The organism is Amnibacterium flavum (assembly GCF_003097495.1).
Lineage (GTDB): Bacteria > Actinomycetota > Actinomycetes > Actinomycetales > Microbacteriaceae > Naasia > Naasia flava.
The window spans coordinates 1,250,275-1,365,617 of record NZ_QEOP01000001.1; the positions used below are offsets into that span (position 1 = coordinate 1,250,275).

The window sequence follows — 115,343 nt, forward strand, 5'->3', positions numbered from 1 at the left end:
GAGGTTCGCGCTGGCCGGATCGATGTTCACGGCAAGCGGTCGTCGCAAGGGCGTCCAGCCTCTGCTCGACCGGGTCGGTCGCGCGCTCGTCGCAGAGGGCCTCCCGCGCATCGACGCGGACGACCCCGCGGGGAGCCTCCATCCCGAAGCCCGGCTCGCCCTGGCGACCGCTCTCGCGGTGGCGTCGGGAGCCTCGGTGCTCACCGTCGACTTCGCCGACGCGTCGGGTGCGGCGCTGGAGCGCGACATCCGGATCGTCTCCGCCATCGTCCCCGCGTCGGCCACCGTCATCGGCGGCATCTCCGCCGCCATCCATCCCCAGGTCATCTCCGGCCGCCCCACCGCGGTGGCCGACATCGAGCGAAAGGCGGTGCTCTCATGACGAGCACGACTTCGCGCCGCCTCAGGCGGTCACTTCTCGTCACCGGGCTCGTCCTGGTGCCCCTCGCCGTCGTCGGCCTCTTCGCCGGCGCGACCGCTGCGGTCGGCAGCGAGGGCTCCCGAGTCCCCGCCGCCATCGTGAACGAGGACGAGTTCGTCACCCAGACCGCCGCCGACGGCACCGAGACCCAGGTCCTCGCCGGGCGGCTGCTCGTCACCCAGCTCACCGCGGGAGACCCCGACGACGGCGCCGCGTCGTCGATCTTCGACTGGCACGTCGAAGGCGCCGACGAGGCCGAGGCCGCCCTGAAGGCGGGCGAGGTCTACGCGGTCATCACGATCCCGAGCGACTTCTCGAAGTCGGTCGTCTCGCTCTCGACCGACGACCCGGTGCAGGCGCAGATCAGCCTCCAGACCGACGACTCGCACGGTTACCTCACCGGGCCGCTCACCTCGGCGCTCGGCGACGGCCTCGCGGCGATCTTCGGGACCGAGCTGTCCAAGCAGTACATCGCGGGTCTCGTCGGCGGGACCGGGTCGATCGCCGGTTCCCTCACCGAGGCGGCCGATGGGGCCACGCAGCTCCAGACCGGCGCCCGCAGCCTCGGCGACGGCCTCACCCAGGCCGCCGGCGGCATCACGCAGGCTCAGTCGGGCGCCGGTGCGGTCGTCGACGGACTCGAGCAGTACACGGGCGGCGTCTCGAGCCTGAGCTCCGGACTGAACACGGCCGCCTCGAGCTCGTCGGGGCTGCAGGCGCTTCCGGCGGGGGTCAGCGCCTACACCGGCGGCGTCTCGCAGACAGCGACAGGCCTGAGCGACGCGATCGCCGCGCACAACGCCGGATTCATCTCCGATGCCGAGTTCGCGGCCGCCGTCGACAGCGTCTCGGCGGGGCTCAACGAGTTGTCCGCGCAGGGCCCGCAGCTCGTCGCGGGGGCCCAGGGGGCGGCCGCGCTGCAGACGGGTGTCGTCCAGTCGGCGGCAGGGGCATCTCAGCTGGCCGCGGGCGGCGCGCCCCTCGTGGCGGGCGTCGAGCAGCTGCAGAGCGGCCTGGGAGACCTCTCGGCGGGGATCGGTCAGTCCGCGGCGGGCGCGAACCAGCTCGCTGATGGCGCCGGTGCATTGGCGACCGGTCTCAACGAGGGGGCCGCCCAGGTGCCCGACTACACCGAGTCGCAGGTCGACCAGATCTCCGACGTGGCGTCGAGTCCCGTCGGGATCACCGCATCGCGCGAGAACGAGGTCAACAACATCCCGCAGATCGGCTCGACTCTGCTGGTTCCCGTCGGTCTGTGGATCGGCGCACTCGCGGTCTTCCTGCTGCTCGGCGCGCCCACCCGGCGCGTGCTCGCCTCGACGGCCGGCAGCGCCCGGATCGCCGTCGACTCGCTCGGCAAGGCTCTCGGCATCGTTGGGGTCCAGGCCGTCGCGCTCGTCGCGCTGCTGCATCTGGCGATCGGCGTCCCGTGGGAGTCGCTGCCGGCGACCCTGCCGTTCGCGCTGCTGATCGGCGTCGCGTTCGCCGCGATTGACGCCATGCTGACGACCCTGTTCGGACGGGTGGGCCTGGTGGTGTCGCTGGTGCTGCTCGCGCTGCAGCTGACGACGACAGGTGGTCTCTACCCGATCGAGCTGCTCTCGGAGCCGTTCCGCATCATCAGTCCGCTGCTGCCGGTGACCGGAGCGGTCGACGGGATGCAGGCGATCATCACGGGTGCCGGAGCCGGGGGAGTCATCGCCGGAGCACTGCCCCTGGTGGTCTGGGGTGCGCTGTCGGTGATCATCACCTTCATCGCGGTGGCCCGCAAACGCTCCGCCCGAGCGCTGGGCCTCGTCCCGCACCTGGCCTGATCCGGCGTCTGCACCGATCGGGACCGGTCGCGCGGGTCAGGACGACACGCGGCTCCGGTCCTGATCCGTGCGGGAACCGTCCTGATCGGCGCCGGTCTGCCGAACCGCGAGGTTCGCACGGGCGAACTCGAGCGTCTCCCGCAGCAGCGCGAGTCGGCTGGTGTCGTTCCTTGCGCTCCGGATGTTGACTTCGGCGATGACGGAGCCGTCCCAGTCGCGACGGGCCAGCCACTGGAGCGTCTCGGCGACCGGCTGACCGCCTCGCCCGGGCAGCAGGTGCTCGTCGAAGATCTTCCCCTCGTCGAGGGATCCGGATCCGTCGCAGAGGTGGATGTGCCGCACGCGGTCGCCGAGCAGCTCGGCCATCCCGAGCGCGTCGCGGCCCGAGAGCGCGGCGTGCGAGAAGTCGAGGGTGACGGCGTCGAAGTCGAAGCCTGTCGGATCCCACCCGGGGGCGTACGCGGCGACGCTGAGTCCGCGGACCTTCCACGGGAACATGTTCTCGACGGCGATCTCCACTCCCGTCGCGGTTCTCGTCTCCGCCACGATCTCGGCGAATCGCCGCGCGTACGAGCGCTGCCAGGTGAAGGGCGGATGCACGACGACCGTCGACGCCCCGAGCTCGGCCGCCAGGCCCGCCGACCGCTCGAGCTTGACCCGCGGGTCGCGCCCCCAGACGAAGTGGGTGAGCAGCAGCACGGGTGCGTGCACCGAGAGGATAGGCAGCTCGTACCGCTCGGACAGGGAGCGGAGGGTGTCGGCATCCTGGGTGGCGCGGTCACGTGTGACCATCACCTCGATGCCGTCGTATCCGGCGGATCTCGCGAGTGCGAATGCTCGCTCCGTGCTGGCGGGGAAGACGCAGCTGGTGCTCATGCCGACCTTGATCATCAGGGATACCGTAACCCGCCTCTTCTCGGCCGCGGCCCGGCGCACCCCGCACCCGGGATGAACGGTGGTCGGCGGTTGCGTGAATAGGGTCCGCGACTGCCGACGGTCGGGGGCGCGGGCGGCAGGCCCGCTAGCGGGCGGATCGGCCTCCTTCGGGACGTCGCCGCAGGGAGGCGTCGGCCACTTCGGGCCCGCGGTAGACCATGTCCATCGCGCCGATGCTCTCGCCAGGCGGGACAATCGCGTCGATCCTGTCGAGGATGTCGTCGGTCAGGGCGACCTCGGAGCCTGCCAATGTGTCCTCCAACTGCTCCATCGTGCGGGCGCCCGCGATGGCCGACGTCACTCCCGGGTGCGCGATCGTGAAGGCCATCGCCAGGTGGGTCAGGGGGATGCCCGCCTCATCGGAGAGAGTGACGAGCTGCTCGATCACGGCGAGCCGGCGCTGGTCGCGGAAGTGGGCCATCCCCGTACTCGCTCGGAAGTTGTCGTTCCGCTGTCCTGCGCGGTACTTGCCCGAGAGCGCACCGCCCGCCAGCGGGCTGTAAACGAGACTGCCCATCCCGTAGCGCTGCACGACCGGCAGGATCTCGCGCTCGATCTCTCTGTCGAGAATGGAGTAGTTCGGCTGTTCGGTGCGGAAGCGCTCGTAACCGCGACGTTCCGCGGTCCACTGAGCCTCGACGATCTCCGACCCCCGCATGGAGGAGCTGCCGATCGCGCGCACTTTGCCCTGCCTGACGAGGTCGGTGAGAGCGGACAGAGTCTCGTCGATGTCGGTGTCGGGGTCGGGGCGATGCAATTGATAGACATCGATGTAGTCGGTTCGGAGATTCCGGAGCGATCGCTCGACGGCCTGCATGATCCACCGACGAGATGCTCCGCGATGATTCACGTCGTCGTCCACTGGACCCCAGAACTTGGTGGCCAGGACCACGTCGTCGCGTCGTCCCGCGAGTGCTTCGCCGACCACCTCCTCCGAGTCGCCGTACCGGTCGGCGGTGTCGATGAAGTTGATGCCGGCGTCCAGCGCTCGATGGATGATGCGGATGCCCTCACCGCGATCGGGATTGCCGAACGAGCCGAGCATCATCGCGCCGAGCGCGTACGGGGTCACTTTGATGCCGGTTCGGCCGAGAGTGCGGTAGTGCATCGGGGGTCCTCCTGTATCGTGGTCTTAGCGGAACGTTGTTCCGCTAAGTACGACTATACGGAACAATGTTCCGATTACAAGATGGAGGCCCGCGATGGCTGAGCTCTCCGGTTCCTCCCGAGCCGTGCGCGCCGATGCTCGCCAGAATCTCGGCGCTCTCCTCCAGGCGGCGCGAACGGTGTTCGCCAGGTCGGGAGTGGATGCCCCGGCCCGCGACATCGCGACCGAAGCGGGGGTGGGGGTCGGCACGCTGTACCGCCACTTCCCCACACGCGCCGCACTCGTTGCAGCGGTTTTCACCCGCGAGATCGACGCGACTGCTTCATCGGCCTACGAACTCCAGGCCGAGCACGACGCCGGGGAGGCGCTCGACCTGTGGGTCACGCGCTTCACCGCCTTCGTGGCGACGAAGCAAGGATTGGCCGCCGCTCTGCGGTCGGGGGATCCGGCGTTCGAGGACCTTCCCGCCTACCTCCAATCCATGCTCGGACCTGCGCTGCGATCGCTTGTCGATGCGGCTGAGGAGGCAGGCGTCGTTCGACCCGGTGTCGATTCATCCGAGCTGCTTCAGGCGATCGCCGATCTCAGTCATCGCGCCCCATCGGGCGACGGGTCGCCCAATCCGATGGTCCGCATCCTCCTCGAAGGACTGCGAGTGCGTCCGTGATCGTGAGGCCCGAGCAGCTCGCCCCTCCCGCTGAGATCGGACGGAGAGATGGATGAGACGAGCGTGCGGAAGACGCGGGCCGACGCGCCCGCGGGATTCTTCGAGGCCGAGGCGGCCGGACTCGCATGGCTGGGCGAGGCAGAGACGCGGGGAGGCGTACGGGTCGCCGGCGTGCTGTCGGTCGGACCGGGGGTGATCGAGCTCGAGCGCATCGCGGATGCCCGGCCTCGGCCCGATGTCGCGGCCGCCTTCGGACGTGCGCTCGCCATGACCCACGACGCCGGCGCCGAGAACTTCGGCGCACCTCCGACCGGCTGGGACGGGCCGTGCTTCATCGGCCGGCAACCGCTGGCGGTCTCGCGCGCCTCCCGGGCCTGGGGCGAGTTCTACGCGGCCGACCGGGTGCTGCCCTATCTCGAGCTCGCTGTTCGACGCGGTCACGTGACCGCCGAGGAGGGCGACGTGGTGAGAAGCGCCTGCGCCCGCATCCGCGCGGGCGACTTCGACGACGGCGACTCGCCCTCCCGACTGCACGGCGACCTCTGGAACGGGAACGTGCTCTGGTCACCCGGGGGAGTCGTGCTCATCGACCCGGCCGCGCACGGTGGGCACCGCGAGACCGACCTGGCGATGCTCGCCCTCTTCGGCTGCCCGTACCTCGACGAGGTCGTCGAGGGCTACGCGACAGCGCATCCTCTCCGCGACGGATGGCGGGACCGGATCCCGCTCCACCAGCTCCATCCCCTCGCGGTGCACGCGGCCTCGCACGGCCGCTCGTATGCCGCACCTCTCGTCGACGCGGCGCGCGCGACCCTCGCGCTCTGACGGCTCCGAACGAGCCGCGCCCTGTACCCACGGGAGGGTGCGGCGCACGGAGCGTTCAGGGGCCTCCCGGTAGACTGGCGGCCGTGGCAATCGATCTTCATCGGTGACCGCACGCGACGACCCCAGGCCGCCTGACGTACGGAGGAAAGCATGCTTTTCCTCCTCGTGCTGTTCGGACTGACAGCGGTCCTGCTCCCGCCTCTCGCCCGCCGCATCGGCACCCGCGTGTTCTACGTCGCCGCGGTGCCCGCCGCCGCCGGATTCGTGCACGCCGCGTTCTCTGGCCCCTCGATCCTCGGCGGCGAGACACTGCTGGAGCGCACGCCCTGGGTGCCGTCGCTCGGACTGACGCTCGACCTGCGGATGGATCCGCTCGCGTGGCTCCTCGCCATGATCGTCACCGGCGTCGGCGCGCTGGTGCTCGTCTACTGCGTGCGCTACTTCCGCGACGACGAGGCGGGCCTCGGCCGCTTCGCCGGCATCCTCACCGCGTTCGCCGGGTCGATGTACGGCCTCGTCCTCGCCGACGACGTCTACCTGCTCTACGTGTTCTGGGAGCTGACCACGGTCTTCTCCTACCTGCTCATCGGCCATTACACGGGGCGCCGCGCCAGCCGCGCGGCCGCCCTCCAGGCGCTGCTGGTCACCACGCTCGGCGGTCTCGCGATGCTCGTCGGCTTCGTGCTCCTCGCCATGGACGCCGGCACGAGCAGTCTCTCGGCCCTCGTCGCCGACCCGCCGCCGGCGGGTCCGCTCGTCACGACGGCGATCCTCCTGATCCTCGTCGGCGCGATCTCGAAGTCCGCCATCTTCCCGTTCCACTTCTGGCTGCCGGGCGCGATGGCCGCCCCGACACCGGTGAGTGCGTACCTGCACGCCGCCGCGATGGTGAAGGCGGGGATCTACCTCGTCGCCCGCCTCGCCCCCGGGTACGTCGACACCCCGGGCTGGCGCGAGACGCTCGTGATCCTCGGCATCGTCACCATGCTTCTCGGCGGGTGGCGGGCGATCCGCGAGACCGACCTCAAGCTGCTGCTCGCCTACGGCACGGTCGGCCAGCTGGGCTTCCTGATGATCATCGTCGGCTACGGCACGCGCGACACCGCACTCGCCGGTCTCGCTCTGCTGCTGGCCCATGCCCTGTTCAAATCGGCGCTGTTCCTCACCGTCGGCATCATCGATCACGCGACCGGCACCCGGGATCTGCGGCGCCTGTCGGGTCTCGGTCGCAGGGCACCGCTCCTCGCGACCATCGGCATCGTCGCGGCCGCGTCGATGGCCGGCCTCCCGCCCCTCTTCGGCTTCGTGGCGAAGGAGGCGGTGCTCACCAGCCTCCTCGAGGCGGGGCAGCACGGTGACCCGCTCGCCGTCGTCGCCCTCGTCGGGGTGAGCGTCGGGTCGGTGCTGACCGTCGCCTACGCCACCCGCTTCGTCTGGGGCGCGTTCTTCCGCAAGCCCGGTGTGGACCAGGTCGAGCCGCACCACGAGGGACCCGAGTTCCTGCTGGCGCCCGGTCTGCTCGCTCTCGCGAGCCTCGCCGCCGGCCCGCTCGCCGGACTCGTCGACGGCGCCCTGGCCCCGGCGGCCGCGGAGCTGCCCGCCGAGTCGGAGGAGACCTATCACCTGGCGCTCTGGCACGGACTCGAGCCCGCCCTCTTCATCTCGGCCGGCACGATCGTGCTGGGGCTCGTCGTGTTCGCCTGGCGTCGTCGCACCGAAGCCGGCCGCGGCAGCGAACCGCATCGCCGCACTCTCGCGGTCAGCGCCTACCGGGCCGGCCTCAAATCGGTCGACCGCGTGGCCGCGCGCGTCACCTCGATCACTCAGCGCGGTTCGCTGCCGTTCTACCTCACGATCATCCTCCTCGTCTTCCTCGTCACCGTCGGGGCTTCGCTGTCCCGCATCCGCGAGTGGCCGACCGAGGCGAGGCTCTGGGACAGCCCCGGCCAGCTCGTCGTCGGAGCGCTGATGATGGTCGCGGCCGTCGCCGCGACCGTGGCCGCGAAGCGGTTCCAGGCCGTCGTGCTGGTCGGCGCGACGGGGCTGGGCATGGCCGTGCTCTTCGCCCTTCACGGCGCTCCCGATCTCGCCCTCACCCAGGTCCTGGTCGAGATCGTCACGCTGGTCGCCTTCGTCCTCGTCCTCCGTCGTCTACCGGCCCGCCTCGGCGAGAAGAACGGCAGCAGATTCCGGATCGGACGCGCCCTGCTCGGTCTCGCCGTCGGCTCCCTCATGGCGGTCGTCGCCGTCGTCGCGCTCGGCGCCCGCACCGAGGTGCCGATCTCCGTCGAGTTCCCGGGGCTCGCGGTCGAGATCGGCCACGGGGTCAACGTCGTCAATGTCGCCCTCGTCGACCTGCGCGGCTGGGACACGATGGGCGAGCTCAGCGTGCTCATCGCGGCAGCGACCGGTGTGGCGAGCCTCGTCTTCGTCTCGAGCCGAAGCGACAGGATGCCTGACTTCGCGCGGCGATCCGGCCGCGGCATCCGTTCGCTGCCGGGCAGCACCCGGCGCCCCTCCACCGACGACGACCGCGGGGCGTGGTTGCTCGCCGGCAGCACGCTCGCACCGCGCAACCGGTCCATCCTGCTCGAAGTCGTCGTCCGGCTCGTCTTCCACGCGCTCATCGTCGTCTCGCTGTACCTGCTCCTCGCGGGCCACAACGCTCCCGGCGGCGGATTCGCGGGTGGTCTGGTCGTCGGGCTCGCGCTCGTCGCCCGGTACCTCGCCGCCGGTCGTATCGAGCTCGCCGCCGCCGCTCCCGTCAATGCCGGGGCCCTGCTGGGGACCGGGCTGCTGTTCGCTGTGGGCACCGCGCTCGTTCCACTCTTCTTCGGGGTCGACGCCCTCACCTCGACCTGGTTCGAACTCGACCTCGGCTGGTTCGGCGAGATCGTCTTCGTCACCTCGACACTCTTCGATGTCGGCGTCTACCTCGTCGTCATCGGCCTCGCGCTCGATGTCCTCCGCAGTCTCGGCGGCGAGGTCGACCGCCAGCAGGAGGAAGAGGAGCAGAACTCCGGAACCCCCGCCGACGCCGGGGACAGCACGGCGCACGTCGGCACCGCGAGTGAGAAGGGCGGATCATGACAGTCTCCCTCGCACTCCTCGTCACCATGGCCGTGCTCTACGCCTGCGGCGTCTACCTGCTGCTCGAGAAGAGCATGACTCGCGTCGTCATCGGGTTCCTCCTGATCGGCAACGCGACGAACATCCTGCTGCTCGTCGTCTCGGGCCGCGCGGGCGACGCCCCGATCATGGACGGTCGGTCGGATCCCGGCGACCTCTCGGATCCGCTCCCGCAGGCGCTCATCCTCACCGCGATCGTCATCACCTTCGCGGTGTCCGCGTTCCTGCTCGCGCTCGTCTACCGGTCGTGGCGGCTCGGCAACGCCGACTCGCTGTCAGCCGACCCCGAGGACGTCGCGATCCGCACGCGCCGCGCAGCCGAGGCGGAGACGCCCGACGCCGACGAGGACGACACGGAGTTCGGGGATCGATCATGAGCTGGCTCGTTCCCCTTCCGGTACTGCTGCCGCTCCTCGGAGCGGCGACAGCACTGCTGTTCTACCGGCGCCCGCGGCTGCAGCGCCTCATCACCCTCACGGTGCTGTCCGCGGTGCTCGTCATCGGCGTCGTCCTGCTGATCGAGGTCGACACCAACGGCACGCTGGTCATGGCGGTGGGCGGCTGGCCGGCCCCGTTCGGTATCACTCTCGTCGTCGACCGGCTTCCGGCGCTCATGGTGTCCGTCTCCGCGGCCGTCCTCCTCGCGGTCCTCGTCTTCGCGGTCGGACAGGGTCTCGCCGACGAGAGCGAGGGCGACAGCACTCCGGTCTCGATCTACTACCCGGCCTACCTGGTGCTGGGTGCGGGCGTCTTCAACGCGTTCATCGCGGGCGACCTGTTCAACCTCTACGTCGGCTTCGAGATCCTGCTGGTCGCCAGCTACGTCCTCATCACCCTGGGCGGCACCGAGCCCCGGATCCGCGCCGGTACGACCTACATCGTGGTCAGCCTGCTGTCGTCGCTGCTCTTTCTCGCGGCGATCTCGATGATCTATGCAGCGACCGGGACCTTGAACATGGCGCAGCTGTCCGAGCGGATCTCCGGACTGCCGCCCGAATTGCAGACGCTGCTGCATGTCATGCTGCTCATCGCGTTCGGCATCAAGGCGGCCGTGTTCCCGCTGTCGTTCTGGCTGCCCGACTCGTACCCGACCGCCCCCGCCCCGGTCACGGCGGTGTTCGCCGGACTCCTCACCAAGGTGGGCGTCTACGCCATCATCCGCACCGAGACGATCCTGTTCCCGAGTCCCGAGCTCAACAACGCCCTGCTGATCGTGGCGTTCCTCACGATGGTCGTCGGAATCCTCGGTGCGATCGCGCAGGCGGACATCAAACGCATGCTCTCGTTCACCCTGGTGAGCCACATCGGCTACATGGTGCTCGGCGTCGGGCTGGGCACGGCGGCCGGGGTCGCCGCCGCGATCTTCTACACGGTGCACCACATCATCGTGCAGACGACCCTGTTCCTCGGTGCGGGACTGATCGAGCGCAAGGGCGGCTCGACCTCCCTCAGCCAGCTCGGCGGCCTGATGAAGGCGTCGCCGGTCATCGCGATCCTGTTCTTCATCCCCGCGCTCAACCTCGGCGGAATCCCGCCGTTCTCGGGCTTCCTCGGCAAGCTGGGGCTGCTCGAGGCGTCGGCCGAGGTGGCGACGCCGCTCGCCTACCTGCTGATCGGTGCGGCCGTCGTGGTCTCGCTCCTGACCCTGTACCCGCTCGCGCGGACCTGGAACCTCGCCTTCTGGCGCCCTCGCGACGAGGTCGAGAACTACGAATCGTTCCTCACGGAATCACTGCGCGACGACCCGTGGGGGGGACGTATCGTCCAGTCGCGCACGGTTCCGCCGCTGATGATCGGCGCCACCGCGGCGATGGTCGGTCTCGGCCTCCTGCTCACCTTCTTCGGAGGACCGATCTACGAGGTCGCCACGCGGGCGGGTGCCGATCTGCAGGGCACGACGGCGTACATCACGAGCGTTCTCGGGGAGCGGCCATGACCGAATCCGCCCAGGACCTCCCTCCCGTGCACGGCAGCACGCCCGTGCGCAAGTGGGGCGGCCAGATGATCCAGCAGGCGCCACTGCTTGTCGTGCTCGTCCTGCTCTGGCTGTTCCTCTGGGGATCGTTCTCGCCCCTCGACATCGTCGTCGGCATCCTGGTCGCTCTGTTGGTGACCCGGGTGTTCGAACTTCCTCCGGTGCAGCTCTCCGGCCGGTTCAATCCGTGGTGGCTCCTCGTGTTCCTCGTCAGGTTCGCCGGCCAGGTCGTCGCCGGATCCGTCGAGGTCGCTTCGAAGGCCTTCCGGTTCGGCACGGTCGTCCGCAGCTCGGTCATCGAGGTGGGGCTCACGACCACCTCCGATTTCGTCATGACTCTCACCGCCATCACCATGTCTCTGGTCCCCGGATCCCTCATCCTCGAGGTCGACCGCAGCGGCTCGACCCTGTTCCTGCACGTGCTCGGCGCGGTCGACGACGACGCCATCGAGAAGGCGCGTCGGAAGGTGCTGCATGCCGAGGTCGACATCCTCCGCGCCGTCGGGTCGCGGGACGAGCTCGTCGAGGCCGAATCCCGGCTCCGCGGGAAGGTGTCTGCGTGACCGTCATCGGAGCGCTCTACCTCGCGAGCGGCATCGTCTTCGCCACGGCCGCCGTGCTCGTGCTGATCAGGCTCGTCCGCGGCCCGTCGATCCTCGACCGCATGATCGCCTCCGATGTGCTGCTCACCACCGTGATCCTCGTCCTCGGTGCCGAGATGATCATCGGCGGCCACACCCGCACCCTGCCGATCGTGCTCGTGCTGACCGGCACGGCCGTCTTCGGGTCGATCGCCGTCGCCCGGTACGTGTCCAAGCACGACAAACCCGGAGCGGGAGCCGGCGACAAGCCGGGCAGCGCCGCCGGGACGGCCGATCGCGCTCGAGGAAGGGAGTCCTGATGGACGACGTCATCGGAGGCGACGGGTTCGAGCTGGTCGCCGCCGTCCTGCTCCTCGCGGGCGCCGTGCTCTCGCTCGCCGCGGGCGTCGGCCTCGTCCGATTCCCCGACGCCCTGAGCCGCATGCACGCGGCGACGAAACCGCAGATCCTCGGACTCATCTGCGTGCTCGTCGGCGTGGTCCTCGCCTCGCACAGCTGGTCCGCGCTGCTCGTCGTCGTCGTCGCGATCCTGCTGCAGCTCCTCACGAGCCCGATGTCGGCGCACATGATCGGTCGCGCCGGGTACCGCACCGGGAACTACCGCCGCGACCTGCTGGAACGCGACGAGCTCGAGGACGACATCAAGCGCGCCTCGGACTAGGCCTGTGCCATCCGCGCCGCCGGGTGATGGCGGCGGGACCGACGTCAGCCGAGCAGCTCCTTGAAGACGGCGAGGGTCTCCGCCGCGGAATCGATGCCGCCGCCCTCGTGGCCGTTGTACGGCCAGACGGTGATCTCCTTCTCGCCCGCGTACGCGTTGAAGGCCGCGAACACGGTGGACGGCGGGCAGATCTCGTCCATCAGCGCCGCCGACATGCGGACCGGGGTCTTCGACCTCGCGGCGAAGTTGACGCCGTCGAAGTAGGAGAGGGTCCGGTAGACGAGGTCCACGTGATCCCGGTGGGTCGCCAGGTAGCTGACGACCTCGTGGTACGGGTTCGCGTTCGTGATCACCGTTGCACGGGGGAAGTCGCAGAGGAAGGGGACGTACGCGACGGCGACGCGCAGATCCGTCTGAAGGGCCGCGGCCGCGAGTGCGAGCCCTCCTCCCTGGCTGCCGCCGAGCACGGCGACACGGCTTCCGTCGACCTGTTCGAGCGCGCGGGCCGCATCGACCGCCAGGACCGCGTCGGTCATGAGACGGCGGTAGTAGAATGAGTCGGGACTCGAGATGCCGCGGGTGAGGAACCCGGGGATCTGCGGTGACGACGCGGAGTCGTCAGGGGTGTCGCCGACACTCCAGGTCGACCCCTGGCCGCGGCTGTCCATCTGGAGATGCGCGTAACCGGCCGCCGCCCAGGTGAGGCTCTCGATCGCCCGGCCTCGTCCGCCCCCGTACCCGATGTACTCGACGACCGCGGGAAGCGGTCCCGTCGAGCCGGCGGGCACCCGCAGCCACGCCTTGATCTCCTGTCCGCCGAACCCGGCGAAGGTGACATCGAAGACCTCGATGGCCGTCAGTCCCGTCTCGACCGGCACCACGCGCGGGGCGAACCAGCGGTCCTGGCTCTCGGTCAGTGTGCGAGCCCAGAACTCGTCGAAGTCATCCGGCGCGGTCTGGGGGCTGCGGTATCGACGGAGCTCGTCCTCGGGCAGGTCGGTGAACATGCGCTCACCCTAATCGCGCTCCGGCATCGTGCGCGGCCACGCGATCCTGCGGTCGCGGAGGGGGCCTCGGTAGACTTGCGGACCGAACCCCCCGGATCGGATCGCATCATTTCTCCTTCTTCCCGCAAATTCGGCTTCGTCGTCGTCTCGAACCGGCTCCCGGTCGACCGGATCGAGCCCGAGAACGGCGAGGGCAGCTGGCAGCGCTCACCCGGCGGACTCGTCACCGCCGTCGAACCGGTCATGCAGGCCAATGACGGCGCGTGGGTGGGGTGGCCCGGCATCGCCGACCGCGAGTACGACGCGTTCGAGAGCGATGGAGTGCACCTGGTGCCCGTCGCCCTGTCCGAGGCCGAGGTCGCCGACTACTACGAGGGCTTCTCGAACGACACCCTGTGGCCGCTGTACCACGACGTGATCATGCCGCCCACCTACCACCGCGAGTGGTGGGAGTCCTACGTCCGCGTCAACCAGCGCTTCGCCGACGCGGCCGCCGCGGTCGCGAAGAAGAACGCGATCGTGTGGGTCCACGACTACCAGCTGCAGCTCGTGCCGGCCATGCTGCGCACGAAGCGCCCCGACCTCACGATCGGCTTCTTCAACCACATCCCGTTCCCGGCATACGGCATCTACTCGCAGCTGCCGTGGCGCAAGCAGATCCTCAACGGTCTGCTCGGTGCCGACCTGATCGGCTTCCAGCGGGGCGCCGACGCCGGCAACTTCGCCCGCGCCGTCCGGCGCTCGCTCGGCTACTCGGCGAAGGGCACCGTCGTCGAGGTCCCCGAGAAGGGACCCGACGGGGCTCCCGCCATCCGCTCCGTGATCGCACGCCACTTCCCGATCTCCATCGATGTCGCCGGCTACGAGGAGCTCGCGGAACGCGAGGACGTCAAAGCGCGGGCCGCGGAGATCCGGCACGAGCTCGGCGATCCCGATGTCGTCATGCTGGGCGTCGACCGGCTCGACTACACCAAGGGCATCGGCCATCGGATGAAGGCGTTCGGCGAGCTGCTCGAGGAGGGCCGCCTCGACGTGCGCAATGCGACGCTCGTGCAGGTCGCGAGCCCGAGCCGCGAACGGGTCGAGACCTACAAGACCCTGCGCGATGAGATCGAGCTCACGGTGGGCCGGGTCAACGGCGACTTCGGGGCGATCGGGCACCAGGCGATCAGCTACTTCCACCACAGCTACCCGCGCGAGGAGATGGTGGCGCTGTTCCTGGCGTCCGACATCATGCTCGTCACCGCACTGCGCGACGGCATGAACCTCGTCGCCAAGGAGTACGTCGCCAGTCGCATCGACGACGACGGCGTGCTCGTCCTCAGCGAGTTCGCCGGGGCGGCAGACGAGCTGAAGAGCGCACTGCTGATCAACCCGCACGACATCGACGGCCTCAAGGACGCCATCATGGCAGCCGTCGAGATGCCACAGCGCGAGCGGCAGACGCGGATGCGCGCGCTCCGAAAGCGCGTGCGGGAGCACGACGTCGAACGATGGTCGGCGAGCTTCCTCGACGTGCTCAGCGGGGTGAACCCCGATCGCGCACCCGATCTCGAGACCGGCGATGACGACAGTGACCATCCGGCGGGTGAGAAGTGACGGACTCGACCATCGACTCGACGGTGGGATCGACCGGGTCCGGGGTCTCGCGCACCCTGCGCGACGCCCTCGGCGCTCTCGCCGGAACCAAACAGCTGCTCGTCGCCCTCGATTTCGACGGGACCCTCGCGCCCGTCGTCGACGAGCCGGCGAAAGCGCGCGCCCTCCCCGAAGCCAGAGCTGCCGTCGAGCGCCTCATCGCCCTCCCGGCGACCCGCGTCGCATTCGTCTCAGGACGGGCACTCGACAGCCTCGAGGAGGTCTCGAAGGCCTCCGACGACACGCTGCTCGTGGGGTCCCACGGCGTCGAGGTGCGACTCGACTCACCCGACGACGTCTTCACACTCGATGAAGAGGAGCAGGCGCGGCTGGGGCTCCTCGGAGACGTGCTCGACCAGGTGGCCGACAACGTCGACGAGGTCTGGCTCGAGAGCAAGCCCGCCGGTTTCGCCCTCCACACCCGTCTCGCGACCGATCACGACAGCCGCGTGGCGCACCTCGTCGCCCTGTCCGAGGCGCGGGCCGAGGTCAACGACGTGACGGTCCGCAAGGGCAAGGACGTGCTCGAGTTCTCGGTCCGTTCCACGACCAAGGGCGAGGCCGTCGAGCATCTGCGCCGCTACACGGGCGCCACCGCCGTCTTCTACGCCGGCGACGACGTGACCGACGAGGACGCGTTCGAGTCGCTCCGCTCCGACGATCTCGCGCTCAAGATCGGCCCCGGGGTCACCGTCGCCGACTACCGTGTCGACGGGCCGGAGGAGGTCGCCCACGTGCTGAGTCTCCTCGCCGACCTGCGCGCGGCGGCGGCGGGGGAGCGGCCGCAGTCCAACTGATCCGGGCGGGCTGAGAGCCTTCGTTTCGACGAGCTCAACGGGCGGCGGGTGGTTGTGCTGCCTTCGTTTCGACGAGCTCAACGGGCGGCGGGTGGGCTGAGAACCCTCGTTTCGACGAGCTCAACGGGCGGCGGGCGGGCTGAGAACGTTCGTTTCGACGAGCTCGACGGGCGGCCTGCTCGCCGTCGCGCCTGCCCCCGTCAGCCCTCGCCGACGGCGGGGGCGATGTTGAAGTTGTCGGTGAAGACGTTGCTCGGGTCGTACTTGCCCTTGAGGGAGCGCAGGCGCGCGAGGGTCGACGGCGGGAAGGCGTCGGCGACGAGGTGGTCGCCCAGTCCGGTCTCGAAGCTCAGGTAGAGCCCGTCGAAGTGCTCGCGCAGCTGGGCCCACGCCGCGTCCATGACGGTGCTGTTCGACCCGACCACCGCGAGCGAGAAGCCGGCCGACCGGTGCGCGTACGCGGTGGCGTCCGCGTCGACGTCGCTCACCGCACCCCCGACGGACCGGATCTGGAAGAAGCTCGTCGCCCCCGACGCGAGGAAACGGGTGGCGGCCGCGGCGAACTCCGGGGTGATGTGCCGCAGCAGAGCCGAATGGAAGATCGGCTCGCCTCGGCCCGCGTGCGGTCCCTCCGTCGCATTGGCCATCACCGCGGCGTAGTCGGTGAGCTGCACGGACTGCTGGAGCAGGGGAGCGGCCTGGGCGAACGGCTGCAGCCGATCGATGATCGTGTCGGGGTCGGAGGAGTCGACCATGCTCATCACGTGGGCGACGGGCCCCCCGCCGCGGGAGGCCCCCGAGACGATCACGAAGCTGGTCAGGTCGCGCGGTGCGGCCTCGACGGCGGCGCCCCACGCGGTGAGGAACTCCGCCGTGTCCGACGCGTCGAACACGAGCTGGGCCCAGCCGACCTCGCCGACCTCGTCGACCTCGAACTCGAACGAGATGGCGATCCCGAAGTTCGCGCCCGCACCGCGCATCGCCCAGAACAGGTCGGCGTTCTCCTCCTCGCTCGCGTGCACGATGCGCCCGTCGGCGAGAACGACCTCCACCGAGCGCAGGTGGTCGATGGTCAGGCCGTGCTCCCGGACGAGCCAGCCGATCCCGCCAGCCGTCGCGAGCCCGCCGACCCCGACCCCGCCGTAGTCGCCCGAGCTGAGGGCCCAGCCGTGCTCGCCGAGCGCTCGGGCGACGTTCATCCAGCGGGCCCCTGCTCCGAGCCGGACGAGGCGCGATTCCGCGTCGACGACCTCGATCGAATTCAGCGCGCCGACGTCGATCACGATCCCGCCGGAGTTCGTGGATCTCCCCGAGATGCCGTGGCCGCCGCTGCGGATCGCCAGGGCGACTCCCTGCTCTCGCGCGAACGCGAGCGCCTCGACGACCTCGCTCGCGTCCCGGGGTCGTAGGACGAGACCCGGGGCGCCGCCGCGCAGGTAGGTGTTGCGGACGTCGCCGTAGTCGAAATCGCCCGGCTCGACCGCACGCGCGCGCAGCGACTCGGGCAGTCCGTCGTAGTCGATGCCGGTCGTGCGTCGGCTCAGGGCGAGCGCGCTGCGAGACGGGCCCGACGTGGTGCCGCGCTTGCCTCGTTCACGATCGACCGCCGTTCTGAGCGCAGGCGCCACCTCCTCGGCGAAGCGCTGCATGGCGGTCGGGTCGTCGCCGGCCAAGATGAAGGTCGAGAAGCCGTGCTCGAGCACGAGCGGCAGCAGATCGTCGACCCACTTCTTGGCCGGGCCCTCGAACGGTCGTCCGGGTCGGTCGGTGAACGCCCCGCCGATGTTGAGCAGGCGGCGGATCTCACGCGGCTCGCGGCCGGCCTCCGCAGCGGCATCGTCGATGCGCGCGTTGGCGGCGGGCATGTCCGCGACAGGCAGCCAGGCGAAGGACGGGAGCCAGCCGTCGGCCTTGGTTCCCACGAGTCGGAGCATCCGCGGCTTCGCTGCGCCCAGCCAGATGGGGATGTCGTGGCGGGGTCGCGGGCCGCGCTTGGCCCCGTCGATCGCGTAGTAGTCGCCGTCGACGACGAACCTGTCGCGCCGGTCGCCGTCCCACGTTCCGCGCAGCACGTCGATCGCCTCGCTGAGCGCATCGACCGCCTGGCCGGGGGTGAGCCGCCTGCCGCCCATCGCGGCGATCGGATCCCAGAAGCCGCCGGCGCCGAGACCCAGGTCGAACCGGCCGTCGGTCAGCAGGTCGAGACTCGCGGCCGCCCGTGCCAATACGGCGGGGGGCCGGAGCGGGAGGTTGATCACGTTGCCCGAGATGTGGATGCGCTCGGTCTGCGCGCCGACCCAGCTGAGCAGTGTCCACGTGTCGAGGAACCCCGGCTGGTACGGGTGGTCCTGGAAGGTGACGAGGTCGAAGCCGAGGCGCTCGCTCAGCTGCGCGAGCAGCACCGGGGATTCGGCGGGACGGTTCGTGGGCGTCACGAACGTCCCGAACTGGAGGACGTGTCCGTAATCAGGCATGCACCGACTCTCGTGGCGCGCCTCCGAGGAGGCAACGTCGACGTGAGTGGCTTACTATGTGTAAGTGATGACGAACTGGGCGAAGATCGACGACGAGCAGTGCCACGGATTCCAGAACGCGGTCGAGCTCGTGGGGCGCAAGTGGAGCTCCGGGATCCTGCTCGCCCTCGAGCGCGGCGCATCCCGGTTCTCGGAGATCACCTCGGCCGTGATCGGCCTCTCCGATCGCATGCTCGCGCAGCGGCTCCGCGAGCTCGAGAGCGCCGATCTGGTGCGGCGCTCGGTCGCTCCCACGACCCCGGTGCAGGTGCGCTACACCCTCACCGAGCGAGGCCGATCGCTGATGGTCGCACTCCAGCCGTTGGCCGCCTGGGAGCGCAAATGGGGCGCTGAGCCCCTGCTCGAGGAGGGTGTCGCCTGATCCGCCCGATCGCCCCTCGCCGCGGCCGGGAGGGCCGTGCGCAGGCGGTACTCTCGTTACATGCCGGAAACCAACGGAGGGGCTGGCGCGAGCGCGCCCGATATCAAGCCCCGCAGTCGCACCGTCACTGACGGGATCGAAGCCATGACATCGCGCGGAATGCTGCGCGCGGTCGGCATGGGTGACGCCGACTGGCACAAGCCGCAGATCGGCATCGCCAGCTCGTGGAACGAGATCACCCCGTGCAACCTCTCGCTCGCGCGCCTCGCGCAGGCGGCGAAGGAGGGCGTGCACTCGGGCGGCGGCTACCCGCTCCAGTTCGGAACGGTCAGCGTCTCCGACGGCATCTCCATGGGCCACGAGGGCATGCACTTCTCGCTCGTCTCGCGCGAGGTCATCGCCGATAGCGTCGAGACCGTCATGCAGGCCGAGCGCCTCGACGGATCCGTGCTCCTCGCGGGATGCGACAAGTCCATCCCGGGAATGATCATGGCCGCCGCGCGACTCGACCTGGCGAGCGTCTTCGTCTACGCCGGCTCGATCGCCCCGGGCTGGGTCAAGCTGAGCGACGGCACCGAGAAGGACATCACGATCATCGACTCGTTCGAGGCCGTCGGCGCGGTCAAGGCGGGCAAGATGAGCGAGGCCGACGCCAAGCGCATCGAATGCGCGTTCGCGCCCGGTGAGGGTGCCTGCGGCGGCATGTACACGGCCAACACGATGGCGAGCGTCGCCGAGGCGCTCGGCATGAGCCTCCCCGGCTCCGCGTCGCCGCCCTCGGCCGACCGTCGCCGCGACTACTACTCGCACCGCGCCGGCGAGGCCGTCGTCAATCTGCTGCGCCTCGGCATCACCTCGCGCGACATCCTGACCAAGAAGGCGTTCGAGAACGCCATCGCGGTCGGCATGGCGCTCGGAGGCTCCACGAACATCGTCCTGCACCTGCTCGCCATCGCGCACGAGGCCGAGGTCGACCTGACGCTCGACGACTTCAACCGCATCGGGTCGAAGGTGCCGCACATCGGCGACCTCAAGCCGTTCGGCAAGTACGTGATGAACGACGTCGACCGCCACGGCGGCCTGCCCGTGCTCATGAAGGCGCTCCTCGAGGCCGGTCTCATGCACGGCGACGCGCTCACCATCACCGGCAAGACCCTGGCCGAGAACCTCGCGGAGATGGACATCGACCCTCTCGACGGCGAGGTCCTCCGCACGCTCGACAACCCGATCCACGCGACCGGCGGTCTCACGATCCTCAAGGGCTCGCTCGCCCCCGAGGGTGCCGTGGTCAAGACGGCCGGCTTCGACGCTTCGGTGTTCGAGGGCCCCGCACGGGTGTTCGAGCGCGAGCGCGCCGCAATGGATGCCCTCACCAACAACGAGGTCAAGCCGGGCGAGGTCGTCGTCATCCGCTACGAGGGGCCCAAGGGCGGCCCCGGCATGCGCGAGATGCTCGCGATCACCGCAGCCATCAAGGGTGCAGGCCTCGGCAAGGATGTACTACTCTTGACGGACGGCAGATTCTCGGGCGGCACAACCGGCCTGTGCATCGGCCACATAGCTCCCGAAGCGGTCGACGCAGGTCCGATCGCCTTCGTGCGCGATGGTGATCTGATTCGGGTCGATATCGCTGCTCGCTCGATCGACCTACTGGTCGACCCGGCAGAGCTGGAAGCCAGATCCTCTGGTTGGGCTCCGCTTCCTCCGCGCTATACCCGTGGCGTTCTCGCGAAATACTCCAAGCTCGTGCATTCGGCGGCCGTCGGCGCCATTACCGGATGACACAGCCGGGGTAGCGCGCCTCCTCTTCTCGTCATTCCGCCAAAGGATCAGCCATGTCTGCCACTCCGGCACCTTCTCCTGCCCCGACGCGTTCGTCGACGCCCGAGCTCCTCACCGGAGCCCAGGCCGTCGTCCGCACGCTCGAGCTCCTGGGGGTGACCGACGTCTTCGGTCTCCCCGGCGGCGCCATCCTCCCCGTCTACGACCCGCTGATGGACACGGACAAGATCCGTCACATCCTCGTCCGGCACGAGCAGGGCGCCGGCCACGCGGCCGAGGGCTACGCGTCGTCGTCGAACAAGGTCGGGGTCGCCATCGCGACCTCCGGCCCCGGCGCCACGAACCTCGTCACCGCCATCGCCGACGCCTACATGGACTCGGTCCCGATCGTCGCGATCACCGGTCAGGTCTTCTCGACCCTGATGGGCACCGACGCCTTCCAGGAGGCCGACATCGTGGGTATCACGATGCCGATCACCAAGCACAGCATCCTCGTGAAGACCGCCGACGAGATCCCGAGCGCACTGGCCGCGGCGTACCACATCGCCTCGACGGGGCGCCCCGGTCCTGTGCTCGTCGACATCACGAAGGACGCGCAGCAGAACACTGCCCCGTTCGTCTGGCCGCCCAAGGTCGACCTCCCCGGCTACCGTCCGGTGACGAAGGCGCACGGCAAGCAGATCCAGACCGCCGCCCAGATGCTGGCCGAGGCCAAGCGCCCGGTGCTCTACGTCGGGGGAGGGATCATCCGGTCCCGCGCCTCCGAGGAGCTGCTGGCCCTCGCCGAGGCGGCCGGTGCGCCCGTCGTGACGACGCTCATGGCGCGGGGTGCGTTCCCCGACTCCAACCCGCTCAACCTCGGCATGCCCGGCATGCACGGCACGGTGCCCGCGGTGCTCGCGCTGCAGGACAGCGATCTGCTCGTCTCGCTCGGAGCTCGCTTCGACGACCGGGTCACCGGCAAGGCGTCGCTCTTCGCTCCCGGCGCCAAGGTCGTCCACGTCGACATCGATCCGGCCGAGATCGGCAAGATCCGCATGGCCGACGTGCCGATCGTCGGCGACCTGAAGGACGTCCTCGTCGACCTGCTCGCCGCCTTCCGCGAAGTCGCACCCGCGGTCCCCGCCGGCTCGCGCCGCTACGCCGCGTGGTGGAAGCGTCTCGACGAGCTGCAGGCCGAGTTCCCCCTCGGCTACACGAAGACGACCGACGGACTCCTCTCCCCGCAGCACGTGATCCAGCGCATCGGCGAGCTGACCGGTCCCGAGGGCGTCTACGCCGCGGGTGTCGGCCAGCACCAGATGTGGGCGGCGCAGTTCATCAAGTACGAGCGCCCCAACTCGTGGCTCAACTCCGGCGGTGCGGGCACCATGGGCTATTCGGTCCCCGCGGCCATGGGCGCGAAGGTCGCCGAACCCGACCGGGTGGTGTGGGCGATCGACGGCGACGGGTGCTTCCAGATGACCAACCAGGAGCTCGCCACCTGCGTCATCAACAACATCCCGATCAAGGTCGCGGTCATCAACAACAGCTCGCTGGGCATGGTGCGCCAGTGGCAGACGCTCTTCTACGGCGGCCGCTACTCGAACACGAGCCTGAACACCGGCCACGGATCCATCCGGGTCCCCGACTTCGTGAAGCTCGCCGACGCGTACGGCGCTCTCGGCATCCGCGTGACCGAGGAGTCCGAGGTCGACGCGGCCATCCAGCTGGCGCTCGAGACCAACGACCGCCCCGTCGTCATCGACTTCGTCGTCTCGGCCGACGCCATGGTGTGGCCGATGGTCCCGCAGGGGGTGTCGAACAGCTACGTGCAGTACGCACGAGATCACTCACCGACCTGGGATGACGACGCCGCCGAGACGGGGCGCAGCGACGACACGCTCGTGAGCGAGCTCGCCGCCGAGATCGAGGACGAGGCGGAGCTCCGGTCGCAGGCCGAACTGACGCTCGATCCTCAGAACGATTCGACGGGCCGCGACTCGAAGGGAGCGCAGCGATGAGCCACGTCCTGTCCCTCCTCGTCGAGGACAAGCCCGGTCTGCTGACCCGTGTCGCCGGCCTCTTCGCCCGCCGCGGCTTCAACATCGAATCCCTGGCGGTCGGCCACTCCGAGATCCCGGGCCTGTCCCGCATCACCGTCGTCGTCGATGTCGAGGACCTCCCTCTCGAGCAGGTCACGAAGCAGCTCAACAAGCTGATCAACGTGATCAAGATCGTCGAACTCGATCCCGAGCAGTCCGTCCAGCGGGAGCATCTGCTCATCAAGGTGAAAGCCGACAACACCAGCCGGTCGCAGATCCTCGAAGCCGTCAACTTGTTCCGGGCCAAGGTCGTCGACGTGTCCACCGACGCGCTCGTCATCGAGGTCACCGGGGACAGCGCCAAGACCCAGGCGCTGCTGCGTGTGCTCGAACCGTTCGGCATCCGCGAGATCGCCCAGTCCGGGCTCCTCGCGATCGGTCGAGGCGCGAAGAGCATCACCGAACGCGTGCCCAAGAGCTGACCCACCGCTCCCACCAACGCTCCACCCAGCTACGAAACCAGAAGAAGGAAAGCTAACGTCATGACCGACATCCGCTACGACAAGGACGCCGACCTCGCGCTCATCCAGGGCAAGAAGGTCGCCGTCATCGGCTACGGCTCGCAGGGTCACGCCCACGCGCTCAACCTCCGCGACTCGGGCGTCGAGGTCGTCGTCGGTCTGAAGGAGGGCTCGAAGAGCCGCCAGAAGGCCGAGGATGCCGGCTTCCGCGTGCACACCCCCGCCGACGCCGCCAAGTGGGCCGACGTCGTCGTGATCCTCGCGCCCGACCAGCACCAGCGCGGCCTCTACGCCGAGAGCATCAAGGACAACCTCGACGAGGGCAACGCCATCCTCTTCGGCCACGGCTTCAACATCCGCTTCGGCTACATCGAGGCGCCCGCCGGCGTCGACGTCATCATGGTCGCCCCCAAGGGCCCCGGCCACACCGTGCGCCGCGAGTTCGAGGCCGGCCGCGGCGTCCCCGTCATCGTCGCCGTCGAGCAGGACGCCACCGGCTCGGCATGGGACCTCGCCTGGTCGTACGCGAAGGGCATCGGCGGACTGCGCGCCGGCGGCATCGTCACCACGTTCACCGAGGAGACCGAGACCGACCTGTTCGGTGAGCAGGCGGTTCTCTGCGGCGGTGTCTCGCAGCTCGTCCAGTACGGCTTCGAGACCCTCACCGAGGCCGGCTACCAGCCTCAGATCGCCTACTTCGAGGTGCTGCACGAGCTCAAGCTCATCGTCGACCTCATGTGGGAGGGCGGCATCGCGAAGCAGCGCTGGAGCGTCTCCGACACGGCCGAGTACGGCGACTACGTCTCGGGCCCCCGCGTCATCGACCCCAGCGTCAAGGAGAACATGAAGGCCGTTCTCTCCGACATCCAGGACGGCACCTTCGCGCGCCGCTTCATCGCCGACCAGGACGCCGGAGCCCCCGAGTTCCAGGCCCTGCGGAAGAAGGGCGAGGAACACCCCATCGAGGCCACCGGACGCGAACTGCGCGCCCTCTTCGCCTGGAAGCAGCAGGACGAGGACTACACCGACGGCAGCGCTGCGCGCTGAAATGCCGGTGCAGTCCTGAGGACGCTCTGCTGACTGCGGGATGCGCGAGCGCATCCCGGGGCGACGGCAGCGCTGCGCGCTGAAAGATCTCGTCGGCCAGAAGCCGGCGGTGAAGGAATGGGCGGTCCCCTCCGGAAATCGGAGGAGGCCGCCCATTCCGCTTCACCCCGTCCGGGCACGCCCTGCCTGACACACCCCGCGCCGCTCCCCGGGACCCCGCCGGATTGCCGATACTTTCTGACTCGGAGTGACCGCCGCGGTCGCGCAGGGGAGAAGGCGGGATGTCCGAGGATCACGGCGACCGGCGGATCGCGCGCCGGGTCGGGATCGTCGCGGGTGTCGCCCTGATCACGGGTCTCGTGCTGACGGCGGCAGGCGCCGCGTCGGCGCTCGCCCCGTGGACGATCGAGAGTCGATCCATCACCGGCCTCACCCCCGCCCCGTGGGTCCGCGCGGTCGGGATCAGCGGGGACGGCTCCGCCATGTACGGCGGCCAGTGGGGTGGGACGCTCTACGCATCGGCCGACGACGGGGACAGCTGGAGGGCCCTGCCCGGCGCGGGGTCCGAGAATTGGAGCGCCGTCGACAGCTCGTTCGACGGGACGGCGGTGCTCGCCCTCACCGATTCGGGCGAGGTGAACGTCTCGTCCGATTCGGGTGCCACCTGGACATCCCAGGCGTTCCCGGGGGCGCCGTCGTTCGGCTTCGCATCGGTGAGCGACGACGGTCGAACCATGCTCGCGGTCCCGTCCCAATCGGGCAGCGTCCCGTACCTCTCCGTGGATGCGGGCGCGACCTGGGCCCCGATCCCGGTGCCGGCCGCCTACTGGTTCGCCGCCGACCTCAGCGCTGACGGATCGACAGTCGTCTTGGGCGCCGCGGGCGGCGCAGGATTGTTCGTCTCGAGCGACGGCGGACGCACGTTCGCGAACAGCCACACCTCGGCCGATGAGATCGAGGCCGTGGCCGCGAGCCGCGACGGCGCGACCCTCGTGGCGTCGGTGAACGGCGCGTCGAGGTTCGTCGAGATCTCGCACGATGCCGGAGTCACCTGGACATCGATGCCGCTGCCGGCTACCGGCGGAGGGTGGACCGCGCTCGACATCTCCGATGACGCGCGAGTGATCGTGACCGCGAACAGCGTGCCCGGCACCTACTGGATCTCGCTGGACGGCGGGACGACCTTCGTCGAGCAGGCCGACGGGCTCGATCTCGCCCTCGACGACATCCGCGCCGACGCGATCGGGCGGAGCTTCATCTCGACGGGGTACGACGCCGACGCGGGCGGATGGGTCCTGCAGACCGGGACCCGCCCGGCATCGACCCCGCCGACGTCAGCAGCCGGGGTACTGAGCGTCGGCGGGGACGCGGGCGCCGCAACCGCCGTCAGCGTGACGACCCCGTTGCAGGGAACGTCCGAGGCCGAGGCGGTGCTGCCGATCGGCATCGTCCTCACCGTGCTCGGCGCCATCCTGCTCGTCAGTCGCCGCGGGGTCGCCGCCCTCTTCCCCGCACGGCCGCGGGGGCGTCGCGCACTCCACCGAGGGTGAGGCGCGCCGTCCGCTCGCGGCCGGGGATCGCTAGAGGAGCCGGGTGGCTCCGGTGGTGCGGGCTCGGAAGCCGCCGCTGATCTGCAGCAGCGCCGGGACCTCGCGACCGAGGAGCGCGTCGAGTGCGATCAGGTGCCGTTCGACGATCCGCACGGCCGCCGTCGGCGAGACGCCGCGCTGGCACACCGTGCTGATCTTCAGAACCGAAGCTCCCCGAACCCGGTAGGTCGAGACGCTCGATGAGATGAACTCGCGGTGGGCGTGCAGCGCCTCGCGCAGTGCCTGCTCGGCGACCGCCGCCTCCACGATCGTCTCGCCGTTGTCGCCGCTGGATTCACGCAGCAGTTCGCGGGTGTGTCCGTTGCCCTGCCGGATGATGAACACCAGGAGCAGCACGACGATCAGCGCGATCGCGGCGATGACGGCGATCGTCAGCCAGCTGAAGCCGGCGTCGCCCACCGGGGAGTCTCTCAGCCATCCGGACACGGAGGAGATCACATCGGGTGCGGTCGAGGTCCAGCGCTCCGCGGCCTCGGGAAGCGAGCCGAGGGCGATCGCCGCGGCACCGCCTGCCAGAAGCAGCAGCCCGACGAGGCCGAGCCAGGCCCTGTTGAGGAACCGGTTGGTGTTGTTCATGCGCCGACCTTTCCGTGTCGTGCGACGGCGACCTTCGAGCGGATGCCGGGTCGCGCCTCGAGCGAGTCGAGACGCTCCTCGACCGCACGGGTGATCTCCGCCTCATCGACGGGCAGTCCCGAGGGCGGCTGCACCTCGACGAGCGCGCGGCGATGGGACACCGTGACCGTGGCGTTGTCAGGCGAGATCCCGCCGGCGGTCGTGGCCGTGCGAGCCAGCGACGAGGCGATGACCTCGTTGTCGACGACGACCGCCAGCCGCTCGGAGGGGAGCCGATGCCGCGCCCGTCGTCCGGGGAGGAGGGCGAGGATGAGCAGCGCCAGACCGATCAATGCGGCGAGGACGCCACCGGCGATGAGTGCGCCGGGGATGACCCTGTCGATACCGCCGAGGCTCAGCAGGGCGTCGGATGGCGAGATCAGCAGGGCCGGGGCCTCGACGAGGGCGAGAACGAGCTCGGTCGCGACGTAGAGGCCGACCAGGATCGCGACTATCGCGACCACGATGGCCGCGACGGAACGCGGCGAGTGGGTCTCCCGACGGAGAAGCCGCGGGTACACGGGATGGGTGATCATCTGACTCTCGATTCCTGTCGGATCTCGACACCGGTGAGGCGGAGCGCAACCCGGGCGACCTGCGAGCCGGTGAGCTCGCCGACCCGGGCGCGGATGCGCTCCTTGGCGGTCTCGGCACGTTCGAGCAGAGTTCCGCCGGTCCGCTGGACCAGTGCGGGGTCGGACGCGATCCGGTGCAGTCCGACGACACGCAGCGGTGCTGTCACGAGGAGGGTGAGCGAACCACCGTCATCGTCGAGCCGCACCGAGACACCGCGCCTCTCGACTCCCAGCGCCTCGGCGGAGACCGCGATGCCGATGCGCTCGAGCGCGCGAGCCGTGATGCGGGTGCGCCCGGGGCTCACCGTGCGATCGGCACCGGTGGCGTCGGCCCGCGCTGCTCCAGCGGAGGCCGTGACGCCGCCGGTCGGCGCGAGCGCGGTCGGGCTCAAGAGGAGGAGCGCTTTCCGCGGAACGCTCCGACCAGCGCCGAGACGTCGAGCTTGCCCTCGACGATGCGGCCGACGAGCGCGCCGATGGCCATGGCCACCGCGACGAACACGAACGCCCAGAAGCCGAACGCGACCCAGGTGAGCGCGGCGACCGCGCCGATCAGGATTCCGGTGCGAGTGGGGGAGGAGGCGATCACAGGACGCGGCTCTCTTCGGTCTCGTCGGCGTCGTCGGAGGCGAAGTGCACGTCGGTGACGGTCACGTTGACCTCGGCGACCTCCATGCCGATGATCGTCTCGATCGCGTCGGTCACGGATGCGCGCACGTCCTCGGCGACCGACTGGAGCGCGATCGGGTACTCGGCGACGATCGTCACGTCGACGGCCACCTGGGTCTCGCCGACCTCGATGTTGATCCCCTGCGAGAGGTCGGTGCTGTTGACGACGCTGCGGAGAGCGCCGAGTGCGCGGGCCGCTCCGCCGCCGAGCGCGAACACGCCGGGCACCTCGCGTGCTGCGATGCCGGCGACCTTGGCGATGACTCCATCGCTGATGACGGTCTTCCCCGTCGCGACGCCGAGGGGCGTGACGGGCGTGGTGGAGGTGCTGGGTGTGCTGGTCGGGGTTGCCATGGTGGTTCCTTCTGTCAGTGCCCCATCGGGGCGGTGTGTGATAGTCGCTGGTAAGACGTAGCTCGCAGCGGGATCGTCACGTTTCGATTCGGGGAAAACGCTGTGAGAAAACTGGGTGCTCGGAAACGATCGGAGGCGGCGTGGACGACCCCGTCGCGCCCTTCCTCCTCGAGGAAGCGGACGAACGGACTCTCGCCGGTCGGGCGGCCGACGGCGACGTTCGCGCATTCGAGGTGATCGTCCGCCGCTACGGCGGTCTGCTCCGGGCTCACGCCCGCCGCGTCCTCGGCGCATCCGACCAGGTGGACGACGCCGTCCAGGACACCTTCATCACGGCGTGGGATCAGCTCCCGTCGCTCCAGGACCCGGCTCAGGTGCGCAGCTGGCTGATGCGGATCGCGAGCCGGAAGTGCATCGATCGCGTGCGGGCACGACGCGAGCACGCGGATATCGACGATTACGAGCCGGCCGAGTCTCCGGAGTCGGGCCCGGCCCGGGTGGTCGAGGCCCGGTCCCGCGCCGATGCCGCCGCTGCAGCGATCTCTCGACTGCCGCCCGAACAGCGTCGATGCTGGGTGCTCAAGGAGCTGGCCGGCTACAGCTACGACGAGATCGCAGCCGACTTGGAACTGCCGGTCTCCACCGTGCGCGGGCTGCTGTCCCGAGCGCGCAAGAACATGATCCGCGAGATGGAGGAGTGGCGATGACATCGGACGAACCCATCCGCGACCCGGACGCTCTGGCGCTCGAGCCCGACGACCTCGACGGGCACACGATCGACGAGCTGTCGGACTACCTCGACCGCGACATGACTCCGCCCGACCCCTCGATCGACGGATCGGCCGGTTGCCAGATCGCGCTCGATGCGCTGGAGCGGCTCCGGGAGGTGTCGAGAGCTGTGCTCCTGGCCGACCAGGCCGCGCCCGTACCGCCCGATGAGAGCTGGGTCACCCGGGTGCTCCTCGGCATCGCCGTCGACGCGCGCGCCGGGCGGGATGTGCCGCTGACCTCGACCGAGCCGGGTGCTGAGCTGGCCATCACCGAGGGAGCTATCCGCGGGCTGATCCGCGCGGCGGGCGACACGGTGGGCGGCCTGCTGATCGGACGGGTCCGCCTGGACGGAGACGTTCTGGTTCCGGGTGCCCCGGTGCGCGTGACCGTCGATGCGAGCGTGGGATGGGGGCAGCGCATCCCCGATGTGGTCTCCCGCATCCGCGACGCGATCCACACCCAGCTTCTCCGGCACACCGAATTGAACGTCGTGGCGATCGACGTGAACGTGCACGACATCCATGTGCCCGAGGGGTTCGTCAGGGGAGTGGAACGATGATGCTCGGACGGGCAGACGAGCTGGGACGCGCGCTGGCGCACGTGGTCAGCGCCGTACCGGGTGTGAGGCACATCTACCCCGTCGAGGGGCGGGTCGCGACCGTGGTCTCGACACTCGTCGCCGCGGTGCCGGGAGTCGAGGTCGCCGAGCGCCCGCCGGTCGGCATCGACGAGGAGGCGGGCATCGTCTCCATCTCGATCGGTGTCACCGACGCGGCATCGGCGGCGGAGGTGGCCCGCGACGTCTCGAGAGCCGTGTCGCTCTATCTCGTCGGACTCGATCCCGTGGAGACGCCGACGATCCGCGTGCGGGTCGCCAGCGTCGGCTGAACGACGCGGCGGCTACGCGACGAGGGTCGCGCCCAGCAGGCCGATGAGAAGGATCTGACCGCCGAGACGCGGCCAGAACGGCGTCGCGACGGGGCCGAACCGTTCGGGGTGCTCCGATGCGTAGGCGTTGGCGGGGAAGACCGCGACGAGGAACACCATCAGGGCGACGGCCGCCGCCGGCCGGGTGCGCGGGACGACGAGCCCCACCCCGCCGGCGATCTCGCAGGCGCCGGTGAGGGCGACCAGCCGTGCCGGGGTCCGCGGGTCGCGGCCGCGGAGCGCGGGCGGGATCATCCTCGCCATCGTCTTCGCCGGCCCGGCACGGAAGTGCGCGATGCCCATCCCGATGAAAGCGAGCGCGAGCACGGAACGGATGACGGCCTTCGCGATGGTCATGCCCCCATCCTGCCCCGGTGTCGGCGGCGCGGTCTGGGCGACCGCCGAACTCAGGACTCCGCGGGCACCCGAACGGTCAGTGCGCCGGGCTCGAGCCAGGCGTTGAAAGCCACGGCCTTGCCGAAGCCGTCTCCGTCGAGCTCGATCTCCTCGGGGCGCGACAGTCGGGCGACCAGTCGCGTGCCCGTCTGGTAGCTGAGGTCCCGGTCGTTCTCACGCTCGCCGACCAGGGCCTTCCCGGCCTTGGTGCGCCGGACGACCCCGTTGGTCCACGCGACCTTCAGCCAGACGCGGATCCAGCCGAGCACGCCGCCGGGGCGCATCATCATGAGGTCGAAAAGCCCGTCGTCGACCGCCGCGTCGGGCATGAGCAGGATGTTGGCCGGCAGCGATCCGCAGTTGCCGAGGATCAGGGTGTGCACCGTGGCGCGCTTGGCCTTCCCGTCGTCGAGTCGGAACCGGAGGTGCAGCTCGTCGGGGTCGCGAAGCGACTTCACGATCGCGTTCACGTACGCGGCCCAGCCCGCCTTCGCCTTCAGGTCGTCGTCGGTGTTCTTGATCATCTTGGCGTCGATGCCCATGCCCGCCATGACGACGAACACGTGCCGGTCGCGGCTGCGGTCGTCGCGCTCGATGTCGACCACTCCGAGATCGATCTTGCGATCCACCCCGGTGAATGCGCTGCGCACCGAGTCGGGCATGGCGTCGAGGGTGAGCTTCAGGTTGCGGGCCAGCAGGTTGCCGGTGCCCGACGGCAGGAGCGCAACGGGTGTCCCGCTGCCGCGGACCGCCTCGGCGACCGCGCGCACGGTCCCGTCGCCGCCGGCCGCGATGACGAGATCGACACCCTGGTCGAGAGCCTGCCGGGTCACCTCCTGTCCGACATCCTCGACTGAGGTCTCGAACCAGAGGGTCTCACCCCAGCCCGCGCCCGCGGCCTCGGCTGTCACGGCGGAGCGGAGGGCGTCGAGGTCGACCTTGATGGGGTTGTAGATGACGGCGGCGATCTTCGGGCTGTTGTCGGTCATGCGGCTTCGATCAGTTGTGTTCGGTGGCGCGCCGATGGGAGCGTCCAGGACATCGAGTCTGCCGCCGACACCGCATTCCGGCTACGGGTTGCTTTCCCAGGCGGTTGCCCCACCCTGGGCCAATGCTCCTCATCTTCGGCAGTCGCATCAGCGAGGCGATCGTCAACATCGTCGCCTTCGTCTGCGGGTACTGCGGCGTGCGCGCCGATCAGCAGGTCGTGAAACGCTCCAACCGGTTCACGCTCTTCTTCATCCCCCTCTTCTCCTTCTCGACGAGCTACCTGAACCGCTGCACGCACTGCGGCGGCGAGACCGCGTTGACCGCGGAGCAGGCGCAGAACTCGCTCCGCTGGTCGCAGTCGCAGTCGCCGGCCTGAGACTGGAAGCCCCCGAACGTTCATCGGAAGTCAGGACGGAAGTCCCTGGGAACGGCGCAGGAGCGGCGCCTAACATGACGCATGGCTCGCAGCGAGAACACCGCATCAGCACCGCCCGCACCCCCGATCGACGATGAGACCGTCGCCGAACTCGACACCTGGTGGCGCGCCGCCAACTACCTGTCCGTCGGGCAGATCTATCTCCTCGGCAACGCGCTGCTGCGCGAGCCGCTGAAGGCGGAGCACGTCAAACCGCGGCTCCTCGGCCACTGGGGCACGACCCCCGGGCTCAACTTCATCTACGCCCATCTGAACCGGGCCATCCGCGATCGCGACCTCGACACGATCTTCGTCGCAGGACCGGGCCACGGCGGTCCCGCGGTGGTCGCGAGCTCGTACCTCGACGGCACCTACTCCGAGATCTACAGCGACATCGACCGGTCGGTCACCGGGGTTCAGAAACTCATGCGGCAGTTCTCGTTCCCGGGCGGCATCCCGAGCCATGCCGCACCGGAGACGCCCGGATCGATCCACGAGGGCGGGGAGCTCGGCTACGCCCTCTCCCACGCCTACGGTGCCGCCTTCGACAATCCGGGGCTGCTCGTCGCCGCGGTCGTCGGCGACGGCGAGGCCGAGACGGGCCCGCTCGCCACGAGCTGGCACTCCAACAAGTTCGTCGACGCGGCCCAGGACGGCGTCGTCCTGCCGATCCTGCACCTGAACGGCTACAAGATCGCCAACCCGACGATCCTCGCCCGCATCCCCGAGTCCGAGCTGCTCGACCTCATGCGCGGCTACGGCCACGAGCCGTTCCTGTTCTCCGCCGACGCCGACGAGCCGCACGACGAGGTGCACCGCCGGTTCGCGACCCTGCTCGACGAGGTCCTCGATCGGATCGCCGCCATCAAGGCCTCGGCCGCCGACGGAACACTCGAGGATCGTCTGCGCTGGCCCATGATCATCTTCCGCACGCCCAAGGGGTGGACGGGACCCAAGGAGGTCGACGGCAAGAAGACGGAGGGCAGCTGGCGCTCGCACCAGGTGCCCCTCGCGAATGCCCGCGATACTCCGGAGCACACGAAACTCCTCGAGGACTGGCTGCGCTCGTACCGTCCCGAGGAGCTGTTCGACGAGGACGGTGTGCTGATCCCGCTGGCCACGGCGCTCGCCCCGGTCGGCGATCGGCGGATGAGCGCGAACCCGCACGCCAACGGCGGGCTGCTGCGCCGCGACCTCCGGCTGCCGGACTTCCGCGACTACGCCGTCGAGGTCGCCGAGCCGGGCGGGTCCACCGCGGAGGCGACCAAGGTGCTCGGCACCTGGATGGCCGACCTGATGAGACTGAACCCCGACAACTTCCGGCTGTTCGGGCCCGACGAGGTGAACTCGAACCGGCTCTCACCCGTTTTCGACGTCACCGACCGGCAGTGGGACGCGATCACCGTGGAGGGCGACGATCACCTCGCCCGGGCGGGGCGCGTGATGGAGGTGCTCAGCGAGCACCAATGCCAGGGCTGGCTCGAGGGGTACCTGCTCACCGGCCGGCACGGCGTGTTCACCAGCTACGAGGCGTTCATCCACATCGTGGATTCGATGCTCAACCAGCATGCCAAATGGCTGAAGGTCGCCCGCACCCTGCCGTGGCGACGGCCGATCTCGTCGCTCAACTACCTGCTCAGCTCCCATGTCTGGCGTCAGGACCACAACGGCTTCTCCCACCAGGATCCCGGCTTCATCGATTTCGTCGTCAACAAGAAGGCGGATGTCGTCCGCGTCTACCTTCCGTTCGACGCGAACACGCTGCTGTCGACCTACGACCACTGCCTGCGCACCACCGACTACGTCAACGTGGTCGTCGCGGGCAAGCAGCCGACCGCCAACTGGCTCACGATGGACGAGGCGATCGCGCACTGCACGCGGGGTCTCGGCATCTTCGAGTGGGCGGGCACCGAGGTCGCGGGCGAGGAACCCGACGTGGTGCTCGCCTGCGCCGGCGATGTACCGACGCTCGAGACCCTCGCCGCGGCGAAGATCCTGCGCCGGCACCTGCCCGACCTCAAGGTGCGGGTGGTCAACGTCGTCGACCTGATGCGACTGCAGACGGAGTCCGAGCATCCGCACGGCATGAGCGACGCCGCGTACAACGCGCTGTTCACGACCGACAAGCCCGTCATCTTCGCCTACCACGGCTACCCGTGGCTCATCCACCGACTCACCTACCGTCGCGCCGGCCACGACAACCTGCACGTGCGCGGCTACAAGGAGGAGGGCACGACCACCACCCCCTTCGACATGGTGATGCTCAACGACCTCGACCGCTTCCACCTCGTCATCGACGTGCTCGACCGCGTGCCGGGTCTGGCCGAGCGCAGCGGCGCGCTGCGCCAGAACATGCAGGACGCCCGCATCCACGCCCGCCAGTACACCCGCGAGTACGGCGAGGACATCCCCGAGGTCGCGAACTGGGGGTGGCCCGACGACGAGTCCGGCCGCACCACCTCGCAGGCGGGCACCGACACCGGAGGCGACAACGCCTGACCGGTATTCCGGGCACCTACGCGCGTTCCGGCGCTCTGGACGCGCCGGAACGTGCGTACGAGTCCGAACCCCTCGGAGCATGCGTGAGCCAGGGGAGCCAACCCTATTTCGACGTGAAGTAGAAATTAGATCGGTAGACTTCCGACCGTGACCATCGAGACGAGAAACGTCTACATCACCTCCGTCGAAGGCGATACCGGGAAGTCCACGGTGGCTCTCGGTGTGCTGGACACCCTGACCCACGAACTCGATCGCGTCGGAGTCTTCCGGCCGGTCGCACGCTCCACCAGCGAGCGCGACTACGTGCTGGAACTGCTGCTCGAGCACGACGGCGTCGACCTCGCCTACGAGGACTGCATCGGGGTCTCCTACGACGACGTGCACGCCAACCCCGAGGCCGCCCTGTCCCGCATCGTCGACCGCTACAAAGCGGTCGAGGCGCAGTGCTCCGCCGTTGTCATCCTCGGCTCCGACTACACCGACGTCGGAACGCCGACCGAGCTCTCCTTCAACGCCCGCGTCGCCGCGAACCTGGGCGCGCCGGTCGTCCTCGTGCTCGGCGGCAGGGCCGCGCAGCACGGCGGCGAGCTGACCGCACCCCGGGCTCGCACCGCCGACGAGCTCGCTCAGATCGCGGAGGTCGCCGTGGGGGAGCTGCACAACGAGCACGCGACCCTCCTCGCCGTCGTCGCCAACCGGGTGGATCCCGCGATCCTCCAGGCGGTCCGCTTCTCGGTGGGGCTCAGCGTGCACGACCAGGGCGTCCCCGTCTGGGCGATCCCCGAAGACGTCATGCTCGTCGCACCCACCATGCAGAACCTCCTCGACGCCACCGGGGGCACCCTCGTGACCGGCGACGCGGCCATGCTGCAGCGCTCCGTCTACGGTGTGGTCGTCGCCGGGATGTCGATGGTCAACGTCCTGCCGCGCCTGACCGAGGGCGCTGTCGTCGTCGTCCCGAGCGACCGGGTCGAAGTGCTCGTCGCCGCCCTGCTCGCCCAGTCGTCCGGAACGTTCCCCTCACTGGCCGGCATCCTCCTGAACGGCGGATTCCCCCTTCCGGAGCAGATCGAGCGCCTCATCGAGGGCGTCGAGGTCAACCTGCCCATCGTGACGACTCCGCTCGGCACCTACGAGACGACGCTGCGGGTGACCCGTGCGCGGGGACGGCTCGCCGCGGAGTCCCCGGCCAAGTTCGAGCAGGCGCTCGCCCTGTTCGAGCGGTCGGTCGACCGCAAGGCCCTCGTCGACCTGCTCGAGGTGAAGCGCACGACCATCACGACCCCTCTCATGTTCGAGCACCGTCTCCTCGAACAGGCCAGGGCCGCCGGATCCCACATCGTCCTGCCGGAGGGCGGCGACGACCGCATCCTCCTCGCCGCCGACCGTCTCCTCCGACGCGACGTCGTGAAGCTCACAATCCTCGGCGACGAGGCCGAGATCCGTGCCCGTGCGTCGTCGCTCGGCGCCGATCTCTCGGCCGCCTCGATCGTCAGCCCGCTCGATCCCGAGCTGCGGCAGCGCTTCGCCGAGGAGTACACCCGGCTGCGGGCGCACAAGGGCATGACGATCGACATCGCTCTCAACGTCGTCACCGACGTCTCCTACTTCGGCACGATGATGGTCCACCTCGGCCTCGCCGACGGCATGGTCTCGGGTGCGGCGCACACGACGGCGCACACGATCCGGCCCTCGTTCGAGATCATCAAGACCAAGCCCGGTGTCTCGGTCGTCTCGAGCGTCTTCCTGATGGCGCTCGCCGACAGGGTGCTCGTCTACGGCGACTGCGCGGTCATCCCCGATCCGACGAGCGATCAGCTCGCCGACATCGCGGTCTCGTCCGCCACGACCGCCTCGGCGTTCGGCATCGACCCGCGGATCGCGATGCTGTCCTACTCGACGGGTGAGTCCGGTGAGGGGGCCGACGTCGAGAAGGTGCGCGCCGCCACGGCGCTCGTGCGCGAGCGGCGCCCCGACCTTCTCGTCGAGGGACCCATCCAGTACGACGCCGCCGCCGATGTGGCCGTCGCCGCAGCCAAACTCCCCGGCTCGGCGGTCGCGGGGCGGGCGACGGTGTTCATCTTCCCCGACCTCAACACCGGCAACAACACCTACAAGGCCGTCCAGCGCAGCGCGGGCGCCGTCGCGATCGGGCCGGTCCTGCAGGGGCTCAACAAACCCGTCAACGACCTGTCCCGTGGGGCGCTCGTGCACGACATCGTCAACACGGTCGCGATCACCGCGATCCAGGCGGGGAACGAGGCCGCATCATGACCGGGGTTCTCGTCATCAACAGTGGCTCGTCCTCGCTCAAGTACCAGCTCATCGAGAGCGAGACCGAGACCGTCCTTGCGAAGGGCCTGATCGAGCGGATCGGCCAGGACACCGGCGCGACCACGCATTGGACGCCGGACGGGGAGTGGCGCTCCGAGCCACCGATGGCCGACCACGCCGCAGCCTTCTCCTCGATGATCGCCTCGTTCGAGGAGCACGGCCCCTCGATCGCCGATGGTGCGATCGGCGCGATCGGCCACCGCGTCGTGCACGGCGGAGCCCGCTTCTTCGCGCCGACACTCGTGACGCCGGCCGTCGAGAAGGACATCGACGAGCTGGCGGAGTACGCCCCTCTGCACAACCCCGCCAACCTGGCGGGCATCGTCGCCGCCCGGGAGGCGTTCCCCGGCATCCCGCAGGTCGCCGTGTTCGACACCGCGTTCCACCAGACCATGCCGCCCGAGGCATACACCTACGCGATCGACGCCGAGACGGCCGCGAAGTACCGGATCCGTCGCTATGGATTCCATGGCACCTCGCACAAGTACGTGTCCGAGAAGGCGGCGGAGTTCCTCGGCATCCCGCTCGAGCGCTCGCGCATCATCGTCCTCCACCTCGGCAACGGCGCCTCCGCCTGCGCCGTCGAGAACGGCAGGTCCGTCGACACCTCGATGGGCTTCACACCGCTCGAGGGCCTCGTGATGGGCTCCCGTTCCGGCGACCTCGACCCCGCCGTCGTCTTCCAGCTCGCCCGCTTCGGCGGCCTGAGCCTCGACGAGCTCGACGATCTCCTCAACAAGCACAGCGGTCTGCTCGGCCTCACCGGCACCGCCGACATGCGCGATGTCACGCGCGCCGCGAACGAGGGCGACGAGACGGCGCGGATCGCGCTCGGTGTCTACGCGCACCGCATCAAGCACTACGTCGGCGCCTACCTCGCCGAACTCGGCGGGGCCGACGCGATCGTCTTCACCGCGGGTGTCGGCGAGAACGCGGCCGACGTGCGCGCTCTGTCGCTCGCAGGTCTCGCCGGGCTCGGCATCGCCGTCGACGACGAGCTGAACACGGCGGGCACGCGCGGGGCCCGTCGCATCTCGCCCGACGACACCCCCGTCGCCGTGCTGGTCATCCCGACGGATGAGGAGCTCGAGATCGCCCGGCAGACCGTCGCCGTCCTGTAACACCGCGACTTCCGCGTCGGTCGCGGGGCACGCGGTCCGAACCGCCTCCCCGCGCGCCGATAGCATTACTACCGTTTGTGCCCATCGCCTGAAGGATGCACCGTGACGAAGCCGATCGTGCTGATCGCCGAAGAACTCTCGCCCGCCACCGTCGAGGCCCTCGGGCCCGACTTCGACGTCCGCAACGTCGACGGCACCGACCGACCCGCGTTCCTCGCGGCGATCGCCGACGCCAGTGCGGTCCTCGTGCGCTCCGCGACGCAGATCGACTCCGAGGCGCTCGCCGCGGCGAAACAGCTGAAGGTGGTCGCGCGCGCCGGTGTCGGCCTCGACAACGTCGACATCCCCGCCGCCACCACCGCGGGCGTGATGGTCGTGAACGCGCCCACCTCGAACATCGTCTCGGCCGCCGAGCTCGCGATCGGGCACCTGCTCTCGCTCGCCCGTCACATCCCCGACGCCAACGCGTCGCTCAAGGCGGGGGACTGGAAGCGCTCGAAGTTCACGGGCGTCGAGCTCTACGAGAAGACGATCGGAATCGTCGGTCTCGGCCGCATCGGCACCCTGGTCGCCCAGCGTCTCGCCGGCTTCGGTGCGACCCTCGTCGGCTACGACCCGTACGTGACCCCGAGCCGCGCGCAGCAGCTCGGCATCGAGCTCGTCTCGCTCGACGACCTCGTCGAGCGCAGCGACTTCATCACCATCCACATCCCCAAGACGCCCGAGACGACCGGCCTCATCGGTGCAGCGGAGTTCGCGAAGGCCAAGCCCAACCTGCGCATCGTGAACGCCAGCCGCGGCGGGATCATCGACGAGACCGCACTCTTCGACGCGCTGTCCGCGCGGCGGATCGCGGGCGCCGGCATCGACGTCTTCGTCAGCGAACCGCCCACCGGTTCGCCGCTGCTCGGCCTGGACAACATCGTCGTCACCCCGCACCTCGGCGCCTCGACCGACGAGGCGCAGGAGAAGGCCGGCATCTCGGTCGCCAAGTCGGTGCGTCTCGCGCTCTCGGGAGAGCTCGTCCCCGACGCGGTCAACGTCGCGGGCGGGGTCATCGACCCCTACGTGCGCCCCGGCATCTCGCTCGTGGAGAAGCTCGGTCAGGTGTTCGCCGGCCTCGCCGACGGACCCATCGCGAGCGTCGACATCGAGGTCCGCGGCGAGCTCGTCAGCTACGACGTCAGCGTGCTGAAGCTCGCCGCTCTCAAGGGCGTCTTCAGCGGTGTCGTCAGCGAGCAGGTCTCCTACGTCAACGCTCCGCTCATCGCGGAGCAGCGCGAGATCACCGTGCGCCTGCTGACCGACCCGGTCTCCGAGGAGTACCGCAACGTCATCACCATCCGCGGTGCCCTCGCCGACGGCACCGCCGTCTCGGTGTCCGGAACGCTCATCGGAACGAAGCAGATCGAGAAGATCGTCGAGATCAACGGCTACGACGTCGAGGTCCCCTTCGCCGAGCACTTCGTCGTGTTCTCCTACGACGACCGTCCCGGAATCGTCGCGATCTACGGCAAGAAGTTCGGCGACGCCGGCATCAACATCGCCGGCATGCAGATCGCCCGCCGCGGTCGTGGCGGCAAGGCGCTGAGCGTGCTCACAATCGACAGTCAGGCGCCCGATGCCCTCCTCGAGGAGGTGCGGGTCGCCATCGACGCCGACACGTTCCGCGAGATCGACCTGGTGGATCTGGTCTAGCGCTCCGCTGGGCTCAGCGTGCGGCTCATCCGGCGTGGTGACTGACGGCGACCTCGTCGATCGGCGGCATCTCGTACCGGATACCCTGGATCGTCCGCTGAAAGTCGTCAGGAGAGTCATGTCCCGCACCGTCTCGATCGCCGCCATCCCGGGAGACGGCATCGGCCCCGAAGTCGTCGCAGAGGCACTCAAGGTGCTCCACGCCGCGGCGCCCGACGACGTGGACTTCGCGATCACCGAGTTCGAGCTCGGTGCCGGACGCTACCTCGAGACCGGCGATGTGCTGCCCGACGACGAGCTCGAGCGGATCAAGCAGCACGACGCGATCGTGCTCGGCGCGGTCGGGGGAGTCCCGGGCGACCCCCGCCTGGTCGGCGCCAACATCGAACGCGGACTCCTCCTCAAGCTCCGCTTCGACCTTGACCACTACGTCAACCTGCGCCCCACCGTTCTCTTCCCCGGAGCGGTGAGCCCGCTCGCCCACCCCGGAGAGGTCGACTTCGTCGTCGTCCGTGAGGGCACCGAGGGAGCGTACGTCGGCAACGGCGGCAGCATGCGAACCGGCACCCCGCACGAAGTCGCGACCGAGGTCAGCCTCAACACCGCCTACGGCGTCGAACGGCTCGTCCGATACGCCTTCCAGCTCGCGACCACGCGCCGCAGCAAACTGACGCTGGTGCACAAGACCAACGTGCTGACCAACGCCGGCGCGCTGTGGAAGCGGCTGACCGACGCCGTCGCCGCCGAATATCCGACGGTCGCCGTCGACTACCTGCACATCGACGCCGCCACGATCTTCTTCGTCACCGACCCTGCTAGATTCGACGTCATCGTCACGGACAACCTCTTCGGCGACATCCTCACCGACTTGGCCGGCGCAATCAGCGGCGGCATCGGTCTCGCAGCCTCGGGCAACATCAACCCCGACGGAAGCGCTCCCTCGATGTTCGAGCCCGTGCACGGTTCCGCGCCCGACATCGCAGGACAGCAGAAGGCTGATCCGACCGCCGCGATCCTCTCGATCGCGCTCCTGCTCGACCACCTCGGCTACGCCGACTCGGCCGCCCGGGTGAGCGACGCGGTCCGGGCGGATCTCGCCTCCCGCGCAGAGACCGGCGCTCCCCGCCGAACCTCCGAAACCGGCGACGCCATCGTCGCCCTCCTCACGTCCAAGGACTGACAATGACCACCACAACGACCTTCCCGCTCGCCTTCTCCACGACGCCGTCGCAGGCCGCCCGCGACGAGGCCGAGCGCGAGGAGATCCTCGCCGACCCCGGCTTCGGCAAGCACTTCACCGACCACATGGTGCAGATCACCTGGACCGTCGACGGCGGATGGCACGACGCCGAGGTCGTCCCCTACGGACCCATCACCCTCGACCCCGCCGCGTCGGTCCTGCACTACGCGCAGGAGATCTTCGAGGGCCTCAAGGCGTACCGTCACGCCGACGGCTCGATCTGGAGCTTCCGCCCCGAAGCCAACGCCCTCCGCCTGCAGCGCTCCGCCGAGCGCCTCGCCCTGCCGCAGCTGTCCACCGAGGACTTCATCGAGTCGCTCCGCCAGCTGATCGCCGTCGACCGGTCCTGGGTGCCGTCGGCCCATGAGACCAGCCTGTACCTGCGGCCCTTCATGTACGCGAGCGAGAGCTTCCTCGGCGTGCGCAGCGCCCACAAGGTCGACTACCGCGTCATCGCCAGCCCCGCGGGCACCTACTTCACCGGTGGCATCCGCCCCCTGTCGATCTGGCTGTCCACCGACTACACGCGCGCCGGCCGAGGCGGACTCGGCGCGGCGAAGACCGGCGGCAACTACGCCGCCTCCCTTCTTCCGCAGGAGGAGGCCTACCGCAACGGCTGCGCCCAGGTCCTCTTCCTCGATTCCGACGAGGGCAAGTACATCGAGGAGCTCGGCGGCATGAACGTCTTCCTCGTGCGCCACGACGGAACCCTCATCACCCCCGAACTCCGCGGCACCATCCTCGAAGGCATCACCCGCGAGAGCGTCATCCGTCTCGCGAAGGACCGCGGCCACGCCGTCGAGGAGCGCCCCATCTCCGTGCAGGAGTGGCGCGACGGCGTCGCATCGGGTGAGATCACCGAGGTCTTCGCCTGCGGCACCGCCGCCGTCATCACTCCCATCGGCGTCCTCAAGTCCCGCGACTTCGAGATCGGAGACGCCTCGGCGGAGCCCGGTGCTCTCACCATGTCGCTTCGCGAGGAGCTCACCGACATCCAGTACGGCCGCAAGCCCGATCGGCACGGCTGGCTCACCCAGCTCGGCTGAGTCGGCTCGTCGCGCGCCCGGTAGTCATCGGCCCGGGTGTGCGGTCGCGTCGTGCTGCCTTCGCTTCGACGGGCTCAGCGGGCGGCGGTGGGCGGGTGCCTTCGCTTCGCAGGCTCAGCGGGCGGCGGTGGCGGGGTGTTGCGTTGCGGGTGCCTTCGCTTCGACGGGCTCAGCGGGCGGCTCGGGTGGGGTGCCGACCACATGGTCGCAGTGGTCGTGGTCGCTCCGGCTCGGGCGGGAGCGCGGGCCTCCTAAGCTTGATGGTGTGAGTGATGCACCCGTCTCCGTCCAGCTGTACAGCGTGCGCGATGCCATCGCGTCCGACCTCGGAGGGGCGCTCGATCGCATCGCCTCGCTCGGCTTCCGCAACGTCGAGCCGTACGGCTTCGTCGACGACGCGGCCGACTACGCCGATGCGCTGAGCAGCCGCGGGTTGACCGCCCTCTCCGCCCACGCGCCCTTCCTCGACGGCGGCGATGTCGCGAGGGCGCTCGACGCCGCCGCCCAGCTCGGGGTCAGCACGCTCATCGATCCGTTTATCCCCTCCGACAAGTGGCGGACCGCCGATGATGTGGCCCGGATCGCCGACCTGATCAACGCGGCGTCCGCTCAGGCCGCACCGTACGGATTCGCGATCGGGTACCACAACCACCAGTGGGAGCTGGCCACCGTCATCGACGGCGTCCCCGCGCTCGAGCTGTTCGCGGCGAAGCTCGATCCCGCCGTCGTCCTCGAGGTCGACACCTACTGGGCCGAGGTGGGCGGCGTCTCCGCCCCCGACCTGCTCAACCGCCTGGGCTCGCGCGTGGCCCTGATCCATGTCAAGGACGGCTATCGCGACGGCGACACCTCGCGCCAGCAGCCCGCCGGCAGCGGCGAGATCCCGGTACCCGCGATCCTGGCCGCAGCCCCCTCCGCTGTCCGCGTCATCGAGTTCGACGACTACTCGGGCGACGTCTTCGACGGGCTCGCCGCGAGCCTCGACTACGTGGAGGCCGCCTCATGAGCGCCTCGACCGGGCCCGTCGGCGTCGGAATCATCGGCGCCGGAGTCATCAGCTCCCAGTACCTCGACAACCTCACCCAGTTCCCCGACGTGAAGGTCCTCTTCATCGCGGATCTCGACCTCGCCCGCGCGGCCGCCCAGGCGGAGAAGTACGGAGTGCCGGCCAGCGGCACGGTCGACGAGCTGCTCGCCACCGGCGACATCGAGATCGTCGTGAACCTCACCATCCCCGCGGTGCACGTGGAAGTGGGTCTGCGGATCCTCGACGCGGGCAAGCACATCTGGAGCGAGAAGCCCTTCTCGCTCGACCGCGAGAGCGGAAGGCGCCTCCTCGACGCGGCCACCGCGAAGGGGCTCCGGGTGGCCACCGCGCCCGACACCGTCCTCGGTGCGGGGCAGCAGACCGCGCTCCGGGCCATCGCCGACGGTCGCATCGGCCGGCCGTTGACCGCCCTCACCCAGATGCAGGGCCCCGGCCCCGAATCGTGGCATCCGAGCCCCGAGTTCCTGTTCGACCTCGGCGCCGGCCCCCTCTTCGACATGGGGCCCTATTACCTCACCTCGCTCGTCAACGTCTTCGGGCCGGCGCGACGCGTCACGGCGGTCTCGAACACCGCGACGCCCACCCGCGTCATCGGGTCCGGACCCAAGGCGGGAACCGAGTTCCCCGTCAACGTCCCCACGCACGTCTCCGCGATCATCGAATTCGACGACGACGCGTCCGCCGTCGTCGTGCTGAGCTTCCAGTCGCACCTTCCCCGAACGGGAGTCGTCGAGGTCTCGGGCAGCGACGGCAGCATCGCCTTCCCCGACCCCAACGAGTTCGACGGCGACTCGCACCTGTGGGAGCGCGGCGACGAGGAGCCCTCGGCGATCGCCCCCGTCGGATCGGTATTCGGCCGCGGCACCGGGATCGTAGAGCTCGCCCGGGCGATCCGCGCGGGAGTGCCCGAGCGGGCGAGTGCCGAGCTGGCGTTCCACGTCGTCGACATCATGACCTCCATCGCCGAGTCCGCGGCGACCCGCCAGGCGGTCCCCGTGGAGACGACGGCGGTCCGGCCCGAACCCCTGCCCGCCGACTGGGACCCCTCCGCCGCGACTCTTGTCTGACAATCCGGCGGATCCCGCCATGTCGGGCGGGTAGGGTCGACACGTGAAGATCGCACGGTTCAGCAGTGACGGTGACCCGAGGTACGGGATCCTCGACGAGGAGGAGGGCGAGCTCGTCGTCCTCGCCGGCGACCCGATGTTCTCGGGCTACCAGACGACGGGGGAGAGGGTGGCCCTCGCCGACGTCAGACTGCTCGCACCGGTCATCCCGCGGTCCAAGGTCATCTGCGTCGGCCTCAATTACCCGGCGCACAAGACCGAGATGGCGCAGCAGGCTCCCACGGAGAACCCGCTCATCTTCCTCAAGCCCAACACCTCGGTGATCGGCCCCGGCGACACGATCCGCATCCCTCCGGTCGAGGGCCGGATCGTGCACGAGGGTGAGCTCGCCGTCGTCATCGGCAGCATCGCCAAGCAGGTGAAGGCGGAGGACGCCCTCGGTGTGGTCTTCGGCTACACGATCGCCAACGACGTCTCGGCCCGCGACCAGATGTTCGCCGACGGCCAGTGGGCCCGGGCGAAGGGGTACGACACCTTCTGCCCCCTCGGGCCCGTCATCGAGACCGAGCTCGACACCTCGAACCTCGAGATCCAGACCTACGTCGACGGCGAACCCCGCCGCCACGGCAACACCTCGGAGATGATCTACGGGATCCCCGAGGTCATCGAGTTCGCGTCCGATGTCTTCACGCTCCTGCCGGGCGACATCATCCTGATGGGCACGCCTGCCGGGCTCGGTGGGTTCGTGGACGGTCAGACCGTCGACATCACGATCGAGGGAATCGGCACGCTGTCCAACCCCGCCAAGAACAGGTGAACGGTCCCGCGGAGGTCGATGAGCGGATCGTGCTCCTCTTCGCCCACCGTGGCGCGAGCAAGGACTACCGCGAGCACACCCGGGCCGCCTACCTCGAGGCCATCGCCCAAGGTGCCGACGGACTGGAGACCGACGTCCGGCTGACCGCGGACGGTCAACTCGTCTGCTGGCACGATGCCACGACCGACCGGGTCGGCGGCGCCGCGGGATACGTGCACGAGCGCACCCTGGCGCAGATGCGCGACCTCGACCTCGTCCAGGGCGCCGATGTGCCCTCCACTCACGGCGCGGCCGACGAGCAGCTGATGACCCTCGTCGATCTGCTCGAGGTGATGCTCCGCGCGGAGCGGCCGTTGCGTCTCGCGCTCGAGATCAAGCAGCCCAGCCCGTTCGGCTCCGCGGTCGAGGAAGCCGTCTTCCGCGATCTCGAGGCGCTCGGTTGGGACGCCGCGACGGGGCGACTCGGATCGATCTCGATCGACCTCATGTGCTTCTGGCCGGCAACGGTCGAATCGCTGCTCACGCGGCTCGACCCCAAGCTCGTCATGCTCCTGCTCGAGGACGCGGCCGAGGACGACCTGGTGACCTGGGTCGAGCACGAGACCGGCGGGCGCAGCACGGGTGACGAGGCGCTCGCGGCGGTGCGGACCGCCGGCCGCATCCGCGACCGGCTCCTCGACGTCTCCGAGGTGGGGGTCGGCCCCGACAAGAGGATCGTGAAGAGCTCTCCGGCGCTCGTGGAGACGTGGGCGGCCACGAGGCGGGTGCGCGTCTGGACCGTCGACACGGTGGAGGACGCGGAACGGTGCATCGCGACGGGCGTCCGTGAGCTGACGACGAACGTCCCCGGCCGTCTCCGCTCCGAACTCGAGGACTGACGCGCCGCTCGGGCGCCGTCACGGCCTCGGAGCCGGTCAGTCCTGGGACAGCGGGGTGGCGACCTCGGGGGAGACGATCTGCACACCGCTCTGCTGCAGCGCCTCGCGCAGCTCGTCGGGCGGGGTCTCGTTCGTCACGAAGTAGTCGGCGCCCTCCAGGCCCGACACCTGTCCGAAGAGGCGTCGCCCGAACTTCGATGAGTCGGCGAGGATCGCGACCCGCTTCGAACGCGTCATCATGTCGGCCATCATCGCCGCGTCGCCGAGGTTGCTGGTGGAGTATCCGCTGTCGGCCGCGACCGCACCGACCGCGATGAGAGCGATATCGGCCTGGATGTCGACCGCCGTGTTGTTCGGGCCGACATGGAAGGCCACAGGACCCGTCGTGGCCTGGGTGATCGACCGGACGGCTCCGCCGAAGACGTAGAGGTCGCGGAACACCGACGGGGACAGCTCGCCTGGAAGGCGGAGATTGTTGGTGGCGACGGTCAGCTCGCGGTGGTTGCCGAGGTGACGTGCCACGGCGAGGGTCGTGGTTCCGGCGTTGATCATCATGACCGAGCCGTTCTCGACGAGAGACGCGGCCAGAGCACCGATCGTCTCCTTCTCCCGCGTCTGCAGTCGCAGGCGCACGTCGAGTCCGCTGTCCACGCGCGGAACAGAGGAGAGGCTGACGGCTCCTCCGTGGGTGCGGACCAGAGCGCCCTCCGCGTCGAGCTGGTCGAGATCGCGGCGGATGGTGTCGATCGAGACGCCGTAGCGCTCGGCGACCATCGCGACGGTGACCTGCCCCACTTCTGCGACGTAGGCCGCGAGGTCGGACTTGCGACCTGCGGGCAAGCGCTTGGGACGGTCGTCGCCATCGACGCTCGTGAGGGAGAAGGCTGCCATGTCTCTACAAATAGCACAGCGCTGCGGTCTTCTACAGGCTTTCGATGCGCTTTCGTGCATCAATCGCATGACAGGACGCGTAAAACAGCACAAGATCCAGTGGTCGATGCGGCCATTTGGTGCTGCCCTCGACATTTGCGGCCGAGTTGACCCGAACGGGGGAGGTATGTAGAGTCGCACGCAGTTGCAATGAAGCGCATGAAACGGCGAGAAACCGCACGTTTCCGAGAAATGGGAGAATCATGGGCAAAGAGGCTCGAATGAGACGGGGCGCCGTGCGCTTCGTCGGTATGGGAATGGCGGCAGCCACTCTCGTAGCCCTCGCAGGATGCAGTGGCGGCGGCTCCGGAGACGAAGCAGGCGGCGACGTCACCCTCGAATTCGCGCAGTGGTGGGAGCCCGAGCTCCCCGACGGCGCGCTCCGCGGTCTGATGGACCAGTTCGAGGAGGAGAACCCCGGAATCAAGGTCGAACTCCTCAGCGGACCCTACGCGTCCACCAAGGAGCAGCTTTTCGCCGGTGCAGCAGCAGGCACCATGTCCGACGTCGTCGGACTCGACGGAGCATGGGTCAACGACTTCTCGCAGCAGGGAGCCATCGCCGACCTCACGAAGCTCATGGCCGACTACGACTACGACGACAGCCAGCTGGCCAGTCAGATCCAGGTCGACGGCTCGACCTACATGATCCCCGTCGTCAACTTCGTCTACCCCCTCTTCACCAACGACGACCTCCTCTCCGAGGCCGGAGTCGCAGCACCTCCGACCGACCGTTCCGAGTTCGCCTCGGCCGCCAAGGCCATCACCGACAGCACGGACGCCGCCGGTTGGGCGCTTCCCCTCTCGCTCGAGAGCCCGAGCGTCATCCAGAACAACGTTATGTCGTGGGTCTGGTCGTCGGGCGGCAGCATGCTCGATGACGGCAAGCCCGACGTCGACAACGCCGATGTGGCCGACCTGGTCGACTACATCCAGGGTCTGTACGACGACGGAGTGGTCGCGCCCGGCGCCTTCACCATGAAGGAGCAGGACATGGTCGAGGAGTTCACCAACGGACGCGTCGGCATGATGGTCGACTCGCTGGCTCACATCAACCTGATCCGCGAGACCAACCCCGACCTCAACTTCAGCATCTCGGCGATCCCCGCAGTCGACGGCTACACCGGCGAACGCGGCATCCCCTACGCCTCGTGGGGCATCGGCGTCGCCGAGTCCTCCGAGCACCAGGAAGAGGCCTTCAAGCTCGTCGAGTTCCTGATGAGCGAGGACGTCAACGCCGAGCTGTCGACGGTCGCCAACGCCTTCCCGGGCAACAAGAACTCCACGCCCGACTTCGAGGGCAAGGACGAGCTGTTCTCCAAGGCGTTCGAGATCTACCAGGCCGGCTACCCGGCGAACGAGTTCACCGGCCTCCCTGTGGCGGAGGAGCTCATGCGTCAGTTCGACGAGCAGTTCCAGGCTCTGCTCGAAGGAAACCAATCAACGGAGGAGATGCTCTCGAAGGTCCAGGATTCCTGGTCGGCCGAGTTCTAAACCCCACTCATGTCAATCACCTCAAAGGGTCCCCGCCGCGACGCCAGTCGCGGCGGGGCCCCCACCCCTCAGACCACTGAATCGCAGACCGGTGCATCGCTGCCCGTCTTCGTGAACAAGACGCCCAACAGGGCGCGCTGGAACGATGCGAAGAAGAAGGGCGAGCCCTTCGCCTTCCTCGCCCCGGTGATCGTCCTCATCGGCGTTCTGATGGTGCTCCCCATCGGGATCGTCATCGGCTACTCGCTGTTCGACAACGTCATCACCAACAAGAACCCCGAGCTCGTCGGCGTCGACAACTACATCGAGGTCCTCACCAACCCGACGTTCATCGCCGCGACCGGCAACACGCTCGTCTTCACCGGCGCCAGTGTCGTCGCCCACCTCGTTCTCGGCCTCGCCTTCGCGATGCTGCTGAACACCAACCTCCTCGGCCGCTTCAGCAAGGCGATCTTCCGCACCATCTTCGTGCTGCCGTGGCTGTTCACCGTGGCGATCATCGCGGTGCTCTGGCGGCTGCTGCTCAACCCGAGCGGTGTGGTCAACTTCCTCCTCTCCGGCGTCGGACTCGCCGACCAGGGGACCGAGTGGCTCTCCTCACCCGAGCTCGCCCTCGCCACGGTCACCTTCATCAACATCTGGGCCGGGTACCCCTTCTTCATGATCAGCCTCCTGGCCGGTCTGCAGGGAATCCCCGGTGAGCTGTACGAGGCGGCCACCGTCGACGGCGCCAGCTGGTGGCAGCGCTTCATCAGCGTGACGATCCCGCAGCTGCGCCCGATCATCATCAGCATGCTGCTCCTCGACCTGATCTGGACATCCCAGCAGTTCGCGCTCATCTGGCTGACGACAGGTGGAGGCCCCATCAACGTCACCGAGATGCTCAGCACCTTCACCTACAAGCTGGCGTTCAGCCGCTACGAATTCGCACTCGCGTCGACGAGCGCTGTGATCATCCTGGCTCTGTCGGGCATCCTCGCGTTCTTCTACGTGCGTCACCAGAGAGCGCGGGACTGATCATGACCATCGCAAAGACACCGCCCGCCGTCATGGCGACGAACGAGGCACGTCCCCTCGCCATCCGCAATTCCCCGCGCGAGAAGAAGCGGCGCTGGCTCCGAGTCGGCGCGGTCCTGCTGCTCATCCTCGGTGCCGCCTTCGCCGGCGGACCCATCCTGTGGATGCTGTCGAGCTCGTTCAAGTCGAACACGGAGATCTTCGAGTACCCGCCGCGGCTGCTCACCGAGAACTTCTCGCTCGACGCGTACTTCTCGATCCTGAACGACCCGACGAAGGTCCGCTTCTTCATCAACAGCTACGTCGTCTCCATCGCCGTGACGCTGCTGACCCTGTTCATCGCGATCCTGGCCTCGTACGCGTTCAGCCGGTTCGAGTTCAAGGGCAAGCGGATCATCAACGTGGTCATCGTCAGCGTGCAGGCGGTCCCGCCCATCACGCTGCTGATCCCCTACTTCGGCCTCGTCGTCGGATTCGGGCTCTACAACACCTATCCGGGACTGATCCTCACCTACATGGTGTTCACGCTGCCCTACGCGATCATCATGATGACCGGCTACTTCAACACGCTCCCACGGGAGCTCGACGAAGCGGTCCGCGTCGACGGGGCGGGATCCTGGACGGCGCTGTGGCGCATCCTCGTGCCGATCGCGACACCCGGCATCGTCTCGGTGGGCATCTACACCTTCATGATCGCGTGGAACGAATACCTGTTCGCCCTCACGCTGACGCGCACGGAGGACATGAGGACGGTGCCGATCGGCATCCAGCTCCTCATGGGCCAGCACTCGTACGAGTGGAACGAAATGATGGCGATGAGCATCCTCGGGTCGATCCCGGTGGTCCTGCTCTTCCTCTTCTTCCAGCGCTACTTCCTCGGCGGACTCGTGTCCGGCTCCGTCAAGAGCTGACCGACCGCAGAGCTCAGACCTCACATAACAAGGAGAGAAAAACAAAGTGCTCATCAACGGCAAGACCCTGCTCGACGTCGCCAATGCGAACAGCTTCGCTGTCCCCGCCTTCAACGTCGCGGACTACCAGATGTTCAACGGCCTCATCGACATCAGCGAGAAGAAGAACGCGCCGGTCATCATCGCGATCCACCCCAACGAGATCGCGCTCCTCGGCTACGACGTGCTCCAGGCCATCCGGCAGCGTGCGCACTTCTCGTCGGTTCCCGTCGCGATCCACCTCGACCACGGGCTCACCTACGAGGCGGCGGTCGGCGCCATCCGGGGCGGATACACCTCGGTCATGATCGACGCGTCGATGCACCCGTTCGAGGAGAACGTCGCGATCACGAAGCGCGTCACCGACACCGCACACATCGTCGACCTCTCGGTCGAGGGCGAGCTGGGCACGATCGGCAAGACCGACGGCTACGCCGAGTCCGGCACCGCCGACATCATCTACACCGTCCCGGATGACGCGGTCCGCTTCGTCGCCGAGACCGGTGTCGACAGCCTCGCGATCGCCATCGGCACCCGCCACGGCATCTACCCCGACGACCTGCAGCCCGAGCTCAAGCTCGACCTCCTCAAGGAGATCAAGCGCGCCGTCGGCATCCCGCTGGTCCTGCACGGCGGATCGAACAACCCCGACGACGAGATCGCCGAGGCCGCACGCACCGGTGTCAACAAGATCAACATCTCGAGCGACATCAAGGTGGCCTACTTCACCAAGATGCGCGAGGTGCTCGCCGACACCAAGCTCCGCGAGCCCGACACCATCTACCCGCCCTGCGTCGAGGCCATGCAGGCCGTCGCCGGCCAGAAGATCGACCTGTTCGGCACCGCCGGCAAGGCATCGCTCTACTGAGTCACCAACGCTCGACCGAGTCAGACTGAGTCACACTGAGTCGACTCGAAGCTGAGCGATCCGAACGGAGCACTGTGGGAAACATCGTTCTCGGCCTTCAAGGGACCGTCGATTACGAAGTGGTTTGGGATTCCGAGGTCATCGGCGAACTCGCCGACGAGTACGGGATCACCCTCGCGGAACTGTCGACGGCCATCCCCGTCGACAGCGAGCGGGCCCTCGTCACCGTTCTGCTCGCCTTCCTGCGAGACGGGGCCGGGGGAGAACGATTCGTCGTCTCCTCCGACCTCGTCGAGCAGTTCGCCGCACGGTTCGAGACCGCCATCACGCTGGGAGGCACCAGTGTGCGGGCGGCGCTCGCGATGCGCGTACTCGGCCAGCCGTCGATCCTGCACCTGGTCAGCATCGACGACAACGTGCGGCGGCTTCTCCCGGAGGACTGCGCCTACGTGTGCAGCGCCGATCGCGACACCCTCGACCCGCACCTGATCCTGCAGTACCGGGAGGGCGAGACCGTCCACTTCGACCGCACCTCGATCACCTCGCCGCACCCGAACCGGGTCATCTTCGCCAACGATCCGCCGGCCCGTGAGCTGGTGCTCAGCCCCCAGCTCGGCTCACTCCTCGAGGATGCGGACGTGTTCCTCATCTCGGGATTCAACGTCGTGCAGGACGTCGAGCTCATCGAGGAGCGTCTCGGCCAGCTGCGCGAGCACCTGTCCCACCTGCCCGATGGCGCCGTCGTCATGTACGAGGACGCCGGGTTCCACATTCTCAGCATGAGCGCGCTCGTCCGCGACGCGCTCCTGCCCTTCATCGACGTCTACAGCATGAACGAAGACGAACTGCAGACCTATCTGGGTCGCAGCGTCGACCTCCTGGACGTCGACCAGGTTGAGGCGGCGCTCGAAGATGCGCGCCGTCTCATTCCCGCCCGAGTGCTGACCATCCACACCAAGTACTGGTCCCTCGCCGCCGGGGAGACCGCCGGCCGCTACCGCGAGGCGCTGCTCGGCGGTATCACGATGGCGAGTGCGCGCTACCTGCACGGCGACGTGTTCAGCGCGGAGGACTACGCCGCCATCGCCGGGCAGCCCGTCAATCCGGGTGGCGCGGCGTTCGCCGAGGCGTTCACCGCCCGGCACGGTTCCGAGGTCGTGGTCCTGCCCGCGTACCGCATCGAGACGGCCTCGCCCACCACCATCGGGCTCGGCGACACCTTCGTCGGCGGGTTCATCGAGGCATTCGCCCGATCGCGGCGCGAGGTCTCAGCGTGAGCTTCATTCCGCTTCCGTCCAATCGCCCGCCCGAGCGGTTCTACCGCGGCGGATCGCGCATCACCGACTTCCGTGGAGAGCCCGCCGCGCTCGACCACGAGCCCGAGGACTGGATCGGCTCGGTCACGACCGTGAACGGGGAGCCCGAACAGGGTCTCACCACGCTTCCCGACGGCCGGCTGCTCCGCTCGGCCGTCGAATCGGATCCGGAGCACTGGCTCGGCGCCGAGCACGTCGATCGTTTCGGCGCCGACACCAAGCTCCTCGTGAAGCTCCTCGACGCCGGACAGCGCCTCCCGGTGCACGCCCATCCCTCGACGGCATGGGCGAGCGAGCACCTCGGTCTCGCGCACGGCAAGGCCGAGGCCTGGTACATCCTCCAGGGCGGCGACGTTCACCTCGGCCTGAAGCGCGATCTCCCTCTCGACGAGGTCGCCGCTCTCGTCGAGTCCCAGGACAACGCCGCGCTGCTCGCGGAACTCAACCACCTGACCGTCGAGGCGGGTGATGTCGTCTTCGTCCCGCCCGGTGTGCTGCACGCCATCGGCGAGGGCGTCTTCCTCCTCGAGGTCCAGGAGCCGGAGGACCTGTCGATCCTGCTCGAATGGGGCGACTTCGACCTCGACGGGGTCAACGACGGGCACCTGGGGCTCGGCTTCGATGTGGCGTTGACCGGTGTGGAGATCACCGAGCGCACGGGTGCCGCCCTCGACGGGCTGGTCCGCTCGACGGGGTACGGCGAGTCGGTCCTGCCGGCGGAGGCGGACGAGTTCTTCCGCATCGAGCGCAGGGAGATCGCCGGCGATGCCGAACTGGCGCGCGGCTTCGCGATCGTGGTCGTCGCCGCGGGTGAGGTGACCCTCGACGGGCTGGCCGACCCGCTGCCGTCGGGCACGACGTTCCTCGCCCCCTACTCGGCGGGAGAACTGCGTTTCCGCGGGTCGGGCGAGGTCCTGCTCTGCCGCCCGCCGCGCACCTGACCCCTCCCCGCGCGAATCGAGGAGATGGGGCGACGAATCTATCGACTCGCGACGGATTCCGGCCTTCTCGAGACCTGATCTCTCTGATTCGTGTCGAGGTTCGGGCGCAGGCCGGGTCGGTAGGGTTGAGGCCGTATGTCTAGCTTCCCTGTGACCACCGCGACCGGCGCCGATGTGCGCGTCCGGTTCTGCCCCTCGCCCACCGGCACGCCCCACGTCGGGCTCGTGCGCACCGCCCTGTTCAACTGGGCTTATGCACGCCACACCGGCGGCACCTTCGTGTTCCGTATCGAGGACACCGACCCCGCGCGCGACTCGGAGGAGAGCTACCACCAGATCCTCGACGCCCTGCGCTGGCTGAACCTCGATTGGGATGAGGGCGTCGATGCCGGCGGGCCGCACGGCCCCTACCGTCAGTCGCAGCGCTACGACATCTACGCGGACGTCATCGAGCGGCTGAAGGCGGCCGGACACCTCTACGAGAGCTTCGCTACCGCGGAGGAGATCGAAGCCCGCAACATCGCCGCGGGTCGCGATCCGAAACTCGGCTACGACAACTTCGAGCGCGACCTCGGCGAGGCCGAGCGCGCCGCGTTCCGGGCGGAGGGTCGCGAGCCCGCTCTGCGGCTGCGTGTACCGGACACCGACCTCTCGTTCGACGACCTCGTGCGCGGCCCCATCACCTTCGCGGCGGGGTCCTTCCCCGACTTCGTCGTGGTCCGCCCCAACGGGCACCCGCTCTACACGCTCGTGAACCCGGTGGACGACGCCCTGATGGAGATCACCCACGTGCTCCGCGGCGAGGACCTCCTCTCGTCGACCCCGCGTCAGATCGCGCTCTACGGCGCGCTCATCGACATCGGGGTCGCCACCGCCGTCCCGCGTTTCGGGCATCTGCCCTCCGTGCTCGGCGAGGGCACGAAGAAGCTGTCGAAGCGCGACCCCGAGTCGAACCTGTTCCACCATCGCGACCGCGGGTTCATCCCCGAGGGGCTCGTCAACTATCTGGCTCTGCTCGGCTGGTCGCTCACCCACGACCGCGACGTGTTCTCGCTCGAGGAGATGGTCGCCGCGTTCGATGTGGAGAACGTGAACCCCAACCCGGCTCACTTCGACCTGAAGAAGGCGGAGTCGATCAACGGCGACCACATCCGGCTGCTCGAGACGTCGGACTTCGCCATGCGCCTCACGCCGTATCTGGCGCGGGCCGGCGTCCTGCCGGAGCAGCCGAGCGACGAGCAGACGGCGCTGCTGATCCGCCTCGCGCCCCTCGTGCAGGAGCGCATGCAGCTCCTCGGTGATGCACCGGGCATGCTGTCCTCGTTCTTCGTCTCGGCGGACGAGATCGTCTACGACGACGAGGTCGTCGCGACTCAGCCCGCCGCAGCGGGCGAGGTCATCGCAGGCTCGGTGAACGCGCTCGAGCTGATCCCCGTCGTCGACTGGAAGGCGAACGTCATCCAGTCCGCCCTCGAGGGCGCCCTGATCGAGACGCTGGGCCTCAAGCCCCGTGTGGCCTACGGTCCGGTCCGGGCCGCCACGTCGGGCCGGAGGGTGTCGCCGCCGCTGTTCGAGTCCCTCGAGATCCTCGGCAAGGCGGAGACGATGGCACGACTCGACCGGTTCTCGAAGGTGCTCGAGGGTCGTTCGCGTGGCTGACGAGGCGCTCCGGGAGTCGTATGACGTCGTCGTGATCGGCGCGGGGCCCGCGGGCCTCGCCGCCGCACTGAACCTGACCCGCGCCCGGTTCGAGGTGCTCGTGCTCGACTCCAATCGTCCGCGCCACTCGGCGACTCTCAAGGCGCACGGTTTCCCCACGCGCGACGGCATCGCGCCGACCGAGCTGCGCCGTCTAGGGCGTGAGGAGCTCGAGGCGTACGACAACTGCGAGGTCCAGTTCGCGGCGGTCGGCTCGGTCACGCGCGAGGGCGATGCGTTCCGTGTCGAGGCGAACGGTGTGCGCGGAACGCCCGCTCGCTCGGTGCTCGCGACCAGTGTGGTCATCGCGACGGGACTGTCGGAGAAGCTGCCGGAGCTCCCCAGCATCCGCGCGTACTACGGCACCACCCTGCACAGCTGCATGATCTGCGACGGCTACGAGCATGCCGGCAAGCCGTTGGCGTTGATCGGCGAGACCGATGATCTGGCCCGTCAGGCCCGCCAGCTGTCCCGGTGGTCGAACGACATCGTGGTCTTCACCGGGGGAGTCGCGGAGGTGTCCGATGACGACGAGCAGGAGCTCGCCGAGCGTGGAGTGAGGGTCGAGCGACGGGCTCTCGCCGATGTCGTCGGGGATCGGAGCGGACTGACGGGAGTCCAGTTGGCGGACGGCGAGGTGGTTCCGCGGTCGGCGGGGTTCATCCGGCCGATCTACAGCGCGCCACTCGGATTCCTCGACTCGCTCGGGGTGGAGAAGACGACGCCCGAGGGGCTGCTGGTCGTCGACGACGGTGGGCGCACCTCGGTCGCCGGTCTGTACGCGGTGGGCGATTCGACGCCGCCCGGACCTCAGCAGCTGGTGGTCGCGGCGGGTGCGGGGGCACGTGCGGCGGCAGCGATCCTGGTGGACCGTACGAGCGAGCCCGCTCGATAGGCTAAGCTTGCTTGTCGGTTCGAGCTTGCTCGGATCCACCCGGAAATGCCCTCCCGTTCACGCGGAAGAGCGTCCGATGGGGTGTGGTGTAATTGGCAACACGGCTGATTCTGGTTCAGTTGTTCTTGGTTCGAGTCCAGGCACCCCAGCAGTACAAGTCCCGGCGATGAGAATCTCACCGCAGCGCGCGACGGCCGAATTAGGCTCGCAGCATCATGGATCAGTCGAATCCGACCAGACATGGCACTGAGCCCATCGCCGCGACCTACGACGCGGTCATCGTCGGCGGTGGCCACAACGGTCTGACCGCGGCCGCCTACCTGGCTCGGGCGGGCCTCAGCGTGCTCGTGCTCGAGCAGCTCGACAAGGTGGGCGGCGCCGCGGTGAGCGCGGTCGCCTTCGAGGGGGTCGACGCCCGCCTGTCCCGGTACTCCTACCTGGTGAGCCTGCTGCCGAGAGTGATCATCGACGATCTCGGCCTCGACATCGAGCTGGTGCGACGCCGGTTCTCGTCGTACACGCCCCTGCCGGGGGATCCGGCCGGTGCGGGCCTTCTCATCGACCAGGAGGATGACGAAGCCACCCGGTCGTCGTTCGACCGGATCGGCGCGGCGGCGGACAGTGAGGCCTTCGCCCAGTTCTATCGAGACACCACTCAGGTGGCGGAAGCGCTCTGGCCGACGGTCACGAGCCCTCTCCCGACCCGGGGCGAAGCGAGGGCGCTCGTCGCCGACGACATCCTGTGGGACGCGGTGTTCGAGCGGCCCATCGGGGAGTTCATCGAGTCGCGTCTCGGAAACGACCTCGTGCGCGGGGTCGCCGCAACCGATGCGCTCATCGGCACCTTCGCCGAGCTGAACGATCCCGGCCTGCAGCAGAACAAGTGCTTCCTCTACCACGTGATCGGCGGCGGCACCGGCGACTGGGATGTGCCGGTGGGCGGCATGGGTCGGGTCACCTCCGAGCTCGCGCGTTCGGCGGAGGAGGCGGGGGCCCGGATCGTGACCGGCGCCGTCGTGACCGCCGTCGACCCCTCCGGCAGGGTCGAGTTCACTCATGACGGGGTAGGCCGTTCGGTGTCGGCGGAGTGGGTTCTCTCGAATGCGACGCCCGCCGTGCTGTCGGGCCTGCTCGGCGAGGATCTGCCGCCGAGCTCTCGTCCCGAAGGGTCTCAGGTCAAGGTCAATCTGCTGCTGAGCCGCCTCCCTGAGTTGCGTGACGAGTCGGTGTCGCCGGAGGCGGCGTTCGGCGGGACTTTCCACATCAACGAGTCGTACGAGCAGCTGCAGCGCGCTTACGACGAGGCCGCGGCTGGTTCGGTGCCGAGGGTGCTGCCGTGCGAGATCTACTGCCATTCGTTGAGCGACCCGTCCATCCTCGGCCCCGAGCTGCGGGCGAGTGGCGCGCAGACTCTGACCGTGTTCGCGCTTCACGTTCCCGACCGTCTGATCACGGAGGAGAACAACGACGCCCGCCGGGCGCAGCTCGAGCGGGCGGTGCTGGACTCGCTGGATTCGGTGCTCGCGGAGCCGATCCGGGATCTGGTGATGCACGATGCGAACGGCGAGCTGTGCATCGAGACGAAGACCACGCTCGATCTGGAGCATGCGCTCGGTCTGACGGGCGGGAACATCTTCCACGGTCCGCTGTCGTGGCCGTTCCTCGACGAGGAACCGGGCACACCGGCTGAGCGTTGGGGTGTCGCGACGACGCACGAGCGTGTGCTTCTCTGCGGTGCCGGGGCGCGACGCGGGGGAGCGGTCAGCGGGCTCGGCGGGCACAATGCGGCGATGGCAGTGCTGGAGAGCATCGCGTAGACGCCGGATTGCTCCGCGCTTCAGCTGGAGCGTGAGCTGCGGAGTTCGTTTCAGCTGCGCCGTGCCTGCTGCGCGAGTCTGCGGCGATTGCCGCCCTGCCTCGGTGTCCGGGTCGAGTCGACGTGCGGTGGTGGGGTGAACCAGGGGATCCCGTCGATGAACTGCAGCAGCCAGCCGTCTTCGTCGAATCGTCGGTGATGGAAGTGGCAGAGCAGTGCGCCGTTGTCGATGTCGGTGGGGCCGCCGGCGCTCCATGGCGTGATGTGGGCGGCATCGCAGCGGCGGGGTGGCGCATCGCAATCGGGCCAGATGCAGCCGCCATCCCGTGCAGCCATCGCCCTCCGCTGGGGGCGGTTGAAGAAGCGCTTGGTGCGACCCAGCCGGAGAGGTTGGCCGTTGAAGTCGACGGTGAGACGGACGAATTCGGCGTTCTGCGCCAGTCGGCGGGCTGTCTTGCCGCTGATCGCCACCTCCGTGCCTTCGATCCACGCGCTGTCGGGCTCGCGGGACTCTTCTTCTTCGGCCTGCACGTCCCCGGTCGCGACGGCTTCGGTGACGTGGATCACCACGGTGGTGTCGACTCCGCCGAGCTCGCCGTCGTCGGAGCGGAGCGCCATCTGAGCGAGGGTGCGGAAGGCGTCGGCCCGCCGCTGGTCCATCGTGCGCTTGTCGGCTGTCGCGTCGTCGGCCGGCTCGGCGGAGTCCTCGTCGCTGAAGCGAGGCTGCCGACGGGGTGCAATGAGCATGTCGATCGCCGCACGGATGTAGGGGGAGCCTTCCGCGTCGGAGCGGAGGTGCCAGTCGCTTCCTCCGTCAGCTCGCACCGTCTCGCGGGCGAACCGCCGTTCGTGCGATGCGCGTTCTCGGGCTTCGAGGTCGGCGTCGCTGTCGAACCGGTCCTGAACTTCAACGCAGACGTCGCGCAGGGTCTGCGCCGACCACTGCTCGGAGGCGCCGTGGACGAGGGCCTTCTCGAGGATCTCGAGGTCGTCGAGGGTGGCGTGGGGTTCGACGTGCTCGAGGGTGGCGACGATCGTGCGGGCCGCTGTCGCCCCGATGGCACCGTCGGCGAGGGTGTCGGCGACGCGGGCGAAGAACGGCGGGAGGATCTCGCCGGTCAGTCCCTCCCGCGGTGTCAGCGAGAGACCGAGCTGCGCGAATCGGGCGGCTTCGGCTCGTGGCATCCGGGTGCGGGTCGCGATGAGCGAGGCTGCGCTCTTCTCTCCGAGGCGACGCGCGAGCGGGTCGGGGAGCGTGGATTCGCTTCGCCGTGCGATCTCGCCGATTCCGGCCGAGACGGGGGCTTCGGCCAGGCGGAGGACTTCGATCGCCTCGGCCGTGCAGTCGAGCAGATCGGCGTCGGACGCGCTCATCAGGGTCTCGACTGTCGACCCGGAAACGATGCCGCGGAGCGACTCGACCCGGACGTCGAGACGCGCGGCCTGTTCGGCCAATCGCCTCGTCGTCGTGCTCTCCATATCCCGAACTCTGCCACCAACCTCCGACATCGGGTCCGGTGCAAACCGTCCCAAGGCAGCCCGGTCGAGTTGCCCACTTCTGCCCCCTGGAACCGGCGCTGAGTGGGCCGAACTGGGCAACCCAGGTCTGTGCGTTCGGCGCGGAGTGCGCGAGACTCGGGTCGTGACCGATTCTCGTGCGACCGGCGCGCGTCTGATGCTGCTCGATACCGCGGCGATGTACTTCCGTGCGTTCTACGGGCTTCCCGACACGATCAAGGCGCCCGATGGCACGCCCGTCAACGCGGTACGCGGTCTGCTCGACATGATCGCCCGCCTCGTGACCGAGTACCAGCCCACCGACCTCATCGCGTGCTGGGACGACGACTGGCGCCCCCAGTGGCGGGTCGACCTCATCCCGAGCTACAAAGCGCACCGCGTGGCCGAGGTCGTCGACGACGGCTCCGATGTGGAAGTCGTGCCCGACCCGCTGACCATCCAGGTGCCGATCATCATCGAGACGCTGAACGCCCTCGGGATCCCGATCGTGGGGAAGCCCGATTACGAGGCCGACGACATCATCGGCACCCTGTGCGCCACGGCGACCACGCCCGTCGACGTCGTCACCGGCGACCGCGACCTCTTCCAGGTGGTCGACGACGACCGGGACATCCGCGTCATCTACACCGCCCGTGGGATGAGCAAGCTCGACATCATCACCGATGAGGTGCTGCGCGACAGGTACGGGGTGTCCGCGGCGCAGTACGCCGACTTCGCCGCCATGCGCGGCGACACCTCGGACGGTCTGCCCGGCGTGCCGGGGGTGGGGGAGAAGACCGCGGCGTCGCTGCTGGCGAAGTTCGGTGATCTCGACGGGATCATCGCAGCGGCGAACGGCGGCGCGTCCGCGGGCATCGCGGTCGGCGTGAAGACGAAGATCCGAGCCGCGGCCGACTACCTCGAGAAGGCGCCCGCGGTGGTCGCCGTCGCGCGCGACCTCGAACTGCCGAAGGTCCACTCCCGGATCGGGGTGACCGCTGCCGGGCGCAGTGCGATCGAGGCGCTCGGCGAGAAGTGGGGCCTGGGCGGTTCGGTTCCCCGCGTGCTCACGGCTCTCGGAGCATCGGACTGACTCAGGTCGCAGGCTCCGCAGGGATGCTGCAGGTCGGGTGAGTCTCGTCGCCCGGCAGCCCGCGCATTCGCCGCCTCGGTCCCGCACCCTCGGTTTGTCGGGGCTGCGCCCTAGTGTGGCCCCATGGCTACTTCGAAGACGATCCCCGACGGCTATCTCGACCTCCTGGAGCGACCCATCGTGGGCTCACTCGCCACGGTGCGGATCGACGGTGCGCCGACGGCCACCCCCATGTGGTTCCAGTGGGACGGCGAGCTCATCCGCTTCACCCACACGGGCGCACGTCAGAAGACCAAGAACCTCGAGGCCGAGCCGAGGTTCTCGTTCGTCATCATCGACCCCGAGGACCCGTACCGCTACCTCGAGATCCGCGGCGAGCTCGAGAGCATCGAGCCCGACCCGACGGGCGCCTTCTACGTGGTGCTCGGCCAGCGGTACGGCAATGCCGAGCAGGAGCCGCCCGCCGATTCGCCCGACCGCGTCGTCATCGCGCTGCGGCCCGAGGTCTACAACACGCACTGAGCTCTCGCCTCTGACCTTCCGTTCAACCTCGTCGCCTACGTTCGATGGGGGAGTCGGCGGGTGTCGACTCCGAAGGGAGAAGTTTCGATGAAGGCTCTGCAATACGTCGAGATCGGCCAGCCTCCGCGGGTCGTCGACATCCCGAAGCCCGTCGTCGGGCCAGGCCAGGTGCTGCTCAAGGTGACCGCCGCGGGCGTCTGCCACTCCGATGAGTTCGTCATGAGCCTCCCCGAGGAGCAGTACACCTACGGTCTGCCGCTCACCCTCGGTCACGAGGGGGCCGGCATCGTCGAGGAGCTCGGTGAAGGGGTCGAGCATCTCAGCGTGGGCGACGCCGTCGCCGTCTACGGCCCCTGGGGCTGCGGTCGCTGCCACATGTGCGCACAGGGCAAGGAGAACTACTGCGTGAATGCGGCCGCCGAGGGCATCAAGCCTCCCGGACTGGGCAGCCCCGGCTCGATGGCCGAGTACATGCTCATCGACGACCCGCGACACCTCGTCCCCCTGGGGGATCTCGACCCCGTGAAGAACGTCTCGCTCACCGATGCAGGACTTACGCCGTACCACGCCATCAAGAACTCGCTGCCCAAGCTGGGCGCCGGAACCACCGCCGTCGTGATCGGCACGGGCGGGCTCGGACACGTCGGCATCCAGCTGATCAAGGCGCTGTCCGGCGCCGTGGTGATCGCTCTCGACGTGAACGATGAGAAGCTCGCTCTCGCCACACGCGTGGGCGCCGATCACGCGATCCTCAGCGATGCGAACGCCGTCGAGGCCATCAAGAATCTCACGGGCGGCCTCGGCGCCGATGCCGTTTTCGATTTCGTCGGCGTCCAGCCCACCGTCGACACGGCGATCGCTGCCGCCGCCGCCGAGGCGGACGTGACGATCGTGGGAATCGGCGGCGGGGTGGCGAAGGTCGCCTTCGGTGGCATCGGCTACGACGTCGCCGTCCGAACTCCCTACTGGGGCAGCAGGGGAGAGCTCATCGAGGTGCTCGACCTCGCCCGACGCGGTCAGGTCGAGGTGGAAGTCGAGGTCTATTCGCTCGACGACGGGCCCAAGGCCTACGAGGCCCTGCACGCGGGAGCCGTCCGCGGGCGCGCGGTCATCGTCCCGTCCCACTGAACCGCTGAAGGCCACTGAACCGCTGAGGGGTCGCGCCCGCTCGGGCGCGACCCTTCAGAGGTCGATGGTCTCGCCGGGCTGGAGGGGGAAGAACTCGCCGCCGGCAGCCTCGGTCACATCCTTGATGCGTGCGTAGTGCAGGTTCTTGCCGATCTGGGACAGGGGCATGTCGTGCATCGGGAAGGTGCGCGCGGGAGCGACCGCTGTCACGAAGTCCATCACCTCGCTGATCTTCAGCCAAGGGGCCGAGGCGGGAGTCGCCAGAGTGTCGATCTTCACGTCCTCGGGGATCGAGAACGAATCGCCCGGGTAGTAGAGAGCGTCGTTGATCAGCACGCCGACGTTGTCGATCACGGGGATCGAGGGGTGGATGACCGCATGCCTGCCTCCGAAGAAACGAAGGGTGAACGGCTCGATGGTCACGGTGTCGCCCGGCGCGACGACCTGCACGTCGAATCCGGAGGCCGCGAGAGCGACGCCCTCGGGGCCGTAGATCTTCGCATCGGGATTGTTCGCGAGGATGCGATTCAGCTGCTCCTCCGACCAGTGATCGGGGTGCTCGTGGGTGATCACGATCGCCACGGTGTTGCCCGTCTCGGTGATCGCGGTCGTCAAGGCGCCGGGATCGAGGAACAGGGTCTTGCCCGCTTGGTCGATGCGCAGGGTGGAGTGCTCTAACTTCGTGACTCTCATGGGCATCAGCCAACACCTCGAACCTGAACGAAGCAAACCGGGAATATACCTCTGGGGGGTATAGGTTGGTGAGCATCATGGCAGCCGATCGACACACCTCGCACGAGCACGGAGCAGCGGCGGAGCACGCCCACGAGCAGGCGCCGCACGGCGGATCGGATGCCTCGGCCCACGACCACTCCGGCAGCCACAAGGGCGCCGATCACGCGCACACCGAGTCCGGCCCGGCACACGGTCACGGCGCCCACGGTCACGCGGCGCCCGATGATGCCGCCCACGATCACGGCGGCCATGAACATGGCGCCCACGATCACGGTGCCCATAAACATGGCGCCCACGATCACGGTGCCCATGATCACGGTGCTCACGATCACGGTGCCCACGATCATTCCGGCCATGCGGGTCACGACCCCGCGATCTTCCGCCGCAAGTTCTGGCTGAGCCTCGTCCTGACCATTCCGACGCTCGTCTTCTCGCACGGACTCCAGGAGATCGTCGGCCTCGACGGTCCGCGCTTCCCGGGTAGCGAGTTCATCCCGGCCGTGTTCGGCACGATCCTCTTCTTCTACGGAGGGCTCGTCTTCCTCCGTGGGGGAGTCGATGAACTGCGCGCGGGGTCTCCCGGCATGATGACCCTCATCTCGCTGGCCATCGTCGTCGCGTTCGGCTACAGCGCGGCCGTGACCCTCGGGCTCGAGGGCATGGACTTCTGGTGGGAGCTCGCCACCCTCATCACGATCATGCTGCTCGGCCACTGGATCGAGATGTCCGCGGTGATGAGCGCCGGCAACGCGCTCGGCGCCCTCGCCTCCCTGCTGCCCGACCGGGCCGAACGGCTCCTGCCCGGCGCCGACCCGTCCCTCGCCGACGACACCGAGACCGTTCCGGTGTCAGAGCTCGCGACCGGCGACCTCGTGGTGGTGCGCCCCGGGCAGGCGGTCCCCGCCGACGGCGACGTCGTGGACGGTGAAGCAGACGTCGACGAATCGCTTCTCACGGGCGAGTCCCGCCCGGTCCGAGTCGCTCCCGGCGTGGGCGTCGTCGCGGGCAGCATCGTGACCGGCGCCCTGACGGTGAAGGTCGCCAGGACAGGTGAGCAGACCGCGCTGGCCGGCATCATGCGACTCGTCGCCGAGGCCCAGGCCAGCAAGTCACCCGCGCAGCTGCTCGCCGACCGCGCCGCCAAGTGGCTGTTCTACGTCGCAGTCGCGGTCGCGCTGGTCACCGTGATCGCCTGGGCGATCATCCGGCCCGACGACCCCGCATTCACGCTCGAACGGGTCGTGACCGTGCTGATCATCGCCTGCCCGCATGCGCTGGGTCTCGCGATCCCGCTCGTCGCCCAGATCTCCACCTCGATCGGCGCTCGCGTCGGTCTGCTCGTCCGCGACCGCGCGGCGCTCGAAGAGGCGCGACGGATCCAGGTCGTCGTCTTCGACAAGACGGGAACCCTCACCCAAGGGCGCCAGGGAGTCGTCGAGATCGGCGCCCACAACGACAGGGACGACGAGCTGCTCTCCCTCGCCGCCGCCGCCGAGTCGCGATCCGAGCACCCCATCGCCCGCGCGATCGTCGCGGCCGCGAGCGAACGCGGGCTCAGTGTCGTACGGGCCGAGTCGATGGAGTCGCTCGCGGGTCGCGGAGTCACCGCCCGGGTCGGCGAGCGGACCGTCGCGGTGCTGAGCCCCGGTGCGCTGTCCGCCCGCTCGGTGAGCGTCGACGACGTGCTGGCAGCGGGCGCGGCGGCCGTGCAGAGCCTGGGTCACACGGTCGTCTGGGTGACAGTCGACGATCAGGTCGCCGGCTACCTGGCGCTCGCGGACGTCATCCGTCCCGAGGCGCGTGAAGCCGTCTCGCGCCTGAGGGCCCGCGGCGTCCGCGTCGCCATGGTCACGGGCGACGCCCGGGAGGTGGCCGACGCGGTCGCCGCAGAGGTCGGAATCGACGAGGTGCTCGCCGAGGTGCTGCCCGAGGACAAGGCCGCCACCATCCGCGAACTGCAGAAGGGCGGAACCCGGGTCGCGATGGTCGGCGACGGCGTCAACGATGCGCCCGCCCTCGCGCAGGCCGACATCGGCATCGCGATCGGAGCGGGAACCGACGTCGCGATCGAGTCGGCCGGCATCGTCCTCGCCTCCGACGACCCGCGCGGAGTCGACGACGTGCTGACCCTGTCCACCGCGACGTACCGCAAGATGGCTCAGAACCTCGGCTGGGCGGTCGGCTATAACGTGATCTCCCTCCCCCTCGCCACCGGCGTCGCCATCGGCATCGGCCTGCTCGTCTCGCCGGCCGTCGGCGCGATCCTCATGTCGCTGTCGACGATCGTCGTAGCGCTCAACGCGCAGCTGCTGCGCCGCCTCAAGCTGGGCGGTCGCTGACCTCTCGATCCGCCGCTCCGCGGATGGATCTGCCGACGCCTCCGAGCGAGGCGTCGGCCTCGGCGACGGTTCTCCGCCAAGATGTCCAGATGGCCTCCCGTCGTCGTGTGGTGCTCGCGATCAATCCCAGCGCCTCGTTCGGCAAAGGCCGCGCGGTCGGTCCGCGGACCGAGGAGCGGCTCCGAGCCGCCGGATACGAGGTCACCGCGCTGTCCGAAGGCAGCATGGCCGAACTGCAGGCGGCGGCGCGCGCCGCGATCGACCGCGGAACGGACGCGCTCGTCGTCGTCGGCGGCGACGGCATGGTCCACCTGGGCGTGGGTCTCGTGGCGACCACCGACGTGCCGCTCGGCATCGTGCCATCCGGCACCGGCAACGACGCCGCGCGCGGACTGGGGATCCCGCTCGGCGACACCGAAGCGGCGATCAGCAGACTGCTCGCATCGCTCGAGGCGCCGGCCCGGACGATCGATGCCGGACTCATCCGGCACGGCGCCGGCCAGACCTGGTTCGTGTCCGTGCTGTCCGCCGGGTTCGACGCGATCGTCAACGAGCGTGCCAACCGGATGCGCCACCCGAAGGGGCCGAGCCGGTACACCCTCGCACTGCTGCGCGAACTCATCGTCCTCCACCCGCTCCACTACCGTCTCGTCGTCGACGGCGTCTCCCGCGACGCCCGCGGCGTGCTGCTCGCGCTCGCCAACAACACCTCACTGGGCGGCGGAATGCAGATCGCGCCCGACGCGGAACTCGACGACGGCCTGTTCGACCTCGTCCTCGTCGGGCCCGTCACCCGGCTGCGCTTCCTGCGCCTGTTCCCGAAGGTGTTCTCGGGCGCGCACACCTCCCTCGACATCGTCGACATCGTGCGGGCCCGGTCGGTTCGGATCGATGCTCCGGGCATCGTCGCCTACGCGGACGGGGAGCGGATCGCGGCTCTCCCCGTCGACGTCGAGGTGAGACAGGGCGCCCTGCAGGTCCTCGCCTGAGCCGCGATTGGAGAGTGGCGCGCTGATCGCCTATACTCGACGAGGCGTTCGGCAAGCCGGACGTCAGCTAGGGCCCCATCGTTTAGCGGCCTAGGACGTCGCCCTCTCACGGCGGTAACGCGGGTTCAAATCCCGCTGGGGTCACCAACAGAAGCAGGCCGCCCATCGGGCGGCCTGCTTCTTTTCGTCAGCCCTGCTTTCTTCGTCAGCGCAGTTCCGCTGGGACCGCAGCGTCGCTGAGAACGCCTCGGTGCCGTTTCCGATCGTCAGCGGTCGCTGCGGACCATCGGGCGGTGGTCGGTTCGCCCAGGTGGCACCAGGGTGGCCGTCTACTCTGGGCCCATGGTCGACGCCGCGCCCCCGTCGGAGGGCGCACCCCTTCTCGGCGGTCGCACGATCGACGCCGACGCCCTCTTCGCGCAGGCGATCCCAATCCGCGGCTCGGCGACGGCGGCCATCGACCTCGCCCGGCGCATCGGATCGCAACTGCCGCGACCGGGATCCGGCCGGACCCTGGACCTCTGGCGGGCGCTCGCCGCGCTGTCCGCCGCCGATCTCACCGCCGGTCGGGTGGTCGAAGCCCACACCGACGCTCTCTCCATCCTCGACCAGGCGGGGCTGCCGATCCCCGCGGACCGCACCTGGGGCGTCTTCGCCGCTGAGGCGTCCGGGGTGCGTCTCGACGCCACCGTCGCGGCCGGCGGGTTCCGCCTCACGGGGACGAAGCCGTGGTGCTCGCTCGCCGGCCACCTCGACTCCGCTCTGGTCACCGCCCACACGGATGGTGGGCATCGCCGCCTCTTCTCCCTCGACCTGCGGGACGCCGGCGTGACAGTGCAACGCGACTCCTGGTTCGCGGCCGGGCTGCGGGAGGTCGAGAGCGGACCCGTCCACTTCGACGACGTCGCAGCCGAACCCGTCGGAGCCGATGAGTGGTACCTCGACCGCCCCGGCTTCAGCTGGGGAGGAGCGGGTGTGGCAGCCTGCTGGTACGGGGGAGCGGTCGGGGTCGCCCGCGCACTCCTGTCCTCGGCCCGACGCCGCGAGCCCGATCAGATCGCGCAGTCGCACATCGGCGCGGTCGACATCGCGCTCGGATCGGCGCGCCGGGCACTCGAAGCCGCGGCGCAGGCGATCGACTCCGGACACCTCGACCGCGAGAAGTCATCGGTGCTCGCCGAGCGCGTGCGCACGACCGTCGCCGATGCCGCCGAGGCGGTCCTCACCCGGGTTGGCCACGCCCTCGGACCCGCACCGCTCGCCTTCGACGAGATCCACGCGCGCCGCGTCGCCGACCTCACCATCTATCTGCGCCAGCACCACGCCGAACGCGACGAGGCGGCCCTCGGCCGCGCGGTCGTCGCCGCCGACGCGGAGGGGGAGCCGCCGTGGTGACGTTCGACTCGGCCGACCCCGGAACAGATCCGGCCGACTGGCTGCGCTCGCCCGTCGTCCTCGGCGCTCAGCCCCGCGACGCCGCCGAGTACCGCTCCCTGGTCGTCGCGGTCGCCCATCCGGACGACGAGACGCTCGCTGCGGGAGGACTGATCGCCCGTTTCGCAGCCTCCGCGCGACCGGTCACCGTAATCGTCGCGACCGACGGAAGCGGGTCGCACCCCGATTCGCCGACGACCACCCCCGCCGAGCTCAGCGCCCGCCGGTCGGACGAGCTCCGCGCCGCGGTCGCGATCCTCGCACCGGCAGCCGATCTGATCGAACTCGGCCTGCCCGACGGCGGCCTCGCCGACCGGCACGACCGGATCGTCGCCGAGATCCGCGGTCGCCTGTCCGACGGCGCCCTGCTGGTCAGCACTGCGGTCGACGACGGGCACCCCGACCACGAGGCCGTCGCCCGCGCCGCGGTCGACGCCGCGGGCGGGCGCGACCACTGGCAGGCGCCCATCTGGTTCTGGCACTGGGGAGAGCCCGGCCGGGACCCGGCCCGGCGTGCGACCGCGATCGCGCTCACCCCCGAGGAGCGCTCGCGCAAGGCGAGGGCCTCGGCCGCTCACGGCAGCCAGATCGCCCCGCTGTCCCCACTCCCCGGAGACGAGGCGCTGCTGTCCCGCAGGTTCCTGACGAACTTCGACCGCGACACGGAGACCTTCTTCGCCGCGGGCGACTACCGAGCGGACGGAGGGGCGCCCCGGGCGGGCGAGGCTTTGACGCGGGAGTTCTTCGACGAGTTCTACACCCAGGGCGACGACCCCTGGGGGTTCGAGACGCGCTGGTACGAGGAGCGGAAGCGGGCGATCCTGCTCGCATCGCTGCCGCGCCAGCGGTTCGCGTCGGCGCTCGAACTGGGCTCGTCCAACGGGGTCCTCACGGCGGACCTCGCCGGCCGGGTCGACGCCCTGCTCGCCACCGACATCGTCGAGGCGCCCCTCGAGGTGGCGCGTCGACGCCTGGCCGACTCCCCGCATGTCCGCTTCGAGCGGCGCACCCTGCCGGCCGAGTGGCCCGACGGGCGGTTCGACCTCATCGTCATGTCCGAGATGGGCTACTACCTCGACGCTCGATCACTGCACCGGCTGATCCGGCTTTGCCGCCAATCGCTCACTGCCGACGGCGTTCTCGTCGCCTGCCACTGGCGGCATCCCGTGGCCGAGTACCCGCTCTCGGGCGACGCCGTGCACGCGGCGCTCGAGGGCAGCGGGATCCCGATCATCGCCAACCACCTCGAGGCCGACTTCCGACTCGAGGTCCGCAGCTCCGACGGCGCGTCCGTCGCGCAGCGGACGGGGCTCGCATGAGCGACAGCGCGCAGATCGAACTCGTCGGCGTCGTCATGCCGGTCCGCAATGAGGCCGCACTCCTCCCGCGCGCCCTCGACGCGCTCGCCGAGTCGATGGCGCAGGCCCGCGAGAGCACCGGGGTCGAGCTGCGGCTCCTCGTCGTCGACGATGCCAGCAGCGACGGGTCCGCCGACATCGCGGCCGCGCGGGCCGGCGTCGAGCTGCTGCGCAGTTCGGCGCGCTCGGTGGGGGCTGCCCGCGCCCTCGGCGCCGCGGCCCTGCTCGACGGGCGGGCGCCGGAGAGGGTGTGGATCGCGAGCACCGACGGCGACTCCGCGGTGCCCGCGAACTGGGTGCTGACGCATCTGCGGTTCGCGGCGGCCGGCGCCGAGGCCCTGCGTGGATCGATCCGGCCCGACCCCGCCGACCTGACCCTGGAGCAGCTCGACCTGTGGGGGCGACTGAATCCGCCGAGCGAATCCCACCCGCACATCCACGGCTGCAACCTCGGTGTTCGCGGCGACCGCTACCTCCAGGCCGGCGGGTTCGGCGGCGAGGAGGCGGATGAGGATGTGCGCCTCGTGATCCGCCTCACCGCGATCGGCGCCCGGGTGCTGAGCACCGACTCGGCGCCCGTGCTGACCTCCGCCCGCACGCACGGCCGAACCCCCGACGGATTCGCGCGCTACGTGCGCACCGCCCTCGAAGGCGCCTGACCCGCCCGTCGAGCTTGTCGAAGCGAGCGGTGCCGCCCGTTGAGCTCGTCGAAACGCAGGGCTGCCGCTCATTGAGCTCGTCGAAATGCAGGGCTGCCGCCCGTTGAGCCCGTCGAAACGCAGGGCTTGCCGCTCATTGAGCTCGTCGAAATGAAGGCGCTCGTTTCGACGGGCTCAACGGGCGGCGGGGTGGGGAGGGCGCTCGTGTCGGCGGGCTCAACGGGCGGGGTGGTTGAGGGCGCTCGTTTCGGCGGGCTCGACGGGCGGCGGGGTGATGGAGGCGCGCTCGTTTCGGCGGCGCGCGGGCGGTCGGCGCCCCGCGCCCCTACAGTGCTGGGTATGACCCTCGGTCGCGCATCCGTCCGGTCTGTGCTGCGCCCGACCAGCGGCCGTGAATCGCATCGGGTCACCTTCGTCGAACTGTTCTTCGACCTCGTCTTCGTCTTCGCGATCACCCAGCTCTCGCACTCGCTGATCACCCATCCCGACCTGCCGACGCTCGGCGAGACCCTCCTCCTGACCGTCGCTCTGTGGTGGATGTGGATCAACACGGCCTGGGTCACCAACTGGCTGCATCCCGACCACCCGATGGTGCGCGGCCTGCTGTTCGCGATCATGCTGTTCGCGCTGGTGCTCGCCACCGCCATCCCCGAGGCGTTCGGCGACAAGGCGCTGGTCTTCGCGGGCTGCTACGTGATCATCGAGCTCGGCCGGAGCGTGTTCGCCATCGTCGCGCTGCGGCGGGATTCGCCGACGAACGCGATGAACTTCGTACGGATCGGGACCTGGATCGCCGTCTGCGGGGTGCTCTGGATAGCGGGTGCGCTCCTGCCCGAGCAGAGGATCCTGCTGTGGGTCGCAGCGGTGGCCCTGTACTCGGCCGGCCCGATCACCCGGTTCTGGACGCCGGGGATCGGCGCGACACCGCTCGAGGTGTGGCGGATCTCGGGCGAGCACATCGCGGAACGGGCGGCGCTCGCCCTCATCATCGTGCTGGGCGAGTCGATCATCGTCACCGGCACCGCGTTCGGGGAGACGAGCGTCGGCATCGAGTCGGCTTCCGCCTTCGGTGCCGCCTTCGCGAGCACGATCCTCATGTGGCTGCTCTACTTCAACCACCGCGAGCAGGGTGCGAGCGAGTACATCGCCGGGGCCCGCGAGACCGGGCCGATCGCCCGGCTCTCCTACACCTACATCCACGTCCTCCTCGTCATCGGGATCCTGCTCACCGCCGTCGCCGACGAGCTCGTGCTCCTGCACCCGCTCGGCGAGCACGGAGCGGAGGGGCACGGAGAGGCGATCGGGTCGACGCCGTGGGTCGCCGGGCTCATCTGCGGCGCCTCCGCGATCTACCTGCTCGGCAACGCGCTCTTCACGCGTTCGGTCGGCGGGCCGTGGGCGCTGTCCCACCTGCTCGGCGTCCTCGCGCTCATCCTGCTCTTCGCCTTCCACCCGCTGCTCGCGCCCCTCGCCGTCAACTGGTTGAGCAACCTCGTGCTCCTCGTCGTCGTCCTCGCCGATCACCTCGCCTACCGCATGTCGCGACACGCGGCGCCCGGGGACGAGCAGTCCGTCCGAGTGGCGCCATGATGTGCCCACCATGCCGACCGTCGCCGCTCGCGCCGCCATCGCCCTCGCGCTCGTCGCGGTGGCGTCCTTCTCGCTGACCGCCTGCCGGGCCGACGGCAGCACGCCCGTCCCGGCGGCCTCGAACGCCGTCACTCCGGCGCCGACATCGACCCCGAGCGTCATCGCGACTCCCGAGCCGGTCACCGCCTACAAGATCCCCGCGACCTGCGACGGGCTCTACTCGGCCGAGACACGGGCGGGCTACGAAGCGAGCGGAGTGGTGCTCGGCCGCCCTGACCTCGACCTCAGCCAGTACAAGACGCTCGGCTCCAACGACGACGCGCTCGCGGCCTTCATCAGCGGGCCCGGAGTCAAGCTGACCTGCGGCTGGTGGGCCGCCCAGGGCGACTCCTTCCACGTGGGGCTCCGGACCAACGTGGTCGTCGCCGATGCCGCCACCATCGCCGCCGCCCAGGCCCGCCTGACGGAGATGGGCATCACCCCGGCCTCCACCGACGGCGGCACCCGCTACGCCATCGAGATGAGCAGCGAGGACGGGCCGTACGGCGAATCGCACTTCTTCCGCGACGACCTCTGGCTCGCGACCGCATGGAGCCAGTTCGGCCCCGACGGGTACACCGCGAACCTGGTCGCCCAGATCTTCGGTCCGCCCGCACAGTAGCCGGCGTCCCGACCTATAGGATCATCCGCAGCGAAGGGGAGTATCCCGTCACGCCGCAGTCGTCAGTACGGGTCCCAGTGTCGCGGCCCCGGTTGCGGTGGTGTCCGGTCGGAACGGACATAGGGAGAGACTTTCGGTTCCCTGCACGCCCGCACGGCGAGCACGCCGCAACCGAAGGACACGATGTCAAATCTTGAATTGCCGCTCTGGTTCGAGATCGGCTCGTACGTCGTCCTCGTCGGCATCCTGGTCTTCGACCTGATCCTCGCCTACCGTCGGCCGCACGTGCCGTCCACACGGGAGTCGGCCCTCTGGGTCTCGTTCTACGTCGGCCTCGCGCTCGTCTTCGCCGGCCTCATGCTCGTGCTGGGCGACGGGGAGCACGCGGGACAGTTCATCGCCGGCTGGTTGACCGAGTACAGCCTCAGCATCGACAACCTGTTCGTCTTCGTCATCATCATGGCGAGCTTCAAAGTGCCGCGGAAGTACCAGCAGGAGCTCCTGATGGTCGGCATCATCCTGGCCCTGATCTTCCGGGGGATCTTCATCCTGCTCGGCGCTGCGATCATCGAGAACTTCAGCGCCATCTTCTACCTCTTCGGCGCATTCCTCATCTACACCGCGTTCACCCAGGCCTTCGGCAAGGATCACGGCGAGCAGACCGAGAGTCGCTTCATCGGCTTCCTCCGCAAGCGGGTCGCCATCACCGACGAGTTCGACGGCAACAAGATCCGCACCGTCGTCGACGGCAAGAAGCACTTCACGCCGATCCTGCTCGTGATCATCGCGCTCGGATCGACGGACATCCTGTTCGCGCTCGACTCGATCCCCGCGATCTTCGGCATCACCCAGAGTCCGTTCATCGTGTTCACCGCCAACGTCTTCGCACTCATGGGCTTGCGCCAGCTGTACTTCCTGCTCGGCGATCTCATCGACCGACTGGTCTACCTGAAGTACGGGATCGCGTTCATCCTCGCCTTCATCGGCGTGAAGCTCTTCTTCCACGCCCTGCACGAGAACGAGCTGCCCTTCATCAACGGCGGCGAGCACGTCGAGTGGGCGCCTGAGATAGGAACTTTCACCTCGCTCGGCGTCATCCTGGCGTCGATGGCCATCGCGACCATCGCGAGCCTCATCAAGATGAAGCGCGACCCTAACCTGCCCGACCCCAAGGAAGCGCTGAAGCTCGGCACCTCCGACGAGGGCGACGGCGACGGCACGGACCGCACCCACTGACACCGGCGCGCTGACCTTCCGTCGCTCCGCACCAACCGCCCCCGGCGCAGCGACTCCGAGCCCCGGGTTTTCGCGCCCCCGCGCGCGCCGGGTACGGTTGAGAGCACAGCAACACAAAGGGGGGTCGTCGATGACCGAGCCGGTCGAGCTCGGCGGATTCGTCGCCGACATCGCGATCGCGGGGGCGTCGCACGTCGGTGCGGTGCGCTCGCGCAACGAGGATTCCTTCCTCGCCCGTCACCCGTTCGCGGTCGTCGCGGACGGGATGGGCGGACATTCGCACGGAGAACGCGCGAGCCGGTGCATCATCGATGCGCTGCGCGCTGTCGACACCGATGACCTGCCGCGCGTCGAGGACGTCCTGGGGGCGATCGGAGCGGCGAACGCCCAGCTGATCGCCGAAGCCGACGAGGGATTCATCTCGGGGAGCACCGTCTCGGGCGTCTGCCTCGTGCGCCCGAACCCCACCGACCGACCGCACTGGATGGTCTTCAACGTCGGTGACTCGAGGGTCTACCGCTTCGACGGGCGTCGACTCGAGCAGGTGAGCGTCGACCACTCGCTCGTCCAAGAACTCGTCGCCCTCGGCCAGATCACGCCCGAGGCCGCGGCCGTGCATCCCGACCGCAATGTCATCACCCGGGCGGTGGGTTCCGACCCGCTCCTCGACATCGACGTGTGGCTGCTGCCGGCCGACAGCCCGCAGACCTTCCTGGTCTGCTCCGACGGGCTGACCAAGGAGCTCGGGGACGACTTCATCGCCGACCTCCTCGCCTCGCACGAGACCGATGCCGAGGGAGTCGTCGAGTCGCTCGTCTCCGCGGCGCTCGCCGTCGGCGGGCACGACAACATCACCGCTGTCCTCTTCGAATACGTGCCCGAGTTCGACGGGGACGAGACCACCGCCACGAGGCAACCGGTGCTCGAGGACACGAGGCCGCGAGCATGACCGCGTCGACGACCGCCCGGTACACGCCGGCGGCGGACGGCTGGCTGGCCGTGGTGAGCGGACGCAGAGCCGTCCTCCTCGACGGCGCCGCCGCGGACGGATCCGTGGACGAGATCCTCGCCGCACTCGACACCGACGACGCCGTCGGCTCGCTGCTCGCCCTGCTCCTGCGCGACGGGCTCGGGGCCATGCCCGCCTTCGGATTCGCGGAGGTCGACGATCGCGGCTCCCGCGTCCTCGTACGCGGAGGCGTCACCGCCCGGATCGGCGCCGCCGACCATCTCGGCACCGACTACGCCACGTGGGGCGAGCACCGGGTCGAGGGCGAGGCCGTCGTCTTCCTCTCCATCGGACCCGCTGGACCCTCGCTGCCCCTCGGGCGCGGAGCCGCCCGCGCCCGGGCCATCGAGCTCGCGGCGTCCGGCACCGCTCCGAGCATCGGCCCCGCGTCGACCGAGGCATCGGCGCCCGGCGTCGCCCGTGGCGCCGACGGCGAGGTCAGTGCACCGCCGATTCCGGCCCCCACCGCCCCGCCTAAGCCTGCGGCTGCGGCTGCGGCTGCGCCCGTGGTCGCACCGCCGACTCCGCTGCCGCCCGCACCGATATCTCCGGCACCGGCCTCCGGCATTCCGGAGCAGACGATGGTCGAGTTCACGCTCGCCGATGCCGACCCCGGCTACTCCCACCTCTTCGAGGAGACGATCGTCCGCCCGATCGAGCACGCGGCGGTCCGGGAGGACGAGCCTCAGGCCGAGACGCAGGCTGCGCCGGAGCCCGCGGCGGCACCCCCGGGGGCGACCGGCTTCGAGGAGCACGACGGGCTCACCATCGTGAGCGGCGACCTGGCGAGACTGCGCGCCGAAGCGCCGCCGCAGCCGACCGCACCCATCGCCGCCCCTCCGAGCGGCGACCTGCCCGTCGTCGCCGAGCTCCGGTTCCCGTCCGGAAGCGTCGAGAAGCTGACCGGGCCCGTGATCATCGGGCGGTCCCCGTCATCCGGCAAGGTCTCGGCTGGCCGACTGCCCCGCCTCGTCACCATCCCCGACGACCCCGACCTGTCGCGCTCGCACGTGCAGGTCGAGATGCAGGGCGACACCGTCGTCGTGACCGATCTGCACTCCCGCAACGGCACCACCGTCGTCCTGCCCGGCCGTGCGCCGGAGCGGCTCCGGGGCGGGGTCCCGACCACCGTCATCCACGGAACGGTCATCGATCTCGGGGGCGGCCTGACCATCGACGTGCACGAACCGCGAGGCGAAGCCGGATGAGGCGTGCACCGTCGACCCCGCCCGAGCTGCGGGGGTACCGCTACCTGCGCCCCCTCGGCGCGGGCGGTTTCTCGGACGTCTTCCTCTACGAGCAGTCCCTGCCGCGCCGGAACGTCGCCGTCAAGGTCCTGCTGACCGACGAGCTCAACCAGGCGAACAGGGATTCCTTCGTCGCCGAGGCGAACCTGATGGCGCAGCTGTCGGCGCACCCGTACATCGTCACGATCCACCATGCGGAGGTGACGCCCGACGACCGGCCGTACTTCGTCATGGAGTACTGCTCGGGCGCAAGCCTGGGCGAGAGGTACAAGACCGAGAGATTCGAGGTGGCCGACGTCCTGCGGATCGGCGTGCGGCTCGTCGGAGCTGTCGCGACCGCGCACGCGTCGGGCATCCTGCACCGCGACATCAAGCCGGGCAACGTGCTCACGAACGACTACGGCTGGCCCGCCCTCACCGACTTCGGCATCGCCTCGACGCTCGACGAGCTCCCGGTGCACACCACCACGAGCACGCGCGATCTCGACATCGCCAGCACGGGCACCGCCGCGCAGTCGGTCGGTCTCAGCGTGCCGTGGTCGCCCGCGGAGATGTTCGAGGACGAGCCCGACCCCGACGTCCGCTCGGATGTGTTCTCGCTCGCGGCCACCCTGCACACCCTCCTCGCCGGGCGCACCCCGTTCGAGATCCCGGGCCGGTCGAACGGCACGCTCGACCTCATCGGCCGCATCGAGCGCGGCGCGATCACCCCGATCGGACGCGACGATGTTCCGCGCTCCCTCGTCGCCGTTCTGCAGAAGGGGATGGCGCTCCGCCGCGAGGACCGCTTCGCGAGCGCCGTCGACTTCGGTCGCGCGCTGCAGCGGGTCGAGCTCGAGCTGGGGTACGCGCCGACGACGATCGAGGTGCCGAATCTCGAGAGCGTCAGGTCGTCCACCGATCAGGGCGACGGCGCCGAGGAGACGCACGTCCGCTCCATCGCCACGATCGAGGCGCAGCCCGTCGCCCCGCCCCAGGCCGGACCCGCGGCCGCGGCGCCGGAGACCCGGGTCCGCGAGGTCACCTCCATCGACCCCGAACCGGCACCCGTCGAAGACCGCACCCTGCTGCGCTCGCCGACGAGGCGGGACGTCACGCCGCCGCACGACACCGCCGTCCGCTCGGTGCCGCGCGACACGACCGAGACCATCCCGGGGCCGCCGGTCGCGAGTACCGCCCCCGCCACCGCACCTCGACGCTCCCGCGGCCGCACCCTCGCTCTCGTCGGAGGGATCGCCGCGCTCGTGCTGGTCGGCGCAGCCGTCACCACCGCGGTCGTTCTCCGCGGACCCTCCCAACCCGAGGCGTCGCAGACCGCCGCGCCCGGCGAGGACCCGCCCGACGCGATCGTCGGAGGGGGAGTGCCCACGCCGACCGACGGGGTCGCGGAGCGTGCGGCCGACGGTTCGTCCGTGGTGTTCCGCTGGTCCAACCCCGACCCGCAGGACGGCGACACCTACCGCTGGTGGCGCTCGGAGCAGCCGGGAAGCACCACCCCCACCGATGAGACCGTCGCAACGGTGGCTCCCGTCGAGGCGGCGCAACGCGTGTGCATCTCGGTCGTCGTGCTGCGCGACGGCAAGACCGGGGACCCGCTCGAGGTGTGCTCCTGATGACGCCGCTCCGGGTCGAGTTCTGCGGCGAGTGGTTCGACGTCGAGGGCGAGTTCGGCATCGGCCGCGAGGCCGAGCTCACCATCGACGAGAACCCCTACCTGCACCGGCGCTTCCTCATCCTCCGCCACGAGTACGGCATGTGGTGGCTCGTGAACTCGGGGAACCTGCTCTCCGCGACCGTCACCGACGCGTCGGGTCTCGTCCAGGCGTGGCTCGCCCCGGGGGCCAAGCTCCCTCTCGTCTTCCCGGTCATGCACGTCATGTTCACCGCGGGATCGACGACCTACGACTTCACCATCCATGCGGCGGAGGACTACTTCGCCACTGCGGCGACGGCAAGCGAGGCGGGCGGATCGACGACGATCATCCCCGTGGCGCTCACCCGGTCGCAGCGACAGCTCGTCGTGGCGCTCGCCGAGCACGTGCTCACCCAGAGCGTGCCGGGTCGGGGCACGGTTCCCAGCTCCGCCGAGGCGGCCGCGCGGCTCGGCTGGAGCATGACGACTTTCAATCGCAAGCTCGACAACGTGTGCGAGAAGCTCGACCGTCTCGGCGTCCAGGGGCTTCGCGGCGGGCGCGGCAAGCTGGCGACGAGTCGGCGCGCGCGACTCGTCGAGTACGCGGTCGCGACCCGTCTCGTGGGGCCCGAAGACCTCCCGATCCTCGACGAGAGCCCCCCGGATGGGGAGTCCTCCCCGTCGTGAACTGCGCGCTGACCTGCGTAAAGTAATTGAGGCGTCCGGTGGGGGCCGGTCGGAACGAGAGCTCGGAAGCGGCAAGCGGGGGATAACGACAGATGCGGTTGACGGCGTGGATGCGGAAGCGCAAGACGCTCGCCAGCACCGTCACCCTCGCGATCCTCGCCGGTGTCCCCGTGACCTTCGCGGTCCTGCACCAGGGGTTCCCGGTGACCGACGCCGACCTGGTTTCCCGAGATGTCTGGGTCACCAACGGCGACCGTCTGCTCGCAGGCCGGCTCAACCGTCAGATCGAGGAGCTGAACGGCGCGGTCGAGACGGCGAGCCGCGGCATCGACGTCCTGCAGGAGGGCGCTGACGTCTTCCTCCTCGACTCCGAGGCCTCGACGGTCGAACGCGTCGACCCCGCCTTCACGACCCTCGTCCAGAAGGCCGACCTCCCGGCCGGTGCGAAGCTCGCCTTCGGAGGGAAGACGCTCGGCATCCTCGACCCCGCCGACGGCCGGGCCTGGGCGGTCGACGTGTCGAACGAGCTGAGCTTCGACCCGGTCGCCACGGAACCCGACATCACTGCGGGGGCCGACGCCTCCATCGCCGTCAACGACAAGGGGGAGCTCTTCGTCGCGTCTCCCGATGAGCACGCGCTCTACTCCCTCGAGAGCGTCGGCGCCGTGCCGGAGCAGACGAAGCTCGACATCGACGGGCCGGTGCAGCTCACCACGGTCGGCGAACAGCCGGTGCTCTTCGACCCTGCCGTCAACGAGGTCATCCGCGCCGATGGCGGCCGCACCGCGCTTCCGGAGCAGGGGATGGCGCTTCAGCTCTCAGGTGCCGAGAACGACTCCGTCCTCGTCTCCGGGGAGACCTCACTGCTCGTCGTGCCCCTGGGCGGCGGCGAGGTCGAGGCCGTGGACGCCCAGCTCGAATCACCCGCGACGGAGGCCGCCCGGGTCACGCCCCCGGTGTGGCTCGACGGCTGCGCCCACGCGGCATGGGCCGACTCGTCGCGCTACCTCCGCGTCTGCGAGGGCGACGAGCCGTCGGTGTTCGACATCGAGCAGTCGACCTCGGGAGCCCAGCTGGTCTTCCGGGTCAACGGCCCGGTCATCGCGCTGAACAACATCGACAACGGCAACACGTGGGTTCTGAAGGACTCGCTGCGACTCGTCGACAACTGGGACGAGGTCACCCCTCCGAAGGAGGAGGACAACCAGGACGGCGACGAGAAGTCGACCCGGAAGAGCTACGAGGACATCCTCGCCGACCGCACCGAGCAGAACCGCCCGCCGACCGCGGAGGACGACGACTTCGGGGTCCGGCCCGGTCGCACCACCATCCTGCCGGTGCTCGACAACGACACCGATCCCGACGGCGACGTGCTCACCATCGCCGACTTCAGTCAGCTTCCTCCCGAGATCGGGCGCATCGACGAGATCGACGACGGGCGGGCGCTGCAGTTCACCGCCGGAACCGCGACGGTCGGCACCGCATCCTTCCGGTACACAGTGACCGACGGCAGGTCGGGCGGCGTCGATGAGGCGCTGGTGAATGTGCGGGTCGTGCCCCTCGAGGTCAACAATCCGCCCGTCCAGAAGCGGATCGCAACCCAGACGCTCGAGGCCGGGCAGACCCTCACCTACAACGCGTTGACCGACTGGATCGACCCCGACGGCGACGACATCTTCCTCGACGACGCCGCGCCCACCTCCGCCGACACCGCGCGCTCCACCCCTGACGGCTTCGTCACCTTCGAGCACCGCTCGGGTGAGCTCGGGCTGAAGGAGGTGCGGCTCATCGTCTCCGACGGCGTCCTCACCTCCGAGGGCGTGCTCAACGTCGACGTCCAGGCGCCGGGGACCCTCAAACCCATCGCGACGGCCGACTACCTCCGTCTGTTCATCGACGAGGTGGGCGAGCTGAAGCCGCTCGACAACGACCTCTCGCCGTCGGGTGCGCAGCTGACGCTGGCGGGCGTCGAATCGACGGATCCCGCGCTCACGGTGACGCCGAACACCGACTCCGGCTCGGTCTCAGTGCAGGCCTCGGCCGCGGGGGAGTACGAGTTCACCTACTCCGTCGCGGCGGGCGGCCAGGCGTCGACCGGCATCGTGCGCGTCAGCGTGATCGAGAACCCGGCCGACCAGCTGCCTCCGATCGCGGTCAAGGACACCGCGTTCCTCCGTGTGGGCGAGCCCGTCACCGTCGAGGTCCTCGCCAACGACGTCTCCCCGAGCGGACGGGTGCTCGGGGTCCAGTCGGTGGACACCTCGGGATCTGCTCCGGGACTGTCCGTCGAGGTGCTCGGCAACACCCTCATCCGCGTGAGCTCCAGCGCTGCCCTCGACACCCAGACCCAGTTCACCTACACCGTCTCCGACGGTCAGGCCACCGCGCTCGCGGGAGTGACCGTCGTGCCGGTCCCGCCGGTCGTGCAGCGTCAGCCCCCCGTCGCGGTGGACGACCGGGTCACCGTCCGCGCCGGAGACGTCGCGCGCGTCGACGTGCTCGCGAACGACTACCACCCCGATCAGGCGTCCCTGATCCTCGACACCGAGCTGGTGGAGAGCGACAACATCGGTCGCGATGCCCTCGCCTTCGTGTCGGGCGGCGACCTGCGGTACCAGGCCCCATCCGAGCCCGGCCAGTACAGCGCCGTCTACCGGGTCGGAGACCGCTACGGCGAATCGGCGACCGCCACCGTGACCTTCATCGTCACCGGGCCCGACCAGGACGGCAACAAACCGCCCGTTCCGGTCACCCAGACCGGGCGCACGTTCTCCGGATCGACCATCCGGATCGATGTCCCGCTCGACGGAATCGATCCCGATGGCGACTCCGTCGTCCTCACCGGTCTCACTCAGGCGCCTCAGCTCGGCCGGATCGTCGAGACCGGAACCACCTACTTCATCTACGAGGCCTACGAGACATCGGCCGGAACCGACACCCTGCGCTACAGCGTCGAGGACGCGTTCGGATTGCGCGCATTCGGTGTCGTCCGCATCGGTGTCATTCCCCGCCCCGCCCAGGCGCTGGCCCCCAATGCCGTCGACGACAGCGTCGAGGTGCGGCCGGGCAAGCTCGTCTCGGTGCCCGTCCTCGACAACGACACCGATCCGAACGGGTACCCCCTCCAGCTCAGCCCCGAGCTGGTCTCCGTGGACCCGGGGATCGAGGCGCGCGTGGAGGGCGACCGCGTCCTCGTTCAAGCGCCCGAGACCGAAGCGGGATACGTGGTGCGCTACCAGATCACGAACGGCAACGGAGGGGTGGATCAGGGATTCGTGCAGATCCGCGTCACCGCGGACGCCACGATCCTGCCCCCGACCGCGGTCGACCAGTTCGTGCAGCAGGAGCAGGTCGACTCCGGGGAACCGATCGAGGTCGACGTGCTCGACGGAGCGTTCAACCCCAACGGTCGCGATCGCGACCTGGCCGTCTCGTTCGAGGGCCCCAACGCCGCGAGCGCCTCGCTCGCCGCAGACGGCACCGTGACCGTCGTGCCGGGGGAGAAGCGCATCGCCATCGCCTACCGTCTGACCGACGAGGTCAACGATCTCAGTGCCGCCGCGTTCATCATCGTGCCGCCCGCGGTGAGCGCGAGCTACTCGCCGCCGCCGTACATCAAGCCCGAGGCGATCCCGCAGCTGCTCGAGATGAACGAGGCGCGCGAATGGTCGCTCGACGAGATCGTCGCAGTGCCCTCAGGACGCCCCGTCAAGATCACCGACAGCACGACCGTGAGCGCAACGAACAGCAACGGCGCCCCCGCCTACGTCGACGAGACGACGATCGCGTTCGCACCCGCGCAGGACTTCCGCGGCAGCGCCTCGGTCGTCTTCGAGGTCACCGACGGGGAATCCGCCGAGGACCCGAACGGCAACACGGTCCTGCTCACGCTCCCCATCACGGTCGGCAACCCCGACTTCAGCGACACCCCTCCCACCTTCACTCCCATCGAGATCCCCGTCGAAGCCGGCGAGGCGCCGGTGGCCGTCGATCTGCGCACGAGCACCGCGCATCGCAACCCCGCCGTCGTCGGCCAGGTTCAGTACAGCGGGCTCACCGGAACGACGCGCGATATCGAGGCGGGTCTGAACGGTTCGACCCTGACCGTGTCATCGCCGTTGGGGGTCCAGCCCGGCGCGCGCACGACACTCTCGTTCACGCTCAGCTACCGCGAGTTCCAGGTACCGGCCACCGTCACGGTGATCGTCGTCTCCTCCTCCCGGCCCCTGCCCCAGGCGGTCGACGACGAGGCCAAGGGACAGCGCAGCAAGCAGAGCACCGTCAACGTGATCGAGAACGACTTCAATCCGTTCCCTGATAAGCCCCTGACCCTGCTCGATGCTCGGATCGAGAACGCCTCCGAGAGCGCCGCCCGGGTCTCGTTCACCGCGGGCGGAAGCATCAGCGTCTCGCCAGGGTCGTCGTTCATCGGCGTCGTGAGCGTGATCTACCGCATCGGCGACGCGACGAAGGATCCCAACCGGGAGACCCAGGGACGTCTGCTGCTCACCGTCCGCGATGTTCCGGGCAAGGTGGCGAAACCCGTCATCACCGAGGAGTCGGACGGCGCCGTGGGGATCAGCTGGCAGACGCCTGCGATCAACGGGGAACCGATCGACCACTACACGATCACCTACGACAACAAGAGCGTCCAGGTGCCGGGCAACTCGGCCAGCTACCGGGCCACCGGTCTGAACAACGGCACTCCGTACACGTTCCGGGTGAGCGCCCACAACGTCCTCGGCGACGGTCAGGCCTCCGACCAGAGCAACGCGGCGGTGCCCTACGGCAAACCCGGACGGCCGGGCACCCCGTCCCTCACCGGATCGGACGACGGGTCGGGCAACCTGACCGCTCGATGGAGCGCGGCCAACGGGAACGGGCGCGACGTGCAGCGCTACGAGGTCTACGTGGGGTCGGACAAGGTCGCCGAGAGCACCACGACCGAGGCGACGTTCCAGCGCAATGTCGGGGCCGCAACATCCGTGCAGATCGTCGCCGTCGGTCCGGCAGGTCCGTCCGAACGGTCGGGCGCGAGCAGCTCGGCCGCAGCGCGTCCGGGAACGCCGGGGAATCCGCGGGCCAGCGTCGGCGGACAGGGCGACCGCACGGTGACCCTGCAGTGGAACGCGGCCGCCTCGCACGGTGCGGCCGTCTCGAACTACCGACTCATCATCCCGGGAGTGGGGGAGCCCCTGGTCGGGAACCAGACCAGCTACACGTTCCAGGGCAACTTCGGGCAGACCTACAACTTCCAGGTCGAGGCGATCACGGGGGGAGCGACGGGACCCCGATCGGCCTCGTCCAACTCGGTGACCCCGCAGGACGTTCCTCCGCCTCAGCCCCCGCAGCGCAGCTCCAGCGTCAGCAAGGGCGGCGCCGCGCCCTACTGCAACGGCTGCCGGTACATCGTCCTCAACTACAACAATTTCCCGGCCGGCAACTACACGGTCATCACCGAGTTGAACGGGAACAGCGGTGACTTCACCTACAACACCTTCGACCTGGTCGGCAGCGGCAGCCGTCAGACCACCAACGGCCTGGGCATCACGAACGGCGCGGAGGTGCGCATGCGGATCAAGAACAACACCACAGGAGAGACGTTCTACACGGATGCCACCCGCAACTGGGACGGCATGTAAGACGCCCGCCTCCGATCCGCGACACACCACGACTCGAACTCGCATCACCCACTGAGGAGCAACACCGATGACTGTCACCCAAGAGCAGGCCGACTGGTTCCGCGGCGCCTTCGACGGCCTCGTCGCGAACATCGACCAGGCGATCCTCGGCAAGCGCGAGGTCATCAGACTCGTCGTCACGACCCTGCTCTCGGACGGTCACATGCTGCTCGAGGACTTTCCCGGCACCGGCAAGACCGTGCTCGCGAAGGCGCTCGCGAACACCATCGAGGGCACCCACAGCCGCATCCAGTTCACCCCCGACCTCCTGCCGTCGGACGTGACCGGAGTCACGATCTACGACCAGGGCAAGGGCGTCTTCGAGTTCCACCGCGGCCCGATCTTCGCCTCGGTCGTCCTCGCCGACGAGATCAACCGCGCCAGCCCCAAGACGCAGAGCGCTCTGCTCGAGGTCATGGAGGAGGGAGTGGTGACCGTCGACGGAGTCGGCCACTCGGTCGGCAGCCCGTTCATGGTGATCGCCACCCAGAACCCGGTCGAACAGGCCGGCACGTACAAGCTCCCCGAGGCGCAGCTCGACCGGTTCCTGATGAAGACCTCGCTCGGCTACCCCGACCACCGGACCACGGTGTCGCTCCTGCTCGACGCCTCCAACCGTGCCCGCGCATCACGGGTGAGCCCGATCATCGCCGGCACGTCCATCGTGGCGATGTCCCAGCTCGCGAGCGAGGTGCACGTCGACGCGTCGGTGATGGAGTACCTCAGCGAGATCGTCACCGCCACCCGCTCCGACAAGGACGTGCTGCTCGGCGTGAGCATGCGCGGCGCCCTGCAGCTCGCCCGTGCGATCAAGACCTGGGCGATCGCGGCGGGCCGCACCTACGCGACCCCCGACGACGTGCGCGACCTGGCCGTGCCGGTCCTCGCGCACCGCATCATCCTCGACCCCGAGTCGGACTTCGCCGGGGTGACCGCCGCCGATGTCGTCTCGCGGATCCTCGTCGACATCACGCCCCCGGTGACACGCGCAACATGACGACGACAGCACCCTCCGCGGAGGGCGTCGCCCCCGCCGACGGGGTGCCGCCGCGTCGCGCGCGCGAGCGCCGACCCTCCCGCGTCCGCGCGGCTGATCGCCGCCGACGTCGGTCGAGGGGGCCCGCCTCCCGCCGGCCCCTGCGCGGTCCCCTCCTCCTGCTCTCCGCTCTCGGCCGGGCGATCTGGGCCGCCGCGGGGCCCGTCCTCACCACCATCAGCCTGCTCGGCTGGGTCGTCCTGGTCGCCGCCGTCGGATCCCTGGTCGCCGGGCTCCTGCTGGGCTGGCAGGAGCTCGTCTTCCTCGGCTGCACCCTCGCGGCCGGCCTCGTCGTCGCCACCTTCTTCCTGATCGGGCGGAGCGACTACGACGTCGCGATCGAGCTGACCCCGCACCGGGTCGTCGCGGGGGACAGGGCGCGGGGGCGGCTCGTCGTCACCGGACGTAAACGCCGTTCGGCTCCGACCCGCGTCGAGCTCCCGGTGGGCGGGGGTCTCGCCGAGTTCGTCATCCCCGGGGTCGCCGCCGGACAGGAGCACGAGGAGCTGTTCGCCGTCCCGACGAACCGGCGCGCCGTCATCATCGCCGGGCCGGCCGTGTCGGTGCGCGGCGACCAGCTGGGCCTCGTCCGCCGGGTGCTGCGGCTCACCGACAGGGTCGAGCTCTTCGTGCACCCGGTGACCACGCGTCTCGACTCGAGCGTCGCCGGCCTGGTGCGCGACCTCGAGGGCGAGACCAGCAAGAAGATCACCAACAACGACATCTCCTTCCACGCCCTCCGCGCCTACGAGCCGGGTGACGACCGCCGGTACGTCCACTGGCGCACCTCGGCCCGCACCGGGCAGCTGATGGTGCGTCAGTTCGAGGAGACGAGGCGGTCGCAGCTGGCCATCGTGCTCGCCACCGACCGGCGCTACTACGCCTCCGAAGACGAGTTCGAGCTCGCCGTCTCGGTCGCCGCGTCGCTCGGCGCCCAGGTGATCCGCGACGGCACCCGACTCGACGTGGTCACCGAGGCGTTCCCGCTCCGCACCCGCAGCGTCACCGCGCTCCTCGACGACTCCTGCCGCATCGAACCGACCGACACGGGTCTGTCCGCGCGTGACTCCGTCAGGGAGGCCACCAAGCGGCTGGCCAAGCCGAGCGTCGTGATGGTCGTCGGCGGATCCCTGTTCGGCGTCGGCGACTTCCGCGCCATCGAGGTGCTCTACGGGCTCGACACGCAGACCATCGGCTTCCGCGTCGATCCGGGTGAGCCCTCGCGCATGATGTCGGTCTCCGGCCTCGAGATCCTGTCCGTGGCGACGCTCTCCGAACTGCCCCGTCTCGTCCGGAGGGTCACATGAGCGCAACCCCGGACGATCAGCGGCCCGCCCGCGTGCGCCCCTCGATGAGATCCTGGGCGGACATCGCCGTCATCGCGGCCCTGTCGATCATCGGCATGGTCGGTCTCACCACCTCGTTCGCCGAGCCCCTCTACCTGGTGGCCGGCATCGGCGGCATCGTCGTCGGAACGGGTGCGGCGCTGCTCGGGCACCTCCTCCGCTGGCCGGTCGTCACGACCGTCCTCGCCGCGATCGTCGCCTACTTCCTCCTCGGCAGCGCGCTGGCCATGCCGAACGAGGCGATCGCGTTCGTCCTGCCCAGCCTGCAGACGCTCTCGGGCCTCGCCGTCGGCGCGGTCTTCGGCTGGGCCGACCTCGTCACACTCCGGGCGCCCGTCGAACTGCCCTACTACGTCACGGCAGTTCCGTACGTCTCCGGCTGGCTCGTCTCGCTCGTGAGCGTGACGCTGGCCCTGCGCTGGCTGCCCGGCCGCGGGGGTGCGCTGCGCGCCGCCGTCGTCCTCGCGGGTCCGCTCGTCCTGTACGTGGTCGGCGTGCTGCTCGGCACCGAGCAGCCCTACCTGGCGGGCGTGCGCGGTGTCGCGTTCGCCGCGATCGCCCTCATCTGGATGAGCCGGCGTCGACGGGACTCCGCACGCGTCGCCTCGGCGGCGAACGAGGCGGTGCGGCGTCGCCGCGTCGTCGGCACCGCCGTGGTGGTAGGCGCGGCCGTCCTCCTGGGCGGCGGAGGCGGCTACCTGCTCGCACCTCCCGCCGACGCGCGCTACGTGCTGCGCGACGAGATCCAGCCGCCCCTCGAGTCGCTCGACTACCCGAGCCCGCTCGCGGGCTTTCGGATCTACACGAAGGACCTCGACCAGACCGACCTCTTCACCGTCGACGGCCTCAGCGAGGGGCAGCGCGTCCGGATCGCGACGATGGACAGCTACAACGGAGTCATCTGGGACGTCGCCGGGGCGGAGGAGAGCAGCGACGGATCGGGCGAATTCAGCCTCGTCGGCCGCAGCGTGCCCGTACCGGCCACCGCCGAGGACGGCGTGCCGACCCACCTCGATGTCACGGTCTCCTGGTACGACGACGTCTGGCTGCCCGACATCGGGTACACCACGGATTTCGGTCTCGACCGACGAGCTCTCGCGGACCTCCGCTACAACGACTCGACGGGGACGGCCGTTCTCACGACCGGCGTGACCGACGGACGCTCCTACTCCCTCGACGCGCTCGTGCCCCAGCCACCGAGCGACGCCGACCTGGCCGACGTGCCCGTCGCGTCGCTGCAGCTCGCGCCGGTCGAGAACGTGCCCGACATCGTCACCGCGAAGGCCCTCGAGTTCTCGGGCGCGGCGACCACCCCCATCGACAAGCTGCGGAACATCGAGACCGCGCTGAAGACCGGCGGCTATCTCAGCCACGGCACCGCCTCCGACTCCGCGCCCTCGCGTGCGGGCCACGGCGCCGACCGGATCACCGAGCTCCTCACCCTCGACCCGATGGTGGGCGACCAGGAGCAGTACGCCTCCGCGTTCGCGCTCATGGCCCGCAGCCTCGACTACCCCGCTCGCGTCGTCATGGGCTTCGCGCCCGACGTCCCGGCCGAGGGCGGTCCCGTCACCGTGACCGGCGACGACGTGACCGCGTGGGTCGAGGTGGCCTTCGACGGGATCGGCTGGGTCTCCTTCGATCCCACCCCCGACGACACCGACGTGCCCCAGAGCCAGGTGCCCAAGCCGCAGACCGAGCCGCAACCGCAGGTGCGACAGCCTCCGCGTGCGGAGAACGAGCAGGAGGACCTCGTCAACCCGACCGATGTCGAGGACGACGACAAGGACGACGAGTCGCCGTTCGTCCTGCCCGCCTGGGTGATCGCGGTGGGGCTCTCGGTGCTCATCCCGCTCGCGATCATCCTGATCCCGCTCCTCATCGTCACGCTCGCCAAGCGTCGGCGCGAGCGCCGCCGGCGTGCCGCCGCGACCGGCGACGGCAGGGTCGCCGGAGCGTGGGACGAGATGCTCGACCGCTACGCCGAGCTGGGCTACCCGATCCCCGAGAAGCTGACGAGGCCGCTCACCGCCGTGAAGCTCGAGGCCGAGATCTCCGCCGTCGGCGACGGCACGCTCGTCGCGCTGGCACACCGCGCCGACGCCGCGGTCTTCTCCGGGCGCGAGATCAGCGACGCCGTCGCCGACGAGGTCTGGACCGAGGCGATGGCCGCAGCCGCGGTCGCCGAGGCGGCCACCACCCGACTGCGCCGGATCCGCAGCCGCTACACGCTGCGCAGCATCGGCGACCGCTACCGCCGACTCCTGCGCAGAGCGGAACGCGACACCGCACGGCGCGGGTCGGACCCGGATCGCACCGATGCACGACGAGGGGATCGGCCATGAGGCTCAAGCTCGCGCTGACGAGACCGAACGGGGGCACCACCGATGTGGTCGTCACCGCCGACGCGAACGCCACCGTCGGGGAGATCGCCGAGACACTGCTCACCAGCGACCCCGAGCCCGGCGTCGAGCTCGGAATCCCCCGAGCGGGCGACCGGCAGCGCGACGCCGACGTCCACACGCTCTCGGTCGCCGCACCCGCGCAGCGCAGCGGCGCCGTCCTCGATCCCGATCTCCCCGTGGCCGAGGCCGCGATCGCCAGCGGGGCGACCGTCTCGGTCGTCCCCGTCTCGGGTGACCGCGGCGGGGCTCCCACCGGACCGGTCCTCGCGGTCGTCCGCGTCGTCGACGGACCCGATGTGGGAACCGAGTTCCCCATCCGCCGGGGCAGCTCGATCATCGGACGCGACGAGAACTGCGACATCGTCCTGCACGACGTCCTCGCCTCGAAGCGCCACGCGCGCATCGACGTCACCCGGACCGTCGACATCGTCGACCTCAACTCGGCCAACGGCGTCGTCGTCGACGGCGAGGAGGTCGCCCGCGTCAGCCTCTCCGCAGGCCAGACCGTGCTCATCGGCGGCAGCACTCTGCGGGTCCAGCAGCTCGCCGTCGACGAGGTGCCCGTGCGCGAGGTCTCCGCCGGCCCGGTCTCCTTCACCCGCTCGCCGACGGTCGAGCGCCGCTACCCGGGAGCCGAGTACGACGGTCCCGAGGTGCCGAAAGAGCTCGAAACGCTGCCGTTCCCCTGGATCGCGTTCTTCGCACCGCTCGTCGCGGGAGCCACGCTCTACCTCATCCTCCGCAACCCGTTCACGCTGGTCTTCGTCGCGCTCGCCCCGATCATCATGCTCGGCACCTACCTCGGCCAGCGCAGTGCCGCGAAGCGCAAGCTGAAGAAGGCGATCGAGAGGTTCGACTCCAAGCTCGAACGACTCGACGCGGTGCTCGCCGAGGAACGCGAGATCGAGAGATCGGTCCGCGAGGACGAGGCGCCCTCCACCTCGCGTCTGCTCGACGAGGCGGACCGGCTCGGTCCGCTCCTCTGGTCGCGCCGGCCCGAGCACTGGTCGTTCCTCAACGTGAGACTCGGCACCGGCACCGCGACGAGTCGCAACACCGTCACCGCGCGTGAGCGATTCGACGGGATACCGGAGTTCCAGGAGCGCCTCGACGGCCTCGTCGAGCGCTACCGCCTGATCGACCGGATCCCCGTCGTCGAGAGCCTCGTCGACGCAGGAGCCATCGGCGTCGCCGGCGACGACCCGCTCGTCACACCGTCCGTCAACGCGCTGGTCGCGCAGGTCGCCGCGCTGTACTCGCCCGCCGAGCTCGCCATCGGCGCCATCGTCGGTCCCGAGTGGGGCGAGCGTCTCGGCTGGATCAAATGGCTGCCGCACGTCGGCTCGCCCCAGTCGCCCCTCGAGGGCGTCCACCTCGCCGACACCGCGACCACGGGCACCTCGCTGCTCGCACGCCTCGAGGAACTCGTCGCGGAGCGGCTCGAGAAGCGTCGCGCCGCCGATCGCACCGGCATCCGCGGCCCCATGGATCCCGAGGACTCCGTCATGCTGCGCGGAGCCGCGCCCGCTGACGCCGACAGCCCGCGCATCCCCGACCCGCCCTGCATCCTCGTGCTCATCGCCGACGAGGCACCCGTCGACCGATCCCGACTCATCGCGCTCGTCGAACGGGCGGCGCTCGCCGGAGTCCTGCCCGTGTGGATCGGTCCCTCCGTCGCCTCCCTCCCCGCGGGCTGCCGCACCTACCTCGAACTCCGCGCCGCCGGATCGGGTCGCGTCGGCTACGTCCGGACGGGCGAGACGATCGACCAGGTCGAGGTCGCCCAGCTCGACGCCACCGCCGCCCGCGACTTCGCCCGCTCGATGGCGGCCGTCGCCGACGCGGGAGCCCCGCGCACCGACGAGAGCGATGTGCCCCGCCAGGTCTCGCTCGTCAGCCTCCTCGGCGCCGACCTCGCGCGGTCGTCCGACGCGGTCGTCGACCGCTGGCGGGAGAACGACTCGCTCCTCGACCGGACTCCCGGATCTCCCGCGCGCCCCCGTCGCGCGGGCAAACTGCGCGCGCTGGTCGGTCAGGGCAGCGTCGACGCCGTCCACCTCGACCTGCGCAGCCAGGGGCCGCACGCCCTGGTCGGCGGAACGACGGGTTCCGGCAAGAGCGAGTTCCTCCAGTCATGGGTGCTCGGGATGGCGGCCGAGTACAGCCCCGACCGCGTCACCTTCCTGCTCGTCGACTACAAGGGAGGATCGGCGTTCGCTGATTGCGTCGACCTGCCGCATTCGGTGGGTCTCGTCACCGACCTCGATCAGCACCTCGTCCGGCGGGCCCTGACGAGTCTGCGCGCCGAGCTCCGCTACCGCGAGCACGTCCTGAATCGGAAGAAGGCCAAGGACCTGCTCGACCTGGAGAAGCGCGGCGACCCCGAGACCCCGCCCGCGCTCGTGCTCGTCATCGACGAGTTCGCGGCGCTGGCCGGCGAGATCCCCGAGTTCGTCGACGGCGTCGTCGACATCGCCCAGCGCGGTCGATCGCTCGGGATCCACCTGATCATGGCGACCCAGCGACCGGCGGGCGTCATCCGCGACAACCTCCGCGCCAACACCAACCTGCGCATCGCGCTGCGGATGGCCGACGAGTCGGACAGCTCCGATGTGCTCGGCGACCCGGTCGCCGCCGGGTTCGACCCCGCCATCCCCGGGCGCGCGGTCGCGAAGACCGGGCCGGGACGCCTCACGACCTTCCAGTCCGGCTACGCGGGCGGCTGGACCCGCGAGGACGCGGAGCCCGCCTCGATCGAGGTCGCCGGCCTCGGCTTCGGAGCCGAGCGGCCGTGGGAGCGTCCCGATGCGGGTGCTCCGGTCGCGACCGTCGATCCCGGCCCCGCCGACATCGCCCGGCTCGTCTCGGCGATCCGCGGCGCGGCCCGCGGAGCCGATGTGCCCCCGCCCCGCCGCCCGTGGCTTCCCGAGCTCGCCGCGAGTTACGACGTCGGACTGCTCCGTCAGCGCACCGACAGCGAGCTGCTCATCGGCGTCGTCGACGACGCGTCGACGCAGAGCCAGTACCCGGTCTACTTCCGTCCCGACACGGACGGCAACATGGCCGTCTACGGTGCGAGCGGAACCGGCAAGAGCGTCGCCCTGCGCACCCTCGCCGTCGCCGCGGCGATCACCCCGAGGGGCGGCCCCGTCGAGGTGTACGGGGTGGACTTCACCTCGGGCGGCCTCAGCATGCTCGAGACCCTGCCCCACGTCGGCGCCGTCATCGCCGGCGACGACACGGAGCGGATCGCGCGGCTCTTCACCCGCCTCGCGGCGACGATCGACGAACGCGCCGCACGGTACGCCGCGGTCCGCGCGGGCGACATCCGCGAGTACCGCGAGCTGGCCGGCCGCCCCGACGAACCGCGGATCCTGCTCTTCCTCGACGGCATGGCCGCCTTCCGGCAGGAGCACGAGTTCGCCACGACCCGGTCGTTCGCGCTCTTCCAGCAGATCATCTCGGACGGTCGCAGCGTTGGGGTGCACGTGGTCGTCACGGCGGACCGCCCCGCCACGATCTCGCCGTCCGTCGCCGCGTCCATGCAGCGCAAGCTCGTGCTGCGACTCACCGACGACACCGACTACGCAACGATCGACGCCCCGTCCGACGTGCTGACGGCCGCCTCCCCTCCGGGTCGGGGCATTCTCGACCATCTCGAGGTGCAGGTGGCGGTGCTCGGGGGAACCAGCAACACCGCCGAGCAGGCCCGGGCGATCGAGCGCCTCGCCTCGACGCTCCGCTCGCGGGGCGTGCGGGAAGCGCCGCCCGTCGAGCGGCTCGCCGACGACGTGGCCCTCGAGGCGCTGCTCGGTTCCGCCCCCGGTCTGCTGCCCCTCGGCATCGAGGATCAGTCGCTCGCCCCGGTCGGGGTCGCCCCCGAGGGCGTGCTGATGATCTCAGGACCCCCGGGCAGCGGTCGCAGCACCGCCCTCGAAACGCTCATCCGCGGGCTCGCCGCCACGACGAGCACCGAGATCCACTATCTCGGCACCGCGCGCTCGCACATCGGACGCCTGCCGCAGCTGGCCAGTGCCGCGACCGGTGTCGACGACGTGCAGGCCGCGGCCACGACGCTGCTCGCCGCCGTCCAGGAGGGACGCACCGGGATCGCCGTCGTCGTCGAGTCGCTCGCCGACTTCCTGTCGACGCCCGCCGACGCGCCGCTCGTGGCCCTCTTCAAGGCGCTCAAACGCAGCGACAACCTGCTGATCGCCGAGTCCGAGACGAGCACGTGGGCGTCGTCCTGGCCGCTGCTGCTCGAGGTCAAGAGCGCCCGCCGCGGCATCGCGCTGCAGCCCGACCAGAGCGAGGGGGACCTGCTGTTCCGCACCAGCTTCCCGCGGGCGAAGCGGTCGCAGTTCCCCGTCGGACGCGGCTATCTGGTGGCCGGCGGCAAGACCTCGCTCGTGCAGCTCGCACGGGCGACAGGGGGAGCGGACGGGTAGTCCTCCCCATCGCGGCGGCCCCAGGGGCTTCCTTAGGCTGGCGAACACAACAGGGGGACATCGGTTCCCTTCGGAACGAAAGGACAGACCATGGCAGATTGGATCGGCCAGAACCCCGACGAGGTCAACGACCTGGCGGCGCTCTTCGACACCAAGGCGGGCGAGCTCGAGTCCCTCGTGCAGGCCATCAGCGCCAAGCTCTCGGGCACGACCTGGCAGGGTCCCGACCGCACCCGCTTCGAGACGCAGGACTGGACCAACATCCAGACCAACCTCAACCAGGCGGCCCAGGTCCTGCGCGACACCGGAACCGTCGCCCGCACCAACGCGACCGAGCAGCTCAACGCCTCGGCGTAACCAGCGAGACCCGACGCAGGGGGCGGGAGACCGCCCCCTGAGCGTCGGCCGGAACGGCAGGGAGGGAGAACCGCGATGAGCGAAGCCGCGATGAATCAGGCAGCAGCCTCGATCCGCAGCGCTCAGGCGACCATGGCCAGCGCCATCAGCGTGCTCACCCAGACGACCACGTGGTCGGGCGCCGACTCCGACCGGTTCGAGCGCGACTGGCGAGATCAGGTGTCGACGCCACTTCTGAACGCAGCTGCCGCCATCGACGGCGCCGGCTTCACCGAGATCGGAGACGGTTCATGAGCAAGCTCGGCATGTCGCCCTCCGAGGTCCGCGCGCAGGCCGGCATCATCCGCGCTCAGCTCGGCGCACTCGACGACGCCGCGCACACCGCCAGCACCGCTCAGGCGCAGAGCCACAACCCCTCCGGATACGGCCTCGAGAAGGGCGACCGCGTCCTCTCGCCGGGCGCTTCCGCCTCGGTCGCATCCGCCTATACGACGATCCTCGACGCGAAGGCCGCGGCCGAACGCCTGCTCGCCACCCTCGAGGCCCAGATCTCCGAGCAGGAGCAGGCCAGCGGCGTCACGGCCGGCGGGCCCGGCTACTCCGGTCCCGGCAGCGTCACCCCCGCCGACCCCTTCGCGGGCGAAGGCGCGACCGAGTCCGCCGACGGGATCCCCGTCACGACCACCACCTCGCGATCCGGCGTCGTCGCCGAGAGCGAGGAGGAGGCGAACTCGGGGGAGTGGACCTTCGGCAGCAAGCCCGGCGCGAACCCCTTCGACAAGGAGAAGCCGGCCGAGGAGAAATACACCATCGGCCTCGAGACCACGACGAGGGTCGGCCTCGGGTCCGCCGACAGCACCACGACCACCGACGGAAACGAGACCACGTCGTCGGGCACCGAGACATTCGTGGGCGTGACCGGCACCAACAAGACGGAAGTCGAGATCACCGAGGACGAGATCAAGCTCAGCGGTGAGGCGAGCATCGGCATCGGGGCTACGGCCGAGGCGGAGGCCAGCTACGAGAACGAGGAGTTGGGCGTCTCCGCGAACGCCAGCGCGTCCGCGTCGGCCGAGGCCAAAGCCGAAGCGGGCGGCGAGTTCGGTGTCAACGCCGACGGCGAGCTTGTTGCGGGTCTCAGCGCCGGGGCCAGTGCGATGGTCGGTGTGGCGGGCGCCGCCAGCGTGACGGCCGGACCGGCGACGCTGAGCGCCGAGGCCAAGGCCCAGGCCGGTGCGCGAGCGGAGGCCGAGGCGACCGCGACGATCGGCCCTGACGGCATCAGCGCCAAAGCCGGCATCGACGCCTTCGCCGGCGCCGAGGCCGAAGCGAGCGCGTCCGGCGAGATCATGGGCGCCGAAGCCACCGCGACAGGCAGGGTTTACGCTGGAATCGGCTTCACCGCCGACGCGGAAGTCGAGGTCACCGCCGACAATGTGTCGGTCAGCCTCGACCTGGGGGCAGCGATCGGAGTCGGAGCGGGATTCTCCGTCGACTTCAGTTTCAGTCCGGCCGAAATGGCCGACGACGTCCTCGGACTCTTCGACTTCTGATCTTCAGAGAGGAACATCTCATGACCCAGTCCGTGTCCTTCCCGAGCGAGGCCTTCCCGGCCTTCCCCGAGGTCAGCGTCCAGGCGCCCGACGACTGGCAGCCGATCAACGCCTACGGCTCGGTGCTCGCGGTGGCCGAACCCGTCGAGGCGGGTCGATTCCGGAGCAACGTCGTCGTCGCCCTGTCGCGTTTCGGCGCCGACTACGAGCTGAAGACCGCGATCGAGGCCGTCGAGAAGAAGTTCGGCGAGCAGACCGACATCGCCGTCATCGGCAAGGAGGAGCGCGAGGTGCTCGGCGTTCCCGGTTTCCGTATGGAGGTCAGCTTCTCCGACCCGCGGGTCGGGACCCTCGCCCAGGCCGTCCACATCGCGCTCATCCGCAGCGGCGGCGTCAGCGATCTCGTGCAGATCACCGGCAGCGCGGCGGGCGAGCACGTCAAGACGGTGTGGCCCACCATCCGCGGCATCCTCGACTCGGCCACGACGGGAGCGGCAGCGTGAGCGTCACCAAGGAGCAGCTGACCGCCGACCTCCTCGCCCTCAACAGCGACGACGTGCCGTTCGCCTTCGCCGCATTCGACGAGGGAGTGGTCGGCGTATGGGACTACGCCGATGCGAAGTGGGCCGGGTTCCTGTCGGCCGGCAAGATCGACCGCGACTACGAGCTCACGGTCACCCTCTACGACGATGGCACCTACACCCTGATCGATCGCACGAAGGACACCGAGACGAGGCTCGACCGCAAGGGCTTCCACTTCGAGTCGAACTCGTTCCGCGGCAACACCCGCAAGATCAGCTTCAACAAGTCCTTCGCCCCGATCGCCTCCGATCACGGGCAGGTCGGCAACACCTTCGGCTGGAAGTTCGACACCGAGGAGATGAAGAAGCCGGTGCGCGAGGTGCTCGAGCGGGGCGGCTGGACCGAACGCAAGCGCAGCTTCCTCGATCGGGTCCTCGGCAAGGGGTAGACGGCCGGTCCCGCCTTCAGCCCCTGCATATAGTGGAGCAGTGACTGAGCGCGGATTCATCACCCCGCCCCCGGGGCTCCTGCCGGAGCCTCCGAAGTCGGACACCCCTGCGCCGGCCGAGCCGCGGCTCGCGCCGCCCGCTTTCTTCCCCGGCCCGCCCGGCGCAGCTCCGGTCGGCGTGCAGCAGGAGACGGCGGCGCAGCCCGTCGTCGCGCCTCCGTCGGTCGCTCCCTCCACCGATTTCGAGCCCGAGCCGGTCCTTCCCGTGCCTGCCGCGGTGGTTCCCGCGCCGGCGGTGGCGCCCGAGACCGCCACGCCTGTTCCGGACGAACCGGAGGCCGCGCCGGGCGATTGGACGCTGGAGATCGATGGCGCGGACTTCGGCTCGATTCCCGACGTGCTGGTTCTCGGCCGCGCACCGAACGCCGCCGTCCCCGGGGCGCGGCTCCTGCCCGTCTCGGGAGGCGGGACCGTCTCGGCGACGCATGCGGTGCTGCGCCGCGACGGCGACGCCGTCACCCTCGAGGACCTGGGGTCGACGAACGGAACGGCGGTCGTCGTCGGCGACGGACGCGAGCTGCTCCCGCCGCACCAGGCCGTCAGGATCACGGAGACCGTCGACGTGTGGCTCGCGCATGCGCGCCTGCGCCTCCGACGCTCCTGATCGGCGGGAATGGTATCGTCTGGGGATGCTCTCCGTCCGGCTTCTCCTTAGCCGCCGCGACGAGGTCTGAGTCTTCCAGTCCTCCCTCGTCGCGGAGTTCCGTCCTGGGCTGACTCATTTGACAGGGAGAACACTGCACCCATGAACACCACCGCCACCGAAGCCTCGAGCTCCGACGGTTCCGAGACCCGCGGCCTGACGCTGGCCGAGAAGGTCTGGGCCGACCATCTCGTCAAGAAGGGCGAGAACGGCGAGCCCGATCTGCTCTACATCGACCTCCACCTCGTGCACGAGGTCACCAGCCCTCAGGCGTTCGACGGTCTGCGTCAGGCCGGACGGCCCGTCCGCCGCCCCGATCTCACGATCGCGACGGAGGACCACAACACCCCGACCGTCAACATCGACAAGCCCATCGCCGACCTGACGAGCCGCACCCAGATCCACACCCTGCGCCGCAATGCGGAGGAGTTCGGCGTTCGGCTGCACTCGCTCGGCGATGTCGAGCAGGGCATCGTGCACGTCGTCGGCCCGCAGCTCGGCCTCACCATGCCGGGCATCACCGTCGTCTGCGGCGACTCGCACACCTCCACCCACGGCGCGTTCGGCGCCATGGCGTTCGGCATCGGCACGAGCGAGGTCGAGCACGTCCTCGCCACGCAGACCCTGCCGCTCAAGCCGTTCAAGACCATGGCCATCACCGTCGAGGGCGAACTGCGACCCGGCGTCACCGCGAAGGACATCATCCTCGCCGTGATCGCCCAGATCGGCACCGGCGGCGGCCAGGGCTACGTGCTCGAGTACCGCGGCAGCGCCATCCGCAGCCTCTCCATGGAGGGGCGCATGACGATCTGCAACATGTCGATCGAGGCCGGCGCCCGCGCCGGAATGGTCGCCCCCGACCAGACCACCTACGACTACCTCCAAGGCCGCCCCCACGCACCGCAGGGTGCCGACTGGGATGCCGCCGTCGCCTACTGGGACACCCTGGCCACCGACGACGACGCCGTGTTCGACGCCGAGGTCTTCCTCGATGCCGACTCGCTGGAGCCGTTCGTGACCTGGGGCACCAACCCCGGCCAGGGCGTCTCGCTGTCCGACTCTATCCCCGACCCCGACACCATCGCCGACGAGCACGAGCGCTCCGCCGCGCGTCGCGCACTCGAGTACATGGATCTCGCCCCCGGCACCCCGCTCAAGGAGATCGCGGTCGACGCCGTCTTCATGGGCTCGTGCACCAACAGCCGCATCGAGGACCTCCGCGCGTTCGCGTCCATCGTCAAGGGCCAGACCAAGGCCGAGGGCGTCCGCGTCATGGTCGTGCCGGGCTCGGCCCGCGTGCGCCTCGAAGCCGAGGCCGAGGGCCTCGACAAGATCTTCGAGGAGTTCGGCGCCGAATGGCGTTTCGCGGGGTGCTCGATGTGCCTCGGTATGAACCCCGACCAGCTCGCCCCCGGCGAGCGATGCGCCTCGACGAGTAACCGCAACTTCGAGGGCCGGCAGGGCAAGGGCGGCCGCACCCACCTGGTCTCCCCGCTCGTCGCCGCGGCGACCGCGATCCGCGGAACCCTGTCGAGCCCCTGGGATCTGCGCACCGACTCGCGCTTCGACGTGACCCTGAACGACGCGGGCAGCATCACGACCGAGACGGGAGTGTCGGCCTGATGGAGAAATTCAGCACCCACACCGGCATCGCCGTGCCGTTCGAGCGATCGAACGTGGACACCGATCAGATCATCCCCGCCGTCTTCCTCAAGCGCGTCACCAAGACCGGATTCGAGGACGCCCTCTTCTACGGGTGGCGCCAGGATCCCGACTTCATCCTCAACCAGCCGCAGTTCCAGGGGGCGTCGATCCTCGTCGCCGGACCCGACTTCGGCACCGGCTCGAGCCGGGAGCACGCGGTATGGGCACTGCGCGACTACGGCTTCAAAGTCGTCCTCAGCGCGCGCTTCGCCGACATCTTCCGCGGCAATTCCGGCAAGCAGGGCCTCGTCACCGGAGTGATAGAACACTCCGAGATCGAGCGGCTCTGGGATGTGCTGAAGCAGAATCCGGGAATAGCGGTTACCGTCGACCTAGTTGAGAAGACGGTGACCGCAGGTGAGCTCACGCTCCCCTTCGAAATCGACGACTACACACGATGGAGGCTGCTCGAAGGCCTCGACGACATCGCGCTCACGCTCCGCGATGAGGAGGGCATCTCCGAATTCGAGAGCCGCCGCGAAAGCTGGCGGCCCACCACACTCCCCGCGAGGAGTTAGAAACTCTGCACAGCAGAGCTGAAAGCAAGGATTCCCCAGTGTCAGACACTCTTTCGACAGGTCTTGCCACCGATTCACGCAAGGCAGGAGAGCGCGTCGGTATGAACATCGACCGTCTCGCCATCGAAGGCGGCATCCCGCTGAAGGGCCGCATCCAGGTGCGGGGCGCGAAGAACCTCGTCACGAAGGCGATGGTCGCGTCGCTCCTGGGCGAGAGCGAGAGCCTCCTGCGCGGGGTCCCGGACATCTCCGACGTCCGCGTCGTCCGCGGGCTCCTCGAGGTGCACGGCGTCAAGGTGACCGACGGCGTCGAGCCCGGCGACCTGATCCTCGACCCGTCGAACGTGATCATCGCCCACATGGCCGACATCGACGCGCATGCCGGATCGAGCCGCATCCCGATCCTGTTCTGCGGCCCCCTGCTGCACCAGCTGGGCGAGGCGTTCATCCCCGACCTCGGCGGCTGCCGCATCGGCGATCGCCCGATCGACTTCCACCTCGACGCGCTCCGCAAGTTCGGCGCCATCGTCGACAAGCTGCCGAGCGGCATCCGCATCACGGCTCCCAACGGCCTGACCGGAGCGGAGATCGAGCTCCCCTACCCGAGCGTCGGCGCGACCGAGCAGGTGCTGCTCACCGCCACGCGCGCCAAGGGAACGACCGAGCTGCGCAACGCCGCGATCGAGCCCGAGATCATGGACCTCATCGCGATCCTGCAGAAGATGGGCGCCATCATCTCGGTCGAGCCCAACCGCGTCATCCTCATCGAGGGCGTCGACCGGCTCGAGGGCTACACCCACCGCGCGATCTTCGACCGGAACGAGGCCGCCAGCTGGGCCTCCGCCGCGCTCGCGACCGGCGGCGACATCATGGTCGAGGGCGCGAAGCAGGAGCACATGATGACGTTCCTCAACGTGTTCCGCAAAGTCGGCGGCAAGTTCGACATCTACGAGGACGGCATCCGCTTCTACCACCCGGGTGGTGCGTTGAAGCCCGTCGTCATCGAGACCGACGTGCACCCCGGCTTCATGACCGACTGGCAGCAGCCGCTCATCGTCGCCCTCACGCAGGCGCAGGGCGAGTCGATCGTGCACGAGACGGTCTACGAGAACCGGTTCGGCTTCACCGACGCGCTCATCGAGATGGGCGCCGACATCACCGTGCACCCGCGCGGCATCGAGGGCACGCCCCGTCGTGTCCCGCGCCGCGACCTCGAGCAGGCCGCCGTCATCGTCGGCCCCACGCCCCTGCACGGAGCCGATATCGAGGTGCCCGACCTGCGCGGCGGGTTCTCGCACCTCATCGCCGCGCTGACCGCCGAGGGGCGGTCCACGGTGAGCAACGTGGGCATCATCAGCCGCGGCTACGAGGACTTCCTCGGCAAGCTCGAGGCCCTCGGCGCCCGCTACACAGTCGAGGCATGACGGGCGCGTTAGACGAGCGTCGGTCCGGCCATAATGGTCGAGTGTCCCGCCGAAGCAAGCCGGAGAAGTACTCCCCATCCTGGTTCTGGCCTCTCGGCGGACTCGTCGTCCCCTTCATCCGGGCGACGACCAAGCTGAACTTCATCGACGACCGCTACCTGCCCGAGCGCGGTTCGTACGTCCTGGCGCCCAACCACTACACCGAGGTCGACCCGTTCGTCATCGCCGTCGCGGTCTGGCGGCTCGGGCGTGCACCGAGGTTCCTCACCAAAGCGTCGCTGTTCCGTCTGCCGATGGTCGGTTGGATGTTCACCGTCACCGGCCAGATCCCCGTCGAACGAGCGGCCATGAGCCGTAGCGCGATCCCGCTCGAAGCCGCCGAGGAGCTCGTCGAGAAGGGACGCGGGGTCGTCATCTACCCCGAGGGCACCCTCACACGCGAGCCCGACATGTGGCCGATGCGGGGCAAGACCGGAGCGGTCCGCCTCGCCCTCGAACATGATCTGCCGCTGGTCCCCATGGCGCAGTGGGGCTCGCAGGGTCTGCTTCCCCGCTACGGCAAGAAGCTGCACCCATGGCCGCGCGCCAAGGTCGACCTGAAATTCGGTCCGCCCGTCGACCTCTCCCGGTTCAAGGGGCGCCCCATGGACTCCGCGCTGCTCGCCGACGCCACCGAGCTGCTCATGCAGCACATCACCGCGCTCCTCGAGGAGCTCCGGGGTGAGAAAGCGCCCGCCGGCAGGTGGGATCCGAAGACCAAGGGTCAGACCGAGACGGGCCGTTTTGACTGAGCAGAACCCGGCCGGGGCCGCGAAGGTCGCCGTGCTCGGTGCGGGCAGCTGGGGCACGACCTTCGCGAAAGTGCTCGCCGACGGTGGCGCCGACGTGGCCCTCTGGGCGAGACGCCCCGAACTCGCGAGCGAGATCTCGTCATCGGGTCGCAACAGTCACTACCTGCCCGGCATCAACCTGCCACGATCCATCCGCGCCCATTCCGACCTCGAACGGGTGCTGTCCGACGCCGACCAGGTCTACGTCTCGGTGCCCAGCCAGGCGCTGCGGGGCAACCTCGACAAGGTGCGCGGTCACCTCCGTCCCGACGCCGTCGTGGTGAGCCTGATGAAGGGCGTCGAACGCGACACCGGACTGAGGATGAGCGAGGTGCTCGGGCAGGTGCTCGGGCTCGAGGCGTCCCGCATCGCGGTCGCATCCGGCCCCAACCTGGCCCTCGAGGTCGCGAAGGAGTGGCCGACCGCCGCCGTCGTGGCCTCCACGAGCGCCGAGACCGCCCAGCTCGTCGCGAAGACCGCCTCGAACAGTTACTTCCGGTCGTTCTATAACACCGATGTGGTCGGCACCGAGTTCGGCGGAGTGCTCAAGAACCTCATCGCCGTCGCGATCGGCATCGTCGACGGCGTCGGCTACGGCGAGAACACCAAGGCCTCCATCCTCACCCGCGGTCTGGCCGAGATGACCGCGTTCGCCGTCGCCTTCGGCGCCAAGGCGACCACGCTCTCCGGGCTCGCCGGTCTCGGCGACCTCATCGCGACGAGCGAGTCGCCGCTGTCCCGCAACAACATGGCCGGCCGCCTGCTCGGGCAGGGGTACGCGTTCGACGAGGTCGTCGCCTCGATGGAGCAGACCGCCGAAGGGCTCGCCTCCGTGCGCCCCGTGCTCGAGTTGGCCCGCGAGCGCGGTGTCGATATGCCGATCGTGACGCAGGTGGCGCAGGTGCTCGACGGTACGCTCGAGCCGAAAGACATCGCCCCGCACTTCACCACCGACTCCGACCTCCCTCTAGGAGAGTGACGGCCATGGCCGACCGGCTCCGCCTCGTGCTGCTCTTCGGAGGCCGCTCCAGCGAGCACTCCATCAGCTGCGCCACCGCCGGGGGAGTCCTCGGCGCCATCGACCGCGACCGCTACGAGGTGATCCCCGTCGGCATCACCCGTCGCGGTGCGTTCGTGCTCGAGAGCGACGACCCCGCACGCTTCGCGCTCGACCCCGACGCGCTGCCCGAGGTGCTCGACAACGGCACCCGCATCCTCTGGCCCGACTCGGTCGACACGAGGGAACTGCGGGTCGTCGAGGGCGACGAGGTGCGCAGCCTCGGTGACATCGACCTGGTGTTCCCCATCCTGCACGGTCCGTTCGGCGAAGACGGCACCATTCAGGGCATGCTCGAGCTCATCGGACTCCCGTACGTCGGCAACGGCGTGCTCGCCTCGGCTCTCGGCATGGACAAGCACTTCACCAAGACGGTGCTCGAGGCGGCCGGCATCGATGTCGCGCCGTGGGTGACGGTCACGCAGGCGGGCTGGGCCACGGGATCCGACCGGGTGCGGGCCAAGGCGAACGCGCTCGGCTACCCGCAGTTCGTGAAGCCCGCCCGCGCCGGATCCTCCATCGGAGTCACCCGGGTCATGTCTGCCGAGGGCCTCGACGCCGCACTGGCCACCGCGTTCGCCGAGGACGACAAGGTGCTCATCGAACGCGGCATGATCGGCCGCGAGGTCGAGTGCGCGGTGCTCGGCGGCATCGACGGGGGAGCCCCTCGAGTGTCCGTCGCCGGCGAGATCGTGATCACGGGCCGCGAGTTCTACGACTTCGACGCCAAGTACCTCGATGCCCCCGGCATCGAGCTGGTCTGCCCCGCCCCGCTCGGGGCCAGCGAGCTCGGAGAGATGCAGCGGATCGCCGCCCACGCGTTCGAGGCCATCGGAGGGGCGGGCCTCGCCCGTGTCGACTTCTTCCTCACCGCCGACGGCTTCATCGTCAACGAGGTGAACACGATGCCCGGGTTCACCCCGATCTCGATGTTCCCCAAGTGCTGGCTCGCATCGGGCCTCACCTACCCCGAACTGATCGACGACCTCATCGCCCAGGTCCTCTAAAGGGGCCCCTTTCGCTTCGCTGCGCTCAGCGGGCGGGCCTTCCTGGAGGTCGAGGAGCGCGGAGCGATGTACCGAGGCCCGTTCGCTTCGACGGGCTCAGCGGGCGGGCGACCCTCGGTGGTCGAGTAGCGCGGAGCCGCGTACCGAGGTCCCTTCGCTTCGCTGCGCTCAGCGGGCGGGAGGCCCTCGGTGGTCGAGTAGCGCGGAGCGCGTATCGAGACCCCCTTCGCTTCGACGGGCGCGGCGGGCGGGGCGGGTGGGCTCGACCTACGGGGTCGGCTCGGGGGTCGGGACCTGCACATCGTCGGCTCCGACGCAGAACCGATCCTGCTCGACGACCGAGACGACGCCCGACAGATCCGTGAGGACGTTCGTGCTCGATGCGGCGCCGGTGTCGACGGTGACGGTGGTGGCGGGATCGCGCCCGTAGGTCGTGTAGTCGTAGACGTCGGGATCGTCGCCGGTCTGCCGTTCGATCCAGTCGACGCCGCTGATCGACAGGCACCGGTCGGTCGTCGGACCGGGGGACTCGACACCGCAGCGCAGCAGCACGCTCGCGGGATCCCCCCACGCGGCGGTGGCCTGAGCATCCGTGTTGCGGAGCCTGTCGTCGTCGATCGCGTCGGGGAGCCGCACGATGATCTCCGCACAGCCGACGGCGGTGGCGTCAGCGGCCGGCTTGAGCGACACGGTCGGCGTGCAGCCGGTCAGCGCCGCGGCCAGAGAGGCGAGTACTGCGACGACGCCGAGACTGGTTCGAACGGGTCGGCGGGGCACCCCACAAGATTACGGGACCGTCCTGAGGACGATGCCGCGCTAGCTGCTCAGGTTCTCGCGGCCCTCGGGTGACACATCGCCCGGCTCCGCCTCCTCGGGGAGGCCGTCGTGCTCCGCCTGCTCGCGGCGCCCCTCGACCTTCTCCTGCTCGGTCGCCTCGGTGGCGCCGTCCATGACGGGCCCGTCCTGGGTCTTCTCTTCTGCACTCATGCGCGAACGCTACCGTCGTCACATCCGAGAATCTCGAGGCGTCGACGCCGGGCTGTAGCGTTGCCGTGTGAACGCCGTCGATACGCTCGGAAGCGTGGGCGAGATCGAGTCGCTCCGCCGGATCGTGCGTCGACTGCCCGCCGCTACCGCCGCGATCGTCGGTCCCGGCGACGACGGTGCCGTCCTGTCCGCACCCGACGGACGCTACGTGGTGTCCACCGACCTGCTGATCCACGGCCCCGACTTCCGTCTCGCCTGGTCCGCCCCGTTCGATCTCGGCTGGAAGGCGGCAGCGAGCAACCTGGCCGATATCGCCGCGATGGGCGCGACACCCACAGGACTCGTCGTGGCACTCGCGGCCCCGCTGGACACTCCCGTCGACTTCCTCGAGGGCATCGCCGACGGTCTGCGCGAGGCCTGCGCCGCCCTCTCGCCAGGATCGGGAGTGGTCGGCGGGGACCTGTCCGCGTCCGACACGCTCACGATCGCCGTGACCGTGTTCGGAGACCTCGAGGGCGACCGACCGGTGCTCCGCTCCGGCGCGCGCGTCGGCGACGTCGTCGCGGTGGCCGGCGACCTGGGGTGCGCTGCCGCGGGACTGAAACTCCTCTTCGCCGAGGCCGTGGATTCGGAGGGCATCCCCGATCGCGCCCGTTTCGAGCAGGTCGAGTCGCGTCGACGCGATCTGCTCGCCGCTCAGCTGCGCCCCGCTCCGCCGATCGCGGCAGGCCGGGTGGCGGCGCGTTCCGGCGCGCACGCGATGCTGGACATCTCCGACGGCCTCCTCCTCGACGCGTCGCGGATCGCGGACGCGAGCGGTGTCCGCATCGATCTCGGCACGGCCTTCCTCGCGGGGGATGTTCACCGGATCGTGGGTGAGGCGCCCGAACTCGCCGACTCGAGCCTCGACCTGGTGCTGAGCGGTGGTGAGGACCACTCGCTGCTCGCGGTCTTCCCCGCGGGCACGCTGCCCGACGGGTTCCGCATCGTCGGCCGGGTGCTCGTCGGCGACGGGGTCACCGTCGACGGCGCCGACCCCCGCGACGCCCGCGCAGGCTGGGACCCGTTCGACGACTGGAACGGCGCCACCGGCTGACCCCGATCCTCTCGCTCAGCAGGTGGAATCGCCCACTTCCTCTCGCTCAGCAGGTGAAAGTGCGCTCAGCAGGCGAGATCGGGCGGATTCCTCCTGCTGAGCACGGTTCCACCTGCTGAGCGACAGGGCAGGGCTAGTCCGCGGCGGTGGTCGCGAAGTGGACCAGCGTCTCGCCGTACGGCCGCTGGCGGAGGACCTCGATGCCCGCGGGCCAGGTCGGCTCGGGGGAGCGGGTGCTCCGCTCGAGCACGATGTCGGCGTCGGGCGCGAGCCGAGGGACGAGGAGCTCGAGCAGGCGGGTCAGCTCGGTCTCGGCGATGTCGTAGGGCGGGTCGATGAACACCAGGTCGAAGAATGCACGGGACCGTTCGAGGAACGAGATCGCCGTCCGGTTCTCCACCGTCACCTGAGGCGCGTCGCCTTTCGGGGCCGCCCGCAGGACGAGCGCCGCGTTCTGCCGGCAGACGGCGACCGCGTCGCTCGCGCGGTCGACGAGGACCGCCGAGGTCGCGCCCCGGCTGACGGCCTCGAGTCCGAGCGCGCCGGATCCGGCGTACAGGTCCAGCACCCGCGCGCCGTCGGATGCGCCGCGGGAGTCGAGCGAGGAGAAGACGCCCTCCCGGGTGCGGTCGCTCGTGGGCCTCGTCCCGGAGCGCGGGACCCGCAGCGTGAGGGAGCCGGCGAAGCCCGAGATGATGCGCATCGGGATCGAGACTATCGATGGAAGCGACAGCGGACGCGACCCGTGCCGACGACAGGACTGTTGGGGTCATACAAGCGATTGGCGGCACCGTGTGAGGACTCTGCAGAATTCCGGCATGGCCGCCGTCGATCGTGCTCAGAAGCCCTCGTTCACCAAGTCCCTCTTCCTCGGCCAGGTGGCGAGCGAACTCGTCATGCCGTACCCGCTGCAGAGGGGCGAGGACAAGGCGAACACCGATCGCCTCGCGGGCCTCGCGCGCGACTACCTCACGACCACCTACGACCCGGTGAAGGCCGAGGCGGACCGCTGGGTCGGCGACGACACGATCCGCGACCTCGGCGAGCTCGGGCTCCTCGGCCTCTTCGTCGACAAGAAGTACGGCGGACAGGGCCTCAGCCAGTCGGGCTACTGCCGCATCATGGAGGAGTTCGGCCGTGCCGACGGCACCCTCTCGGTCGTCATGGGCGTGCACCAGTCCATCGGCACCAAGCCCCTGTTCCTCTACGGGACGGACGAGCAGAAGGAGCGCTGGCTGCCCGACCTCGCAGCGGGGCGCAAGCTCGCCGCCTTCGTGCTCACCGAGCCCAATGTCGGGTCCGACGCCTACAACCTCGAGACCTGGGCCGAACGGCAGAGCGACGGCAGCTGGATCCTCAACGGTCAGAAGCGCTGGATCGGCAACGGCGACCGTGATGTCCTCACCGTCTTCGCACGCAGCGACCTCGGCCATGTCGCCTTCATCGTCGAGGGCGGGTCCGAGGGCCTCGAGACCGGACCCCGTTTCGACACGGTCGGCCTGCGCGCCAACCGGCTGCAGCGCATCCGCTTCAACAACGTGCGGGTCCCGGCGGAGAACCTGCTCGGCGAGCCCGGCGACGGCTTCCGGATCGCGATGAACACGCTCAACAACGGCCGCATGTCGATGGGCACGTCCATCGCGGGCGGCATGAAGACGTTCCTGCGCCAGTCGATCGAGCACACCTCGACCCGTCGCCAGTTCGATCGCGAGCTCATCGACTTCGAGATGGTCGAGGACAAGATCGCGTGGATGCAGACGCAGATCTACGGCATCGAGTCGATGAGCTACCTGACCACGGGTCTCGTCGACGGCGGCCAGGCCGACTTCGCGCTCGAATCGGCGATGACCAAGGTGCTCGCGAGCGACACCGGCTGGTACGCCCTGAACCGCGCCTTCCAGCTGCACGGAGGCACCGCGTTCATGTCCGAGCACCCGCTGTCGCGGGCGCTGAGGGACTTCCGGATCTTCCCGATCTTCGAGGGCGCGAACGATGTGATGCGCGCGTTCACGGCCCTCAACGGGATCAAGGCGCTGTCCGAGCACCTGCCCGATGTGAAGAGCATCAGCATCGGCGACCCGGCCAAGGCCATCGGGGTGCTCGCGCCCTACGTGCGCGAGCGGGTCGGCATGCGGCTGCGCCCCGACCGCCTCGAGGGCGCGCATGCGTCGCTCAGCAAGCAGGTCGGCCAGATCGCCGAGCAGACGGCGCGGCTCCGCTCGTCGGCCGAGGCAGCGCTCCGCAAGTACGGATCGAAGGTGCAGGAGAAGCAGCTCGTGCAGAAGCGCCTCGCCGACGCCGCGGCGGGCATCTACTCGCAGGTCGCCGCCGTCTCCCGGATCTCCGCGGTGATCGACCGGGACGGCGCGATCGCGAGCGAGCCCGAGCGCGCGCTGGCGATCAACTTCTGCAACAGCCAGGCGCGGGTGGTCGGACGGGCGTTCCGCTCGCTCGAGATCAACGACGACAAGCACACCCACCAGATCGGCCGCGCCGCCCGCTCGGCCGGCGGCTACACCTTCGACCTCTGACGGGCGTTCCGGGCAAGCGCGCACGTTGCGGCGGGCCCCCGACGCCGGAACGTGCGCGCACCGAGCGCCTGCGGAGAACACGACTGGACTTCAGCGATCCTGAGATGGCATTCCTCTGCTGCGGTCCCGCCGGGCTGTTGCGGTCTCGTCGCGCGCACGTTCCGGCGTGCGGGGCCGTGCGCAACGTGCGCGGCGAGCCGGAACGCCCACCACAGGGGAGGGGAGTCGGCGCCTGACGGTAGCCTCGACTGGTGACCGTCAGTGCCCTCGAGCGAAAGCTCGCCGACCTGCTCGGCGGCCGCACCGCGGCGGCGCTGCAGAAGGCGTTCGGCATGGTCACCGCCGGCGACCTTCTGGCGCACTATCCCCGGCGCTACGCCAAACGGGGTGAGCTGACCTCGCTGGCCGAGCTTCCCGAGGGCGAGAACGTCACGATCGTCGCCGAGGTGCGCCGGACGAGCGAGCGCAAGATGCAGTCGCGTCGCGGGTCGGTGCTCGAAGTGGTCATCAGCGACGGCCACGGCATGCTCACCCTGACCTTCTTCAACCAGTCCTGGCGCCAGAACGAGCTCCAGCCGGGTGTCCGCGGCATCTTCACCGGCAAGGTCGGCCGCTACCGGGGTCTCGCCCAGCTCGCGCATCCCGACTACCAGATCTTCGCGGACGCCGAGCTCGCGGGCGGCACGATCGCCAAGGAGTGGACCGACGCTCCCGTTCCGATCTACCCGGCGACGGCGACGATGCCGACCTGGAAGCTGCAGCAGGCGGTCGAACTGGTTCTCGACGAGGTCGGCCTCGTCGAGGATCCCGTTCCCGACGACGTCCGCCGCGAACGCGGGCTCATCACCTTCGCCGAGGCGCTCGACCGGATCCACCGTCCCGCGAAAGACCTCGATTGGAAGGCCGCGCGCGACGCGCTGCGCTTCCAGGAGGCGTTCGTGCTGCAGACCGCCCTGCTCGAGCAGCGCATGGCGGCCCGGGCCGTGCCGACGACCGCACGCCCGGCAATCGGCGGGGGCGACCGCGAGGACTTCGACGCCGCGCTGCCGTTCGACCTCACGATGGATCAGCAGCAGGTGGGCGACGAGATCGCGCGCGACCTGGCCCACGAGTTCCCGATGAACCGGCTGGTGCAGGGCGAGGTCGGATCCGGCAAGACACTGGTCGCCCTGCGCGCCATGCTCCAGGTCTCCGACACCGGCGGCCAGTCCGCGCTGCTCGCACCGACGGAGGTGCTCGCCGGCCAGCACCTCCGATCCATCGTCAGGTCGCTCGGCCCCGACCTGGCCGCGAAGCTGATGCCGACGCTGATCACCGGCCAGATGTCCGCGGCCGAGCGCAAGAAGGCGCTCCTGCGCGTCGTCACCGGTCAGGCCCGCATCGTGATCGGCACGCATGCGCTCATGGGCGACAAGGTCTCCTTCTTCGACCTCGGGCTCGTCGTCGTCGACGAGCAGCACCGCTTCGGCGTCGAGCAGCGCGAGGCTCTCCGCGCCAAGGGATCGACGCCGCCGCATGTCCTCGTGCTGACGGCGACCCCCATCCCGCGCACCGTGGCCATGACCGTCTTCGGCGACCTCGATGTGTCGGTCATCCGCGAGCTGCCGGTCGGGCGAGTCGGGATCGAGAGTTTCGTGGTCGCCCTGGCCGACCACCCGGGCTGGCTTCCCCGGGTCTGGCAGCGCGCCGCCGAGGAGATCGAGGAGGGCCGGCAGGTCTTCGTCGTCTGCCCCGCGATCGATGACACCTCGGTCGAAGCGGGCAGCGACCTCGAGGAGCCCGACGAGGTCGAAGCGGGAGCGCAGGTCCCGCCCAAGGCCTCGGTCGAGGGGATCATGAAGGTCATCCCGCAGGTCGAGGCGCTCGCCGGTCGACGCGTCGCGGCTCTGCACGGCCGGATGACCGCCGACGAGAAGGACGAGGTCATGCGCTCGTTCGCGTCGGGCGGCATCGATCTGCTGGTCGCGACGACCGTCATCGAGGTCGGAGTCGACGTGCCCAACGCGTCGACGATGGTCGTGCTCGACGCCGACCGCTTCGGAGTCTCCCAGCTGCACCAGCTGCGGGGGCGTGTCGGTCGAGGGGGGCTGCCGGGTCTCTGCCTGCTCGTGACCTCGGCTCCCGCCGAGACGGTCGCGCGGGAACGCGTCGAGGTCGTCGCGTCCACCACGGACGGATTCGACCTCGCTCAGGCCGACCTCGAACTGCGTCGTGAAGGCGATGTGCTCGGAACCTCCCAGTCGGGCGGGCGTTCGTCGTTGCGTCTCCTCCGGGTCGTCGCCGACGCCGATCTGATCGCCGAGGCGCGCTCGGCAGCCGAACGGCTGCTCGAGGTCGACCCGATCCTCGCCACCCATCCCGCACTGCGCCAGGCGATCGAACGCCGCCTCGACGATCAGGCGCGGGAGTTCCTGGCGAAGAGCTGAGCGGGCGGTACGGATGTATGACGATCCGTCTCGAAACCGCTCCCACGCCGTCGTCGACGCCGATAGCCTGAAGTCATGACGAGGATCGCCGTTGTTCCCGGGTCGTTCGACCCCGTCACGCTCGGACATCTCGATGTCATCGAGCGTGCCGCGAACCTGTTCGACGAACTGCACGTGCTGGTGGTGCACAATCCCGACAAGTCGGCGCTGCTGCCCATCGGCCAGCGGGTCGAACTGCTCGAGACCGCTATCGCGGAGGCCGGGCTGAGCCGCAACGTGCGGGTGGCGTCGTGGAGCGTCGGTCTGCTCGTCGACTACTGCACCGATGTCGGCGCGACGGTGCTGGTCAAGGGCATCCGCTCGCAGGTCGATGTCGCCTACGAGACGCCCATGGCGATCGTCAACCGCAACCTCGCCCACGTCGAGACGGTGTTCCTGCTGCCCGACCCGGCTCACGCTCACGTGTCCAGCTCGCTGGTCCGCCAGGTCGCGGCTCTCGGCGGCGATGTCAGCCCCTACGTGCCGCGTGCGGTCGCCGAATACCTGCAGCCCACCACGTCGCGCGACCTGCTCAGCGCCAACGACTGACCCTGTCGTCCGACGGGACGGCTGGGAGCTGACGGGTCCTCAGCCGACCAGTGGCAGAATTGGGGATGTGACACAGCTGAGCGTGGGCTACGCGGCCATGCTCGAGCGGTTCCCGCCGCGCGAGGCGGTCGAGCTCGCCGAGTATGCCGAGGGCCGTGGATTCTCGGGTGTCATGGCCACCGATCACTTCCAGCCGTGGACTCCGACCCAGGGGCAGAGCTCGTTCGTCTGGAACGTGCTCACCGCCGCGGCCGAGCGCACGCGCGGCGACATCGGGACGGGGGCGACCGCGCCGACGTTCCGCATGCATCCGGCCGTCGTCGCCCAGGCCTCGGCGACTCTCGCCGCCATGTACCCGGGACGGCACTGGCTCGGCATCGGATCGGGTGAGGCGCTCAACGAGCACATCACCGGTCAGTACTGGCCCGAGGCGCCCGAGCGGATCAACCGCATGTTCGAGGCCGTCGAGGTCATCCAGAAGCTGTTCGCCGGCTCGCGCGCGGGCCGCGACGTGAAGCATGCGGGCACCCACTTCAAGCTCGAGTCGTCACGGTTGTGGACGATGCCGGCCGAAGCGCCCCCGATCCTCATCGCCACGGCAGGGCCGGTGACCGCGAAGCGCGCGGGCCGGCATGTCGACGGCATGATCACCGTCGGTGCACCGCTCGACCGGCTGGCGACGCTGTTCTCCCGTTTCGACGAAGGGGTCCGCGAGAGCGGACGCGACCTCGACAGCACGTCGAAGGTGCTGCAGCTGCACCTGTCCTGGGCGCCGACCGACGAGGAGGCGATGGCGAACGCGCTCCGCGAGTGGCCCAATGCGGCCATGCGGTTCTCGCGCAGCGACATCCGCTCGCCGTTCGAGTTCGAGCAGCTCGCCCGCCTCGTGCGCCCCGAGGACTTCGAGGGCCGAATGCTCGTCTCGAGCGACCCCGACGCGCATCGGGCGCTCATCCAACGCGTCGCCGATCTCGGCGCCGACCGCATCTACCTGCACAACGCCGGCCGCGATCAGCGCGGCTGGATCGACGAGTTCTCGCGCAGCGTGCTGCCGGCGCTCACCCGATGACGCCCCGCCGCCCCGACGCAGCCCCGATGACCATGAGGAGAGCACACCGATGACCGAGCGGATCACCGTCTGGTCGGTCGCGGGCGTCCCCGAGATCGTCCAGGGCGACGACCTCGTCGCGATCATCGGCGACGCGATCGCGAACGATGTCGAGGCCGGCGACATCGTCGTCGTGAGCAGCAAGATCGTCTCGAAGGCCGAGGGACGGCTCGTCGCGGCCGACGACCGGGAGCAGGCGATCACCGACGAGACCGTGCGCGTGGTGGCGACCCGCCCTTACCCGGGCGGCGTCACGCGCATCGTCGAGAACCGACTCGGCATCGTGCAGGCCGCCGCGGGGGTGGATTCGAGCAATGTCCCCGACGGGCAGGTGCTGCTCCTCCCCGTCGATCCCGACGCATCCGCTCGCTCGATCGCGGCCGGGCTGGGCGCACGGTTCGGCGTGGCGCTCGGCGTCGTCATCACCGACACCCTGGGGCGCGCCTGGCGGGTGGGTCAGACCGATGCCGCCATCGGCGCCGCGGCGGTCCGCGTCATCGACGATCTGCGGGGGAGCAGCGATGCCCGCGGCCGCGTACTCGATGTGACGATGCCGGCCGTCGCCGACGAGATCGCCGCAGCAGCCGACCTCGTCAAAGGCAAGGCCGCCGCCCGCCCCGTCGCCGTCGTCCGAGGACTCGACGCGTTCGTCACCGACCTCGACGAACCCGGCGCCCGCACACTGGTCCGCTCGGGCGAGTCCGACATGTTCCGACTCGGCAGCGACGAGGCGTACGACGAGGGATTCCGCGACGGATTCGAGTCCGCCTCCACCGAGGACCGCACCCCCGGCAGCGACGCGGACGACTGACCCCGCCCGACGAACCCGACCCGACCCGACCATCGACCGCGATCGACAGACGCGTTTCCGACAGCACTTCGAAAGGATCCCCGTGCTTCCCCTGACACTCGGCTACAAGGCCTCCGCTGAACAGTTCGGCCCCCGCGAGCTCGTCGAGCTCGCCGTCGCCGCGGAGGCCCACGGCTTCGAGACCGCGACGGTGAGCGATCACTTCCAGCCGTGGCGGCACGAGGGCGGGCACGCCCCGTTCTCGCTGACCTGGCTGGCCGCCGTCGGTGAGCGCACCAGCACGCTCAAGCTCGGAACATCGGTGCTCACCCCGACGTTCCGCTACAACCCGGCCGTGATCGCCCACGCGTTCGCATCGCTCGGTGTGCTCTACCCCGACCGCATCATGCTCGGCGTCGGCACGGGCGAGGCCCTCAACGAGATCGCGACCGGTTTCCGCGGCGCCGGCGACCAGGACTGGCCCGAGTTCAAGGAGCGCTTCGCGCGCCTCCGCGAGAGCATCCGCCTCATGCGCGATCTCTGGACCGGCGAGCGCGTCAGCTTCGAGGGCGAGTACTACAGCACCCACGATGCGAGCATCTACGACCGGCCCGAGGGGGGTGTGCCCGTCTACATCGCGGCGGGCGGACCCGTCGTCGCCAAGTACGCGGGTCGCGCGGGAGACGGCTTCATCTGCACCTCCGGCAAGGGCGCCGAGCTCTACGTCGACAAGCTTCTCCCCGCCGTGCGCGAGGGCGCCGAGGCCGCGGGTCGCGACCCCGAGTCGATCGACCGGATGATCGAGATCAAGCTCTCCTACGACACCGAGCTCGACCAGGCGCTCGAGAACACCCGGTTCTGGTCGCCGCTGTCGCTCAGCCCCGAGCAGAAGCACTCGATCACCGATCCGATCGAGATGGAGAAGGCCGCCGACGCGCTGCCGATCGAGCAGATCGCCTCGCGCTGGATCGTCGGGAACGATGCCGACGAGGTCGCCGACAAGATCGGCCAGTACATCGACTGGGGCTTCAACAACCTGATCTTCCACGCACCCGGTCACGATCAGCGCCGATTCATGGAGCTGTTCGAGCGCGACCTCGCCCCGCGCCTCCGGGGTCGCTGAACCGGCCCTGCACGAATCACGGAGCCGAGGCGGGTCTCAGCCCGAAATGTGCCGAGTATCGGTCCATTCGGGCTCGGGTTCCTTGCTTTGTGCAGGCGACCAGCGATTGGCTTGATGTCGACCCGAGGAGATCACGTGGCCATTCCCACCGCACCAGGCTTCGACAGCTCGCTGCCGTTCCTGGCCGACGGCTACCGGTTCCTCTCGCGGACGGCGGATGCGCTCGGGACGGATGCGTTCCGCACCCGGATCGCGTTGAGACCGATCGTCGTTGTGCGGGGCGTCGAGGCCGCCAGGTTCTTCTACGAGGGCGGCCGCTTCGACCGCGCACGTGCGCTTCCGCCGACCGTCGTGCATCTGCTGCAGGACAGGGGGAGCGTGCAGACCCTCGAGGGCGAGTCGCACGAGCGTCGCAAGACGGGCTTCGTCGACCTGCTCGTCGGGTCCTCGGAAGAGCGTCTCGCGCGCCTCGCCTTCGAGGAGTTCAGCGAACGGCTGCGCGGTCTCCGCGGCTCAGGACCGATCGCGATGCACGACGAGCTGCCGAGGATCCTGACCGCCGTCGCGCTCCGCTGGGCGGGCGTCCCCGAGCATCGCCGCGACGACGAGCAGCGGGCTGATGAGCTCTGGCAGATGGTCCGTCAGGCCGGATCGTTCGGTGCGGGGACGTGGCGCGCGCTGCTGCTGCGGCGGCGGAGCGAACGCTGGGCTCGCGAGCTGATCGCCGACGTGCGGGACGGACGCGAAGCCGCCGTCGAGGGCACCCCGCTCGCTGCGGTCGCCCGCTGGACCGGAGACGACGATCAGCCGCTCCCGGCGGCCGTCGCCGCGGTCGAGCTGCTCAACCTCCTGCGCCCGATCGTCGCCGTGGCCCATTTCGTCGAGTTCGCGCTGCTGGCCCTGCATCTCGAGCCCGCCTACAAGGCCGCGTTCCACGACGGCGAGTTCACCGACATCGACGGGTTCGTGCATGAGGTGCGGCGACGCACGCCGTTCTTCCCCGCGGTCGCCGGGAGAGCGACGGGCGACCTGGACTGGCACGGCGACGGGATCGATCGCGACAGCTGGGTGATGCTCGACATCTACGGAACGAACCACGACCCGAGCGCCTGGCCGCGACCGCAGTCATTCGATCCGAAGCGCTACGAGCGAGGCGAGGGCGACGCCCGCAACATCGTCGCGCAGGGTGCCGGAGACCCCGTCGCCGATCACCGCTGCCCCGGTGAGCCCGCGACCGAGGCGCTTATCGGCACCGCCATCCGAGCGTTCTCACACATGCGCTGGTCGGCGGTCGGACCCCAGCCCCCGAAGGTGCGCTATCGCAGTCTTCCTGCCGAGGTGGTCGGCGGACTCCAGGTGCGGGTGTTCTGACCCCGGTTCCGAAGCGGCTCCGACGAGGACCGCGGCCGTGCTCCGGCCGAGGCCGAGTCGACGGGCGGTGCGGAGGTCATCGAGGGTGTCGACATCGGAACGAAGCGACGGCGGCGCCACTCGCGTGAGGTCGACGTATCCGGCTTCACGGTGGAGGCGGCGTGAGTCGGGGCCGAACCGCAGCCGGTGCCGGCCGCCGGCGCGCGCGGTGGACATCGCGGTGCCGGTGCCTTGGGCGTCGCCGGCGATCGCAGCGGGCACCAGATTCGCGGACGCGAGGAACCTGGTGAGGTCCTCGGGGCGCAGTGCGGGGAGATCGCCGAGGATCACCCCGGTTCCCGCCCCGGCACCCGAGACCGCGTCGAGGCCCCGGGCGATCGCACGGTTGAGGCCGGAGCGCGGGTCCGAGACGACGCGGGCTCCCATCGCGCGGAACACCCGGGCCGACGGATGGTCGGTGACGACGACGACCTCGCGAACCGCCGAGGCGGCGAGTACCGCCCTGACGGTGTCGAGGGCGAAGGCGATCGCGAGCTCTCCGCGACGCAGGTCGGCGCCCAGTCTGCTCTTCGCACGATCGCCGCCCTTCACCGGGACGACGATCGACCATCGGGCCTCGGTCGTCACGTGCGAGCCAGTGCCAGGTCGAGTGCGGCGCCGGCGATCTCGGCGGAGGCGTCGAGATCGGTCATGAACAGCGGCCGCGAGATCGTGGTGATCCCCGCGGCGTCGAGCTGCCCGACGGCGTCGGCATCGGCGGTATCGACGAGCCAGCCGTCGAGGAGGCCGTCCGCCGATCCGTCCCGCGCGCCGTAGTGCAGGGCGACACCGGTGGCCGAGGTCTCGACGTGGATGGCCTGCAGGCAGGCGTCGGCCATCCCGCGCACCGCGGCGCCGGCGATGATGGGCGAGACTCCGACCACGCGGGCGGGTGCGGAGCGGAGCGCGTCGCGGAGCCCGGGGACGGCGAGGATCGTGCCGATCGAGACGACGGGATTCGACGGTGCGATGAGAAGCGCGTCGGCTGCCTCGATCGCATCGAGCACACCGGGCGCGGGAACCGCGCCCTCGATGCCGACCTGCACGAAGCGCTCGGCGGGGATGCCGGCGCGGTGCCGGGTCCACCATTCCTGGAAGTGCATGAGTCGCGAGCCGCTCGTCTCGTCGGCGACCTGGACGTTGGTCTCCACCTCGGCGTCGGTCATCGGGACGAGGTCGATCCCGATCGGCCAGCGCGACTGGAGGCGCTTCACGACCGCACTGAGCGGCTCGCCCTCGCGCAACCACGACGTGCGGGCGATGTGGGTGCCGAGGTCGAGGTCGCCGAGTGTGAACCACGGCCAGCCGACCCCGTACTCGCGCAGCTCGGCGCTGACCCGTTCGGTCTCGCCGACGCGTCCCCATCCGCGTTGCTCATCGCTGACCCCGGCGAGGGTGTACATGACCGAGTCGAGGTCGGGGGTGATGCGAAGACCTGCGAGCCAGGCGTCGTCACCGGTATTGACGATGGCCGTGATGTGCGCGGTGCTGCCTCCCGACCCGTCGGGCCAGCGGCGGGCGGCGGCTTCACGGACTCCGCGCAGGTAGCGAGCGCCGCCCACACCTCCTGCGAGCACGACGATCT

General features: G+C 69.6%; 99 protein-coding genes, 2 tRNA genes and 1 pseudogene (2 of these 102 only partly in view). 83 read left to right on the forward strand and 19 right to left on the reverse strand.

Features of this window, described 5'->3' with window-relative positions; genetic code table 11:
- Together DDQ50_RS05800 and DDQ50_RS05805 are read left to right on the forward strand one after the other, a co-directional pair.
- Positions 1–382 carry the final stretch of an MMPL family transporter gene (locus DDQ50_RS05800; RefSeq protein WP_165829713.1) on the forward strand. Its footprint begins 2,492 nt before the window's first position, so only the last 382 of its 2,874 coding nucleotides appear in the window; the start codon falls outside the window, past its left edge; its stop codon occupies positions 380–382.
- Complete coding sequence (locus DDQ50_RS05805; protein WP_165829714.1) at positions 379–2,235, forward strand: YhgE/Pip domain-containing protein; 1,857 nt, start codon at positions 379–381, stop codon at positions 2,233–2,235. Before DDQ50_RS05800 ends, DDQ50_RS05805 begins: the two co-directional genes overlap by 4 nt.
- Before the next feature lie 36 nt (positions 2,236–2,271).
- Here the strand turns inward: DDQ50_RS05805 and DDQ50_RS05810 are convergent, their stop codons facing one another.
- A complete protein-coding gene (locus DDQ50_RS05810; protein WP_116755704.1) occupies positions 2,272–3,126 on the reverse strand; it encodes a sugar phosphate isomerase/epimerase family protein in 855 nt (284 codons plus the stop codon).
- A 130-nt stretch (positions 3,127–3,256) separates the two neighbouring features.
- Complete coding sequence (locus DDQ50_RS05815; RefSeq protein WP_116755705.1) at positions 3,257–4,279, reverse strand: aldo/keto reductase; 1,023 nt, start codon at positions 4,277–4,279, stop codon at positions 3,257–3,259.
- A gap of 94 nt (positions 4,280–4,373) precedes the next feature.
- Here DDQ50_RS05815 and DDQ50_RS05820 point away from each other — a divergent pair, with 94 nt between their 5' ends.
- The 8 genes from DDQ50_RS05820 (at position 4,374) to mnhG (ending at position 12,138) form a co-directional block, all read left to right on the forward strand.
- Positions 4,374–4,946: a TetR/AcrR family transcriptional regulator gene (locus DDQ50_RS05820; protein ID WP_116755706.1), complete on the forward strand. Its 573-nt coding sequence runs from the start codon at positions 4,374–4,376 to the stop codon at positions 4,944–4,946.
- 48 nt (positions 4,947–4,994) lie between these two features.
- Positions 4,995–5,771, forward strand: coding sequence for a fructosamine kinase family protein (locus DDQ50_RS05825; protein WP_116755707.1), 777 nt, complete (start codon positions 4,995–4,997; stop codon positions 5,769–5,771).
- A gap of 150 nt (positions 5,772–5,921) precedes the next feature.
- The gene (locus DDQ50_RS05830; RefSeq protein ID WP_116755708.1) at positions 5,922–8,861 is read left to right on the forward strand and encodes a Na+/H+ antiporter subunit A; all 2,940 of its coding nucleotides are present in this window, start codon (positions 5,922–5,924) and stop codon (positions 8,859–8,861) included.
- Positions 8,858–9,277, forward strand: a complete 420-nt coding sequence (locus DDQ50_RS05835; protein ID WP_116755709.1) for a Na(+)/H(+) antiporter subunit C — start codon at positions 8,858–8,860, stop codon at positions 9,275–9,277. The genes DDQ50_RS05830 and DDQ50_RS05835 overlap by 4 nt, the downstream gene beginning before the upstream one ends.
- The gene (locus DDQ50_RS05840) at positions 9,274–10,836 is read left to right on the forward strand and encodes a Na+/H+ antiporter subunit D (protein WP_116755710.1); all 1,563 of its coding nucleotides are present in this window, start codon (positions 9,274–9,276) and stop codon (positions 10,834–10,836) included. Before DDQ50_RS05835 ends, DDQ50_RS05840 begins: the two co-directional genes overlap by 4 nt.
- Positions 10,833–11,438 (forward strand): Na+/H+ antiporter subunit E, encoded by a 606-nt coding sequence (locus DDQ50_RS05845; RefSeq protein ID WP_116755711.1) that lies wholly within the window; start codon positions 10,833–10,835, stop codon positions 11,436–11,438. The genes DDQ50_RS05840 and DDQ50_RS05845 overlap by 4 nt, the downstream gene beginning before the upstream one ends.
- A 5-nt stretch (positions 11,439–11,443) precedes the next feature.
- A complete protein-coding gene (locus DDQ50_RS05850; RefSeq protein ID WP_205663600.1) occupies positions 11,444–11,776 on the forward strand; it encodes an MrpF/PhaF family protein in 333 nt (110 codons plus the stop codon).
- Positions 11,776–12,138 (forward strand): monovalent cation/H(+) antiporter subunit G, encoded by a 363-nt coding sequence (gene mnhG / locus DDQ50_RS05855; RefSeq protein ID WP_116755712.1) that lies wholly within the window; start codon positions 11,776–11,778, stop codon positions 12,136–12,138. The genes DDQ50_RS05850 and mnhG overlap by 1 nt, the downstream gene beginning before the upstream one ends.
- 44 nt (positions 12,139–12,182) lie before the next feature.
- Here the strand turns inward: mnhG and DDQ50_RS05860 are convergent, their stop codons facing one another.
- On the reverse strand, positions 12,183–13,145 hold the full coding sequence (locus DDQ50_RS05860; RefSeq protein WP_116755713.1) for an acetylxylan esterase: 963 nt from the start codon (positions 13,143–13,145) through the stop codon (positions 12,183–12,185).
- Positions 13,146–13,250: 105 nt separating this feature from the next.
- On the opposite strand from DDQ50_RS05860, the gene otsA reads away from it, so the two are divergent.
- Both otsA and otsB read left to right on the forward strand, forming a co-directional pair.
- On the forward strand, positions 13,251–14,744 hold the full coding sequence (otsA, locus tag DDQ50_RS05865; protein ID WP_377940314.1) for an alpha,alpha-trehalose-phosphate synthase (UDP-forming): 1,494 nt from the start codon (positions 13,251–13,253) through the stop codon (positions 14,742–14,744).
- On the forward strand, positions 14,741–15,580 hold the full coding sequence (gene otsB, locus DDQ50_RS05870) for a trehalose-phosphatase (RefSeq protein ID WP_240614246.1): 840 nt from the start codon (positions 14,741–14,743) through the stop codon (positions 15,578–15,580). Before otsA ends, otsB begins: the two co-directional genes overlap by 4 nt.
- Positions 15,581–15,780: 200 nt before the next feature.
- Here the strand turns inward: otsB and DDQ50_RS05875 are convergent, their stop codons facing one another.
- Positions 15,781–18,054 (reverse strand): LLM class flavin-dependent oxidoreductase, encoded by a 2,274-nt coding sequence (locus tag DDQ50_RS05875; protein WP_116755714.1) that lies wholly within the window; start codon positions 18,052–18,054, stop codon positions 15,781–15,783.
- A gap of 67 nt (positions 18,055–18,121) precedes the next feature.
- Here DDQ50_RS05875 and DDQ50_RS05880 point away from each other — a divergent pair, with 67 nt between their 5' ends.
- From DDQ50_RS05880 to DDQ50_RS05905, 6 genes and pseudogenes are all read left to right on the forward strand, one after another.
- The gene (locus tag DDQ50_RS05880) at positions 18,122–18,475 is read left to right on the forward strand and encodes a winged helix-turn-helix transcriptional regulator (protein WP_116756127.1); all 354 of its coding nucleotides are present in this window, start codon (positions 18,122–18,124) and stop codon (positions 18,473–18,475) included.
- Positions 18,476–18,535: 60 nt separating this feature from the next.
- Positions 18,536–20,257 (forward strand): dihydroxy-acid dehydratase, encoded by a 1,722-nt coding sequence (gene ilvD / locus DDQ50_RS05885; RefSeq protein WP_116755715.1) that lies wholly within the window; start codon positions 18,536–18,538, stop codon positions 20,255–20,257.
- A gap of 53 nt (positions 20,258–20,310) precedes the next feature.
- Positions 20,311–22,110: pseudogene (locus tag DDQ50_RS05890) on the forward strand (acetolactate synthase large subunit); the annotation flags it as partial.
- Positions 22,111–22,256: 146 nt separating this feature from the next.
- Positions 22,257–22,763, forward strand: coding sequence for an acetolactate synthase small subunit (ilvN, locus tag DDQ50_RS05895; protein WP_116755717.1), 507 nt, complete (start codon positions 22,257–22,259; stop codon positions 22,761–22,763).
- 60 nt (positions 22,764–22,823) lie between these two features.
- On the forward strand, positions 22,824–23,849 hold the full coding sequence (gene ilvC / locus DDQ50_RS05900) for a ketol-acid reductoisomerase (protein WP_116755718.1): 1,026 nt from the start codon (positions 22,824–22,826) through the stop codon (positions 23,847–23,849).
- A 281-nt stretch (positions 23,850–24,130) separates the two neighbouring features.
- Entirely contained in the window at positions 24,131–25,399 is a 1,269-nt protein-coding gene (locus DDQ50_RS05905; RefSeq protein WP_116755719.1) for a WD40/YVTN/BNR-like repeat-containing protein, read from the forward strand.
- 30 nt (positions 25,400–25,429) lie between these two features.
- Here the strand turns inward: DDQ50_RS05905 and DDQ50_RS05910 are convergent, their stop codons facing one another.
- From DDQ50_RS05910 to DDQ50_RS05930, 5 genes are read right to left on the reverse strand one after another with little or no spacing between them, the layout of a single operon-like run.
- Positions 25,430–26,035, reverse strand: coding sequence for a hypothetical protein (locus tag DDQ50_RS05910; protein WP_116755720.1), 606 nt, complete (start codon positions 26,033–26,035; stop codon positions 25,430–25,432).
- Entirely contained in the window at positions 26,032–26,610 is a 579-nt protein-coding gene (locus DDQ50_RS05915) for a DUF6286 domain-containing protein (RefSeq protein WP_116755721.1), read from the reverse strand. The genes DDQ50_RS05910 and DDQ50_RS05915 overlap by 4 nt, the downstream gene beginning before the upstream one ends.
- Positions 26,607–27,041, reverse strand: coding sequence for a hypothetical protein (locus DDQ50_RS05920; protein ID WP_116755722.1), 435 nt, complete (start codon positions 27,039–27,041; stop codon positions 26,607–26,609). The genes DDQ50_RS05915 and DDQ50_RS05920 overlap by 4 nt, the downstream gene beginning before the upstream one ends.
- Entirely contained in the window at positions 27,038–27,238 is a 201-nt protein-coding gene (locus tag DDQ50_RS05925; protein WP_240614247.1) for a DUF2273 domain-containing protein, read from the reverse strand. The genes DDQ50_RS05920 and DDQ50_RS05925 overlap by 4 nt, the downstream gene beginning before the upstream one ends.
- On the reverse strand, positions 27,235–27,672 hold the full coding sequence (locus DDQ50_RS05930) for an Asp23/Gls24 family envelope stress response protein (RefSeq protein ID WP_116755723.1): 438 nt from the start codon (positions 27,670–27,672) through the stop codon (positions 27,235–27,237). The genes DDQ50_RS05925 and DDQ50_RS05930 overlap by 4 nt, the downstream gene beginning before the upstream one ends.
- A gap of 140 nt (positions 27,673–27,812) precedes the next feature.
- Between DDQ50_RS05930 and DDQ50_RS05935 the strand changes: the two genes are divergently transcribed.
- The 3 genes from DDQ50_RS05935 to DDQ50_RS05945 are packed head-to-tail and all read left to right on the forward strand — an operon-like array spanning position 27,813 to position 29,331.
- Complete coding sequence (locus tag DDQ50_RS05935) at positions 27,813–28,379, forward strand: RNA polymerase sigma factor (protein ID WP_116755724.1); 567 nt, start codon at positions 27,813–27,815, stop codon at positions 28,377–28,379.
- Complete coding sequence (locus tag DDQ50_RS05940) at positions 28,376–29,002, forward strand: Asp23/Gls24 family envelope stress response protein (protein WP_116756129.1); 627 nt, start codon at positions 28,376–28,378, stop codon at positions 29,000–29,002. The genes DDQ50_RS05935 and DDQ50_RS05940 overlap by 4 nt, the downstream gene beginning before the upstream one ends.
- Positions 29,002–29,331, forward strand: a complete 330-nt coding sequence (locus tag DDQ50_RS05945; protein ID WP_116755725.1) for a hypothetical protein — start codon at positions 29,002–29,004, stop codon at positions 29,329–29,331. Before DDQ50_RS05940 ends, DDQ50_RS05945 begins: the two co-directional genes overlap by 1 nt.
- Positions 29,332–29,343: 12 nt before the next feature.
- Here DDQ50_RS05945 and DDQ50_RS05950 read toward each other — a convergent pair whose 3' ends face one another.
- The gene (locus DDQ50_RS05950) at positions 29,344–29,727 is read right to left on the reverse strand and encodes a DoxX family protein (RefSeq protein ID WP_116755726.1); all 384 of its coding nucleotides are present in this window, start codon (positions 29,725–29,727) and stop codon (positions 29,344–29,346) included.
- A 50-nt stretch (positions 29,728–29,777) separates the two neighbouring features.
- Positions 29,778–30,755, reverse strand: a complete 978-nt coding sequence (locus DDQ50_RS05955; protein ID WP_116755727.1) for a diacylglycerol/lipid kinase family protein — start codon at positions 30,753–30,755, stop codon at positions 29,778–29,780.
- 122 nt (positions 30,756–30,877) lie between these two features.
- On the opposite strand from DDQ50_RS05955, the gene DDQ50_RS05960 reads away from it, so the two are divergent.
- The 11 genes from DDQ50_RS05960 to DDQ50_RS06010 all read left to right on the forward strand — a co-directional run bounded on the left by DDQ50_RS05960 (position 30,878) and on the right by DDQ50_RS06010 (position 44,919).
- A complete protein-coding gene (locus DDQ50_RS05960) occupies positions 30,878–31,132 on the forward strand; it encodes a zinc-ribbon domain-containing protein (RefSeq protein WP_116755728.1) in 255 nt (84 codons plus the stop codon).
- Between the two features lie 81 nt (positions 31,133–31,213).
- Positions 31,214–33,670, forward strand: coding sequence for a phosphoketolase family protein (locus DDQ50_RS05965; protein WP_116755729.1), 2,457 nt, complete (start codon positions 31,214–31,216; stop codon positions 33,668–33,670).
- A 147-nt stretch (positions 33,671–33,817) separates the two neighbouring features.
- Positions 33,818–35,944, forward strand: coding sequence for a phosphate acetyltransferase (gene pta, locus DDQ50_RS05970; RefSeq protein ID WP_377940291.1), 2,127 nt, complete (start codon positions 33,818–33,820; stop codon positions 35,942–35,944).
- On the forward strand, positions 35,941–37,125 hold the full coding sequence (locus DDQ50_RS05975) for an acetate/propionate family kinase (protein ID WP_116755730.1): 1,185 nt from the start codon (positions 35,941–35,943) through the stop codon (positions 37,123–37,125). Before pta ends, DDQ50_RS05975 begins: the two co-directional genes overlap by 4 nt.
- 102 nt (positions 37,126–37,227) lie before the next feature.
- Positions 37,228–38,823, forward strand: a complete 1,596-nt coding sequence (gene serA / locus DDQ50_RS05980; protein ID WP_116755731.1) for a phosphoglycerate dehydrogenase — start codon at positions 37,228–37,230, stop codon at positions 38,821–38,823.
- 118 nt (positions 38,824–38,941) lie between these two features.
- Entirely contained in the window at positions 38,942–40,003 is a 1,062-nt protein-coding gene (locus DDQ50_RS05985; protein WP_116755732.1) for a 3-isopropylmalate dehydrogenase, read from the forward strand.
- Positions 40,004–40,005: 2 nt separating this feature from the next.
- Positions 40,006–41,109, forward strand: coding sequence for a branched-chain amino acid aminotransferase (locus DDQ50_RS05990; protein WP_116755733.1), 1,104 nt, complete (start codon positions 40,006–40,008; stop codon positions 41,107–41,109).
- Positions 41,110–41,374: 265 nt separating this feature from the next.
- Positions 41,375–42,115, forward strand: coding sequence for a sugar phosphate isomerase/epimerase family protein (locus tag DDQ50_RS05995; protein ID WP_116755734.1), 741 nt, complete (start codon positions 41,375–41,377; stop codon positions 42,113–42,115).
- Positions 42,112–43,224, forward strand: a complete 1,113-nt coding sequence (locus DDQ50_RS06000; RefSeq protein WP_116755735.1) for a Gfo/Idh/MocA family protein — start codon at positions 42,112–42,114, stop codon at positions 43,222–43,224. Before DDQ50_RS05995 ends, DDQ50_RS06000 begins: the two co-directional genes overlap by 4 nt.
- 43 nt (positions 43,225–43,267) lie before the next feature.
- Positions 43,268–44,041: a fumarylacetoacetate hydrolase family protein gene (locus DDQ50_RS06005; protein ID WP_116755736.1), complete on the forward strand. Its 774-nt coding sequence runs from the start codon at positions 43,268–43,270 to the stop codon at positions 44,039–44,041.
- Positions 44,038–44,919 carry a glycerophosphodiester phosphodiesterase gene (locus DDQ50_RS06010; protein ID WP_116755737.1) on the forward strand — a complete coding sequence of 294 codons (882 nt, stop codon included), beginning with the start codon at positions 44,038–44,040 and terminating at the stop codon, positions 44,917–44,919. Before DDQ50_RS06005 ends, DDQ50_RS06010 begins: the two co-directional genes overlap by 4 nt.
- Before the next feature lie 36 nt (positions 44,920–44,955).
- Here DDQ50_RS06010 and DDQ50_RS06015 read toward each other — a convergent pair whose 3' ends face one another.
- Positions 44,956–45,810, reverse strand: a complete 855-nt coding sequence (locus DDQ50_RS06015; RefSeq protein WP_116755738.1) for a DeoR/GlpR family DNA-binding transcription regulator — start codon at positions 45,808–45,810, stop codon at positions 44,956–44,958.
- Positions 45,811–46,070: 260 nt separating this feature from the next.
- On the opposite strand from DDQ50_RS06015, the gene DDQ50_RS06020 reads away from it, so the two are divergent.
- The 10 genes from DDQ50_RS06020 (at position 46,071) to DDQ50_RS06065 (ending at position 56,844) form a co-directional block, all read left to right on the forward strand.
- A complete protein-coding gene (locus DDQ50_RS06020) occupies positions 46,071–47,342 on the forward strand; it encodes an ABC transporter substrate-binding protein (RefSeq protein WP_116755739.1) in 1,272 nt (423 codons plus the stop codon).
- A 9-nt stretch (positions 47,343–47,351) separates the two neighbouring features.
- Positions 47,352–48,359 carry a carbohydrate ABC transporter permease gene (locus DDQ50_RS06025; protein WP_116755740.1) on the forward strand — a complete coding sequence of 336 codons (1,008 nt, stop codon included), beginning with the start codon at positions 47,352–47,354 and terminating at the stop codon, positions 48,357–48,359.
- A 2-nt stretch (positions 48,360–48,361) separates the two neighbouring features.
- Complete coding sequence (locus tag DDQ50_RS06030; RefSeq protein WP_240614248.1) at positions 48,362–49,270, forward strand: carbohydrate ABC transporter permease; 909 nt, start codon at positions 48,362–48,364, stop codon at positions 49,268–49,270.
- 46 nt (positions 49,271–49,316) lie between these two features.
- Complete coding sequence (locus DDQ50_RS06035; RefSeq protein WP_116755741.1) at positions 49,317–50,177, forward strand: ketose-bisphosphate aldolase; 861 nt, start codon at positions 49,317–49,319, stop codon at positions 50,175–50,177.
- A gap of 74 nt (positions 50,178–50,251) precedes the next feature.
- Positions 50,252–51,454 (forward strand): ADP-dependent glucokinase/phosphofructokinase, encoded by a 1,203-nt coding sequence (locus tag DDQ50_RS06040; protein ID WP_116755742.1) that lies wholly within the window; start codon positions 50,252–50,254, stop codon positions 51,452–51,454.
- Positions 51,451–52,434, forward strand: coding sequence for a class I mannose-6-phosphate isomerase (locus DDQ50_RS06045; protein ID WP_116755743.1), 984 nt, complete (start codon positions 51,451–51,453; stop codon positions 52,432–52,434). The genes DDQ50_RS06040 and DDQ50_RS06045 overlap by 4 nt, the downstream gene beginning before the upstream one ends.
- A 135-nt stretch (positions 52,435–52,569) precedes the next feature.
- Positions 52,570–54,093, forward strand: coding sequence for a glutamate--tRNA ligase (gene gltX, locus DDQ50_RS06050; protein WP_116755744.1), 1,524 nt, complete (start codon positions 52,570–52,572; stop codon positions 54,091–54,093).
- Entirely contained in the window at positions 54,086–55,027 is a 942-nt protein-coding gene (locus tag DDQ50_RS06055; protein ID WP_116755745.1) for an NAD(P)/FAD-dependent oxidoreductase, read from the forward strand. Before gltX ends, DDQ50_RS06055 begins: the two co-directional genes overlap by 8 nt.
- A gap of 77 nt (positions 55,028–55,104) precedes the next feature.
- Positions 55,105–55,176, forward strand: a tRNA-Gln gene (locus DDQ50_RS06060).
- A 66-nt stretch (positions 55,177–55,242) separates the two neighbouring features.
- Positions 55,243–56,844: a phytoene desaturase family protein gene (locus DDQ50_RS06065; RefSeq protein WP_116755746.1), complete on the forward strand. Its 1,602-nt coding sequence runs from the start codon at positions 55,243–55,245 to the stop codon at positions 56,842–56,844.
- Between the two features lie 50 nt (positions 56,845–56,894).
- On the opposite strand, the gene DDQ50_RS06070 is transcribed toward DDQ50_RS06065, so the two are convergent.
- Positions 56,895–58,322 (reverse strand): HNH endonuclease signature motif containing protein, encoded by a 1,428-nt coding sequence (locus DDQ50_RS06070; protein ID WP_165829715.1) that lies wholly within the window; start codon positions 58,320–58,322, stop codon positions 56,895–56,897.
- Positions 58,323–58,518: 196 nt separating this feature from the next.
- Here DDQ50_RS06070 and DDQ50_RS06075 point away from each other — a divergent pair, with 196 nt between their 5' ends.
- From DDQ50_RS06075 to DDQ50_RS06085, 3 genes are all read left to right on the forward strand, one after another.
- On the forward strand, positions 58,519–59,433 hold the full coding sequence (locus DDQ50_RS06075) for a 5'-3' exonuclease (protein ID WP_116756132.1): 915 nt from the start codon (positions 58,519–58,521) through the stop codon (positions 59,431–59,433).
- A 123-nt stretch (positions 59,434–59,556) separates the two neighbouring features.
- Positions 59,557–59,955, forward strand: a complete 399-nt coding sequence (locus DDQ50_RS06080) for a PPOX class F420-dependent oxidoreductase (RefSeq protein ID WP_116755748.1) — start codon at positions 59,557–59,559, stop codon at positions 59,953–59,955.
- Between the two features lie 87 nt (positions 59,956–60,042).
- Positions 60,043–61,083: an NAD(P)-dependent alcohol dehydrogenase gene (locus DDQ50_RS06085; RefSeq protein WP_116755749.1), complete on the forward strand. Its 1,041-nt coding sequence runs from the start codon at positions 60,043–60,045 to the stop codon at positions 61,081–61,083.
- Positions 61,084–61,137: 54 nt separating this feature from the next.
- Here DDQ50_RS06085 and DDQ50_RS06090 read toward each other — a convergent pair whose 3' ends face one another.
- Positions 61,138–61,776 (reverse strand): MBL fold metallo-hydrolase, encoded by a 639-nt coding sequence (locus DDQ50_RS06090; RefSeq protein ID WP_116756133.1) that lies wholly within the window; start codon positions 61,774–61,776, stop codon positions 61,138–61,140.
- A 77-nt stretch (positions 61,777–61,853) separates the two neighbouring features.
- On the opposite strand from DDQ50_RS06090, the gene DDQ50_RS06095 reads away from it, so the two are divergent.
- The 30 genes from DDQ50_RS06095 (at position 61,854) to DDQ50_RS06240 (ending at position 101,699) form a co-directional block, all read left to right on the forward strand.
- Entirely contained in the window at positions 61,854–64,157 is a 2,304-nt protein-coding gene (locus tag DDQ50_RS06095; RefSeq protein ID WP_116756134.1) for a heavy metal translocating P-type ATPase, read from the forward strand.
- An 89-nt stretch (positions 64,158–64,246) separates the two neighbouring features.
- Positions 64,247–65,146, forward strand: coding sequence for a diacylglycerol kinase family protein (locus DDQ50_RS06100; protein ID WP_116756135.1), 900 nt, complete (start codon positions 64,247–64,249; stop codon positions 65,144–65,146).
- Positions 65,147–65,217: 71 nt separating this feature from the next.
- Positions 65,218–65,293 (forward strand) — tRNA-Glu (locus DDQ50_RS06105).
- Between the two features lie 195 nt (positions 65,294–65,488).
- On the forward strand, positions 65,489–66,541 hold the full coding sequence (locus DDQ50_RS06110; RefSeq protein ID WP_116755750.1) for an acyl-CoA dehydrogenase family protein: 1,053 nt from the start codon (positions 65,489–65,491) through the stop codon (positions 66,539–66,541).
- The gene (locus DDQ50_RS06115) at positions 66,535–67,899 is read left to right on the forward strand and encodes a bifunctional PIG-L family deacetylase/class I SAM-dependent methyltransferase (protein WP_116755751.1); all 1,365 of its coding nucleotides are present in this window, start codon (positions 66,535–66,537) and stop codon (positions 67,897–67,899) included. The genes DDQ50_RS06110 and DDQ50_RS06115 overlap by 7 nt, the downstream gene beginning before the upstream one ends.
- A complete protein-coding gene (locus DDQ50_RS06120) occupies positions 67,896–68,597 on the forward strand; it encodes a glycosyltransferase family 2 protein (RefSeq protein WP_116755752.1) in 702 nt (233 codons plus the stop codon). The genes DDQ50_RS06115 and DDQ50_RS06120 overlap by 4 nt, the downstream gene beginning before the upstream one ends.
- A 339-nt stretch (positions 68,598–68,936) precedes the next feature.
- Positions 68,937–70,187, forward strand: coding sequence for a low temperature requirement protein A (locus DDQ50_RS06125; protein WP_116755753.1), 1,251 nt, complete (start codon positions 68,937–68,939; stop codon positions 70,185–70,187).
- 10 nt (positions 70,188–70,197) lie between these two features.
- The gene (locus DDQ50_RS06130; RefSeq protein WP_133245924.1) at positions 70,198–70,848 is read left to right on the forward strand and encodes a hypothetical protein; all 651 of its coding nucleotides are present in this window, start codon (positions 70,198–70,200) and stop codon (positions 70,846–70,848) included.
- Positions 70,849–71,031: 183 nt separating this feature from the next.
- Complete coding sequence (locus tag DDQ50_RS06135) at positions 71,032–72,084, forward strand: TerC family protein (RefSeq protein WP_116755755.1); 1,053 nt, start codon at positions 71,032–71,034, stop codon at positions 72,082–72,084.
- Positions 72,085–72,214: 130 nt separating this feature from the next.
- Entirely contained in the window at positions 72,215–73,033 is an 819-nt protein-coding gene (locus DDQ50_RS06140) for a PP2C family protein-serine/threonine phosphatase (RefSeq protein ID WP_116755756.1), read from the forward strand.
- Entirely contained in the window at positions 73,030–74,301 is a 1,272-nt protein-coding gene (locus DDQ50_RS06145) for an FHA domain-containing protein (protein WP_116755757.1), read from the forward strand. The genes DDQ50_RS06140 and DDQ50_RS06145 overlap by 4 nt, the downstream gene beginning before the upstream one ends.
- Positions 74,298–75,953, forward strand: a complete 1,656-nt coding sequence (locus DDQ50_RS06150) for a serine/threonine-protein kinase (protein ID WP_116755758.1) — start codon at positions 74,298–74,300, stop codon at positions 75,951–75,953. Before DDQ50_RS06145 ends, DDQ50_RS06150 begins: the two co-directional genes overlap by 4 nt.
- Positions 75,953–76,660: a hypothetical protein gene (locus tag DDQ50_RS06155; protein ID WP_116756136.1), complete on the forward strand. Its 708-nt coding sequence runs from the start codon at positions 75,953–75,955 to the stop codon at positions 76,658–76,660. The genes DDQ50_RS06150 and DDQ50_RS06155 overlap by 1 nt, the downstream gene beginning before the upstream one ends.
- A gap of 110 nt (positions 76,661–76,770) precedes the next feature.
- Complete coding sequence (locus DDQ50_RS06160; protein WP_165829716.1) at positions 76,771–82,302, forward strand: Ig-like domain-containing protein; 5,532 nt, start codon at positions 76,771–76,773, stop codon at positions 82,300–82,302.
- A gap of 67 nt (positions 82,303–82,369) precedes the next feature.
- A complete protein-coding gene (locus DDQ50_RS06165; RefSeq protein ID WP_116755760.1) occupies positions 82,370–83,338 on the forward strand; it encodes an AAA family ATPase in 969 nt (322 codons plus the stop codon).
- Positions 83,335–84,684, forward strand: coding sequence for a DUF58 domain-containing protein (locus DDQ50_RS06170; RefSeq protein ID WP_116755761.1), 1,350 nt, complete (start codon positions 83,335–83,337; stop codon positions 84,682–84,684). Before DDQ50_RS06165 ends, DDQ50_RS06170 begins: the two co-directional genes overlap by 4 nt.
- Positions 84,681–87,068, forward strand: a complete 2,388-nt coding sequence (locus DDQ50_RS06175; RefSeq protein WP_133245925.1) for a transglutaminase-like domain-containing protein — start codon at positions 84,681–84,683, stop codon at positions 87,066–87,068. The genes DDQ50_RS06170 and DDQ50_RS06175 overlap by 4 nt, the downstream gene beginning before the upstream one ends.
- Positions 87,065–91,576 (forward strand): FtsK/SpoIIIE domain-containing protein, encoded by a 4,512-nt coding sequence (locus DDQ50_RS06180; RefSeq protein ID WP_116755763.1) that lies wholly within the window; start codon positions 87,065–87,067, stop codon positions 91,574–91,576. Before DDQ50_RS06175 ends, DDQ50_RS06180 begins: the two co-directional genes overlap by 4 nt.
- Before the next feature lie 90 nt (positions 91,577–91,666).
- Positions 91,667–91,933: a hypothetical protein gene (locus tag DDQ50_RS06185; protein ID WP_116755764.1), complete on the forward strand. Its 267-nt coding sequence runs from the start codon at positions 91,667–91,669 to the stop codon at positions 91,931–91,933.
- 75 nt (positions 91,934–92,008) lie between these two features.
- Positions 92,009–92,227, forward strand: coding sequence for a hypothetical protein (locus DDQ50_RS06190; RefSeq protein WP_116755765.1), 219 nt, complete (start codon positions 92,009–92,011; stop codon positions 92,225–92,227).
- Positions 92,224–93,486 carry a hypothetical protein gene (locus DDQ50_RS06195; RefSeq protein ID WP_116755766.1) on the forward strand — a complete coding sequence of 421 codons (1,263 nt, stop codon included), beginning with the start codon at positions 92,224–92,226 and terminating at the stop codon, positions 93,484–93,486. The genes DDQ50_RS06190 and DDQ50_RS06195 overlap by 4 nt, the downstream gene beginning before the upstream one ends.
- A 20-nt stretch (positions 93,487–93,506) precedes the next feature.
- Positions 93,507–93,989: a hypothetical protein gene (locus DDQ50_RS06200; protein ID WP_116755767.1), complete on the forward strand. Its 483-nt coding sequence runs from the start codon at positions 93,507–93,509 to the stop codon at positions 93,987–93,989.
- Positions 93,986–94,456, forward strand: coding sequence for a hypothetical protein (locus DDQ50_RS06205; protein ID WP_116755768.1), 471 nt, complete (start codon positions 93,986–93,988; stop codon positions 94,454–94,456). The genes DDQ50_RS06200 and DDQ50_RS06205 overlap by 4 nt, the downstream gene beginning before the upstream one ends.
- Positions 94,457–94,496: 40 nt before the next feature.
- Positions 94,497–95,120: an FHA domain-containing protein gene (locus DDQ50_RS06210; RefSeq protein WP_205663576.1), complete on the forward strand. Its 624-nt coding sequence runs from the start codon at positions 94,497–94,499 to the stop codon at positions 95,118–95,120.
- 141 nt (positions 95,121–95,261) lie between these two features.
- Complete coding sequence (gene leuC, locus DDQ50_RS06215) at positions 95,262–96,782, forward strand: 3-isopropylmalate dehydratase large subunit (RefSeq protein ID WP_240614250.1); 1,521 nt, start codon at positions 95,262–95,264, stop codon at positions 96,780–96,782.
- Positions 96,782–97,381, forward strand: coding sequence for a 3-isopropylmalate dehydratase small subunit (gene leuD / locus DDQ50_RS06220; protein WP_116755769.1), 600 nt, complete (start codon positions 96,782–96,784; stop codon positions 97,379–97,381). Before leuC ends, leuD begins: the two co-directional genes overlap by 1 nt.
- Before the next feature lie 101 nt (positions 97,382–97,482).
- Entirely contained in the window at positions 97,483–98,805 is a 1,323-nt protein-coding gene (gene murA, locus DDQ50_RS06225; RefSeq protein ID WP_116755770.1) for a UDP-N-acetylglucosamine 1-carboxyvinyltransferase, read from the forward strand.
- A 41-nt stretch (positions 98,806–98,846) separates the two neighbouring features.
- A complete protein-coding gene (locus DDQ50_RS06230) occupies positions 98,847–99,596 on the forward strand; it encodes a lysophospholipid acyltransferase family protein (RefSeq protein WP_240614251.1) in 750 nt (249 codons plus the stop codon).
- Positions 99,589–100,614, forward strand: a complete 1,026-nt coding sequence (locus DDQ50_RS06235; protein WP_116755772.1) for an NAD(P)H-dependent glycerol-3-phosphate dehydrogenase — start codon at positions 99,589–99,591, stop codon at positions 100,612–100,614. The genes DDQ50_RS06230 and DDQ50_RS06235 overlap by 8 nt, the downstream gene beginning before the upstream one ends.
- A gap of 5 nt (positions 100,615–100,619) precedes the next feature.
- Positions 100,620–101,699 carry a D-alanine--D-alanine ligase family protein gene (locus DDQ50_RS06240; RefSeq protein WP_116755773.1) on the forward strand — a complete coding sequence of 360 codons (1,080 nt, stop codon included), beginning with the start codon at positions 100,620–100,622 and terminating at the stop codon, positions 101,697–101,699.
- A 267-nt stretch (positions 101,700–101,966) separates the two neighbouring features.
- On the opposite strand, the gene DDQ50_RS06245 is transcribed toward DDQ50_RS06240, so the two are convergent.
- Positions 101,967–102,476, reverse strand: a complete 510-nt coding sequence (locus DDQ50_RS06245; protein WP_116755774.1) for a DUF3515 family protein — start codon at positions 102,474–102,476, stop codon at positions 101,967–101,969.
- Positions 102,477–102,515: 39 nt separating this feature from the next.
- Positions 102,516–102,686 carry a hypothetical protein gene (locus DDQ50_RS17230; protein WP_165829717.1) on the reverse strand — a complete coding sequence of 57 codons (171 nt, stop codon included), beginning with the start codon at positions 102,684–102,686 and terminating at the stop codon, positions 102,516–102,518.
- Between the two features lie 67 nt (positions 102,687–102,753).
- Here DDQ50_RS17230 and DDQ50_RS06250 point away from each other — a divergent pair, with 67 nt between their 5' ends.
- The gene (locus tag DDQ50_RS06250) at positions 102,754–103,782 is read left to right on the forward strand and encodes a thiamine-phosphate kinase (protein WP_116755775.1); all 1,029 of its coding nucleotides are present in this window, start codon (positions 102,754–102,756) and stop codon (positions 103,780–103,782) included.
- 133 nt (positions 103,783–103,915) lie between these two features.
- On the opposite strand, the gene rsmD is transcribed toward DDQ50_RS06250, so the two are convergent.
- On the reverse strand, positions 103,916–104,485 hold the full coding sequence (rsmD, locus tag DDQ50_RS06255; RefSeq protein ID WP_116755776.1) for a 16S rRNA (guanine(966)-N(2))-methyltransferase RsmD: 570 nt from the start codon (positions 104,483–104,485) through the stop codon (positions 103,916–103,918).
- Positions 104,486–104,600: 115 nt separating this feature from the next.
- Between rsmD and DDQ50_RS06260 the strand changes: the two genes are divergently transcribed.
- The 7 genes from DDQ50_RS06260 (at position 104,601) to DDQ50_RS06290 (ending at position 113,719) form a co-directional block, all read left to right on the forward strand.
- Positions 104,601–106,313, forward strand: a complete 1,713-nt coding sequence (locus DDQ50_RS06260) for an acyl-CoA dehydrogenase family protein (protein ID WP_165829718.1) — start codon at positions 104,601–104,603, stop codon at positions 106,311–106,313.
- Positions 106,314–106,564: 251 nt separating this feature from the next.
- Positions 106,565–108,739 carry an ATP-dependent DNA helicase RecG gene (locus DDQ50_RS06265; RefSeq protein WP_116755778.1) on the forward strand — a complete coding sequence of 725 codons (2,175 nt, stop codon included), beginning with the start codon at positions 106,565–106,567 and terminating at the stop codon, positions 108,737–108,739.
- Between the two features lie 75 nt (positions 108,740–108,814).
- The gene (gene coaD / locus DDQ50_RS06270) at positions 108,815–109,327 is read left to right on the forward strand and encodes a pantetheine-phosphate adenylyltransferase (protein ID WP_116755779.1); all 513 of its coding nucleotides are present in this window, start codon (positions 108,815–108,817) and stop codon (positions 109,325–109,327) included.
- A gap of 67 nt (positions 109,328–109,394) precedes the next feature.
- Entirely contained in the window at positions 109,395–110,396 is a 1,002-nt protein-coding gene (locus DDQ50_RS06275; protein WP_276308379.1) for a TIGR03557 family F420-dependent LLM class oxidoreductase, read from the forward strand.
- A gap of 49 nt (positions 110,397–110,445) precedes the next feature.
- Entirely contained in the window at positions 110,446–111,246 is an 801-nt protein-coding gene (locus tag DDQ50_RS06280; RefSeq protein WP_116755780.1) for a coenzyme F420-0:L-glutamate ligase, read from the forward strand.
- A gap of 82 nt (positions 111,247–111,328) precedes the next feature.
- Positions 111,329–112,348: a glucose-6-phosphate dehydrogenase (coenzyme-F420) gene (gene fgd / locus DDQ50_RS06285; RefSeq protein ID WP_116755781.1), complete on the forward strand. Its 1,020-nt coding sequence runs from the start codon at positions 111,329–111,331 to the stop codon at positions 112,346–112,348.
- A 135-nt stretch (positions 112,349–112,483) separates the two neighbouring features.
- Positions 112,484–113,719, forward strand: a complete 1,236-nt coding sequence (locus DDQ50_RS06290; protein WP_165829719.1) for a cytochrome P450 — start codon at positions 112,484–112,486, stop codon at positions 113,717–113,719.
- Here the strand turns inward: DDQ50_RS06290 and cofC are convergent.
- Positions 113,618–114,346 carry a 2-phospho-L-lactate guanylyltransferase gene (gene cofC / locus DDQ50_RS06295; RefSeq protein ID WP_116755783.1) on the reverse strand — a complete coding sequence of 243 codons (729 nt, stop codon included), beginning with the start codon at positions 114,344–114,346 and terminating at the stop codon, positions 113,618–113,620. The genes DDQ50_RS06290 and cofC overlap by 102 nt on opposite strands.
- Positions 114,343–115,343 carry the 3' portion of a 2-phospho-L-lactate transferase gene (cofD, locus tag DDQ50_RS06300; RefSeq protein ID WP_116755784.1) on the reverse strand. The gene runs 7 nt beyond the window's last position, so the window shows 1,001 of its 1,008 coding nt (coding positions 8–1,008); the start codon falls outside the window, past its right edge — the gene reads right to left on this strand; it ends in the stop codon at positions 114,343–114,345. The genes cofC and cofD overlap by 4 nt, the downstream gene beginning before the upstream one ends.

Coding starts and splice junctions, on each gene's coding strand:
- DDQ50_RS05975 (WP_116755730.1), top strand. CDS start 35,941: ATGACCGGGGTTCTCGTCATCAACAGTGGCTCGTCCTCGCTCAAGTAC.
- leuD (WP_116755769.1), top strand. CDS start 96,782: ATGGAGAAATTCAGCACCCACACCGGCATCGCCGTGCCGTTCGAGCGA.
- gltX (WP_116755744.1), top strand. CDS start 52,570: ATGTCTAGCTTCCCTGTGACCACCGCGACCGGCGCCGATGTGCGCGTC.
- ilvD (WP_116755715.1), top strand. CDS start 18,536: ATGCCGGAAACCAACGGAGGGGCTGGCGCGAGCGCGCCCGATATCAAG.
- DDQ50_RS06075 (WP_116756132.1), top strand. CDS start 58,519: ATGCTGCTCGATACCGCGGCGATGTACTTCCGTGCGTTCTACGGGCTT.
- leuC (WP_240614250.1), top strand. CDS start 95,262: ATGAACACCACCGCCACCGAAGCCTCGAGCTCCGACGGTTCCGAGACC.
- DDQ50_RS05875 (WP_116755714.1), bottom strand. CDS start 18,054: ATGCCTGATTACGGACACGTCCTCCAGTTCGGGACGTTCGTGACGCCC.
- DDQ50_RS05805 (WP_165829714.1), top strand. CDS start 379: ATGACGAGCACGACTTCGCGCCGCCTCAGGCGGTCACTTCTCGTCACC.
- DDQ50_RS06260 (WP_165829718.1), top strand. CDS start 104,601: ATGGCCGCCGTCGATCGTGCTCAGAAGCCCTCGTTCACCAAGTCCCTC.
- DDQ50_RS05820 (WP_116755706.1), top strand. CDS start 4,374: ATGGCTGAGCTCTCCGGTTCCTCCCGAGCCGTGCGCGCCGATGCTCGC.
- DDQ50_RS05815 (WP_116755705.1), bottom strand. CDS start 4,279: ATGCACTACCGCACTCTCGGCCGAACCGGCATCAAAGTGACCCCGTAC.
- DDQ50_RS05945 (WP_116755725.1), top strand. CDS start 29,002: ATGCTCGGACGGGCAGACGAGCTGGGACGCGCGCTGGCGCACGTGGTC.
- DDQ50_RS06025 (WP_116755740.1), top strand. CDS start 47,352: ATGTCAATCACCTCAAAGGGTCCCCGCCGCGACGCCAGTCGCGGCGGG.
- DDQ50_RS05825 (WP_116755707.1), top strand. CDS start 4,995: ATGGATGAGACGAGCGTGCGGAAGACGCGGGCCGACGCGCCCGCGGGA.
- DDQ50_RS06160 (WP_165829716.1), top strand. CDS start 76,771: ATGCGGAAGCGCAAGACGCTCGCCAGCACCGTCACCCTCGCGATCCTC.
- DDQ50_RS05990 (WP_116755733.1), top strand. CDS start 40,006: ATGACCACCACAACGACCTTCCCGCTCGCCTTCTCCACGACGCCGTCG.
- DDQ50_RS06175 (WP_133245925.1), top strand. CDS start 84,681: ATGAGCGCAACCCCGGACGATCAGCGGCCCGCCCGCGTGCGCCCCTCG.
- DDQ50_RS06150 (WP_116755758.1), top strand. CDS start 74,298: ATGAGGCGTGCACCGTCGACCCCGCCCGAGCTGCGGGGGTACCGCTAC.
- DDQ50_RS06030 (WP_240614248.1), top strand. CDS start 48,362: ATGACCATCGCAAAGACACCGCCCGCCGTCATGGCGACGAACGAGGCA.
- DDQ50_RS05985 (WP_116755732.1), top strand. CDS start 38,942: ATGTCCCGCACCGTCTCGATCGCCGCCATCCCGGGAGACGGCATCGGC.
- DDQ50_RS05810 (WP_116755704.1), bottom strand. CDS start 3,126: ATGATCAAGGTCGGCATGAGCACCAGCTGCGTCTTCCCCGCCAGCACG.
- DDQ50_RS05845 (WP_116755711.1), top strand. CDS start 10,833: ATGACCGAATCCGCCCAGGACCTCCCTCCCGTGCACGGCAGCACGCCC.
- DDQ50_RS06015 (WP_116755738.1), bottom strand. CDS start 45,810: ATGGCAGCCTTCTCCCTCACGAGCGTCGATGGCGACGACCGTCCCAAG.
- DDQ50_RS06070 (WP_165829715.1), bottom strand. CDS start 58,322: ATGGAGAGCACGACGACGAGGCGATTGGCCGAACAGGCCGCGCGTCTC.
- DDQ50_RS05950 (WP_116755726.1), bottom strand. CDS start 29,727: ATGACCATCGCGAAGGCCGTCATCCGTTCCGTGCTCGCGCTCGCTTTC.
- DDQ50_RS05965 (WP_116755729.1), top strand. CDS start 31,214: ATGGCTCGCAGCGAGAACACCGCATCAGCACCGCCCGCACCCCCGATC.
- DDQ50_RS06165 (WP_116755760.1), top strand. CDS start 82,370: ATGACTGTCACCCAAGAGCAGGCCGACTGGTTCCGCGGCGCCTTCGAC.
- DDQ50_RS05930 (WP_116755723.1), bottom strand. CDS start 27,672: ATGGCAACCCCGACCAGCACACCCAGCACCTCCACCACGCCCGTCACG.
- ilvN (WP_116755717.1), top strand. CDS start 22,257: ATGAGCCACGTCCTGTCCCTCCTCGTCGAGGACAAGCCCGGTCTGCTG.
- DDQ50_RS06145 (WP_116755757.1), top strand. CDS start 73,030: ATGACCGCGTCGACGACCGCCCGGTACACGCCGGCGGCGGACGGCTGG.
- DDQ50_RS05940 (WP_116756129.1), top strand. CDS start 28,376: ATGACATCGGACGAACCCATCCGCGACCCGGACGCTCTGGCGCTCGAG.
- DDQ50_RS05880 (WP_116756127.1), top strand. CDS start 18,122: ATGACGAACTGGGCGAAGATCGACGACGAGCAGTGCCACGGATTCCAG.
- DDQ50_RS06080 (WP_116755748.1), top strand. CDS start 59,557: ATGGCTACTTCGAAGACGATCCCCGACGGCTATCTCGACCTCCTGGAG.
- DDQ50_RS06130 (WP_133245924.1), top strand. CDS start 70,198: ATGCCGACCGTCGCCGCTCGCGCCGCCATCGCCCTCGCGCTCGTCGCG.
- DDQ50_RS05910 (WP_116755720.1), bottom strand. CDS start 26,035: ATGAACAACACCAACCGGTTCCTCAACAGGGCCTGGCTCGGCCTCGTC.
- DDQ50_RS06195 (WP_116755766.1), top strand. CDS start 92,224: ATGAGCAAGCTCGGCATGTCGCCCTCCGAGGTCCGCGCGCAGGCCGGC.
- murA (WP_116755770.1), top strand. CDS start 97,483: ATGAACATCGACCGTCTCGCCATCGAAGGCGGCATCCCGCTGAAGGGC.
- coaD (WP_116755779.1), top strand. CDS start 108,815: ATGACGAGGATCGCCGTTGTTCCCGGGTCGTTCGACCCCGTCACGCTC.
- DDQ50_RS06065 (WP_116755746.1), top strand. CDS start 55,243: ATGGATCAGTCGAATCCGACCAGACATGGCACTGAGCCCATCGCCGCG.
- DDQ50_RS06190 (WP_116755765.1), top strand. CDS start 92,009: ATGAGCGAAGCCGCGATGAATCAGGCAGCAGCCTCGATCCGCAGCGCT.
- ilvC (WP_116755718.1), top strand. CDS start 22,824: ATGACCGACATCCGCTACGACAAGGACGCCGACCTCGCGCTCATCCAG.
- DDQ50_RS05835 (WP_116755709.1), top strand. CDS start 8,858: ATGACAGTCTCCCTCGCACTCCTCGTCACCATGGCCGTGCTCTACGCC.
- DDQ50_RS05860 (WP_116755713.1), bottom strand. CDS start 13,145: ATGTTCACCGACCTGCCCGAGGACGAGCTCCGTCGATACCGCAGCCCC.
- DDQ50_RS06120 (WP_116755752.1), top strand. CDS start 67,896: ATGAGCGACAGCGCGCAGATCGAACTCGTCGGCGTCGTCATGCCGGTC.
- DDQ50_RS06135 (WP_116755755.1), top strand. CDS start 71,032: ATGTCAAATCTTGAATTGCCGCTCTGGTTCGAGATCGGCTCGTACGTC.
- DDQ50_RS06100 (WP_116756135.1), top strand. CDS start 64,247: ATGGCCTCCCGTCGTCGTGTGGTGCTCGCGATCAATCCCAGCGCCTCG.
- mnhG (WP_116755712.1), top strand. CDS start 11,776: ATGGACGACGTCATCGGAGGCGACGGGTTCGAGCTGGTCGCCGCCGTC.
- DDQ50_RS06020 (WP_116755739.1), top strand. CDS start 46,071: ATGAGACGGGGCGCCGTGCGCTTCGTCGGTATGGGAATGGCGGCAGCC.
- DDQ50_RS06180 (WP_116755763.1), top strand. CDS start 87,065: ATGAGGCTCAAGCTCGCGCTGACGAGACCGAACGGGGGCACCACCGAT.
- DDQ50_RS05915 (WP_116755721.1), bottom strand. CDS start 26,610: ATGATCACCCATCCCGTGTACCCGCGGCTTCTCCGTCGGGAGACCCAC.
- DDQ50_RS06095 (WP_116756134.1), top strand. CDS start 61,854: ATGGCAGCCGATCGACACACCTCGCACGAGCACGGAGCAGCGGCGGAG.
- rsmD (WP_116755776.1), bottom strand. CDS start 104,485: ATGCGCATCATCTCGGGCTTCGCCGGCTCCCTCACGCTGCGGGTCCCG.
- DDQ50_RS05840 (WP_116755710.1), top strand. CDS start 9,274: ATGAGCTGGCTCGTTCCCCTTCCGGTACTGCTGCCGCTCCTCGGAGCG.
- DDQ50_RS06110 (WP_116755750.1), top strand. CDS start 65,489: ATGGTCGACGCCGCGCCCCCGTCGGAGGGCGCACCCCTTCTCGGCGGT.
- DDQ50_RS06155 (WP_116756136.1), top strand. CDS start 75,953: ATGACGCCGCTCCGGGTCGAGTTCTGCGGCGAGTGGTTCGACGTCGAG.
- DDQ50_RS17230 (WP_165829717.1), bottom strand. CDS start 102,686: ATGAGTGCAGAAGAGAAGACCCAGGACGGGCCCGTCATGGACGGCGCC.
- DDQ50_RS05960 (WP_116755728.1), top strand. CDS start 30,878: ATGCTCCTCATCTTCGGCAGTCGCATCAGCGAGGCGATCGTCAACATC.
- DDQ50_RS06240 (WP_116755773.1), top strand. CDS start 100,620: ATGGCCGACCGGCTCCGCCTCGTGCTGCTCTTCGGAGGCCGCTCCAGC.
- DDQ50_RS05905 (WP_116755719.1), top strand. CDS start 24,131: ATGTCCGAGGATCACGGCGACCGGCGGATCGCGCGCCGGGTCGGGATC.
- DDQ50_RS06085 (WP_116755749.1), top strand. CDS start 60,043: ATGAAGGCTCTGCAATACGTCGAGATCGGCCAGCCTCCGCGGGTCGTC.
- DDQ50_RS06200 (WP_116755767.1), top strand. CDS start 93,507: ATGACCCAGTCCGTGTCCTTCCCGAGCGAGGCCTTCCCGGCCTTCCCC.
- DDQ50_RS06170 (WP_116755761.1), top strand. CDS start 83,335: ATGACGACGACAGCACCCTCCGCGGAGGGCGTCGCCCCCGCCGACGGG.
- DDQ50_RS05955 (WP_116755727.1), bottom strand. CDS start 30,755: ATGACCGACAACAGCCCGAAGATCGCCGCCGTCATCTACAACCCCATC.
- DDQ50_RS06280 (WP_116755780.1), top strand. CDS start 110,446: ATGACCGAGCGGATCACCGTCTGGTCGGTCGCGGGCGTCCCCGAGATC.
- DDQ50_RS06090 (WP_116756133.1), bottom strand. CDS start 61,776: ATGAGAGTCACGAAGTTAGAGCACTCCACCCTGCGCATCGACCAAGCG.
- DDQ50_RS06125 (WP_116755753.1), top strand. CDS start 68,937: ATGACCCTCGGTCGCGCATCCGTCCGGTCTGTGCTGCGCCCGACCAGC.
- DDQ50_RS06000 (WP_116755735.1), top strand. CDS start 42,112: ATGAGCGCCTCGACCGGGCCCGTCGGCGTCGGAATCATCGGCGCCGGA.
- DDQ50_RS06140 (WP_116755756.1), top strand. CDS start 72,215: ATGACCGAGCCGGTCGAGCTCGGCGGATTCGTCGCCGACATCGCGATC.
- DDQ50_RS06185 (WP_116755764.1), top strand. CDS start 91,667: ATGGCAGATTGGATCGGCCAGAACCCCGACGAGGTCAACGACCTGGCG.
- DDQ50_RS05830 (WP_116755708.1), top strand. CDS start 5,922: ATGCTTTTCCTCCTCGTGCTGTTCGGACTGACAGCGGTCCTGCTCCCG.